The following is a 113534-nucleotide window of genomic DNA, read 5'->3' as shown; positions in this document are numbered from 1 at the left end:
GCCCATGCCGGTATCGACCAAAAGGTCGGCGTCGCGGCCGGTGAGATGCCAGATGTTGGCGCGCACATAGTCATGCACGAACGGCTCGGTCAGCATCGTCGTCTTCTCGTCGACGATGCTCCTGCTGAACCAGTTCTCCATCAGAAGCGGCCCGGCATCAGGTGTGAGCCTCGCATCAGGTGTGATCCTGGAATCAAGTATGGTCCCGACATCAGACGAAGGGCTTTCCGACCTTGTATTTTTCCGGCACCAGCCGCTTCAGGTAAGCCATGCCGGCGTCGGACAGATGGTTGGCGTCCGGCTTCATGAAGTTCTCGGGCATGTGACGGGTCTTGCCGGCCACGTTCTTCAGCGGCACCTTCTTCAGCACGGTTTTGGTGCCGTCATATTGCAGCGCCACGGAGCCGCCGCCCTGTTCGGCCACGGTGACCGCAAACGCTCCCGCGTCGAACGCCTCCTGCGCGTCGACGGCGCTGATGGCGCCGACATAGCCGCGCGGCATGTAGCCCAGCGCATCGACGCGGGCGCGCTTGCCCGGCAGCCCTTCGGCGAGCGCCCGCTCGAGTGCCGCCGGCAGGTCGCTGCCCGATAGCTTGACATTGCCATGCTGGTCGCGCTCCAGCTTCTCGGGCGGGACCAGGCTTTCAACCAGCGCCTTGCCGTCGGCGGTGCTCACCCCTTCCGAAACGGCGACGATGCAGCGCTTGTGGCGGTCGAGCGTGGCGCGCACGTCCTCGATGAAGGCTGTGGCCGAGAACGGCCGCTCCGGCACGTAGACGAGATGCGGACCACTGTCGGGATCGAGCTGCCAAGCCGCGGCCGCGGCCGTGAGGAAGCCGGCGTGCCGGCCCATGACGATGCCGACATAGATGCCGGGCAGAGCGCGGAAATCGAGATCGACGGACAGGAAAGCGCCGGCGACGAACTCGGCCGCCGAGATGAAACCCGGCGTGTGGTCGTTCTCCTCGAGATCATTGTCGATGGTTTTGGGCGCATGCACGAACGCGATCTTGCCCCCGGCGGCATCGGTCAGGATCTGCTGCGTGCCCGACGTGTCATTGCCGCCGATGTAGATGAAGGCATCCGCGCCGGCCTTCTTCAGGCCGTCGAGGACGACCTCGCAATAGGCTGCATCCGGTTTGTCGCGCGTCGAGCCAAGGGCCGCGCTCGGCGTTCCGGCGATCAGCCGCAGGCGGTCTTCCGGGACGGCGGAGAGGTCGATATAATTGCCGTCGCGGATACCGCGCACGCCGTGGATGGAGCCCAGGACCTTGGCGCCGGGATGCCGCTTGCGGATCTCCAGCGTCGCCCCGACCACGGTCTGGTTGATGACGGCCGTCGGGCCGCCGCCCTGCGCGATGACGAAAGTTCCGGCCATTGGTGAAATTCTCCCGGGCGATTGGATTTCAGGCACCTTCGCCTGTCTTTGGCCATCGCGCAACGGCAGAAACGACCGGCCGCGCCAGCGGCCGCGAGGTGAGGCTTGAGCTAGACGACGACGACCGGGTTCTTCTTGGAAACGCGGCTGTAGAGGTCGATGATGTCCTGGTTGATCAGGCGCACACAGCCCGACGACATGGCCTGGCCGATGCTCCACCATTCGGGCGAGCCATGGATGCGGTAGCCGGTGTCCTTGCCGTCCTGATAGATGTAGAGGGCGCGCGCCCCGAGCGGGTTGGTGAGGCCGCCGGGCTGGCCGCCCTGCCATTTTACCAATTCCGGCTTGCGGGCGATCATTTCCGGCGGCGGGGTCCAGGTCGGCCATTCCCGTCCGTACTGGATGTTGGCGCGGCCGGACCAGCGGAAGCCGTCCTTGCCGATGCCGACCCCGTAGCGGATGGCGTCGCCCCCCGGCTGGACGAGGTAGAGCATGCGCTCATTGAGATGAACGACGATGGTGCCGGGCGCTTCGCCCGTCTGGTCGACGACGATCTGGCGGCGGAATTCCGGCTTGATCTTGAGGTAGGGCACCTCGGGCACGTTGAAGCCGCCGTCGCTCAGGGACGCGTACATCAGGTCGGGGCTGGTGACGTTCTTGTCGACGCTGATGCTCGGCCGGATCGGCCGCACAGAGCCGGTGACCGTGTCGTCGAGCTCAAGCGCCGGCAGGCCGCCGCCCGAAGTCGAGCAGCCGGCGGCGCCAAGCAAGGCCAACGCCCCTGCCCCGGATAAAACGGCGCGGCGGGAGACAAGACTATCGGTTTCGATTGCGTCGCCGTTTCGCGGCGGCCTCAGACCTTGCGGCAACTCACGCATGTACCCAAACCCTACGCTGTCGGCGGGAAGCACGGTCCGGCCGGATGACGAGCATTTTCATCATTCATGGTTGATAAAGCGTGAAGGCCTTGCGCTGCCTGCATTTGCGAACAGGCTGGGCGCCATTGCGCCCTCTCCGGTATCGCCAACCAGCGTGCCCTGCACGAAATCACCTCGGGCGGGTCATAGTCCCGGCGCCAGCGTGTCAAAAGCGGGGGCCCCCATGTGCAAGACCTGAAAGATCAACCTCGAGCTTCTCGCCGAGATCGTGAACCTGTCGGGCGGCTCGACTGACGCCGAACTGCCGTTGGGGGGGGTAGAAACAAACCGCTTTACATTCTCCTGGACCGAAGGATTTATCCTCTTCTTTGAGCTCAAAGGAGACGAGCATGTCCTTCGAAAACTGGGCCGCCTTCGCTGCCGCGTCGACCATCCTCCTAGTCATTCCGGGACCGACCATCCTTCTGGTCGTGTCCTATGCCCTCGGCCAGGGATGGCGCACCGCACTGCCGATGGCCGTCGGCGTGGCGCTGGGCGACTTCACGGCGATGACCTTGTCCATGCTGGGCATCGGCGCCCTGCTGGCAGCTTCGGCCACCGTCTTCACGATCCTGAAGCTGATCGGCGCTGCCTATCTGGTCTATCTCGGCGTAAAACTGTTCCGGGCCGGCGGCGCGCTCAAGGCCGAGCCGCGCACCGATGCCGTGTCCTCCGCCAGGATGATGGGGCATGCCTGGCTGGTCACCGCGCTCAACCCGAAAAGCATCACCTTCTTCGTCGCCTTCCTGCCGCAGTTCCTCGACCGGCACGCCGATTTCTGGACGCAGATGCTGATCTTCGAGACGACCTTCCTGGCGCTCGCCTTCGCCAATGCCTTCGGCTACGCGCTGATCGCGTCGCGAGCGCGCAACCTTGTGCGCAACCCTAGGGCGATCCGCGTCTTCAACCGCACCGGCGGCACGCTGCTGGTTGGCGCCGGCATCGCCACAGTGGCGATGCGTTCAGGGAATTGAACAAGGGGGATTCGCTCAACGCACAGCGTTAGCGCTGCCCCTCACCTGCCTGCCGGCGGATGAGGGGCGGCGTCGACTTTACGCACGAAAACAGCGCCAGCTTCGCCGTCTCACCACTTGATGCTGACGCCGAGATTGCCCTCAAGGATGCGCCGCTTGTCACCGCCGAGATTGGTGGTGTAGTCGCCGGTGGCGAAGAGGCTGACCTTGTCCGTCACCTTGGCGGTCACGCCGCCGCCGAATTCGAACGAGGTCGAGCGGCTTTCGGTCGAGATGTCGGTGGTGTCGAAGTTGACGTGATCCGTGCCACCGGAACCGTGCCAGAGATTGGCCTTGAGGTAAGGTTGCAGCACGGTGCCGTTCAATGTCGTCTCGCCCTGCAGGCGCAGGCCGAGGCGTCCGGTGACGTTGTCGTCGAGATCGAAGGAAACCGACGCGAAGCGATCCTCGGCATCGTCGAGCGATAGATGCTGCCAAATCAGTTGCGCCTGCGGTTCGAGCGTCCAGCCTTGCGCCAGCGCGATCGGGTAGCCCCCTTCCAGCGAAGCGGTGACGCCGGTTCCCTTGACATCGATGCCGATGTCGCGGGTCGAGGTCGCATCGCCGCTGAAAAAAGTGGCCATGACGACCCCGTCCAGGTACCAGCCCCCGGGACCGATACGGGTCCAGTAGCCGCCGACGCTGGTGCCGCCGAGATCGATGTCGCCGACGCCCAGATCGTTCTGCCCCAGCGCCTGGCCGCGCACATCGCCGTTCATGGTGGCATAGGCGATGAACAGGCCGGCACGATCGACGCCACCTGAAGCGGTTTCCTGGCCAAACACGTCGAAGCCGCCCTGGAACCCGAACAAGGTGCCGTCGAACGACGGCGAAACCGTTCCCGACCAGCCCATCTTCGCGTCCTGGCCGAAGATACGGCCCCAGACCGGAGAGAGTTCGGTGTTTGACAACAGGCTCTGTTCGCCTCGCCGTTCATGGAAAGTACCAAGTGTCGTCATCGCCAGATGCTCGGCCACCGGCGGAACCGCCGAATAGACCGGGACCTCGACACGGTAGAGCAGGATCTCCTCCCCTGCCGCGGGCGTCGGAAGATCGGGCACCGCAGTCGGGACGGGCGGGGGCGGCGGTGGCGGATCAGCCGCCGGTGCCGCCGGCGGGGGTGGCGGGGGCTGGAGCTCCGGATCGCCGGCCTGCACCGGCGGCGTCGGATCGACCGGCGGATTTTTGACGTCGCCTTCGGACGGCACGGGCACGTGCGGCAGTTGGGAAGGCGGCGGCGGCGGCTCGGTTGCCGGAGGTTCGGGCTCGGGCGCCGCCGTCGGTCCGATCCCCGGCGGCGCTGCGGCCGGCGATGTCGGCGTTATCAACGACGAGCGCAGATACCAGTTCTCCGCGCTGCCTGCGGTGACGCCACCCTTGAACAGATAATATTCGAAGGCGCCCGCCGCGACCGGCGCGTCGAGCGCGAAGGCGCTGGCGCTGGAGGTGGCGCCATTGACCGCCTGGACGACCATGATGCCGTCCTGCGTCGTCTCGGCACCCGTGCCGCCGACATTGACCACCCCGATGCCGGTCGAGCCGGAAGCCGTGCCGCCCGACAGCACCAGCCTGTCCGAGGCCGAGGAATCATCGCCGAGTTCCGTCTGGATGAGCAGCAGGCCGCCAAGCCCGGTGTAATTGCCCGAAATCGTCAGCCGATCCGTCGCGCCTGTACTGCCATTGGTCAGGTCGATGCGGCCGGCATTGACGACGTCCGCAAGCTGGCCCGCCGTAAAGGCCTGTATCGACGCGTTGAAGCCGCCGCCATAGAGCGTGCTTGCCGCATCGACGCTGAGCGAGCCCGTGCCGGTGCCGCTGTCTCCCAGCACCAGATTGCCGTCCAGCGTGAGTTCGGTGTCGTTGGTGGCGTCGATGCTCTCCCAGTTCTGCACCCGGCTGATGCCTTTGAGCTTGACGTTGTCGAAACTCAGCGTGTCGGTGCCGAGGCCACCATTCAGCGCGTCGGCGCCGCCCATATTGGAATTGGTCAGGTTGCTCAGCTTTGCCGTGTCGTTGTCGGCGCCGAGGTCGACGGCGCCATAGATGATGCCGCCGCCGTCCCAGACGAAACTGTCGGCGCCGAAGCTCGTCAGCACGTCGCCGCCGACCGTGCCGCCGGTAATCGTCACGCTGTCATTGCCGCCGCTGACACTGATGTTGCCGCCGATCGTGCCGCCCGAAAGGATGATCGTGTCCTTGTCGAAGCCGGTGACCAGGTTGCGGTCGATGGTGCCGCCGGACATGTTGAAGTAGTTCTGGTCGAGCTTCATGTTGACGCGGCCGATGCGGCCGCCCGTCATCACCGCATGGTCGCCGTCGTCGAAGAAATCGACGATGCGTCCGTCCGTCATGGTGAAGGTGTCGAGGCCATCACCCTGGTTAAGTGAACCGATCTGGCCGCCGCTTATGTTGAAGTCGTCTATGCCCGAGCCCTGCTGCACATTGCCGATGACGGTGCCAGCGCCGATGGTGAAGAAATCGGCGCCACCGCCCTGGTCGACCGTGCCGGTGATGGTACCGGATTGCATGTTGATGCGGTCCGAACCAACGCCGAAGGTGACATTGCCGCTCACCTGGCCGGTGCCGCCGGCGGGAAAGGTGAGCGTGTTGTCGCCGTTCAGATCGTTGAGGCTGCCGCCCGAATCGCCGCTGTCGCAGATGAAGGTGTCGTTTCCGGCGGTCGGAACGAGCAGGCATGCGGCGAAGGCGGCGGAATTGGGCAGCAACGCCAGCGACGTCGCGGCAAAAACGCCAAGCATTCGAGGAAGAAACATCACCGGCATATGCCGTTTCAGAACAACTAATTTAGCGATGTCTTCCGAATCGCCATTCGGAAGCCTGTTTTCAAAGCGCCGCACCGCGTCCCTCCAAGATTCGCGATTGCAAGCCCCCACCCTACGCCGCAATGAAGACACAATTCGTTCCGTTTTACAAAGCCTAATCTGCCCGTCATGGTTGATGAACTGGAAAACGGGCCGGACAGAGCTGTGCTTTGATTGAGCCAGAATTGGTGCTTGGCGTGCGTCTCGCCAACCCTCCAAAGCGTGTTGGTGGCGGCGCGTACGCTGGCGCGGCCACACAGCCCGCCGTCGGCGTTGTTTTCGTGATGCGCGGCCGATTGTCAGAGAATTGACCCGCGGCGGATCTTGGCTTAAAAACTGCCTCGGCCAGATTTTTTCGAGATCCGAAAAAAATAATGGCAAGGGAGGAAAACATGTATCTCGGCCTCGACCTTGGCACGTCCGGCGTCAAGGCGCTGCTGATCGATGCCGAACAGACCGTCATCGGTTCCGGCCATGGCGCGCTCGACGTTTCGCGGCCGCATCCCGGCTGGTCCGAACAGGATCCAGCCCACTGGCTACGCGCCTGCGAAGACGCGATTGCCGAACTGAAGGCCTCCCATCCCTGGCAGTTCGCGGCGGTGAAAGGCATTGGCCTATCCGGTCAGATGCATGGCGCCACCTTGCTCGATGCCTCTGACAAGGTGCTGCGCCCCTGCATTCTGTGGAACGATACGCGCAGCCATGCCGAGGCAGCCGCGCTCGACGCCGATCCGCGGTTTCGCGAGCTGACCGGCAACATCGTCTTTCCCGGTTTCACCGCGCCGAAGCTCGCCTGGGTGAAGAACAACGAACCCGCCATTTTCGCCAAAGTGGCCAAGGTGCTGCTGCCCAAGGATTTCCTGCGGCTGTGGCTGACCGGCGAACATATTTCGGAAATGTCGGACTCGGCTGGCACTTCCTGGCTCGACGTTGGGAAGCGGCGCTGGTCCGCCGACCTGCTCGCGGCCACGTCGCTCGACGAAAAGCACATGCCATCCCTGGTCGAGGGTACGCAGAAGGCCGGTGGGCTGCGCGGCGAGCTGGCGTCGAAATGGGGCGTCGAAGCCGGCATCCCGATTGCCGGCGGCGCCGGCGACAATGCGGCTTCCGCCTGCGGCATGGGCACGGTCCGTGCCGGCCATGCGTTCGTGTCTCTGGGCACGTCAGGCGTGCTGTTTGCCGCCAATGCCTCCTATCTGCCCAACCCGGCAAGCGCGGTCCACACTTTCTGCCATGCGCTGCCTGACACCTGGCATCAGATGGGCGTCATCCTGTCGGCCACCGATTCGCTCAATTGGCTGTCCGAGATTACCGGCAAGGGCGCAGGCGAGTTGACATCGGAACTGGGCGATACACTGAAGGCGCCGACCGGCGTGTCCTTCCTGCCCTATCTCTCGGGCGAGCGCACGCCGCACAATGATTCCGTCATTCGCGGCTCCTTTACCGGACTGGCGCATGAATCGAGCCGCGCCGTCCTGACCCAGGCCGTGCTGGAAGGCGTGGCCTTCGCCTTTCGCGACAGCCTCGAGGCGTTGAAGACTGCGGGCACGAGCTTGATGCGTGTGACGGCGATCGGCGGCGGCTCGCGCTCGCGCTACTGGCTGAAGGCCATCGCCACCGCGCTTCAGCTGCCTGTCGACATTCCCGCCGACGGCGATTTCGGCGCCGCCTTCGGCGCCGCCCGGCTCGGCCTGATCGCAGCGACGGACACTGATCCGCTCGATGTCTGCACGGCGCCGAGGACCGATGCAACGATCGAACCGGATGCCGGCTTGGATGGTGCATTTGCCGATGCCTACCAGCGCTACCGCGGGCTTTATCCGGCGATCAGGGCGGCAACGGCGTGAGCAGGCGCCACGCGCGCCCCTCTGCCCTGCCGGGCATCTCCCCCTCTAGGGGGAAGATCGGCAGCTTTGGCGGCTACGCTAGCCTTGCAAGGCCGGAGGTTGGCGAAGGTATAAAAATCAGCCAATCTCCCCCCTTGAGGGGGAGATGGCCGGCAGGCCAGAGGGGTGCGCCTGGCGCCTACCTTAGCCGTGAAGCCTCACTGCGCCGGCACCTTGTCGAGGAAGCCGGTGATGCTCTTCAGGCGGCCGTTCTCGATGACGCCGATATCGGTGCCTTCGATGATGGACGGTGTGCCCTCCGGGCCGAGGTTCCAGGAAAAGCGGATTTTGTCGGCAAACCCGTCCGGTGTGCCTTTCAGCGAGAAGCGGAAGCCGGCAAAGCGCTGCTGCACGCCGTCGATCAGCGCCGCGACGCCTTCATGGCCGTCGCCCTGCATGATGGGATCGCGATAGCTGACGTCTTCGGTGAAAGTCGCCTTGAGCAGCGCCTGACGGCGCGCGGCGTCGCTCTCGTTCCAGGCGGTGATGTAGCTTTCGGCGATCTTGTTGAGATCGGTCATGATCTGTCTCCTTCGTTGGCTTTGACATGACCCTTTTCACCCAACGGACGAACGGAACCAATTACGCCTGAGGTAATCAGGCGGAGCCATTTCGGAGAGGAAGGAAATCCATGAGCAGCGGCTTTTTCTGCGACATCCAGAAGATCAAATATGAGGGGCCGGACTCGGCCAATCCGCTGGCTTACCGGTTCTACAACCCGGACGAGCTGGTGGCCGGCAAGCGGCTGGAAGACCATCTGCGCTTCGCCGTCGCCTACTGGCATTCCTTCGCCTGGCCGGGCGGCGATCCGTTCGGCGGCCAGACCTTCGATCGGCCGTGGTTCCCCAAGGCCGGCGGCATCGACACGATGGAACTGGCAAAACTGAAAGCAGACGTCGCCTTCGAGATGTTCTCGCTGCTCGGCGCGCCCTATTTCTGCTTCCACGATGCCGACGTGCGGCCCGAGGGCAAGGATTTTTCGGAAAGTTCCGCGCGCCTCGACGAGATCGCGGACTATTTCGCCACCAAGATGAAGCAGACTGGCGTCAAGCTCTTGTGGGGCACGGCGAACCTGTTCTCGCACCGCCGCTTCATGTCGGGCGCCGCGACAAACCCCGATCCGGATGTGTTTGCCTATGCGGCGGCGACGGTGAAGAGCTGCATCGACGTCACCAAGCGGCTGAAGGGTGAGAACTATGTGCTTTGGGGCGGACGTGAGGGCTATGAGACGCTGCTCAACACCGACCTTGCCCGCGAGCAGGAGCAGGCCGGCCGTTTCCTCAACCTCGTCGTCGACTACAAGCACAAAATCGGCTTCAAAGGCACGATCCTGATCGAGCCGAAGCCGCAGGAACCCACAAAACACCAGTACGACTACGATGTCGCGACCGTCTATGGCTTCCTCAAGCGCTTCGGCCTGGAGAAGGAGGTCAAGCTCAACATCGAGCAGGGCCACGCCATCCTCGCCGGCCATTCCTTCGAGCACGAGCTGGCGTTGGCCAATGCGCTCGGCATCTTCGGCTCGATCGACATGAACCGCAACGACTACCAGTCGGGCTGGGACACCGACCAGTTCCCCAACAATGTGCCGGAGATGGCCCTGGCCTATTACCAGGTCCTGCAGGCGGGCGGCTTCAAGACCGGCGGCACCAATTTCGACGCCAAGCTGCGCCGCCAGTCGCTCGATCCGCAGGACCTGCTGATCGGCCATATCGGCGGCATGGATGCCTGCGCGCGCGGCCTGAAGGCAGCCGCCAAGATGGTCGAAGACAAGGCGCTGTCGGCTCCACTCGCCGAGCGCTACGCAGGCTGGAACAGCGGCGAGGCCAAGGCGATGCTTGCCGGCAAGCGCACGCTGGAGGACATCGCCGAGCGCGTGGTGAAGAAGAAGATCGAACCGCAGCCGCGCTCCGGCCGTCAGGAACTGCTGGAAAACATCGTCAACCGCTACGTGTAAGGGATGAAAGGCGGGCGGCGGCTCGTTCAGCCGCCGCTCCGCTTACCCACGCCGCTTCGCGGGGAGAAGTTCCCGGCGTCGCGCTTATTTGCCTGCCGCCCTGTTCGCCATTGAACGGAAAAGGTGCCGGCGGGCGGACGAGGGTGGCGCCGAGACCGGGTGAAGGGCTTTGCGCCAGTGCGGAATCGACGACAAGGTTTTGCCCACTGACGCCCCTCAATCGCCTCTCTCTTGCCTTCAAACTGCCGTCACGAATCTCCTATAAGAAGGTGCTCGTGGCGGGAGAGGAAGAAGGAGGCGAACCGATATGCAGAACGAACGTGAAATCGACGCCCTGCTCTCAAATGGCGAAGCCGGGTCGATCATCGACCGGCTGATGGCAATGCCGCATCCGAAGGATGGTGCGCGCCGCTCCAACGAATGGGACCGCGCCGTTGCCAGCCGTTTCGAGACCCATCTGGCAAGACAGATGCGCTCGCAGATCGACGGCGGCAGCGACCGGCAGAACGCTGCCTGATCAACCGCTTCCCACCCTCGGGTCAAGCCCGTGGGCATGCTTTGGACGACATGTACATCAACCCCGGCGTAGCCTGACCGGGGCTTCACCGAAAGCTCTTGAAAACGCCCTCGAAAATGCCGCGGCGGATGAAAATCCGGTCCGCCCGGCAATGTCGGCCATGGCCACTCTGGTGTCGATCACCAGCCGCCGCGCAGCGCCCAGGCGCAGCCTGAGATAGTAGGCGCCGGGCGTCTCGCCGATCGACTTGCGGAAGATGCTCTCCAGTGTCCGCGCCGTCACCCCGGCGCGCTTTGCCACGGCGGCGACCGTCAACGGCCGGTCGACATGCGCTTCCATCAGCCGGATGGCTTGCGCCAGGCGCGGATCATAGCCGTCGAGCCGGCCAAGCGAGACCAGGGGCTGAGCGTCGGTGGCCGCACGGGCCTGATCGTAGATGAAGACGCTGGCCACATCGAGCGCCACGGCCATGCCGAGGCGGGTGCGAACGAGGTGCAGCATCAGGTCGAAGGTGGGCGAGGCGCCACCGGAGGTGAAGACCGGCCCGTCGATGACGTAACGGTCGGGGCGGACGTCGACGCCCGGAAAGGCCGACGAGAAATCCTCCATGTCTTCCCAGTGGGTGGTGGCGCTGCGGCCTTCGAGCAAGCCGGCCCGCGCGACCAGCCATGTACCGGCCTCGACGCCGCCGCAGGCGCGCGCCGAACGGGCGGCGCGGCGCAGGCCCGAGAGCAGAGCCGACGTCGCATAATTCTGCGTGCCGAAACCGGCGACGACGACAAGAACGTCGGTCGGTTCGGCCGCGTCGAAGCGGCCGCTGACCGCCACTGGCAGGCCGCAAGTGGTGACCGGCGCCTCGCCGGTTACGGAAACCAGCTTGAAATCGAACAATGTCTCGCCGGAGATGCGGTTGGCGGCGCGCAGCGGGTCGACCGCCGAGGCCACGCACATGATGGACGAGCCGGAAAACACCAGCATCGTCACCTTGAGCGGCAGACGCTCGGCGCGAAAGATCGTCAGTTTTTCGCCTTTAGTCATGGAAGCTTCGTAAAACGCAAAGCAGTTTTCGGCAAGTCGGGCGATGCTTGGCGCCTGTTTCGACTGGGAGGAGAGTTCCATGCCGCTTGCGATGAACCGTGAGGTTTTCATTACCTGTGCCGTGACCGGGTCCGGCGGCACGCAGGACCGCAGCCCGCATGTGCCGCGCTCGCCCAAAGAGATCGCCGATTCGGCCATCGACGCGGCCAAGGCGGGGGCGGCGATCGTGCATTGCCATGTGCGCGATCCCGAGACCGGCAAGCCCAGGCGCGACGTTCATCTCTACCGCGAGGTGACCGAGCGCATCCGCGAGGCAGACGTCGACGTGGTGCTGAACCTCACCGCCGGTATGGGTGGCGACATGGTGTTCGGCTCGCCCGAAGCGCCGCTGCCGCTGAATGAAAAGGGCACCGACATGGGCGGCGCCACCAACCGCATGGAGCATGTGCGCCAGTGCCTGCCGGAGATCTGCACGCTCGACTGCGGCACCATGAACTTCGCCGAGGCCGACTATGTCATGACCAACACGCCCGGCATGCTGCGTGCCATGGGCGGCATGATGACCGCGCTCGGCGTCAAGCCGGAGATCGAGGCCTTCGACACAGGCCATCTGTGGTTCGCCAAGCAGTTGGTCGAGGAACAGGTTCTGAAGCCGGATGCGCTTGTGCAGCTTTGCATGGGCGTGCCGTGGGGGGCGCCCGACGACCTCAACACCTTCATGGCGATGGTCAACAACGTGCCGTCGACATGGAACTGGTCGGCCTTTTCGATCGGCCGCAACCAGATGGCCTATGCCGCGGCGGCGGTGCTGGCGGGCGGCAATGTCCGGGTCGGGCTCGAGGATAATCTCTGGCTCGACAAGGGCGTGCTTGCCACCAACGCGCAGCTGGTCGAACGCGCCGCCAGCATCGTCACCAATCTCGGCGCCAGGATTCTGGGGCCGGAGGAGGTGCGCAGGAAGCTCAACCTCACCAAGCGGCCGCCGATCGCGGCATAGAGAGGGGAGCTTCAGATGGCCACCGTCAAATTCACCGCAATGAAGGATGGCGACAAGGACGACTACGAATTCCTGACCGCCCATGAAATCGACTATGCCGCCAAAACCGGTGATCGGTTGCTGGAAGCCCTGGTTCAACTCGACGAGGGCCTTTCCGGCTACAAGATCACCCGGCTCGGCCATTCGCTGCAGGCGGCAACACGCGCCTGGCGCGACGGCGCCGACACCGACTGGATCGCCTGCGCGTTGCTGCACGACATCGGCGACATCTACGCACCCTACAACCACGACGAATACGCCGCGTCGATCCTGAAGCCTTTCGTGCGCGAACAATGCACCTGGGTGGTGGAGAAGCACGGCGATTTCCAGCGCCTCTACTATGCCCATCATCTTGGCGGCAACCGCCATGCGCGTGACCGCTTCGCCGGTCATGCCTATTTCGACGATTGCGACCAGTTCTGCGAGCGCTGGGACCAGTCGAGCTTCGACCCCGACTACGAGACGCTGCCGATCGAGTTCTTCAGGCCATTCGTGCTCGAAGTCTTTGTCCGCAGGGCCTACGACCCCGCCATTATCCGCGCCGGCGAGCGCGTGCCGCTCACCGATCCCGAAACAGCCAAGACAAGAACCGGAGCCTGACCATGAGCATCATCAACAAGGCGGCCGCCATCGGCGGCGGTGTCATCGGCGCAGGCTGGGTGGCGCGCCTGCTCTTGAATGGCATCGACGTGTCGATCTTCGACCCTGATCCCGAGGCCTCGCGCAAGGTCTCAGAAGTGATGAAGGGCGCGCGCCGCGCCTACAAGCAGATGGTTCCGGACGGCCTGCCGAAAGAAGGCAGGCTGACCTTCGCCAAGACCATCGCCGAGGCGGTAGCCGATGCCGATTTCATCCAGGAGAGCGTGCCGGAACGGCTCGACCTCAAGCACAAGGTCCTGTCCGAGATCGATATCCACGCGCCGGCCAACGCCATCGTCGGCTCGTCCACATCAGGCATCAAGCCGACCGACATGCAGGTGGCGATGAAAAAACACCCGGAGCGGCTGGTCGTCGGCCACCCGTTCAACCCGGTCTATCTCCTGCCGCTGGTCGAGATCGTCGGCGGCGACCAGACATTCCCCGAGGCGGTCGAAGTCGCCAAGGAGATCTATGCCTCGATCGGCATGAAGCCTGTCGTCATCCGCAAGGAGATTGAAGCCTTCGTCGGCGACCGACTGCTGGAAGCCGCCTGGCGCGAGGCGCTGTGGCTGATCAAGGACGGCATCTGCACCGTCGAGGAACTGGACGACATCATGCGCTATGGCTTTGGCCTGCGCTGGGCGCAGATGGGTATGTTCCAGGTCTATCGCGTCGCCGGCGGCGAAGCCGGCATGCGCCACTTCATGGCGCAGTTCGGCCCCTGCCTGAAATGGCCGTGGACCAAGCTGATGGACGTACCGGAGTTCAACGACGAGCTGGTCGACCTGATCGCCACGCAGTCGGACGACCAGGCGCATGGCCTGTCGATCCGCGAACTGGAAAAGATCCGCGACGACAATCTGGTCGCCATCATGGATGCGCTCTCGAAGCAGAACAAGGGCAAGGGCTGGGGAGCCGGCGCCCTGCACAGGGACTATACGAAGCAGTTGGCCAAGCTGGCGGCGACAAAGCCGGCCGCCTCCAAGGCGGCCGAGAAGGCGAGGGCATCGAAGCCGGTGAAGAAAGCCGAAAAACCGAAGAAAAAGAAGAAAGGCTGAGACCATGGATTTCGGTCTGTCGGAGGAACAAAAGCTCATTGTCGAGACGACGCGCGCCTTCGTCGAGAATGAGCTTTACCCCCATGAGCGCGAGGTCGAGCGCACCGGCGTGCTGCGCCGCGAATTGATCGAGGAGCTAAAGGCCAAGGCGATCGAAGCCGGTCTCTATGCCGCCAACATGCCGGCCGATGTCGGCGGCGCGGGGCTCGATACGGTGACCTGGCTGCTCTACGAGAAGGAACTCGGCCGCGCCAACTACGCGCTGCACTGGACCTGCGTCGCGCGCCCCTCCAACATCCTTTTGGCCGGCACGCCGGAGCAGCGCGAAAAATATCTGTTCCCGTGCATCCGTGGCGAGAAATGGGATTGCCTGGCGATGACCGAGCCGGGCGCCGGCTCCGATCTGCGCGGCATGAAGGCGACCGCCGTGCAGGACGGCGACGACTGGGTATTGAACGGCACCAAGCACTTTATCTCCCACGCCGACCTCGCCGACTTTGCCATTGTCTTCATGGCCTCGGGCGAAGAGGATTCGCCGCGCGGCAAACGCAAGAAGATCACCGCCTTCTTCGTCGACAAGGGCACCAAGGGCTTCACGGTGCGCGACGGCTACCGCAACGTCTCGCATCGCGGCTACACCAACGCCATCCTCGAATTCGACGATTGCCGCCTTCCGGCAAGCCAGGTGTTGGGTGAAGTCCACAAGGGTTTCGACGTCGCCAATTCCTGGCTCGGCGCCACCCGCCTGCAGGTCGGCGCCACCTGCCTCGGCCGTGCCGAGCGGGCGCTTGGCCATGCGGTCGAGTACGCCGCGCAGCGTCAGCAATTTGGCCAGCAGATCGGCAAGTTCCAGGGCGTGTCGTTCAAGCTCGCCGACATGGCAACCGAACTCAAGGCCGCGGACCTGATGGTGTTCGAAGCCGGCTGGAAGTACGATCAGGGCACCGTCACCGACCAGGACATGGCCATGGCCAAGCTGAAGGCCACAGAAATGCTGGCTTACGTCGCCGACGAAGCGATCCAGATCCATGGCGGCATGGGGCTGATGGACGACCTGCCGCTGGAGCGCATCTGGCGCGACGCCCGGGTCGAGCGCATCTGGGAAGGCACGTCGGAAATCCAGCGCCACATCATTTCGCGGGCGCTGCTGCGCCCGTTCGGGGCCTGATCCATGCACAAACTTGAACGCCTTCTGCGCCCTAAATCGATCGCCGTGTTCGGCGGCGCGCAGGCCGCCGCGGTCGTGGCACAGTCGATCAAGATGGGCTTTGCCGGCGAGATCTGGCCGGTGCACCCGAGCAAGGAAGAGGTCGCCGGCCGCAAGGCCTATCGTTCGATCGCCGATCTGCCCGGCGCGCCGGACGCCGCCTTTGTCGGCGTCAACCGACACCTGACCATCGACGTGATCAAGGCCCTGGCCGAACGCGGCGCCGGCGGGGCCGTCTGCTTTGCCGCCGGTTTCCTCGAAACCGAAGCCTATGACGCGGATGGCGAGCGCCTGCAGGCCGAACTCGTCGCCGCCGCCGGCGAGATGCCGATCATCGGGCCGAACTGTTACGGCCTGATCAACTATGCCGACGGCGCGCTTTTGTGGCCCGACCAGCATGGCGGCATAAGATTGGCCGACGGCGGCAAAGGGGTGGCCATCATTACCCAGTCGTCCAACATCGCCATCAACATGACGATGCAGAAGCGCGGCCTGCCGATCGCCTTCCTGATGACCGCCGGCAACCAGGCGCAGACCGGCCTCTCCGAAATGGCGCTCGGCCTGATCGAGGACGAGCGCGTCACCTCGCTCGGCCTGCACATCGAGGCTTTCGATTCGGTAGCCGGCTTCGAGCGGCTGGCGGCACGGGCGAGGGAATTGAAAAAGCCGATCATCGCCATGAAGGTCGGCCGCTCCGAACAGGCCAGGCAAGCGACCGTCTCGCACACCGCGTCGCTCGCCGGCTCGGACGCAGCGTCCGGGGCCTTCCTGAAACGGCTCGGCATCGCGCGCGTCGATTCCATCCCCGCCTTCATCGAGGCGCTGAAGCTGCTGCATGTCACCGGTCCGCTGCCCGGCTACAGCCTGTCATCGATGAGCTGTTCGGGCGGCGAGGCTTCGGTCATGGCCGACAGCGCCGAAGGCCGCTGGGTCAACTTCCCGGTGCTGACGGAAGAACACCGTGCCCACGTCAAGTCGACGCTCGGGCCGCTGGTCGCGGTCGCCAATCCATTGGACTATCACACCTTCATCTGGAACAACGAGCCGGCGATGACCGCCACCTTCACCGCCATGGTGTCGGGCGGCTTCGACCTCAACATGCTGGTACTCGACTTTCCGCGCCCGGACCGCTGCTCGGTGACCGACTGGTGGGCGACGCTGCGCGCCTTCGAATCGGCGCTCAAGACCAACAAGGCACATGGCGCGATCGTCTCGTCGCTGCCCGAGAACCTGCCCGAGGAATACACCGCCGAGCTGATGGCGCGGGGCATGGTGCCGCTGTTCGGCATTTCCGAAGCGATGGATGCCGCCCAGGCGGCCGCCTTCATCGGCTGGGCCTGGCGCGAGCCGCAGGCGCAGCCGGTCGACACCTCCGCTTCCGGCGCTGCCGGCGGCGAGCATGTCACGCCTGACGAGGCGCAAGCCAAGGCGCGGCTGATCAAGGCCGGGCTGCCGGTGCCCAAGGGCGAGCGCGCCGACAGTGCCGTCGAGGCGGTGATCTCGTCCATGGCGCTCGGCTTCCCGGTGGCGCTGAAGGCCCTGGGTGTCACCCACAAATCCGAGGTCGGCGCCGTCAGGCTCAACCTCAGGGACGCCGAATCCGTCAGCACCGCCGCGCACGACCTTTTGCCGCTCGGCACCGGCCTTTATGTCGAGCGCATGGTGCGCGACGGCGTCGCCGAGCTGATCGTCGGCTTCACCCGCGATCCGATGTTCGGCGCTGTCATGACGCTGGGCACCGGCGGCGTGCTGGTCGAATTGCTGCGCGACAGCATCACCTTGATGCTGCCGGCGACCCGCGACGACATCGAGGCAGCACTTCGCGGTCTCAAACTGTTCCCGCTGCTCGAAGGCTATCGCGGTCGGCCGAAGGCCGACGTCCAAGCTGCCATCGACGCCATCGCGGGCATTGCTGCCTTCGTGCAGACGAATGCCGGCGAGATCGAGGAACTCGACATCAATCCGCTGATCGTCTGCAGCGAGGGCAAGGGCGCCTGGATCGCCGATGCGCTTTTGGTGCTGGGAGAGAACAAGAATGCCTGACGTCATTTCGACCCGCCGTGAAGGCTCGATCCTCGAGGTCACGCTCGATCGGCCCAAGGCCAACGCCATCGACCTGAAGACCTCTCGGCTGATGGGCGAGACCTTCAAGGCGTTTCGCGACGACCCCGGCTTGCGCGTCGCCATCATCAAGACCGCCGGCGACAAGTTCTTCTGCGCCGGATGGGACCTGAAGGCCGCCGCCGGCGGCGACGCCGTCGACGGCGACTATGGCGTCGGCGGCTTTGCCGGGCTGCAGGAACTGCGCGACTTGAACAAGCCTGTCATCGCCTGCGTAAACGGCATGGCGGTGGGGGGCGGCTTCGAGCTGGCGCTGTCCTGCGATCTCATCTACGCCTCCGATCACTCCTCCTTCGCATTGCCCGAGATCCGCGCCGGCACGCTTGCCGATGCCGCGACCATCAAGCTGCCGAAGCGCATTCCCTATCATGTCGCCATGGACCTTTTGCTCACTGGCCGCTGGATGGACGTTGCCGAGGCGCATCGCTGGGGCCTGGTCAACGAGGTGCTGCCGAAGGAGAAGCTGGAGGACCGCGTCTGGGAGATCGCCCGCCTGCTCGCCAGCGGCCCGCCGCTTGTCTTCGCCGCGATCAAGGAAACCGCGCGGGTGGCCGAAGCGCTGACTTTCCAGGACGCGATGAACAGGGTGACGCGCCGGCAGTTGCCGACGGTCGACGCCCTCTACGGCTCAGAGGACAATATGGAAGGGTTCCGGGCTTTTGCGGAGAAGCGGGAACCGGTGTGGAAGGGGAAGTGACTCTGCGGAAATGACAGCGCGAGGCACCCCCCTCGGGCCTGCCGGCCATCTCCCCCGCAAGGGGGGAGATTGGATGTCATTTCCGCTTTCGCTAATCGTCAACGCTGCAAGAAGGGCGATACCGATTGAACTGCCAATCTCCCCCCTTGCGGGGGAGATGTCCGGCAGGACAGAGGGGGGTGCCTGGGCTCGCCGTTCACAGTCGGCGCGGCCATGACCGACTACAGCAAACTCATCGATGCCGAGACCCGGGCCTTCATCGAGCGGACCAATTCCTATTACCCGCCGGATACGATCGACTACACTATTGCCGAACAGCGCGAGATCTATGACCGCATGTGCCGGGAGTTCTTTGCCGGCTATCCCGAGGGGGTGACAGCGGAGACCACCGCTATTGCCGCACAGGCGTGCAATATCCCGATCCGCATCTACAGAAGCGCCCCGCAGGCAGCGGCGGCGGTGCTCTATTGCCACGGCGGCGGTTTCATCCTTGGCGGGCTGGACAGCCATGACGACGTCTGCGCCGAGCTTTGCGGCCGCACCGGCTATGACGTCGTTTCGGTCGACTACCGGCTGGCGCCGGAGCATCTGCATCCGGCCGCGTTTGACGACGCGATGAACGCCTTCGAGTGGGCGGCAGCCACCCGCGATCGTCCCATCCTGCTCTGCGGCGACAGCGCCGGCGGCAATCTCTGCGCCGCGGTCAGCCATGCGACGCGCGGCCATGCGAAGAAACCGATCGGGCAGGTGCTGATCTATCCCGGGCTCGGCGGCGACCGTTCGCGTGGCTCCTATCTGAAGCATGCCGAAGCGCCTATGCTGACCACGCGCGACCTCGAATTCTACAAGCACATCCGTACCGGCGGCGTGGACCAGACCGGCGACATCACGCTTCAGCCGCTGGCCGACGCCGATTTCGCCAACCTGCCGCCGACCGTGCTGATCACCGCCGAGTGCGATCCGCTGTCGTCGGACGGCAAGGCCTATCGCGACCGCATCGTGGCGGGCGGCGGGCGAGCCACTTGGTTCGAGGAAAAAGGGCTCGTGCACGGCTATCTCAGGGCGAGGCACACGGTCGGCCGCGCCCGCGCCAGCTTTACCCGCATCGTCGAGGCGGTGTCGGCGCTCGGCAAAAGCGAGTGGATCTGGTGAGGGCCTCCTCGCATGACAATCGACAGAAGATGATCAACCCAGCGACTGCCAAGCCGTTCGGCGCTCAGCCTACCGAACGAGCCGCCGCCCGGCCGGCGCTGCGGCCGGAGAAGATACAGCCGCCCAGGAACGTGCCTTCGAGCGCCGCATAGCCATGCACGCCGCCGCCGCCGAAACCGGCGGCTTCGCCGACCGCATAGAGGCCCTGAACCGGCTCGCCATCGCTCCCCAGCACGCGGCTTTCGAGATCGGTCTGAAGGCCACCCAGCGTCTTGCGGGTCAGGATGTTGAGGCGAACCGCGATCAGCGGGCCGTTCGCGGGATCGAGCATCTTGTGCGGCCTGGCCGTGCGGATCAGCCGGTCGCCGAGATAGGCCCGCGCTCCGCGCAGCGCGGTGACCTGCATGTCCTTGGAAAAGGGATTGTCGAGTTGCCGGTCGCGGGCGCGGATCTCGCGCTCGACATGGGCGACGTCGAGCAGCGGTTCGCCGCCGGCCAGCTTGTTCATGCGCGCCACCAGATCGGGCAGTTCGGCCTCGATGATGAAATCCTCGCCCTTCTCCATGAACGCCTTGACCGGGCCCGGAATGCCCGACGTGGCGCGGCCGAGCACCTGGCGCCAGCTCTTGCCGGTCAGGTCCGGGTTCTGCTCGGAGCCCGAGAGCGCGAACTCCTTCTGGATGATTTTTTTGGTCAGGATGAACCAGGAATAATCGAACCCGGTGCTCGTGATGTGGCTGAGCGTGCCGAGCGTGTCGAAACCGGGGTAAAGCGGCACCGGCAGGCGCTTGCCCCTGGCGTCGAGCCACAGCGACGACGGACCGGGCAGGATGCGGATGGCATGATCGGTCCAGATCGGCGCCCAGTTCCTGATGCCCTCGACATAGTGCCACATGCGGTCGCGATTGATGACGCTGCCGCCGGCCTGTTCCGTGATCGCCAGCATGCGGCCGTCGACATGGTCGGGCACGCCGGTGATCATGCACTTCGGCGCCGCGCCCAGACGCTTCGGCCAGTTTTCCCGGACCAGCTGGTGGTTGCCGCCGATGCCGCCGGAGGCGACGATCACGGCCTGTGCATGAACCTCGAAATCACCTGATATCTCACGCGAACTCTTGTGGCCGCGCTCGACGGTGCTTGGTTGCAGGATGTCGCCGCGCACCCCGTCGATCCTCGTGCCGGTGCGGATCAATTCGTTGACGCGGTGGCGGAACTTGAAGCGGATCAGTCCCTTCTTCTCGGCTTCGCGGACGCGCAGCACGAAGGGCTCGAGCACGCCGGGACCGGTGCCCCAGGTGATGTGAAAGCGGGGCACGGAATTGCCATGGCCAATGGCATTGCCGCCGCCGCGCTCGGCCCATCCGACCACGGGAAAGAATTTCATCCCGCGCTCCAGCAGCCAGGAGCGCTTCTCGCCGGCGGCGAAGCCGACGTAGGCCTCGGCCCATTTGCGCGGCCAGTGATCCTCCGGCCGGTCGAAAGCGGCGGTGCCCAGCCAGTCCTCGAGCGCCAGCTCGTGCGAATCGCGGATGCGCATGCGCCGCTGCTCGGGCGAATCGACGAGGAACAGACCGCCGAACGACCAGAAGGCCTGGCCGCCCAGCGACTGCTCCGGTTCCTGGTCGACGATGACGATCTTCTTGCCGGCCTCGGCCAGTTCGGCGGCGGCGACCAGCCCGGCAAGGCCGGCGCCGACAATGATGACATCCGCGTCGTCAGCCAATTTCCCCTCCCGTTAGCTGGCTACCGTATGAATCTCGAACCGGAATATATCAATGATGGTCAGACCGCCTCCCAGCCATCCTTGCCGCCGGCGCGGAAGATGGCGTCGATGACCTTCTGGTTGAGCACGGATTCCTCCAGCGTGAAGACGCGCTCCTTACCGCCCTGGGCCGCCCGCGCGAAGGTCTCGACCTCGAGCCGGTACTGCTGCGTACCGGGAAAGCGGAACACCTGCGCCTCCGTGTGGTTCTGATTGTGCAACTCGACGCGGTGGTGATCGTAGAGCCCGGCATTGAACGGCGAGAACACCTCGATGAACCCGTTCTCGCCATGGAACACCATCACCTGGCGCGCGGCCATCTGGGTCGAGAGATAGAAGGACAGTTCGAAGTCGCCGAAATCGGCGCGGATCGAGGAATAGATGTCGGTGCCGAATTTTTTGTCGCGCTCGATCGTCGCCTGCACGCGCAGCGGCTCCTTGCCGGTGGAAAAGCGCGTCGACACGGTCGGGTAGACGCCGATGTCGGGCAGCGCGCCGCCGCCAAGGTCGAGTTGGTTGCGCATGTTGTTGGGATCGACATTGTAATAGGAGAACGCGCCCTGCACATGGCGCAGCCGGCCGATGACGCCGCTGGCGATCAGGTCGCGCACCTTGATCCATTGCGGATGGTAGACGACCATGAAGGCTTCGCAGACCAACACCTTGCTGGCATCGCGCAGCTTGATCAGCGGCGGAATGTCCTTGGCGTCGAGCGCCAACGGCTTTTCGACCAGCACATGTTTTCCCGCCTGAATGGCCTTGGCCGTCCATTCGACATGCTGCGATGTCGGCAGCGGGATATAGACGCCGTCGACCTCGTTCGAGGCGAGCAACTCCTCATAGGAACCGAAAGCATGCGGCGCGCCGAAGCGATCGGCCAACCCACGGGCCTTCGACTGATCGCGGCTGGCGATTGCGGACAGCACGCCATTTTCCGCCTCCACGATCGCAGGTAAAAGCTGCTCGCGACCGATCTTGGCCGTCGATAACACACCCCATCGGAACATCAGGCTTCTCCTCTCGATTACAGGCGAGGAGGTTTGCCTGAAATCGGGGCAAAAGCCAATGCGGGGGCCAAGTTCCTCGCCCCACGAGCGGGGAGCGATGGCTCAACCCCTCTTCCCCGTCAGCCTCATGTCGAAACCGACGACGTTGGAATAGATCGGCGTGCCGACATCCATTCCGTAGCGCGACCGCAGCACCTTGCCGGTGACGTGGAACCCGATCGTGCCGGACTTCAGGCCATCGAGCTCGGCGGTGAACTTTTCCGCAAACGTCTTGCCGCGCGCCGTCAGCCGGCCGGTGACAAGCGCCGTCGTATCGCCGGTGCGGGTCACGCTGGTCGAGCGGAACTGGATTTCGGGGCTGTTGGCCGCATCGAACACGGCGTCTGAACGCAGGAAAGCGTCGATGCGGCCCTGGCCGGTGCCGACGCTTTCGGGAAAAATGGTAAGGTTGACCTTCGAGCGGCTGACGTCGTCATTGTCGATGCGGATCGTGCCCTTGAAGTGAGCAAACGCACCATCGAAACCGCCGCCGCCGGCCTTGCCGATGGTGAAGCGGATCGAGGAGTCAGCCTGGCTGATCGTGTAACTGCCGGCGGCATCATCGAGGACAACTGCTGCCCAGACAGGCACGGCAAGGCAAGCGGCAAGGGCCGCCGATCCGAGGAGTCGCGCATACATGAGATTATTTCCTTCTTCGGAGGCAACGCTCTTCGCGTCCTCGCTTACAAACGAGGCCGAACCCCGTTCTATTCCCCGCCTGAGGAAGGCGTGACGATGCGTGTAAGCACATTGTCCCTCAGTCGGAAATGATGGCGCAGTGCCGCCGTGACATGCAGCGCCACAAGTGCTGCGCCGGCATAGGCAAGGTACCAGTGCGCTGCCGCCCAAAAACTCTCGGCGGCATGGGATTCCGCAAGCGGCAGGTTGGGCATCACGAACAGGTTGAACGGCATGCTTGGAATTTCCAGCGTCGAGACCGAAACCAGCGCCCAGCCGGACAGAGGCAAAGCGATCTGGAAGGCATAGAGCGCCAGGTGAGCGAGCGGCGCCGCCCGGCGCTCCAGGGATCCGACCGAGGATGGCAAGGCCGGCGCGGCATTGCCGAGCCGCCAGGCGATGCGCAGGATGATCAGGCCGAGCAGCAGGAAGCCCAGCGATTTGTGCAGCTGGATGAGCTCGAAAGCCGTGCGCTGGCTGCTGATGCGGACCATCGCGAAACCGAGCGCGAACTGGCCGATGAAGGCAAGGCCGATCAGCCAATGAAGCAGGATTGCCGCCCAACCGTAGCGGGTCGGGGTATTTATGATCGAAGCTCGCATGGAAGGTGAACGAATGTCGCGTCGGCTTTCTTCCACCCTCCCACAAGGGAGAGGGCAGCCTATCCGCTCACCCTGAAGAAATCGATGAAGGCCCTGAGCGCAGGCCGCATCTGGCGGCGACTCGGATAGTAGACGAAGAAACCCTCGAAGGACGGACACCAATCCTCCAGCACGCGGATCAGCCGGCCATCGCGGAGCGGCTCGCGGACATAATCCTCGAAGACGAAGGCAAGCCCGGCCCCGTCGACCGCCGCCTGGGCGATCAGATGGTCTTCGTCGAGAATCAATGGTCCTTGCGCGGCAATCTCGATCTCCTCGCCATCCCTGGCGAATTCCCAGCGGTAGAGGATGCCGCTGGAGAAGCGGAAGCGGATGCAGCGATGGTCGGACAGGTCACGCGGGTGGCGAGGCCTCGGCATGGTGTCGAAATAGGAGGGCGAGCCGACCACGGCGCCGCGGATATCGGGCCCGATGCGCAGCGCGATCATGTCGCGCTGCAGGCTTTCGCCAAGCCGCACGCCGGCGTCGAAACCGCCTTCCACGACGTCGGTGAAGCGGTCCTCGATGACGATCTCCAGCACGATATCGGGGTAAGCCGCGGCAAAGGCGCCGAGCCGCGGGGTCAGCACCAGATGGGCTGCCGTGCGCGGCACGCTGAGCCGCAGATTGCCGGCCGGCCGGTCGCGCGCCTCGACCGCCGTCTCCAGTGCCAGGTCGATCTCCGACAGCGCCGGCCGCAATCGTTCCAGCAACCGCGCGCCCTCTTCGGTCGGGGCAACGCTGCGGGTGCTGCGTGCCAACAGCCGCACGCCAAGCCGCGCCTCAAGGCTGGACACGGCATGGCTGACCGCCGACGGCGCGATCGCCAGTTCCCTGGCCGCGCCGCGAAAGCTGCCGCATTGGGCAACAGTTGCCAGCACCGCAAGCTGTGAAAGATGTGCTCGGTTCATTGATCTATTTTCTAGAACGCCCCGTGCACAGATGAGCCGATTATCGAACATAAGGCAAGGCGCTATTTCCTGGGCATCGCAACAAGGAGACGCGTGATGAAAACCCGCAAACTCGGTACTGAACTGGAAGTTTTCCCGGTCGGCCTCGGCTGCATGGGCATGAGCTTTGGCTATGGGGGCCAGCCGGAAGCCGAGGCGATCGCCACCTTGCGCCGCGCCGTCGAGATCGGCGTCAATTTCTTCGACACGGCAGAGGTCTACGGGCCCTACGAGAACGAGATCCTGCTCGGCAAGGCGCTGAAGCCGGTGCGCGATCAGGTGACGATCGCAACCAAGTTCGGCTTCAAGATCCTGGAGGAAGGCACCGGCACCGACCGCATGGCGGGCGTCGACAGCCGCCCCGAACACGTCAAGGCCGTCGCAGAGGCGTCACTGAAGCGGCTGGGCACCGACGTGATCGATCTCTATTACCAGCACCGCGTCGACCCGAACGTGCCGATCGAGGACACGGTCGGCGCCATGGCCGAGCTGGTGCGCGAGGGCAAAGTGCGCGCGCTCGGCCTTTCGGAAGCAAGTGTCGCCACCATCCGCCGGGCACATGCCGTACATCCGATCGCGGCGGTCCAGAGCGAATATTCACTGTGGAGCCGTGACCCGGAAGACGAGGTGTTCGCCGTCTGCCGCGAACTCGGCATCGGTTTCGTTCCCTATAGCCCGCTCGGCCGTGGCCTCTTGACCGGCACGATCGCCAAGCCCGAGACGCTTGATGACGACGACTGGCGCCGCACCTTGCCGCGCTTTCAGGCTGACGCCATGGAAGCCAATGCCAAGGTCGTGGCCACGCTGGAGAAACTGGCGACCGAAAAGGGAGTGACCTCGGCACAGCTGGCGCTCGCCTGGGTACTGCACCAGGACGATTTCATTGTCCCCATCCCGGGCGCCCGAAAGATCCGCCATCTCGAGCAGAACACGGCGGCGGCTGATATCGAGCTGAGTGCCGCAGAGGTACAGACCATCGGCGATGCACTGTCGCCTGATAAGGTCATGGGCAAGCGCTACACAGAGGAGCTGCTGGCGCTGGTGAATGGGTGATTGGCAATCCCAAGAGAACCGAAAAGGGGTGCTCCTGCCCCCCTTTTCGATGCCGCGCGGCATAAAAGATTGCCAGACGCCCGCGTGAAACACCCCCCTCTGTCCTACCGGACATCTCCCCCGCAAGGGGGGAGATTGGCAGCTTCGCTGTCTCGTCTACCTTATGCCGTCTGTAATTCGCGAAAGCGGATCAGAGCCGATCTCCCCCCTTGCGGGGGAGATGGCCGGCAGGCCAGAGGGGGGTGTCTCGCACCCGCATTTCCTACCATGGCACGACCGTAACCTCCGGCCAGTTCTCCCGCGCCCGCTGGCCCTTCGCCTCATGCGTCCGCTGATTGTCCATCGCCCGGTTCGGCGTGACGCGGAATGAGAAGACGTCGTCGAGACCGAACGGCGCCAGCAGTTCCAGTTGACAATCCGCGTCGTATCGCACCCCGACCGCATGTGTCTTCGACGCAAAAAACCGGACCGACTCGCTCGAACTCGTGTAGCGCGGACAGGGCCGCCCGAACTTCTGCGGGTACCACAAATGCACCCGCGCTTGGTTGCGCACCTCGACGGGCAGCCCCTGGAAATGCTTCGCCGCCCGGCGGATGACGGCGTCCTCGGCCTCGTAGGACAGGTCGCTATCGTCGAAATAGAACAGGTCGACATCCTTGATGCCATAACCCGACGGCTTCCCCGTCAGATGGTTCCAGACCGAGTTATAGAGCACGCCGGAGACCACCAGCCAGTCCGGAAGATCGAGCGTGCGGGCACATACCAGCGCCTGGCGCACGAGCGCATCCGACAGCAGGATGTCGAGAAACGCAGCGCGTTGTGCTTCGAACGGGAGCCCGGAATAGTGCAAATGGTCCATCGCTCTTTGGAGGGCGATTCGCCGTGCTCCCGCAATCCCGGAAAGAGGCTATGCCCTGAGCACGCCTCCAGTCTGCTTGCCGACATTCTCGACGATGCGCCTGGCCAACGCCTCGAAATCCTCGTCGGTCAGCGTCTTCTCGACCGGCTGGATCGACACTTCGATGGCGATGGACTTCTTGCCCTCGCCGAGCGCCGCACCTTCGAAAACATCAAAGACCGAGACGCCGGTGACCAGCTTCTTGTCCGCGGCGAGCGCCGCGCGTACCAGCGTGCCGGCCTCGACCGCCTTGTCGACGACGAAGGCGAAGTCGCGCTTCACCGTCTGGAAGGCGGAGAGATCCAGCCTGGGCTTGGTTTTCGTCGGCTTTGCCTTGGGCTCGGGCACGGCATCGACATACACTTCGAAGCCGCAGAGCGGGCCGGAGACGTCGAGCCCTTCCAGCGTTTTTGGATGAAATTCACCGAACGTGCCGAGCACCGTCTTCGGTCCGAGCTTGATCGTTCCGGAACGACCAGGATGGTACCAGGACGGGCCGCCGGCCTCGATCTGCAGCCGCTCGACCGGCGCGCCGCAGGCTTCGAGTGCGGCGATGGCATCAGCCTTGGCGTCGAACACGCCGACCGGACCGGAATTGCCAGCCCAGTTGCGGCCGGAACCGTCGAGCTTGGCGGTGCCGCGCCGCACGCCGGCGGCAACGCGCCGTTGCTGGTCGGCGCCGTCGCCCTCATAGGTGCCGGAGACCTCGAACAACGCCACGTCGCCAATGCCCTTGTCGGCATTGCGCTGGGCGGCTGCGATCAGGCCGGGCAGCAGTGAGGGCCGCATGTCGGACATGTCGGCGGCGATCGGGTTGGCGAGCTTGAGCGAAGCCTGCCCGCCGCCGAACAGTTCGGCGTGCCTGGCGGGGATGAACGACCAGGTGACTGCCTCCATCATGCCGCGCACGGCCAGCGCCCGCTTGGCCGCGCGGGTGCGGATCTGCAGCGTCGTCAGGATCTTGCCGTTGACCGCGTCATGCGCGCCGAGCGGCTGCGAAGCGATGTTGTCGACGCCGTGGATGCGCATCACCTCCTCGACCAGGTCGGCCTTGCCGTCGACATCGGGACGCCAGGACGGCACGGCGATTTCGACGACATCGCCCGAACCCTCAGGCTTGAAGCCGAGGCGCGTGAGAATATCGAGGCTTTCCGCCTTCGGCACTTCTATGCCGGTCAGCCGCTTCACTTCCGACAGCGGGAAGGAGACGATCTTGGGCTGATGGCCGGCATAGCCGGCCACCTCGATTTCCGTCGGCGTGCCGCCGCAGAAATCAAGCACCAGCCGGGTCGCAAGCTCAACGCCCGGCACCATGAATTCGGGGTCGACCCCGCGCTCGAAACGATAGCGGGCATCGGTGATGATGCCGAGCGCGCGCCCGGTGCGGGCCGTGGTGATCGGGTCCCAGAGTGCGGATTCGATCAGCACGTCGGTCGTGTTCTCGTCGCAGCCGGAACGCTCGCCGCCCATGATGCCGGCGATCGATTCCACGCCATTGTCATCGGCGATGACGCACATCTCCGGCGTCAACGTGTATTCGCGGCCGTCGAGCGCCAGTACCTTTTCGCCATCCCTGGCGCGACGCACGACAAGATTGCCGGCGACCTTGCCGGCATCGAAGACATGCAGCGGCCTGCCACGATCGAAGGTGACGTAGTTGGTGATATCGACCAGCGCGCTGATGGGCCTCAGCCCAATGGCGATCAGCCGCTGCTGGAGCCATTTCGGGGACGGGCCGTTCCTGACGCCGCTGACCAGATTGAGCGCGAAGCCGGGGCAGAGTTCCGGCGCTTCGATCGTCACCTTGACGGGGCACATTCCATTGCCGACATGCGGCATGATCGCGCCGCCGACGAGGCGGCCGAGACCGCTCGCCGCGAGATCCCGGGCGATGCCGTAAACGCTGGTGGCATCAGGCCGGTTTGGCGTCAGATTGATCTCGATGACCGGATCGTCGAGATGCGCGTAAGCGGCGAAGCTGGTGCCGACCGGCGCATCTTCGGGCAGGTCGATGATGCCGTTGTGCTCGTCGGAAAGTTCCAGCTCGCGCTCGGAACACATCATGCCGTGGCTTTCGACGCCCCTGATCTTGCCAACCGTCAGCGTCACATCGATGCCGGGCACATAAGTGCCGGGCGCGGCGAAGGCGCCGATCATGCCCGCCCGCGCATTGGGTGCGCCACAGACGACCTGCACCGGCGGCTTGCCGTCGCCGGTGTCGACGGTCAGCACCCGCAGCCGGTCGGCGTCGGGATGCTGCACCGCCGTCAGCACCCTGGCGATGACGAAGGGCTTCAGACTCGCCTTGTCGTCGACATGCTCGACCTCGAGGCCGATCGAGGTCAGCCGCTCGACGATCTCGCCGAGCGAGGCGTCGGTCTCGAGATGGTCCTTGAGCCAGGAGAGGGTGAATTTCATGATGCTGTTCCGTAATGTATCGCAGCAGGAATCGTCTTGACCGTCACGCGCTCAGGCCCCCGAACAAAGTCGGCATGTCGAGCGGCCGGAAGCCGTAATGCGACAGCCAGCGCACATCGGCATCGAAGAAGGCGCGCAGATCCGGCATGCCGTATTTCAGCATGGCGATGCGGTCGATGCCCATGCCCCAGGCAAAGCCCTGATATTCATCGGGATCGAGCCCGCCAGCGCGCAGAACGTTGGGGTGCACCATGCCGCAGCCAAGGATCTCCATCCAGTCGGAGCCTTCGCCGAAGCGCACCTCGCCTGGCCGCGAGCGGTCGCACTGGATATCGACCTCGAGGCTTGGCTCGGTGAACGGGAAGAAGGACGGCCGGAAGCGCATCTTGACCGACGGCACCTCGAAGAAGGCCTTGCAGAACTCTTCCAGCACCCACTTCATGTTGGCGACGTTGGCCGATTTGTCGATCACCAGCCCTTCGACCTGATGGAACATCGGCGAGTGGGTGGCGTCGGAATCCTGCCGGTAGGTCTTGCCCGGAATGACGATGCGGATCGGCGGCTTCTGCTTCTCCATGGTGCGGATCTGCACCGGCGAGGTGTGGGTGCGCAGAAGCTTGCGCTCGCCCTTCTCGTCCGGCTGGAAGAAGAAGGTGTCATGCATCTCGCGCGCCGGATGGCCTTCCGGGAAATTCAGCGCGGTGAAATTGTAATAGTCGGTCTCGATGTCGGGCCCTTCGGCGATGGCGAAGCCGAGATCGCCGAAGATCGCCGCGATCTCGTCGATGACCTGGCTGATCGGATGAATGCGGCCGCGCTCGGCCGGCGACTGCCGCACCGGCAGCGTCACGTCGACCTTCTCCGCGGCGAGGCGGGCAGTGATGGCAACATCCCTGAGTTCCGCCTTGCGCGCGGTGAGCGCATCGGTGACGCGGTTCTTGAGGCCGTTGATGGCGGGGCCTTTGACCTGACGCTCCTCGGCGCTCATCGAGCCGAGCGTCTTCAGCATTTCCGAGATCGACCCCTTCTTGCCAAGGGCTGCCACGCGCACGGCTTCTATCGACGCTTCGTCGGACGCCGATGCGATGTCGGCGAGCAGCGAAGCTTCCAGGCTTTCAAGATTTCCAGCGGTGGCGTTCACGGCGAAACTCTCTCGATCGGGCAACCCACCATCACCGGGCGTGTCACCAATTTGGTTACATCAGGCATAAGAAAAACCCGCGCCAGCCGTGCCAGCGCGGGTTCCCCAAATCAGAATTTCGAATGCTTGGGAAGCGCTGGTCTTAGGCGACAGCGCTTTCAAAAGCATTCGGGGTGGTGTTCTTGAGGTACTCAAGAGCAACCTTGGCCTTGGCCACGAGCGCGGCGAAAGCCTGCGGCTCGTGGATGGCCATATCCGACAGGATCTTGCGATCGATCTCGATGCCAGCCTTGTTGAGGCCGTCGATGAAACGGCCATAGGTCAGGCCGTGCTCGTGCGTCGCGGCGTTGATGCGCTGGATCCACAGCGCGCGGAACGAGCGCTTGCGGTTCTTGCGGTCGCGATAGGCGTATTGCAGCGACTTTTCCACCGCCTGCTTGGCGATGCGGATGGTGTTCTTGCGGCGGCCGTAGAAGCCTTTCGCGGCTTTCAGGACCTTCTTGTGCTTGGCGTGCGAGGTGACGCCTCTTTTTACGCGTGCCATGTCATGATCTCCTTAAAAGCAATTCCAGGAAAAGTGCCTTGCGGTTTTCCGTTCGGAATTGCGTAAAACAAATTCGTGTTCGGCCGAATGCTCAGAGGCCGTTCGGCAGAAAATTCTTGATGACCTTCTTGCCATCCGGTTCAGCCAGAACCATCGTGCCGCGGGCATTTCGAATGAACTTGTTGGAACGCTTGATCATGCCGTGACGCTTGCCGGCCGCAGCCGACAGGACTTTACCCGTACCGGTGATCTTGAACCGCTTCTTGGCGGCCGATTTGGTCTTCATCTTGGGCATTTTGCTACTCCGTATTGTGGCGCACCATCGCGCTTCTTGTTCGCTTCGGACCGACCAAAGCCCGAAAAGCAAATGAAACCGCCACGGCATGCCCTGCCGGGCGGTTTTCTTGGAACGGCGGTCCTATACGTCAAAGCAGGCGACTGTGCAACACCCACCGCGCCGCGCGTTTCCCCGAACGCCCGGATGCGGCGCCCGGTCCTTCATCAGGGGAGCGTAAACAACACCGGCAACATACCCGACTGCTGGGCGCCGTCGATCAGTTCGAAGGCCGGCAGCGCGATGAGGAACACCAGGCCGTCGAGAAGCGTTGTCAACAGCAGGCGCGGCTTGAAGCTGCCGGTGTCGCCTTCCTGGTAAAGGGAAAGCTTCGGAAAGAAGCGCGGCACTCTTGCCAGATAGGCCTGATAGGGCTCGCCGAGCGCTTCCTTAAGGAATTTCTCCTCGCGCAGGATGACGATATGGAAGGCGCCCGCACACAGGACAGCGAACAGAATGATGCCGGAGAACGAGCCGATCTGCGCGCCGACGCCGGCCGCGGCCACAGTCGAGAACACATAGAGCGGGTTGCGGGTGATCGAATAAGGCCCGCCCGTCACAACTTCGGAAGATTTGCGCCCACCTATGTAGAGCGTCGACCAAAGGCGGCCGCAGATACCCAGGAAAATCAGCAGCACGCCGAACATCTCGATCGTTTCATGCATCGCCGTATCAGGCGGAAAGCTCGATTGCCCGAACAGCAGGGCTGCGAACAGCACCACCACGAGCACGGCAAGCACCAGCCTGCGCGTGCGCTGGTAGCCACCCAGCCCGTATTTGAGTTTTTTGTCCAAGGGAGGAATCCGATCGTCGAGAGCTTAGCCGGCGACCGCAGCTATGGCCGAGAAATGGGCGTCCCGCCGATCGCCGGGACGCCCTGTAGCACAATTCAGGCGGAATTGGAGCGCGTCGGTCGCGCTAACCTTATCGTGATCTAGCGCGGCGCCAGCACCATCATCATCTGGCGGCCTTCGAGCTTCGGCTCCGCTTCCACCTTGGCGATGGTAGCCACTTCCTCACGCACCTTGTTCAGAAGCTGCATGCCGAGCTCCATATGCGCCATCTCGCGGCCACGGAAGCGCAATGTCAGCTTGACCTTGTCGCCTTCCTCGAAGAAGCGGCGCACCGCCTTCATCTTGGTCTCGTAGTCGTGGCTGTCGATGTTCGGGCGCATCTTGATCTCCTTGATCTCGATGACCTTCTGGTTCTTGCGCGCCTCGGCCGCCTTCTTCTGGTTGGCGTATTTCAACTTGCCGAGATCGAGGATTTTTACGACGGGCGGCTGCGCGTTGGGCGATATCTCGACGAGATCGAGCCCTGCCTCTTCGGCGAGCAGCAATGCGTCGTTGATGGAAACATCGCCACGGTTCTGGCCTTCGGCGTCGATAAGCTGGACCCGGGGAACCCGGATGTCACGATTGGAGCGCGGCCCATCCTTGGTCGGCGCCGCTGCTTTGAAAGGTCTGCGAATGGTCGTGGTCTCCTTGGCCGTTTCGTTCTGGATTTGCAGGTGTTGATATGTGGACGCGCCAATGTGGTGAGCGCGCGGGCGGAGTCAATAGCACAGCATTGACAGAAAATCACCTGATCGCTGCCTGCGGCAAACAAAGAAAGATCGCGAGCACTTTTCGCCACACCACTGGCTGTGTCACAAGACCCTGCGCCGAAAGTCGGCGTGAGGAAAAAGCCATGACTGCCCCTGTCTTTCTGGATGTCGACGGATCGAGCATCGCGGTGCGCCATATTGCGGGCGCGACGCCTGGCGTCGTCTGGCTCGGCGGCTACAAGTCGGACATGCTGGGCACGAAGGCTGAAGCGCTTTCGGACTGGGCGGCAAAAGAAGGCCGCGCCTTCCTGCGCCATGACTATTCCGGACACGGCGAATCCGGCGGCGCCTTTGCCGACGGCACGATCTCGAAATGGCTTTCGCAAAGCCTGGCCGTGTTCCGGCATTTCACCAGCGGCAGCCAGATCCTGGTCGGCTCGTCGATGGGCGCCTGGATCGCCCTGCGCATGGTGCAGGAATTGCGCAAGGCAGGCGACGCAAGCGTCGTCGGTCTGGTGCTTCTAGCACCGGCGCCGGATTTTACCGCAGAACTGGTCGAACCGGTGCTGACCAAAGCGCAGAAGCGCGACCTTGCCAAAAAAGGCTTCTTCGAGGAGCCGTCGGACTATTCCACCGAGCCCTACATCTACACGCGCGCGCTGATCGAGGATGGGCGCGACAACCTGGTCATGACAGGCCCGCTCGACACGCACTGCCCCGTACACGTCTTGCAGGGCCTGGCCGATCGGGACGTGCCGTCGAGCCATGCGCTGAGGCTGGTCAGCCTGCTGCCGGCCGACGATGTCACGCTGTCGCTGATCCCGGACGGCGACCACCGGCTGTCGCGGCCGCAGGATCTCGACATGCTGGTGCGGGCGGTCGGCGACATGGCCGCGCGGGGCAAGTGACGATGCGCCTTTCCATCCCGATCTCAGCCTTCGTCGCGGCCATCGTCGGCTTCGGCGGCACGCTGGCCATCGTCATTGCCGCCGCCCACGCGGTCGAGGCCACGCAAATTCAGACCGCGAGTTGGGTGACCACGATCTGCCTGGCCATGGCGGTCGAAAGCCTGTGGCTGTCCTGGCGAACGAAAATGCCCATCATCACCGCATGGTCGACGCCGGGCCTGGCGCTGATGGCGGCGTCGAGCGGTTTTTCGATCGGCGAGGCCGTCGCCGCCTTCATCGTCACCGGCATTCTTTTGGTCGCCACCGGGCTGTTCCGGCCGCTGACGAAACTGATCTCGGGGATACCGCCCTCGGTCGCTTCAGGAATGCTGGCCGGCATTGTCGTCACCTTCGCGCTTAATGCGGTCAAAACTGTTCCCGCCGATCCCTGGCTGATCCTGCCGTTGATCGCCGCCTTCTTCGTCATCCGCCTGTTCAATCCGGCGCTGTCGGTGCTGGCAGTGCTGGTCGGCGGCGGTCTCGCCGCGTTTCTCACCGGCCGCGTCGGCGGTTTGCCCACTCCTGAACTGTCGACGCTCACTCTGATCGCGCCTGTGTTCACCGCCAAGGCGATAATCGGCCTGGCAGTACCGCTCTACCTGGTCACCATGGCTTCGCAGAACCTGTCGGGCCTCGCCGTGCTGCGCGCCGCCGGCTACCATCCGGAACCCGGTCCGCTGATCGGCATCACCGGCCTGTTTTCGCTGCTTTCGGCGCCGTTCGGCGGCTCGACCACCAATCTGGCGGCAATTTCGGCGGCTATCTGCACCGGGCCCGACGTTCATCCAGACCCAACGGAGCGCTGGAAGACAGGGCCGTTCTATGCCCTTGCCTATCTGATCTTCGCGATTTTCGGCGCCTCCCTGGTGGCGATCTTCGCCGTCCTGCCGCAGAGCCTGATCGTGCTGGTTGCGGGTCTTGCGCTGATGGCCTCGCTGGCCAACGCGCTGGCGATCGCGCTCAAGGACGAAAGCGAGCGCATGGCCGCCACCGTCACTTTTGTCGTCACCGCCTCCGGGCTGACCTTGTTCGGCGTCGGCGCCGCATTCTGGGGACTGATTGCCGGGCTGGTCGTGCTTTTTCTCGATATGCTCAAAAAGCGATAATCATTTCAGCAGCTTGTCCGGTTTTAGCCGACATTGTCTTGAATCGCCGTTTTTGCCTTCCCATTTCGATTCCACGCAGCCGGTCCTGGCTGTCTCCAACCGAAGGAATGGGAGAAAATGAACACATCCGCATTGATCCGCCCGGCCTGGACGCCGGCAACCATCGCGTTGATGGTGATCGGCTTCATGGTGTTCTGGCCGCTCGGCTTCGCCATGCTCGCCTACATCATCTGGGGCGACCGGCTCGAGGGCTTCAAGCGTGACGTCAACCGCGCGACCGACGGCATCTTCGCCGGCTGCCGCCGCGGTTCCGACAAAGCCGCGCGCTGGGGCCACGGCTCCGCCCGGACCGGCAACGTCGCGTTTGACGACTGGCGCGAAAAGGAGCTTGAACGCCTGGCCGAGGAACGCCGCAAGCTCGACGATATGTTGACCGAGTTCGACGACTACGCCCGCGAATTGCGTCGCGCCAAGGACCAGGACGAGTTCGATCGCTTCATGGCGAACCGCAACAAGTCGACCGCTCCGGCAAAGAGCGACCCGAGCACAGGCACGACCTCCACCAAGCGTGGCAAAGGCTCGAACCTGCTTGACGACTGAGGCCGAGCGACAGGCCCGATCGTGAAAAAACGGCGTCGCGCGAGCGGCGCCGTTTCTTTTTTGTTCTATTCGTTTTTCTCGAATCGCGTATCGTCCGGCCATGACCCTCGGATTCTTCCGCAATCTGACGAAGCCCAAGCCCACGCCTGTCGTGGAGCGAGAATACTGCGTTGCCGGCCGCACGCTGCCGCTCAAGATCGTCGAGAGCGCCAGGGCGCGGCGTCTGACGCTGCGCATCGATTCCGGCGGCCAGGGCCTGCGTATCACCGTGCCGCCGGGCCTGCGCCGCGGCGAGGTGGAGCGGTTCCTCGATCGTCATCAGGACTGGCTGGAGCAGCGGCTGGCCAAGGTGCCAACGCGGCCGCAGGTACGGCCCGGCATCAAGATCCCCATACGCGGCGTGCCGCACCGCATCGTGCATGAGCCGTCAAGGCGCGGCACCGTCACCGTGTCGCGCGACGAACGCGGCCCGCTGCTGATCGTGCATGGCGAGCGCATCCACCTGCCGCGCCGCATCGCCGATTTTTTGAAGCGCGAGGCCAAGAAGGAGATCGAGAAGCTGGTGGCCAGGCACACCGAGGCGCTTGGCAAGCGCGCCAAGGCGATCCGCTACAAGGACACGTCCAGCCGCTGGGGCTCGTGCACTTCCGAAGGCAATTTGTCCTTTTCCTGGCGCATCATGATGGCGCCGCCACCCGTCATCAACTACCTCGTCGCGCATGAAGTAGCGCATCTGAAAGAGATGAACCACGGCCCGAAATTCTGGAAATTGTGCGAAAAGCTCTGTCCCGACACCGACCGCTGCAAGGACTGGCTGAAGCGCAATGGCGGCGCCCTGCAGGCGATCGTTTTCGAGTAGCGCAATGAAGCGTCGTACGGCGCCAGAAAATAAGCTTTTCCGCGGTGATGCTTCACACCTCCGGTCCCGCCAGCGTCTACGTTCTTACTGGGCGCACGAACTCAATCGTCATTCGCGGCGTTGAGTTCTTCAGGCCGCAGCCCTTCTTCGCCATGATGCGGCCACGGTAAAAAATTCCGGTCGAAGGCGTCGGTGTCGAAGTAGTCGAGCGCCCGATGCGCCTCGGCGCCGTTGAAGGCGGCCTTGTCCATCAAATGCGCGATCACCTCGCGCGCCTGCGCGATCTTCTGCCTGAGTTCGGCAACGGTTCTGTCAGTCATGATGTTCTCCCGCCTTGCATGCTTTCCCATGATAGGTAGCGCCTTTGGCCCTGCCGGCAAACAACATGCTTTTTCTCGACTCTGCCTCGATTTCATGTCAATTCCCGCGCCATGGCACTCGACGTCAAAATCTGCGGCTTGAAGACCGACCAGGCAATGGCCGCGGCGCTGGCCGGCGGCGCCAGCCATGTCGGCTTCATTTTCTTTGCCAAGAGCCCGCGTTACATCGAACCGGCTGCAGCCGGGCGGTTGCGCGAAGCGGCGCGCGGCAAGGCTTTGGCGGTTGCCGTTACCGTCGACGCCAACGACACCTTCCTGGACGACATCATCGACAGCATGCGCCCGGACATGCTGCAGCTGCACGGCTCGGAAACGCCCGAACGGGTGGCCGAACTGAAAGCCCGCTATGACCTGCCGGTCATGAAGGCGCTGCCGCTCAGCGAAGCCGCCGATCTCGAGCGCATCAAACCGTTCGTCGGGGTCGCGGACCGGTTCCTGTTCGACGCCAAGCCGCCGAAGGGCTCCGAGTTGCCGGGCGGCAATGGCGTTGCGTTCGACTGGCGCATCCTGACCGGCCTTGACGCCGGGCTCGATTACATGCTTTCCGGTGGGCTCAACGCCGCCAATATCGGCGATGCCCTTCGGCTTGCCAGCCCGCCCGGAATTGATATTTCCTCCGGCGTGGAAAGCGCGCCGGGCATCAAGGATCCGGCGCTGATCGAGCAGTTTTTCCGGGCCGTCAAGGCAGCGCGAGACGACCGCGCCGCCTGACCGGCTCAAACCCGAGCATGTCCCGAAAGTGGAAAACGGCTTTCGACAGGACATGCTTAAGAAAATCGAGATGCCAGGAGATCGGCGATGAACAAGCCGGCGACACTCAATTCCTTCCGCACCGGACCCGACGAACAGGGCATGTTTGGCATTTTCGGCGGTCGTTTCGTGGCCGAAACGCTGATGCCGCTGATCCTCGACCTCGAACGGCACTGGAACGAGGTCAAGGACGATCCGGATTTCAGGGCCGAGCTCACCGATCTTTCGACCCATTATGCGGGGCGGCCGTCGAAGCTTTATTTCGCCGAAGGACTGACCAGGCATCTTCGTGAAGTTTCCTCGGCGAAGGGCCTCGGGGGCGGCGCAAAAGTCTATTTCAAGCGCGAGGACCTGAACCATACCGGTTCGCACAAGATCAACAATTGCCTCGGCCAGATCCTGCTGGCCAAGCGCATGGGCAAGACGCGTATCATCGCCGAGACCGGCGCCGGCCAGCATGGCGTGGCCTCAGCCACGGTCGCTGCCCGTTTCGGCTTTCCCTGCGTCGTCTACATGGGTGCCACCGACGTTGCCCGCCAAAGCCCCAACGTGTTCCGCATGAAACTGCTCGGCGCCGAAGTGCGGCCGGTGACCGCTGGCCACGGCACGCTGAAGGACGCCATGAACGAAGCCCTTCGTGATTGGGTGACCAATGTCGAGGACACTTATTACCTGATCGGCACCGCGGCCGGCCCGCACCCTTATCCGGAGCTGGTGCGCGACTTCCAGTCAGTGATCGGTTCGGAGGCGCGCGCGCAGATTCTCGAACAGGAGGGCCAGCTGCCCGACACCATCATCGCCGCCGTCGGCGGCGGTTCCAATGCCATCGGCCTGTTCCATCCGTTCCTCGACGACAAGGATGTCCGTATCATCGGCGTCGAGGCTGGGGGGCGTGGCCTCGACGGCATCGAGCACTGCGCCTCGATGAACGCCGGCGCGCCGGGCGTGCTGCATGGCAACCGCACTTATCTCCTGCAAAATGCCGACGGCCAGATCATGGACGGCCATTCGATCTCGGCCGGCCTCGATTATCCCGGCGTCGGCCCGGAGCATTCCTGGCTGCGCGATTCTGGCCGCGTCGAATATGTGCCGATCCTCGACGACGAGGCGCTGGAGGCCTTCAAGCTGACCACACGCGTCGAAGGCATCATCCCGGCGCTCGAATCGGCGCACGCTATCGCCCATGCGGTGAAGATCGTGCCCGCCATGGACAAGGACCAGATCGTCATCGTCAACCTGTCCGGCCGCGGCGACAAGGACGTGCATACGGTGGCTTCGATGCTGGGCATGGAGATCTGATCATGGTGACCCGCATCGATCGCCGCATGGCAAAGCTCAAGAACGAAGGCCGCCCGGCGCTCGTCACCTATTTCATGGGCGGCGACCCGGACTATCAGACCTCACTGTCGATCATGAAGGCGCTGCCAATGGCCGGCGCGGACATCATCGAACTCGGCATGCCGTTCTCCGATCCGATGGCCGATGGCCCGGCGATCCAGGCCGCGGGCTTGAGAGCACTGAGAGGCGGCCAGACGCTGGTCAAGACGCTCAAGATGGCGGCTGACTTCCGCACCGGCGACAATGAGACGCCGATCGTTCTGATGGGCTACTACAACCCGATCTACATCTACGGCGTCGACCGCTTTCTCAAGGACGCATTGGCCAGCGGCATCGACGGGCTGATCGTCGTCGACCTGCCGCCTGAGATGGACGAGGAGCTGTGCATCCCGGCGCTGAAAGCCGGCATCAACTTCATCCGGCTGGCGACGCCGACCACCGACGACAAGCGCCTGCCCAAGGTGCTGCAGAACACGTCCGGCTTCGTCTATTACGTGTCGATGACCGGCATCACCGGTTCCGCGCTGGCCGACACCGGCAAGGTGGCTGCGGCGGTCAAGCGCATCAAGGGCCATACCGATCTGCCGGTCTGCGTCGGCTTCGGCGTCAAGACCGCCGAACAGGCGCGCGTCATCGGCGCCAATGCCGACGGCGTCGTCGTCGGCACCGCGATCGTCAATGCGGTCGCCAATGTGCTGGGGCCGAAGGGCGAAAAGACCGCCGACCCGGCCGAGGCCGTCGCCACGCTGGTCAGCGGCCTCGCGCAGGGCGTGCGGTCGGCCCGCCTTGCTGCCGCCGAATAGTTTTCCTACCTCAGGTCTTGTGCACGTCGCCATCCCGGGCGGCATGCGCTGGATCGGTTTGCCGTTTCACGGAAACGCCGAACCGCTCTATCTTTTTGCTTTATCGCAATTCCGGTCGGAAAACCGGTTCACACTTTTCCTGGAATTGCTCTAACTCTTCGTCAGGACAGGAGCCGAAGCGATGAACTGGATCACCAACTACGTTCGCCCGAAGATCAATTCGATGCTCGGCCGGCGCACCGACATGCCCGAGAACCTGTGGATCAAGGATCCCGAGACCGGGGAGATGGTGTTCCACAAGGATCTGGAATCCAACCAGTTCGTCATCCCGTCTTCGGGCCATCACATGAAGATCTCGGCCAAGGAGCGGCTGAAATACTTCCTCGACGACGGCAAATACGAACAGCTCGAAAATCCCAAGGTCATGCTGGACCCGCTGAAATTCCGCGACGAGAAGCGCTACACCGACCGGTTGAAGGACGCCAAGGCCAAGACCGGCCTGGAAGATGCCATCGTCAACGCGCTGGGCACCGTAGAAGGCCTGCCGGTGGTGGTGACGGTGCAGGATTTTGCCTTCATGGGCGGTTCGCTCGGCATGGCCGCGGGCGACGCCATCGTTCATGCCTTCGAGGTGGCCGTGCAGCGCAAGCGGCCGCTGATCCTGTTTGCCGCTTCCGGCGGCGCGCGCATGCAGGAAGGCATCCTGTCGCTGATGCAATTGCCGCGCACCACGGTTGGCGTCGACCGGCTGAAGGAAGCCGGCCTTCCCTACATCGTCGTGCTGACCAATCCGACGACCGGCGGCGTCACTGCCTCCTACGCCATGCTGGGCGACGTGCATATAGCCGAGCCCGGCGCACTGATCGGCTTCGCCGGACCGCGCGTCATCGAGCAGACCATCCGGGAAAAACTGCCGGACGGCTTCCAGCGCTCCGAATATCTGATGGAGCACGGCATGGTCGACATGGTGGTGTCGCGACTGGAGATGCGCCGGACCATCGCGCGGCTCTTGAAGATGCTGCTCAAGATGCCGGAAGAGCACAAGCCCCTGGAGCCGGAAATCCTGCCGCCGGCGGTGGTCGCGACGGAAGCACGGCCGCAGGCCTGACGCGACACTCTTTGCCGCGAACCGCGATTGCGCGCGATCCATCGCGCGCTTAGGACTCTTACATGACCACGCTTGCCGCCGACCGTGAAATCGAAGCGCTGATGGCGCTTCACCCGAAAGGCTTCGATCTTTCGCTCGACCGCATTTCACGGCTGCTGGAGCGGCTGGGCAATCCTCAGGACTTGCTGCCGCCGGTGATCCATATCGCCGGCACCAACGGCAAGGGCTCTTGCGCCGCCTTCTCGCGGGCGCTTCTGGAAGCGTCCGGCCGGCTCGTGCACGTGCACACCTCGCCGCATCTGGTCAGCTGGCACGAGCGCTACCGGCTGGCGGCCGATGGCGGCGGCAGGCTGGTCGAGGACGATATCTTCGCCGAGGCCATCGCCCGCGTCGCCAAGGCCAATGGCGGCGAGAAGATCACCGTTTTCGAGATCCTCACCGCCGTCACCTTCATCCTGTTTTCGGAGCATCCGGCCGATGCCGCCATCGTCGAGGTCGGTCTCGGCGGCCGCTTCGACGCCACCAATGTCATCGCCAGGCCGGCTGTCTCGGTGATCATGCCGGTGTCGATGGACCACGAAGCCTATCTCGGCGACCGCGTCGAACTGATCGCCGCCGAGAAGGCCGGCATCATCAAGCGCGGCTGCCCGGTGGTCATCGGGGCGCAGGAAACCGAGGCGGCGCAGCAGGTGCTGATCGAAACCGCCGAGCGGCTCGGCTGCCCGACCCTGGTCTATGGACAGGATTTCCTCGCCTTCGAGGAGAACGGCCGCATGGTCTATCAGGACGATGATGGCTTGATGGATCTGCCGCCGCCGCGGCTGCCCGGGCGCCACCAGTTCGCCAACGCGGCCGCCGCGATCGCCGCCGTCAAGGCAGCCGGCTTCGAGATCAGCCACCGTGCCGCCGAGAAGGCGATGACCACTGTCGCCTGGCCGGGGCGGATGCAGAAGCTGTCGCAAGGCAGGCTGACGGAACTGGCGCCGAAGGGCGCCGACATCTGGCTCGACGGCGGCCACAATCCGGGCGCCGGCGTGGTCGTCGCCGAGGCGCTGGCCGAGCAGGAAGAGAAGAACCCCAGGCCGCTTTTTCTCATCTCCGGCATGATCAACACCAAGGACCAGAGCGGCTATTTCCGCGCCTTCAATGGCCTCGCCCGGCACGTCTATACGGTGCCGGTGAGCCTGAGCGACGCCAGCGTGCCGAACGACGAACTGGCGGCCCGCGCCACGGAGGCCGGGCTTACGGCCGAGCCGGTGAGTTCCGTCGCCAGCGCGCTGATGTTGCTGCGCGACACCTGGGACGGCCCGCCGCCGCGAATCCTGATCGGCGGCTCGCTCTATCTGGCTGGCGCGGTGTTGGCGGAGAACGGCACGCCGCCGACGTGACGCTTCCAGTATCTGCGCCTAACTAACCGGTCCAAGCCGCCGCTCAGAAATCCCAACGCGAGATCATATCAGGCCGGTGGTGCCAGGTCGTTGGTACGGCGAAAATCAAACTTCAGGTCCTGTATGAGCCTGACGGCCTTCTCGGACGATTTCTCCAGATCGATGTCGGTGCCACTGCTTGCGCCAGGTGGGCATAGAATGTGGGCGCGGGTTCGCGACCTGCTTCACGAATCTCGTAGGATTCAAGCGCTCGCTCGACGACATCTGCTATCGAGCGATTTTCGCGACGAGCAAGTCTATGAGCCAGGTCGCGTGCTTTTGCGCTACGGACCGAGAGCTGAGGTTCGGCCATCTCAAACTCCGTTGTTGGAAGACATATATACCGGTTTCCGCTGCGGTATTCGAGGCGAACGCCGCTATTTCAGCTCGATCTCAATGAAGGCATATTCGCCGTCATTGACGCTGATGACGTCGTGCTCGACGCCTTCCCTGCGGAAATAGGGCGCGCCTTTCTTCATTTCGGCGAAGGATTCGCCGTCCTTGGTCAGAAGCTTTACCTTGCCGTCCATCAGCGGCACGACAACATAGTCGTGGCCATGGCGGTGCCAGCCGGTGTTGTCGCCCGGCTGAAAGCGGTATTCCGTGACGATGACGCGCTCATTGTCGATGAAGACGGTGGCCTTGGCGGATCCGGTCATTTTTCCTCTCCCTGCATCTGCTTCCAGCAGAAGACATGGAGGCCCCGGACGTCAGGGCCAGAGCGGGCGACCAATGACGCCAACAAAAAGCCCGGCGCGATCGGCCGGGCTTGATGTCAGGAATTTCGGATTGATCAGGCGAGATTACCGTTGATCCAGTGCGACAGCGCGGTCTTGGGCGCGGCGCCAACCTTCACATCGGCTCTTTCGCCGCCCTTGAAGATCATCAGCGTCGGGATCGAGCGCACGCCGAATTCCGCTGCCAGTTCGGGATTCTCGTCGATGTTGAGCTTGGCGATCTTCACCTTGCTGCCGAGCTCATTGGCGATGTCTTCCAGCGCCGGCGCGATCATCTTGCAGGGACCGCACCATTCCGCCCAGAAATCCACCACGACCGGCTCCTTGGCGTCGAGCACAGCGGTCTGGAAATTGTTCTTGTCGACCTTGACGGTAGCCATGCGGAAATCCTTTCGAAATTTTTCGTCGCACCAAATGTGGTGGTTGCCGCGCCCTTCTTCAAGCAGTTCTTGTGTCACGCTCGCGTGAGTCGGGCAAGAGCGTCATCCATGGCCCGAGCCGGCAGTTCGATCAGCCGCGGCGCCTCCGTGAACAGCAAGGCCGCCGTGACTTCGCGGCCGGGATAGAGCGGCCGCAGCAAGGCGCGATAGAGCGCGAGCTGCAGCAGATAGGCGGGCGGAACCTCGCCCAGCGAGGCGGGCGCCGGCCGATTGGTCTTGTAATCGATGATGGATACGCGGTCCGGCGTCACCGCCAACCTGTCGATCTTGCCGGAAATCGAGCGTTTCGTGCCCTTGACGTCGAGGCTGCCCATGACCGCCACTTCGGCGCGCGAAGAGGGTCCGAAAAGCGGCGCGAAACGCGGATCGGCAAGGATCGCCATCACCGAGGCGACCGCCTTTTCGCACTCGCCGGCCGGCCATTGCGCGCCGGCGCGGGCGAGATAGCGTTCGGCTGCGCCCTGGCGTTCGTTTTGCGCCACGCCGGGCAGCATCTGCAGCAGTTTGTGCAGCGCCAGGCCTCGCATGACGGCGAAGCCGGGTTCGGCGTCGCCATCCAGCACTGGCGAGCCGGTGTCGATGACGCTTTCCTTGCCCTCGTCGATCAGGGCGGAGGCTCCGGATGGCGACAGCGGGCGTGGCAGGTCCTCGTATGGCGGCAGCGGCTTGAACAAGATTTCGGGCGGCGGCCCGAAGTCCCGCGTCTGCCTGGCTTCGCTCTCGGCGACCGGTGCAAACGGCGGCAATCCGGTCACCTGGAAGCGATGCACTGAGACGCCGCCGCCGGCCGGATGCGGATACTCGGCACTCTCCGGCGCCCCGACCAGGGCACGGCTGACGAGCGAATGCCAGGTGCCGGTGTTCGGCGCGCGCTTGCCGTGATAACCGCAGACGATCAGCCTGTCCTCGGCCCGGGTCATGCCGACATAGAGCAGCCGCCGATACTCGTCATCGGCGAGATCGCGCGCCCTTGCCGCGGCAGCCTTCGAAATGGCGTTGGCGACGTCGCTGGCCGAACGCCAGAGAAAGCCCTTGCCGCTCCAGTTCAGCCCGGAACCCTCGAACGGCATCAGGCGCGGCAGGTGCTGATCGCTGAACGGAGCCGAACCGCCATCGACCAGGAAGACGACAGGCGCCTCGAGCCCCTTGGCTGCATGCACGGTCATGACGCGGACCTCGTCGCGGGTCTGGTCCATCTCGCGCTTGATTTCTGGGCCGGCGCTCTCCAGCGTCGACAGGAAGGCTTCCAGCCCGGGCAAGCCGGTCCGCTCCTCGGCAAGGCAGAAACTCAGGAATTCGTCGAGAATGTCCCCGGCTTCCGGCCCGAGCCGCGCAACCATCTTGCGGCGCACGCCACCGCGTGCCAGCAGGCCGGCATAGAATTCGAACACCGGCTTGAAGACGGCCTCGTTGGCCCAGATGTCGAGTTGAGCGGCGACCGCCGCGAGCGCTTCGCTTTGGCTGGCATGCTGGCGCAGGGACTCGGCCAGCGACAGGCCGGATGGTCTTTGCGCGGCCAGTGTGAAAAGCATCTCTTCCGACAGATCGAAGATCGGGCTCCGCAGCACGGCGGCGAGCGACAGATCGTCCTGCGGCTGGATCAGGAAATGGCCGAGCGCGATCAGGTCCTTGACCGCGATGTGGCCGGGCAGGCTCAACCGGTCCGCGCCGGCGACCGGGATGTCACGACGTTTCAGGGCACGCGTCAGTGCATGAACGAAGCGATCGCGCTTGCGCACCAGCACCAGCACGTCGCCAGGGCGCAGCCTCTTGCCGCGGCCTTCGATGACCTCGCCATTGCCGATCCAGCCGGCAATGGTGGCGGCGACGTTTTCGGCAACCCGAACCGCCGGCGCGCGGGCATGGTCGACTGCCTGGGTCCAGTCGTCCGGCTCGTCGACGACATCGGCGCCGATGGATGGCCAGACCTCGACATAGCCCGGTGCATCGGTGCGTATCGCCTTGTGGCTCAGCGGGTCGGGGTCATGGCTGATGCCGCGCCGCACGACCGGATCGGCGAAGACACGGTCGACAGCGGCCAGAACATCGTCGGTCGAGCGGAACGACCAGGTGAGCTTCAGATCGGCGAAGGGCGCATCGGCGTCGCGCACCTTGCTTGCGAACAGGAGCCTGCTGTCGGCGAAGGAATCCGGCGCCGCTCCCTGGAAGGAATAGATCGACTGTTTTTCGTCACCGACAGCGAAGATCGTCCGATGCGCGGTGTCGCGGGCGCCGATGCCGGCGAAGAATTCCTCGGCCAGCCGCTTCACCACCTCCCACTGGTCGGGGCTGGTGTCCTGCGCCTCGTCGAGCAGGATGTGGTCGATGCCCTGGTCGAGCTTGTATTGCACCCACGGGCCGGCATCGGGCCTGGCCAGGAGACTGACGGTGCGGGTGATCAGGTCGTTGAAGTCGAGGAACCCGCGGCCACGCTTCAACTGCTCGTAGCGGGCGATCAGCCAGTCGGCCAGCGTCAGCGCGGCGCACGTGCCCTCCAGCATCCGGAACAGGGCGAGCCGGTCGACCGTCTCGACGATTGCGGTGGTCGCCGAGAGATAGCGCTCCGCCAGGTCCGGCAGCCGGTCGAGCAGCGCCTTCTTGAAGGCCTTGGCTGGATCGTAGACGTCGCCGTCGGCCTTCAGGAAAGCCCGCGAAAGCAGCTGCAGGCGGCGCACGGGGTCGGTTTCCGCGAAAGCCAGGCGCGCATGAGGCAAGATGTTGTTGAGCACCGTCCTGGCGTCGGCGGCCTCCGCCGCCTGGGCGAAGCCGGCAAAATAATCCGGCAGGAAGCCGGGCAGCGGCCAGATGGCGGCCGCTATGCCTTCGGCGGTCTGGCCGGGGCGGAATTGGAATTCGTCGAACAGCGTCTGGAAGTTCGGGCCGCCTCGATCGATTTCACCGATGAAGGCGCCCAGTTCGTCGCGCTTGCGGACGATCTCACCCAGCAAAGCGTCGAGCCCGGCCTCGCCACCGCGCTCGAGCACGGCGGCGAAAGCTTCGGCGAGGTCCGGCCGATCCGCCGCGCTGCCCGAAATCATTTCACGGCGCGCGGCGGCGAACAACGATGCCTCCATCTGCGGGTCGAGCATCTCGAAATGCGCGGGGATGTTGGCTTCCAGCGGGAACTGGTGCAGCACCGATTCGCAGAAGGCATGAATGGTCTGGATCTTCAGGCCGCCGGGCGTTTCCAGCGCCTCGGCAAACAGGCGGCGGGCGCGGCGCATGGTTTCGCGGTCGGGCCGGCGGCCATCGAGCGCCTCGACCCTCACCGCCAATTCGGCATCGCCGAGCGCGGTCCATTCCGACAATGTCGAGAAAACCCGGTTCGACATGTTGGCGGCGGCGGCACGCGTGTAGGTCAGGCACAGTATCTTCGACGGATCGGTGCCGCGAAGCAGGAGCCGGATGACGCGCTGGGCCAGCACATGGGTCTTGCCGGACCCGGCATTGGCCGACACCCAGGCGGAATTCCTCGGATCCGAGGCGCTGGCCTGCCTAGCGGCGGTTTCGCCGGGGATGGGATAGGCTTTCTTCATGCCTCCCCTGCCTCGTCATCCGCATCGCCGCCCGCCGACCATTCGAGCACGCGGGCGAGATGGTCGTAGTCGCCGTCGGTCTCGCCTTCGCGGAACGGCAGTGCCCGCGACAGATAGCCGGCCGCCGGATCGGCATAGTGGATGAGCAATTTCTCCAGCCGCGCCCAGGCCTCCTCGGCGAGGTCCGTGGCGGTGCGTGGCTGCCGGTTGTATTCGAGGATCGATTCCTCGAAAACCTCGCCATTCGGCTTCAGCCTGACGAAAGCCAATTGCGAGGGCTCGCGCGCGCCGAGTTCCTGGAAAGCGCCGCGCCTGAGCAACGCGCCCTCCAGGGCCAGTTGCGGCGACAGCAGCGTGTGCGCCTGGGCCTTGGAAGGCGAGGAGCCGGTCTTGTAGTCCAATATGTCGGCCATGCCGCCATGGAGAAGATCGACCCGGTCGGCATAGCCCGACAGGGTGATCCCGGATTGGCCGACCATGGTCTTGCCCGCTCGCGCCTCGGCGTGGCGCCGGGCCACGGCCCCAGCGCGGCCGCGTTCCCATTCGATGATGCTGGCGGCGAGTTTTTCGAAACGCGGCCACCAGACCGCCTCGACATCGGTGGGAAGTGCTGCCTCGGCGAAGCAGGTCCGGCCGGCGGCGAGCAGGCCGGCCAGCGCATCGGGAGCACGCGGATCGGCCACGCTGCCCGAGAACAGATGCAGGATGGCGTGGAACAGCGTGCCGCGCTCGGCCGCACCCGGGTCGCGGATGACCGGGTCGAGCGGCAGCAGGCCGAGGATGCGCCTGGCATAGACGGCGTAGGGATCGCGACGCAGCGTCTCGATCTCGGTGATCGAGAAATGGGTTGGACGCAGCGCGACCGGCGGCTTCGGCTGCGGGCGCGGCGCGAAGTCCCGCCGCGGGCCGGAATCGAGCGCGCGCGCCCAGGCGATGAGTTCGTCGCCACGTTCGGCAAGCCTGGCTGCCTGGTCCTTCCCGATATAAGTGAGAATGCGCTGCAGCCAGCGCGAGGGCACGGCGGGCGCGTCGCCGGCGCGTGCGGAGCGCGACAGCACCACCTTCGCCGCCCCCATGGCCATCTGGAAATCATGTGCGGCAAGCCCAATGCGCCGTTCGGGCGGCTCCAGGTCGATGCCGGTCTTCATCAGCCGCGACATGAAGCGATCGCTTTCGGGTTTGCGCGGCCACACGCCTTCGTTCATGCCGCCTATGACCAGCGTGTCGACATTCTGCAAGCGGGCTTCCAGCGCCCCCCAGATGGCAACGTTCCTGTCTGTGCCTTGCGCCGGCTTGACCGTCTCGGGCGCGATCAGCGCCGCCATGACGTCTGGCCATTCGTCGGCGGCAAACGAGAGCGGCACGGGCGCCGCGACCAGTCCGCGCAACAGCTCGGCCAGTTTCTCGCCGGCATCGCCGGCATAGAGCGCGCCAAGCCCGCCATCGGCCGCACGGCCGAGATTTTCCAACACCACGACGCTGGCCCCGACCAGCGCGACAAGACCGGCGTCGGCCTGGCCGCGAAAGGCGGCAAGCGGCGCCAGCGCTTCGTTGAGACGTCCGAGCAAATTCCGCGCGCCTTCGATGGCGCGCACGGTCAGCCGGGCAAACCAGAAAGGCCGCCTGCTGTCGGCGCCGAGGTCAATCAGGCGGGCTTCGAACAGGTCCGGCAGCGACGCGATGTCGGGGCGGCCGGTGCCGCCGCGCAGCGCCACCAGCTCGATCAGTTCCGCCGCATGGCGAACGCTCGTCCGGTCCAGGCCAAGGGCAAGCAGGGGATGCTTGAGCAACGACAGCAGGCCGACGGGGTCACCGGGGCGGAACACCGCCTGCAACGCCAGCCCAAGCAGGCCGGCGGCGGGCGTGTTGGAAAGCGGCACACCGCCGGAATCGTCGGCGACGACGCCGAAGCGGGCGAGTTCGACCGAGACGCGGCGCGCCAGCGCACGGTCACCGGTAACGAGGGCCGCTCTTTGGCCGGGCTGCTCGACTGCGCGCTTGAGCGCGACGGCGATCCCCACGGCTTCATCGCGTTCGCTGGCTGCCTCCAGCAGGCTCACGCCGGAGAACGCCTGCTCGATGTCGGAGGGGGAAAAGCCGCTGCGCGTCTCGGCCCACAATTCGGTGGTCTCGGCCGGCCGCAGCGCTTCGCCGACGAGGGCGGCGCGAAGCGCGAGTTCATGTCCGGCCGCGCCGATCTCCTCGACATCGCCGCGCAGCACACCGATGGTGCCGATCAGCTTGGCGAGGCCGTATTGCGGATGGCCGAGCACGGCCGGACGTGCGCCCGGCGCCGTGATGGCCTGGAAAGACGGCTCATCCATCGTCCGGTCGAGGCCTGGCAGCACGATGGCTCCTCCCGCCAAGCGGGCGATTGCGGCCAGCAGCTCTGCCGTGGCGGGGATGGAGCCAGTGGAACCGGCGGCGATAACCGGCCCGGCGGGCGGATTGCGCCGCAGCCGCGCCGCTTCCAGCCGGATCAGGGCGCTGCGATGCGCGGCCGGGTTGGAGAGGTTCCGTTCCCCAAGGAATTTCGGCCAGGCTTCGGTGACGATGCCGAGGAAATCGAGCGTGACCTGCCACCATCCCGCGAGATTGCCGCTCACCAGATCGGCGAGCCGCGTCCAGTCCGTGCCTTCCGTCTCGATCTCATCCATAAGCCGGGCGAGATCGCGCGCCAGCCAGATCGCATCGGCGGCGGAGGCCGGAATGACGATCTCCTCGTCGAAAAGCGCCGCCACATGCGCCGGCAGCCGGCGTTTCCAGGCACGCACCAGCGGCGCCAGCAGCAACAGGCGTTCGGTTGCCGCGATCGGCGGCGCGAGGTCGATGGCGGCCGACGCTTCCGTCTCGAACGCGGCCTCGTCCTCATCGAACTCGCCGAGCGGCCGGATGACCGGCAGAATCGCCGAACCGCCGCCGCCCCTCGCCGACAGGCTGTCGACGAAGACGCCACGCAAGGCGCGCGCGGCGCGGCGCGTCGGCACATAGATGATGACATCGGCCAAAGCGAGCGGGTCGCCATCGAAGCGAAAGCCCGGAACAAGACGCCCGGCCAGCAGCGCCTCGGCAAGCGTCGGCAGAAACGGCGCACCGGGCGGAATGGAGAAAACGCGGCCCGGGCCGCTCATTGCAACTCGGCTAGCGCGTCGGCGACCGCCGCTTCCGCGCTCGCAATAGCGTCAGGCGTGCCGACGGTGATCCAATGGCCATGCATCGGCATGCCGGACAGCCGGCCGGCGGCGATCGCCTTGTCGAAGTAGGCGTTAAGCGAATGAGGTTCCGGCAGGGCACCCTTGAAGATGCGCGGATGGACGATCGCCGCCCCGGCATAGATCAGGCCCGCCGGATCGCCCTTGGAACGCCGCAGGGTGCCGTCCGGCGCCACCAGGAAATCGGTGCTGCCGCAGTGTCCGGTCGCCTGATGGAGATCCGCCAGCATCAGCAGAATATCCATTTTCGCGGCGTCCCATGCAAGGGCGAGACGGTTGAGATTGAGCGTTCCTTGGTCGATCCAGAAGGTGTCGGCGTTGAGGATGTAGAAGGGCTGTTGGCCGAGCTCCGGCAGCGCCTTGACGATGCCGCCGGCGGAATCGAGCAACCGCTCGCTCTCGTCCGAAATGACGATCCGCGGCGCATGGCGCGCGCCGAGATGGGCGACGATCTGTTCGGGAAGATAGTGCACGTTGACGACGGCCTTGCCGATGCCGGCCGCGGCGAGACTGTCGAGGCCCCAGTCGAGCAGCGTCTTGCCGGCGATCCTGACCAGCGGCTTGGGGATCGTGTCGGTGATCGGCCGCATGCGCTTGCCGAGCCCTGCGGCAAGCACTATCGCAGTTTTGGGCACGATCGCAGTTTTGGGCACGCTCGCTGCGTCCGGTATCGATGTCACGGCGTTTGCTCCTCCAGCAGACCGTGAGCGGTATAGAACTCGCGAAGGCCGGCCAAGGCAGGATGAGACAGCGCCCGGCGCAGATAGTCGCGGATACGCGGCAAGTGCTTCAGATAATAGGGCTTGCCGTCGCGTTTTTCGAGCCGGACGAAGATGCCGAGGATCTTGGAATTGCGCTGCGCCGCCATGATCGCATAGGCCTCGAGGAATGCCGCCTCGTCAAATGGGCCGGCCGCGTGGCGGGCGGCGACATAGGCATCGAGCGTGCGTTTCTCGATGCCTGGCGGGATGGTGACGCGCGCGTCCATGGCCAGCGAGGCGACGTCGTAAGCGGCGGGGCCATCCAACGCGTCCTGGATATCGACGATACCGAGCCGGTCATGGCCGGAGCGCTCAGCGCGCCAGATGATGTTCGGCGAATGAAAGTCACGCAGCATCAGCGTGTATTGGCTGTCAGCGAGCCGGTCGAGAACCGCGTTCCACTCCTTGTGGTAGCCGACGCGCAAGGCATCGCCCGCCGGAGCGCCCGTCAGCATCGGCACGTACCAATCGACCAGCAGGTCCGCCTCGATCAGCATGGCGTCGCGGTCGAAGGGCGGCACATCGTGAAACACGCCGGGCGCGGCCTCCATCCGGTGGGGCCAGGTCTTGCCATGCATCATGGCGAGCAGTTCGGCCGCCGCCTCATAGCGCCCGGCGACCGGCCTGCCATGCCCGTCCAGGAAACCTTCGGAGCCCAGATGTTCGAGCAGCAGGAATCCCTGGTCGAGATCCTGCGCATGGATTTCGGGAACGCTGACCCCGGCGGCGAGCAGCGCGCGGTCGATGGCGGCGAAGGCTGACACCGACTGGGCGGTGTGGGCGATGACGCCATAGGGCTTGCCGTCGCGCACCGGCGGGCCCAGCACCAGCCGCGGCGAGTTCATCAGCACCCTCGCGGCATGGCCTGGAAGCGAGACAATTTCGTAGGAGCGGGCAGAGGCATCGCCGATGAAATGGCGGCGGCTGGCCTCGCCCCATCCAGCGCCTTCGAGGAAATCACGCATGGCGAGCGACCGCGCCACCCGATCGTAGGCAGCGCCTTGCCCGGACAGTCTCGCCAATCGGCCATCGCCATGCTGGACGAGTTCGATCAGCACGGCGGTCCCAGGCAAATAACCCTCGGCCCGTTCCGGCCATTCGACAAGGGCCGCGCCTTGCGCCAACGCCTCGTCGAAGCCCAGTTCATCGAGCTCGGCTGCCGAGGACAGGCGGTAGAGGTCGAAATGATGGACCGGGATGCGCGTATCGTAGCTTTGCACAAGGGTGAAGGTAGGACTCGGCACGTCGAGACCGGCATCGTCGGCCAAGGCCCTGATCAGCGCCCGCGCCAGCGTCGATTTGCCCGCGCCGAGATCGCCCTTCAGCGCCAGGACGTCGCCGGCGCGCACCGCCAGCGCCAGATCCTCACCCAGCCGCGCTGTCTGTGTTTCGTCGGCGAGTAAACGCTCGAGCATCAATGCGGCCATCGAGTGCGCTACTCGGCCGCGGCGCGGATGCCCGGCATGTCGGGAAAGGTGCAGATGACGGTCGTGCCCTTGTCCTTGCCGGTTTCGATGCGGACGCTGCCGCCATGCAGCTCGACGAAGCTCTTGACGATCGACAGTCCGAGCCCGGCGCCGCGCCGGCGGCCGCCATTGGCGCGCGGCTCGAAGCGGCGGAACACCGAGTCAAGCACGTCGGGCGGCATGCCGGGTCCATCGTCATGGACCGAGAATTCCACCCCGTCCGCCAACTGACGGCAGGCGAGCCGGATGGCGCTGGCCTCCGGCGCGTAGTTGGCGGCGTTGCTGAGCAGGTTGTAGAGGATCTGGCGGATGCGGATTTCGTCGCCGTGGAAGGTCTTCGGCGCCGCCGCGGCATCGACCTCGAGCCTGATTGAATGCTCTTCCAGCCGGTCGGCAACCAGCTCGGCGGCGGCGGCGATCGTGCGGTCGACATGGACCTCGGAAATGTCGAGCTGCATGATGCCGGCATCGACCGTGGCCAGGTCGAGTATGTCGTTGACGATGGTCAAAAGCACCGAGGACGACGAGCCGACATGCTCGACATATTCGCGCTGCTTCTGCGTCAGCGGACCGGTGGCCGGCAGCGACAGCAGTTCGGTGAAGCCGATGATGTTGGTCAGCGGCGAGCGCAGTTCGTAGGACACGTGCTGGACGAATTCGTTCTTGAGCTGGTCGGATTTCTCCAGCGCCTCGTTCTTGTCCTTGAGCGCGCGTTCGACACGGACGCTGTCGGTAACGTCGACGAAGGTCATCATCACCTGCCCGTTGGGCAGGGGGATCACGGCGTAGCGCAGCACGGTGCCGTTGTTGAGCTCGGTCTGGCCGTGGCGGTCGCGGCGCTCGTCGTCGAAGCCGGTGATGGCGGCGACGAAGCTGCCCCACGGGCTGTCGATCGCTTGCAGGTCGCAAAGCTCACGGATTGCGGAAACATGGACATTGGGCCGGGCGGTTTCGGCGTCCAGGCCCCACAAAGTAGCAAATGCCGGGTTCGACAGGCGCAGCCTGCCGTCGGGACCGAACACCGCCACGCCTTCGGCGAGGTTGTCGAGTGTTTCGCCCTGGACCCGCACCGCGGTGCGGTAGCGGCTTTCGAGGTCCATCTTCTCGGTCAGGTTCTCGAACACCCAGGTGACGCCGCCCTTGGGCTGCGGGTTGGCGACGACGCGGATGGTCTTGCCGTCGGGCAGGTGCCACCAATGCTCCTGCGATTCCACCGCGCGGTAGGCGCCGAGCAGGCCTTCCTTCCAGCGACGCCACTCCGGCTGCTCGGCGATCTTGCCCTCGCTGCGCAGCCGATCCAGCAGCAAAGCGTTATCGGGCGCGCTGTGCAGGAAGCCTGCATCGAGGCCCCAGAGCTTCTGGAAAGCCTGGTTGAAGAAGCGCAGCTTCTCGTCGGTGTCGAAGATCGCGACCGCCGTGTTGAGCTGGTCGAGCGTGTCGGCGTGGCTGCGCACGGTGCGCTCATATTCGCTGCGGATGGTTTCGATGGCGCTGGTGTCGCAGGCAAGTCCCGCCGAACCGTCGGCGCCGGCGAAATCGGTCACCGCGAAAACGCGGCGGTCGCCTTCGATCACCGTGGAAAGCGTCTGTTCGAAGACAGGATGGGACTTGTGCTGGGCAGCGATCGCTTCGCGCGCTTGGCCGCCGAGGAATTCCTTGGCGTCGCGGACAGCCATCTCCGCGCTTTCGGCCTCGACCGCTTCGGCATAGGCCCGGTTCACCCATCTCAGGCGGCCGTCCTCGCCGCGCAGCCATGCCGGCATCTTCAGCGCCTCGAGCAGGCCGATCATCGTATCATGGTCGGCGGCCAGCCGCTGGTTTTCGATCTTCAGCCGGGCCTGGCTGCGTTGCGTCTCGGAAAGGGAAACGAACCGCACCAGCACATGCGCCGCGCTCTTGCGGCCATGCACTTCCAGCGGAGCGCCGGTCTGCGTTTCGATGACGAGGTCGAAGGACACGGCTCTTTCGCGCAGCCCCGCGACGGCATGCTCGAGTGCCGCAGCCGAGCGCGGCATCAGCCAGCGGCCGAAGGCAAGGAAGGCGGCCCGCTCCTCGGGCGCGCCGCTTTCGACCGGCAGCGTGCCGATGAGCTCGGGTTTCTTGTTCTCCGAGGCCCAGACGACGACACGCTGGTCGCGCAAGTTGAGCAGCGCCTCCGAACGGCGCAGCGCCGCGTTGATGTCCGCGATGCGGCTCCTGAGCTCGACATTTTCGGCCGAGGTGCGCGCTCTCTCCCGGATCAGAACGATGGCCGACAGGAATGCCGCTCCCATCACTCCGACAAAGACGGCAAGCTGCACGACCTCGACCGTGCTCACCGATAGGCTTGCGGCCTCCGCACCAGCAGCCTGGGCGTGGGCCACCGTGCCGGCCAAAGGCCAGCCAAGTGCGGAGCCGGCAAGGAAAAGTCCGGCGCGCGCGCGCCATGAAGGGCGCCCGCCTCGCGTGGCGGTGCCGGTAATCCTCGAATCGTCATGGCCGCCGGAAACGGCCCGTCCCGCGCAAAGCGGGTTATCCCCCGGCATGTCTTGGTCCTCTTCGCCGCCTGAATGCAAGACCGCCCTGATGCGTACGCCGGTCCTCGTCCCCGGACCGCGAATCACAACAATAGCGCCTGCTGGAATCGGCGTGAAGAATCATTCGGCGCAAAAATAAAGCCGGGCGAAAAGTCAATCGCCCGGCGTCAATATCTGGTAGTAAATTCAGCTTTGGTTAATAGCGGTAGTGTTCCGGCTTGAACGGACCCTGCGGGGTCACGCCGATATAGGCTGCCTGTTCGCCCGACAGTTCGGTCAGGCGAGCGCCGAGCTTGTCGAGATGCAGGCGCGCGACCTTCTCGTCGAGATGCTTGGGCAGCACGTAGACCTGGTTCTGGTACTGCTCGCCCTTGGTGAACAGCTCGATCTGCGCCAGCACCTGGTTGGTGAAGGACGCCGACATGACGAAGCTTGGATGGCCGGTGGCGTTGCCGAGGTTGAGCAGGCGGCCTTCCGACAGCAAGATCATGCGCTTGCCATCGGGGAAGGTGATCATGTCGACCTGAGGCTTGACGTTGGTCCATTTCAGGTTGCGCAGCGATGCCACCTGGATCTCGTTGTCGAAGTGACCGATGTTGCCGACGATCACCATGTCCTTCATCGAACGCATGTGGTCGAGGGTGACGACATCCTTGTTGCCGGTGGTGGTGATGACGATGTCGGCGGTGGGTGCGGCATCTTCGAGCGTGACGACCTCGAAGCCGTCCATCGCCGCCTGCAGGGCGCAGATCGGATCGACCTCGGTGACCTTGACGCGGGCGCCAGCGCCCTTCAGCGAGGCGGACGAGCCCTTGCCGACGTCGCCATAGCCGCAGACGACGGCGACCTTGCCGGCCATCATGGTGTCGGTGCCGCGGCGGATGCCGTCGACCAGCGATTCCTTACAGCCATATTTATTGTCGAATTTCGACTTGGTGACGGAGTCGTTGACATTGATGGCCGGGAAAGGCAGCAAGCCCTTCTTCTGCAGCTGGTAGAGCCTGTTGACGCCGGTGGTCGTCTCTTCGGTGACGCCCCGGATCGCTTCCTTCTGCTTGGTGAAGAAGCCGGGCGAAGCCTTCATGCGCTTCTTGACCTGGGCATAGAAATATTCCTCCTCCTCGCTGTGCGGATTGGACAGCACGTCCTCGCCGGCCTCGGCGCGCGCGCCGATCAGGATGTACATGGTGGCGTCGCCGCCATCATCGAGGATCATGTTGGAGGTGCCGCCGTCGGCCCACTGGAAAATCCTGTCGGTATAGTCCCAGTACTGCTCAAGCGTCTCGCCCTTGACGGCGAAGACCGGGATGCCGGCCTCGGCGATGGCAGCAGCCGCATGGTCCTGGGTCGAGAAGATGTTGCAGGAAGCCCAGCGTATATCGGCACCGAGCGCCTTCAGCGTCTCGATCAACACCGCGGTCTGGATGGTCATGTGCAGCGAGCCGGTGATGCGCGCGCCCTTGAGCGGCTTCTTGGAGCCGAATTCCTCGCGGCAGGCCATCAGGCCCGGCATTTCGGTTTCGGCGATCTCGATTTCCTTGCGGCCCCAGCCGGCAAGCGAGATGTCGGCGACCACATAGTCCTTGCTACCCGTCATGGCAGTGCTCCGATGCGAATTGTTACGCTATTGAATTGGTTGCGGATGCGCCCGCGCCGGCAGGCGCGTCGAAGGGCGCGAATTGCCCGCCTGACTAGCAGATCGGCGTCAAGACGACAATGGGATATAAAGAAATCTTTATCCCTGCATGTCTTTCATGCGAAGGTAAGGAATCAGCATTCCTCGCCGAAGCGGGACGCCACCAGCTGCTCCAGCGCATTCATGACCTCAAGCGCTTCGGGACCGCTGGCGGTGACGCGAATCGAATAACCCGGACTTGCAGCCAGCATCATCAGACCCATGATCGAGGTGCCGCCGACCTTGACGCCGTCCTTCTCGACATGGACCGACGCGTTGTAGCCGCTGGCGAGCTGTACGAACTTGGCCGAGGCGCGCGCGTGCAGGCCGCGCTGGTTGACGATCGGAAATTCGCGGACGATCTGGTCCTTTTCCGACGACATCGTGCTCATTTGCTGCTCAGGAGCTGGCTGGCGACATTGATGTATTTGCGCCCCGCCGCCTGCGCCTCGTCGAGGGCCGCCGCCATGTTGTCGCTCTTGCGGATCGAGGAGAGCTTGATCAGCATCGGCAAATTCATGCCGGCGATCACCTCGGTGCGGCCGGACTCCATCACGGAAATGGCAAGGTTCGAAGGCGTGCCGCCGAACATGTCGGTCAACACGATCACGCCCGCCCCGGTGTCGACACGGGCAACGGCGTCGACGATGTCGCGCCGGCGCTGCTCCATATCGTCGTCAGCCCCGATCGCCACGGTTTCGAAATTGTCTTGTGGCCCGACGACATGTTCCACGGCATGTCGGAACTCGGTGGCCAGTTGACCGTGCGTTACAAGCACGAGTCCGATCATTCTTTGGTGGCTCCCGTCATCGCCGCTTCACAGGCGCATTTTATGCTCGCCAGCCATTCCAGGCGGCGGGAGCGCTATCTTGTCGACGTGCGGCTCGTTGACAAGCCCAAAATTGCGCCGGCCCATGCCATTTTGACGCATTGCAGCAAAAAACCCGGTCGCATCATAGAAAAGGCGCGATCGACAGATGCGCCATCACGGCGGGCAAGGCAGCGGCAATATTGCGTTCCGCAACGTCAATCCGCGGCACCAAGCAGCCGGCGGTGGTGTCGTCGGCATCCTCCTGAAAGCGTGCCACTTCGCCGGCCGGCAAAAGCCTGACATGCAGATCGATGACGGCACCCGCTTCAAACGGCACGGATCGCGGACCGAGCCCGGGCACCTCGACCAGGCCCTCGATCGCGGCGGGCGCGCGGCACACCAGCCGTCCCGCATGTGCCATGACGAAAAGCTGGTCGTCGCCGACGAGCCGTGAGAACAAGCCTCGCGGGTGGCAATGGTCAATGAGCGCCAGCGCCAGCGTCGTCTTGCCCGAACCGGATGCGCCGCTGACGAGAACGCCGCGCTCGCCGATCAGGATGGCCGTTGCGTGGATGTTTTCAGGCTGCATGAGCGTGCCCGCTTGTGTATTTCGGAAATCCTGATCCAACGCCGTCATCCCGAGGATCTGCAGGTCTTCCAATAGTGTTCGCACCATAGCCACGCTGTGCGGCGGATCCACGGGACAAGCCCGAGGATGACGGCCGTAAGGCCGCGATATCCGGGATCATTTTTGCATGAGGCATGATCTGATCCGAAAACCGGTTCCCACTTTTCGGGATCATGCTTCGGCCGGCAGCGTAACCACGAAGCGGGCGCCCTTGATCTCGCCTGGCTTGGTGCCGGGGATGTTCTCGGCGGTCAGCGTGCCGCCATGGGCCTCGACGATCTGCCTGGATATCGACAGGCCAAGGCCTGAATTCTGGCCGAACGCCTCGCCGGCGGGCCGGTCGGTGTAGAAACGTTCGAAGATGCGGTCGATGTTGTCGGCGCGGATGCCGGGACCATTGTCATCGACGGTGAGGATGTTGAACTTGCCGGTGCGCGCCAGCGACAGGATGATGTGGCCGCGCTCCTCTGGCACGAAGGAGCGGGCGTTCTCGATCAGGTTGGTGATGACCTGGCCGATGCGCAGGTCGTGGCCTACGACGAAATAGCCCTTGACGCCCTGCGGCAGCTTGGCGACCCTGAGCTCGATCTCGACCGCCTTCTTGTTGCGCGTCGTTTCACGCGAGACGGCGACGAGGTCGGTGATGAACTTCTTCAGGTCCACGGTCCCCGCGTCATCCCGCGCCAGCTCGGCGTCGAGACGGGAGGCATCCGAAATGTCGGTGATGAGGCGGTCCAGCCGCCTGACGTCGTGCTGGATGATCTCCATCAGCCGGCTGCGCGAATTGTCGTTCTTGGCCAGCGGCAAGGTCTCCACCGCGCTGCGCAGCGAGGTCAGCGGGTTCTTCAATTCATGGGAAACATCGGCGGCGAAGCTCTCGATCGCCTCGATGCGGGCATAGAGCGCGTTCGTCATGTCGCGCACGGCAATCGACAAATTGCCGATCTCGTCCTGACGGTCGGAGAAATCAGGAATTTCCTCGCGGCTCTTGACGCCGCGCCGTACCCGCACGGCCGCCGCAGACAGCCGGCGCAGCGGATTGGCGATGGTGGAGGCCAGAAGCATCGACAGGATGGCGGTGACGAGCGCCGCGATGCCAAAGACGCGCAGGATCGCCTTGCGTTCGGCGGCGACGATCTTGTCGATGTCGCCGCCTTCGGTCGACAGCATCAACACGCCGAGAACGGCGCGGAAGCGCTGGATCGGCACCGCGACGGAAACGATCTGCTCGCCCTGTTCGCTGATCCGGACGATGGTCGACGGGCTGCCGGTCAGCGCCTTGACCACTTCCGGGAAGGCGGCGCCATTGCCGCCCGGCTGCTCGTGATAGACCGGCAGATCGGTGTTGCGGAAGAAGTCGAAGATGAACTTCTGGATGCGTTCGACAAGGTCGGGCTCTTCCTCGTCGACCGGGGGCAGATCGTACCGAAGGATCTGGCCGCGCGAATAGAGATGGCGCGAATCGAGCAGCAAATTGGCGTCGCGGTCGTAGATGCGGGCGCGGGTGCGGGTCGGCGAGATCAGCCGGCGCAGCACCGGGGCGACGCGTTCAGGATTGATCGGGAAATCCAGATTGTCGAGCTGGTCGGAGCCCGGTCCCAGGCTTTCGCCGGCCTGCAGCTCAAGCAGCTTTTCCGGATCGATGCTGATCGAATCGGTCTCGACCGTCGCCGAGGCAGCGATCGCGCCGGCGATGATCTCGCCCTGGGTCATGAGGCTTTCGACGCGGGCGTCGATCAGCCCGTCGCGGAAGGTGTTGAGATAGAGAATGCCGGTGACCAGGACTGCGAGGCCGGCGAGATTGAGGAAGAGGATACGCCGCGTCAGGCTGGAAAAGATGTGATGGCCGAGGAAGCGGCGCATGGGCACGGTGAGCTTCGACAGGAACGCGGGCATGATGCGCGCCGGCCGCCTTGCAACGCCCGCCGATCTGCTCCGCTGTGCTTCCACTGCCATCGAACAGCAGTTCCCTGCTTAGTATTAGTGAGTAGCGGGTAGCGAATAGAGAAATGGTTGGCTGAGATCGCGGCGATGCACGGGTGGCCGCTCGCACCATTCAAAACTGACTACCGACTATTCTCTATTGCCTACCCGCCTATTCACGCCTCGCGGAACCGGTATCCGACTCCGTAAAGGGTTTCGATCATCTCGAAGTCGTCGTCGACGGCCTTGAACTTCTTGCGCAGCCGCTTGATGTGGCTGTCGATGGTACGGTCGTCAACATAGACCTGCTCATCATAAGCCGAATCCATCAGCGCATCACGACTTTTTACGACGCCGGGGCGCTGTGCCAGCGAATGCAGGATCAGGAATTCGGTGACGGTGAGCGTCACCGGTTCCCCCTTCCAGGTGCAGGTGTGGCGTTCCTGGTCCATGACGAGCTGGCCGCGCTCGAGCGAGCGCGCCTGCTGGCTGGGCGCTTTTGCCGCGGCCTCACGGGCGCTGGCACGACGCAACACCGCGCGCACCCGCTCGACCAGCAAACGCTGCGAGAAGGGTTTGCGGATGAAGTCGTCGGCGCCCATCTTGAGGCCGAACAGCTCGTCGATCTCGTCGTCCTTGGAGGTCAGGAAGATGACCGGCAGGTCGGATTTCTGGCGCATCCGGCGCAAGAGTTCCATGCCGTCCATGCGCGGCATCTTGATGTCGAGGATGGCGAGATTCGGCGGGCGCGCCGCCAGGCCTTCCAGCGCGGACGCACCATCCGTGTAGGTTTCGACGCGATAGCCTTCCGATTCGAGGGCGATCGACACCGAGGTCAGAATGTTGCGGTCGTCATCGACAAGCGCGATTGTTGCCATTTCAAGCGGCTCCCTCATGAGCTGTCCCTTCTTTGGTAGAGAAGGGGCTTTTGCAGGACAAATTAGGTACAAAATGTGGCATAGGCCTTCGCCGCTGTCACGGGCGGCATGCCGGCGGCCACGATCGCACCTCGATATGGATTGGACGAACCAGCGCCGCCAATCCTTTGGGCAACCACGAAACTTTTTGCACATATAAACGATTTAAACAACTTTCAAAATATTTAAATCGATTAATGATTTGATATCATTCGGCTTTTCTGGTTCTGACCATCTAAGCTCGCGTAGTGGGCGTGCCGGAAAGGCGCCGGCAAAGATGCGCAAATCGGAGAAGGGTCATCCATGTCGGAAGTCGGCAAACGCAATCCTGCCTGCGCGATCGATCGTATCGGTCTCAGAACCTCTGGCCTGGTGCGCTACAATTTCGGGGCGCCCGCCCTCTACGAGGAATCAATCAGGCGCGGCGAAGCGCGGCTGACCGCACATGGCGCGCTGGTCGCCGAAACAGGCCAGCACACCGGCCGTTCGCCCAAGGACAAGTTCGTCGTCCGCGACGGCGCCACCGAGAATGACATCTGGTGGGACAACAACAAGGCGATCTCGCCGGACCAGTTCGAGACGCTGCTCGAAGAGTTCCGGGCGCACGCCGCGGACAAGGATCTCTACGTGCAGGACCTTGTCGGCGGCGCAGACCATGAGCTGAAGCTGCCCACCAGGGTCATCACCGAGTTTGCCTGGCATTCGCTGTTCATCCGCAACCTGCTGATCCGTCCGGAAGCTGCGGAGCTCGACCATTTCGTGCCCGAGATGACGATCATCGACCTGCCCTCCTTCCGCGCCGACCCCGCCCGCCACGGCACCCGCACCGAAACCGTGATCGCCGTCGACCTCACCCGCAAGATCGTCCTGATCGGCGGCACTTCCTATGCCGGCGAGATGAAGAAATCGGTGTTCACAATGCTGAACTACCTGCTGCCGGCCAAGGGCGTGATGCCGATGCACTGCTCGGCCAATGAGGGCCCTGGCGGCGACGCCGCGATTTTCTTCGGCCTGTCGGGCACCGGCAAGACGACGCTGTCGGCCGATCCGTCGCGCACGCTGATCGGCGACGACGAGCACGGCTGGGGGCCGCACGGCATCTTCAATTTCGAAGGCGGCTGCTATGCCAAGACCATCAAGCTGTCGGCGGAAGCGGAGCCTGAGATTTTCGCCACCACGCAGCGCTTCGGCACGGTGCTGGAGAACGTCGTTCTCGACGCCCATGGCGTGCCGGATTTCGACGACGGCCGGCTCACCGAGAACACGCGCTGCGCCTATCCGCTCGACTTCATACCCAATGCCAGCAAGACGGGGCGCGCCGGCCATCCCCGGAACATCATCATGCTGACCGCCGACGCTTTCGGCGTGATGCCGCCGATCGCACGGCTGACCCCGGCGCAGGCGATGTATCATTTCCTGTCCGGCTACACGGCCAAGGTGGCCGGAACGGAGAAGGGCGTGACCGAGCCCGAAGCGACGTTCTCGACCTGTTTCGGCGCGCCGTTCATGCCGCGCCATCCCTCGGAATATGGCAATCTGCTGCGCGAGCTGATCGCGCAGCACGGTGCCGATTGCTGGCTGGTCAACACCGGCTGGACTGGCGGCGCCTACGGCACAGGCAGGCGGATGCCGATCAAAGCGACGCGCGCGCTGCTTGCCGCGGCACTCGACGGCTCTCTGAAGACGACCGGTTTCCGTACCGACGCCAATTTCGGTTTCGAGGTGCCGGTGGCGGTGCCGGGCGTCGACGCCGCCATCCTCGACCCGCGATCGACCTGGGCCGACAAATCCGCTTATGACCGACAAGCGGCAAGGCTGGTCGGCATGTTCGCCATCAATTTCGAGAAGTTCGAAAGCCATGTCGACGCCTCCGTCCTCGGCGCGGCGCCGCACATGCAGGAAGCGGCGGAATAATCGCCCGCCAGGCTCAGCCATCCTCGCAAGGCCCGGTCCCGATCGGGCCTTTTCTTTTTTCGTGCGCCGCGCCATGACTGCGGCATGACGAGCGACGACACAATCATCATTGCCGACGATGCCGTGATCCATCCGGGTGATCTGCACGAGGATTTCATCCGCTCCTCCGGCCCCGGCGGGCAGAACGTCAACAAGGTGGCGACGGCGGTGCAGCTGCGCTTCGATGCACGCAACGCACCCGGCCTGTCGGAGCGCGTGCGCGAACGCACGATCAGGCTTGCCGGCCAGCGCGCCACCAAGGACGGCGTCATCGTCATCGAGGCCGGACGCTTCCGCACGCAGGAGCAGAACCGGGCGGATGCACGGGCGCGGCTGACGGCGCTGGTCGCCAAGGCGGCCGAGCCGCCACCGCCGCCGCGCAAGAAGACGAGACCGTCGAAAGGCGCGGTCGAACGGCGGCTGAAGAGCAAGGCCGGACGCGGCACCATCAAGAAACTGCGCGGCCGGGTAGAGAACGATTAAGCAACACACCAATCGCGCGCGTGAACCCGCTTTCAATTTCGCTTTGCAGATGCAAGGTTTACTCATTGCCACAGCAAGGAGACCTGGAAATGGGTATGTTCGATTTCGTCAAGAGCGTCGGCAAAAAGCTCGGCATAGGCGGTGACGAGGAAGCGGCACCCAGCGCCGATACGCTCAAGAAAGAACTCGATTCGCACAAGCTCGGTACCGACGGCGTGCAGGTCGTCGTCCAGGGCGACACGGCGGTGCTGAAGGGCGTGGTCAAGGACCAGTCGGTTTTCGAAAAGGCGGTCATCGCCGTCGGCAACACGCTAGGCGTCTCCAAGGTGCAGGCGGACGAGTTGCAGGTCGCGCCGGCCTCCGGTTCGACGGCGGCCGCGGCCAAGGAACCGACCTTCTACACCGTCCAGAAGGGCGACAATCTCTGGAAGATCGCCGAGAAAAGCTATGGCAAGGGCAAGGGCGCCAAGAACACGGTCATCTTCGAGGCCAACAAGCCGATGCTGACCCATCCCGACAAGATCTATCCAGGGCAGGTCCTGCGCATTCCAGACCTCACCTGATCAAGGGAGACGCGAATTTTTCGGGAACGGCGGCTTTCGGGTCGCCGTTTTCATTTTCAGATGGCATGCTCGAGCCGACGAAACGGAGCTAGCGACCGACCTCATGCTCGTTCTGCCCAAGGGCGTCCGCCACATGCCGGCCTATCTGTCCCGCGACGTGCAGGAGGCGCTGGTGGAGGATGTGAGAGTCATCGTCCAGCAGGCGCCGCTATTCGTGCCGGCCATGCCGCGCACCGGCAAGGAAATGAGCGTGCGCATGACCAATTGCGGCCCGCTCGGCTGGGTCACCGACAAGGAACGCGGCTATCGCTACCAGCCGACGCACCCGGTGACAGGGACGCCGTGGCCGCCGATCCCGGATGTGCTGATGCGGTTGTGGCGAGAGGTCTCGGCCTACCCGCATCCGCCGCAGGCATGCCTGGTCAATTTCTACGCGCCGGATGCGAAGATGGGTCTGCATCAGGACCGCGACGAGGAGGATTTCTCAGCACCCGTCGTCTCGGTCTCGCTGGGCGACGACTGCCTGTTCAGGGTCGGCCAGACGACGCGCGAGGGGGCGACCCGGTCGTTCCGGCTGAAGAGCGGCGACGTCGTCGTGCTCGGCGGCGAAGGACGCCTCTGCTTTCACGGCGTCGACCGCATCTACCCCTCGACCTCGGCGCTGCTGAAAAATGGCGGCAGGATCAATCTGACGCTGCGGCGGGTGACGAGGGGTCAGTGAGCACTGCTGCGCCGCGCATAGACCTCGATGTAGTCTCCTAGCGCGATCTCTTCGTAATTGCTCATCAAGGCCTGGAAGTCAGCGTTCTGACGCATCCAGGTAGTCCATATTGGAGGATAATTCGCCGCCAACGACAACACGGATTTCTTCTTGTCCAAGCGATCGACAAGGATGATGTCCGGCTTGTTGTCGCGGATCAAGGAGTTGACATAAAGCGTATAGTTGTCGAGGTCGTGCCGCGCTATTCGTTCGTCTTCGCCGTGATAGTTGCCTTTCATCAAACCCCAAAGCGCATGGGCGCCAACCCAATCATGAGCGTAGGCTGAAAGCCAACGGCCATTGACCATCCTCGCCAGCGGATTCCCGACGGAAAGATCCGAACTGACCTGAACAATGGACGGCGAGGAGTATCGGGCCTTGATTGCATCGACCAGGCTCTTTTCCGGCATCTGGTAAAACTGGTGGTGCGTTACCGTGAGAGCGACAACCACAGCAAAGGCGGCGCTAGAATGAAGTCTCGCATTGGCGCGCTCCGAGGCCGCTTCTTCTCCTGAAAGCGCGAGCACTTTTTGCCGTCGCGATGCAACAGCCAACAGCATCGCGACCAGCAACGCAAGCTGATACGGATACTGGTGATTGGGCCAATATTTGCCAAGATATGCCATTGAGACAAAGAAGCCTGCGCCACTTGTTACCGCAATTGCCACATCACTTCGCCAAGCAGATTTCCGCATCTGGAAGGCTATAAAAACGACGAACACCGCAAAGGTCGGCAGCGCCAACAGAATATTTATGTTGGCCCGCAGACTGACATAGTAGCGCATCAGCAAAGGCAAGAATGTATCAAGAAATTCTGGGAACCATATTCGTACGCTGGCGAGATACCCCGTGCAGATCGCGCCTATGACGATATTCTCAACAGTCAGGCAGGCCAGAAGCGACCGCCTTCGCCAGGCGATGACAAGATAAGGCAGTGCGATGCCAAGTGCCCAGTGGGGCTTAACGAGCAGCAACACGCTTGCCGCCAGCCCAACGGTGAATGCAAGTGCAAATGGTATATGCTGGCCTGGACTATCGTTGGAACGCCACATCATCAGGAACAGCATCGGCATGAACAGCATCATACCGATATGCTCGCGTTGTCCGAAAATATTCCCTGGCATGATCAGAAGCAGAACCGCGAGCATGGGATAGACCCACTGGGTTCTGAGATCGACAAAGATCCTGCCTTTCTCGATCACAAGGGCCGACAACAAAATCGAAACGACGAAGATAAGATAGATGAAATATTCGATCACCAATTCCGGCGAAATTCCCAACCTATGGGACAACCACACTGGTCCGATATACAGAGCGACCGAAAAAGGCGGGTTGGTTTCTAAAATGTCGACATAGAGTTTCTGACCAGAAAAAATCTTCTCGCAGATAATGATTATCCAACTCACATCGGTGTTGTCACCCGCTGTCCAAGGCATGAAAAAGGAGATCACGACGACCAGTCCAACGAGCGAGAATTGCCGCAGACTGCCGATACGGTACTGGGATGCGACCATCGCATCGAACGTTCTTGCGCCCGACAAGCTCATATGATTGCCTCTAAAAGGACGAGCCTCCGCAAAAGATTAAAGGTCATGATCGAAACTGGGACAGAGGCATAGCTGCTTGCGATCCCATTAAGATTGCATCGGAAACTAGCTCGGATAGCCTAAAGTGCCGTTAATCGCGCCAGCTAAAGCTTGCGCAGCGCCACTTCCTCGACCAGGTGGTCGGCGCCTTTGCGTAGGATCAAGTCGGCGCGGGCGCGTGTCGGCAGGATGTTTTCGCGCAGGTTCTTCAGGTTGATGTTGGTCCACAGGCCTTCGGCAATCGCCCGTGCCGAATCCTCCGACAGTTGCGAATAGCGATGGAAGAACGATTCCGGATTGCGGAAAGCGGTCTCGCGCAGCCGCATGAAGCGGGAAATGTACCATTCGTGGATCAGCTTCTCGTCGGCATCGATGTAGATGGCGAAGTCGAAGAAGTCGGACAGGAAAGGCACGATCTTGCCGTCCTGCGGCAGCTTGCCCGGCTGCAGCACATTGATGCCCTCGAAGATCAGGATGTCGGGCCGGTCGATGGTGACGAACTCGCCGGGGATGACGTCATAGGTGAGGTGCGAATAGACCGGCGCGCGGATATCTGGCAGCGCCGACTTGATGCCCGAGAGGAAGCGCAGCAGCGCGCCGACGTCGTAGCTGTCGGGAAAGCCCTTGCGCTCCATCAGGTTTTCGCGGCGCAGTACCTCGTTGGGCAGCAGGAAACCGTCGGTGGTGATGAGATCGACCTTGGGGCTGGACGGCCAGCGCGCGAGCAGCTCCTTCAGTACGCGCGCCGTGGTCGATTTGCCGACCGCGACCGAACCGGCGATGCCGATGATGAAGGGCGTCTTGACCACGTCCGAGGCGTTGAAGAAAGCCTGGCGCTGCCGGAACAGCAGCTGGCTGGCCTCGACATGCGCCGACAGAAGCCGCGACAGCGACAGATAGATGCGCTTGACCTCTTCGAGATCGATTGGATCGTTCAGCGACCGCAGGCGGCGGAATTCATCCTCGCTCAGCGTCAGCGGCGTGTCGGCGCGGAATTGCGACCATTGCTCGGCCGAGAAGAAACGAAAGGGGGAATATTTCTCGGTCGGTGCGAGCTGATCCATCGAGATTCCTGCCCTCCTCGCGGTCAGCGCTTGGACCGTGACGCCTTCTCGGCGATACCCGAACGCCCGGTGCGGCTTTCGAGCTCCTTAAGCACGTCGTCCAGCGGCACACCCGAAATGCCGAGAACGACGAGCCAATGATATATAAGATCGGCACTTTCCGAAACGAGCGCGTGTTTGTCGCCCTTGATGGCGGCAATCACCGTCTCGACCGCCTCTTCGCCGAGCTTCTGCGCCGCCTTCTCGATGCCGCGCGCGTAAAGCTTGGCGGTCCACGAGTCCGGATCGCCGGAATGGGCGCGTTCGCTGATGATTGTCTCCAGATCGGAGAGTGAAAACCCGGTCATGGCGCCTTGGCCCTATTTCTTAGCCGCAAGCCTCTAGGGCCGATCGCCCGAGGAGTCCAGCCGCATCGGCAGGCCGGCTTGCGCCATATGGGCCTTGGCCTCGGCGATCGTATAGGTACCGAAATGGAAGATGGAGGCCGCCAGCACGGCACCTGCATGGCCGTCGCGAATGCCTTCGACCATATGGTCGAGCGTGCCGACGCCGCCCGAAGCGATCACCGGGGCGCGCACCGCGTCCGATACCGCGCGGGTCAGCGCGATGTCATAACCGGCCTTGGTGCCGTCGCGGTCCATAGAGGTCAACAGGATCTCGCCGGCACCGCGATCGACCATTTTGCGGGCGAATTCGACCGCATCCATGCCGGTTTTTTCCCGTCCGCCGTGGGTGAAGATCTCCCAGCGGTCGGCCTCGCCGGCGCCCGACACTTTCTTGGCATCGATGGCGACCACGATGCACTGGTTGCCGAATTTGTCGGCGGCTTCCGCAACGAAATCCGGGTTCTTGACCGCCGCCGTGTTGATCGACACCTTGTCGGCGCCGGCCAGGAGCAATTTCCGGATATCGGCGACCTGGCGCACCCCGCCGCCGACGGTGAGCGGCATGAAGCATTGCTCGGCCGTGCGGGCGACGACATCGAAGATAGTCTCGCGATTGTCCGATGACGCGGTGATGTCGAGGAAGCAAAGCTCGTCGGCGCCGGCCGCGTCATAGGCCTTGGCGGCCTCGACAGGATCGCCGGCATCGACGAGATCGACGAAGTTGACCCCCTTGACGACGCGGCCGCCCTTGACGTCGAGACAGGGGATGACGCGGGCTTTCAGCATCAGCGGCCTTCTATCGTGGCTATGAGATCGTTGAGCAGCTGCCCGACCAGCGGCGGCACATCGGCCTGCGCATCGAAAGCCGGATCGTAGGCGGAAACGGTGATGCCGACGATCGGCACCGCAAGCGCCATAGCGCAGGTCGCGTCGCGCAATTGTTCCGGGTTCGGCCCGCCCGGCGCTACATAGCGGTTGGCCTGCAGCGCCTCAGGGTCGTGCACGTCGAGATCGAGATGCAAGTGCACGCGTTTAGCGCCGGCGACCTTGAGTTTTTCGGTTGCCGCTGCCGCTCCCGGACATTCCGTGCGGATCACCGGCAATGCCTCCAGAAGCTGTTTCTCGTCCGGGTCGAGATCGCGAGCGTTGACGAGCACGCAGCGCGACGGATCGATCGGCTGGAAGCCGGGAATGGCCGCCGCCATCGGGCGCCAGCACAGGCCAAGCATGGTGGCCAGCGCCATGCCGTCGAGAAACCCGTATATGGATGTGTCGGGCGTGTTGAGGTCGCCGTGCTGGTCGGCCCAGATGATCGCGTCGGCGCCTTCGCCGGCGACCGCGCCGGCTGATGTCAGGCAGTTTCCGGCCAGCACGATGGGAAAGCGTCCCCTGTCGCGGGCAATGCGGACCTCGCCCGAAACGGCATTGCAGACAGCGAAACCGGTGGCGATCTCACGCTCCTGGGCATCGCCGACCTTGCCGATGTCCTCGACCGCGACATCGTGGCCGGCCATGGTCAAGGCTTCGACCAGTCCGCCCGCAATCAGCGCGTCGGGCCCCTGCCCCATGCCGCCATGATAATGGCCGCTGTCATAGGAGGCCAGGATGATCGAGACTTTCAAGATCGCATCTCCACCGGGGGCGCGCCTTTCAGGATCGCCAATGCTTCGGCCGGATCGATGCGGCCGTCGTAAAGGGCGCGGCCGGAGATCGCGCCTTCGAGCTTTTGCGCGTCGGGCATGGTCATGCGCACGATGTCGGCGATCGAGGCGAGGCCGCCAGAGGCGATGACCGGGATCGACACGGCGTCGGCGAGGCTGATCGTGGCATCCCAGTTGATGCCGGTCAGCACGCCATCGCGGTCGATATCGGTGTAGATGACGGCGGCGACACCGGCGCCTTCGAATTTCCTGGCTAGCTCGACGACGCCGAGGCTCGACGCCTCGGCCCAGCCCTCGACCGCCACCTTGCCGCCCTTGGCGTCGATGCCGACGGCGACCTTGCCCGGAAAGGCCTTGCAGGCCTGCCTGACCAGGTCGGGATCGCGCACCGCAACCGTGCCGAGGATGACGCGGGCCAGCCCTCGGTCGAGCCAATCCTCGATCTGCTCGAGCGTGCGGATGCCGCCGCCGAGCTGCACCGGGTTCTTGGTCGCCTTGAGGATGGCGCCGACCGCGGCGCTGTTGACGCTCTGACCCTGGAAGGCGCCATTGAGGTCGACGACATGCAGCCATTCGAAGCCCTGCTCTTCAAAGGCCTTTGCCTGGGCGGCCGGGTCGTCGTTGTAGATGGTCGCGGTCGCCATGTCGCCGTGCCTGAGGCGCACGCACTGGCCGTCCTTGAGGTCGATTGCCGGAAACAGGATCATTTTCTCAGGCGCCTTCGACAATGACAAAATGGCCGGTCGAGGCGGCAAGCCGGAATTTAGAGGCCTGCTGATATTCCGGCGAATGATAGCATTCGACCGCCCTGGCGTAGGATTCGAACTCGACCAGGACGTGGCGGTTGCCGGTTGGCCCTTCCGGGCTCTCGTGGCGTCCCGCCCGCACGACGAATTTCGCGCCGTACTTGGCGAAGGCAACGGCATTCGCCTCGATATACCGCTTGTACAGATCGGGATCGCGAACATCGATCATCGCCATCCAATAGCCCTTCTTGCTCATGGCTCCTCAAGGCCTCCAGCGCAGGAAATTGGTGATCAGGGCGAGGCCCAGTGCCTGGCTCTTCTCTGGGTGGAACTGCGTGCCGACGAGATTGTCGCGGGCGACGGTCGCCGTTACCGGGCCGCCATAGTCGGCGATCGCCAGCACCTCGTCGGGCTTGCGCGCATCGAGATGATAGGAATGGACGAAATAGGCGTGCAGGCCGGTTGGCCCGGTTGGAACGCCGGAGAACAGCGGATGCTTGCGCATCAGCTCGATCGTGTTCCAGCCGATCTGCGGGATCTTCAGTGCCGGATCGGCCGGCGTGATCTCCTTCACGTCACCTGATATCCAGCCAAAGCCATCGGTGATCGTCTTTTCGAGGCCGCGCTGCGACATCAGCTGCATGCCGACGCAGATGCCGAGGAAAGGACGCCCCTTGGCGATGGCGACTTCCTCGACAGCTTCCCACATGCCGGGGACGGCACGCAGGCCGGCCGCGCAATCGGCATAGGCGCCGACGCCGGGCAGCACGATGCGGTCGGCCGTGCGCACCCGCTCGGCGTCGGCGGTCAGGTCGATGCCGGCGGCGATGCCCGCCTCGCGCGCCGCGCGCTCGAAGGCTTTGGTGGCCGAGCGCAAATTGCCCGAGCCGTAATCGATGATCGCAACGCGCATGTCAGCGCCTTCCCGGAATGTGGGTCAGCCCCAGCGCCATGCCCGGCTGCGCCGGGCGCGCCAGGGCGGCGTCCGGCACCATGCGCGGCGCAGGCTCGGCTTCATCCGCATGCCGCTCGGCCTCCAGGGCAAAGCGCGCATCGGCATCGTCGAGCCAACCGGCTTCGACCACCCCGCATTCGCGCCAGCCGCGGCGGCGGAGCGCCGCGATGCGCAGCGCCTGCCCTTCCAAGCCGACATAGAGCGAGACAAGCAGGGACAGCAGCGAACCGGCCAACCCGAGACCGAGCCTTTCGCCAAGCATCGAAAGCACCGCCATGACAATGAAGGTGAGTGCCGCTTCGATCCACAGCCGATGCCAGGCGAACCACAGCGGCGGCACCAGCAGGCCGAGCCAGGTGAAGCCGTCGCGGACAAGCGCCGTCGCATCGGCCTTTTCGCCAGGGGCCGGCGGTTCCATCACGACATAGCTGGCCATGACCTATCCCTTCAACGATCCCTTGGTGGAGGGAACCGCGTCCGGCTGGCGCGGATCGCGCTCCAGTGCTGTCCGCAGCGCACGCGCCACCGCCTTGAAGCAGGTTTCGGCGATGTGGTGGTTGTTGGCGCCATAGTGATTGGTGACATGCAGCGTGATGCCGGCGTTCTGTGCCAGCGCCTGGAAGAATTCGCGCACCAGCTCGGTGTCGAAGGTGCCGATCTTGGGCGAGGAAAACGAAACGTTCCACACCAGGAAGGGACGGCCGGAGACATCGATCGCCGCGCGCGTCAGCGTCTCGTCCATGGCAAGATCGATCGAGGCATAGCGCATGATGCCGCGCCGCTCGCCCAGCGCCTTGGCCAGCGCCTGGCCGAGCGCGATGCCGGTGTCCTCGACCGTGTGGTGGTCGTCTATGTGCAGGTCGCCCTTGGCCCGAACGGTCATGTCGATCAGCGAATGGCGCGAAAGCTGGTCGAGCATATGATCGAAGAAGCCGACGCCGGTCACGATGTCCGATTTGCCGGAGCCGTCGACATGGACCGACACGGCAATGTCGGTTTCCCTGGTCTTGCGGCTGATTTCGGCGGAACGGGGCGACATGGCCTTGTCCTTGTCCGTGAGTTTAAGCGCTTCAGGCGTTCGCCTGCTTGAAAACGAAAGCCTTCTAGCAGCATGATCCGGCGATTGCCAGTTGCGATCCAGGCCGGTATCGAGCGTTTGCAATCACCGCCCCCATGCATACATATGGGCTGATCAAAGTCACTCGTACGCGCCGATCGCCTTTTGAGGGATGGCGCGAATCGGAGCAGCAAATGTCCAATGAACTGACCATGCACGCCACGACCATCGTGACGGTGCGCAAGGGCAACAAGGTGGTGATCGCCGGCGATGGCCAGGTCAGCCTTGGCCAGACCATCATGAAGGGCAACGCGAGAAAGGTGCGCCGCATCGGCAAGGATGGCAACGTGATCGCCGGTTTCGCCGGTGCCACGGCGGACGCCTTCACGCTTCTGGAGCGGCTCGAAGCCAAGCTCGAACAATATCCCGACCAGTTGACGCGCGCCTGTGTCGAACTCGCCAAGGACTGGCGCACCGACCGCTATCTGCGCCGGCTGGAAGCGATGATGCTGGTGGCCGACAAGTCGGTCTCGCTGGCGCTGACCGGCACCGGCGACGTGCTCGAGCCCGAGCATGGCGTCATGGCCATCGGTTCAGGCGGCAACTATGCGCTGGCTGCGGCCCGCGCCTTGATGGACAGCGACAAGGATGCCGAGGAGATCGCGCGCAAGGCGATGCAGATCGCCTCCGACATCTGCGTCTACACCAACAACAATTTCGTCGTCGAAACACTCAATGCCGCCTGAAACAGGCCGGCGTCCATGATCCCGATCCGAAAGACCGCGCAAGCGAAAAATGGAGGCGGCTTCGGAGAAGATCATGGAAAGACACGAACATAGCTACGATTTTCGACCGGTGACCCAGAAGGACCTGCCGATGATCGCCGGCTGGCTCGCCGAACCGCATGTCGCTCAGTGGTGGGACGATCCAGAGACGGAAATCGCCGAGATTCGCGATCATATCGATTCGATTTCCGTCGAGCCGCTGATCGTGGAACTCGACGGCACGCCGATCGCTTACCTGCAAAGCTACGATCCACACCTGGAAGAAGACCACCCTTATGCCGACCAGCCGTTCGGGACGCTCGGCATCGACCTGTCGATCGGCCGGCCGGAACTGGTCGGCATCGGCCATGGCTCGGCGATGGTGCGCCAGTTCGTCGAGCAGTTGTTCGAGGAAGGCGTGCCGCGCGTCATCATCGATCCCGACCCATCCAATGGCCGCGCCATCCGCGCCTATGAAAAGGCGGGATTCCGCGCAATTGATCGCCGGCAATCCAGATATGGTGATGTCGTGCTGATGGCAATCGATGCGCACGAGACGCAAGCGGGCGACACGGAAGCGGGGAACTGACGGATGAACGCAGTTGGCGAGGACAGAACGCTCTCGGCGTATGAAGACAGCTGGCGGATGGGGCTTCTGCTCGTGCTCGCCCTGGTCATCTTCCAGGCTGGAGCCCTCTATGGCATGGGGCATCCGCCGATCTGCACCTGCGGCTATGTCAAGCTCTGGCACGGCGTGGTGAACAGTTCCGAGAATTCCCAGCATATATCGGACTGGTACACGTTCTCGCACATCATCCACGGCTTCCTGTTCTATGCGCTGGCCAGGTTCCTGTTTCCGCGTTCGCCGGTCGGCTTGCGGCTGGCTTTCGCCGTCTTCATAGAAGGCGGCTGGGAGCTGATCGAGAACAGCCCGTTCATCATAGAGCGCTACCGCGCCGGCACCATCTCGCTCGACTATTACGGCGACAGCATCATCAATTCGGTGTCGGACACGCTGGCCATGGTGCTGGGATTTGTGATGGCGCGAAGGCTACCTATATGGGTGATCGTCAGCCTCGCCATCCTTTTCGAACTGGGTACGGGCTACCTTATTCGGGACAATCTGACACTCAACGTGATCATGCTGCTGCATCCGTTCGAGGCCATCAAGCAGTGGCAAAGTGGAATTTAGTGATATGAGCACATTTTCTCCCCGCGAAATCGTTTCGGAACTCGACCGCTTCATCATCGGCCAGAAGGACGCCAAGCGTGCCGTGGCCATCGCCTTGCGCAACCGCTGGCGGCGCCAGCAGCTGGAGGGGCAGATGCGCGAAGAGGTGATGCCGAAGAACATCCTCATGATCGGGCCGACCGGCGTCGGCAAGACCGAGATCTCGCGCCGCCTGGCGCGGCTGGCCGGTGCGCCCTTCGTCAAGGTCGAGGCGACCAAATTCACCGAGGTCGGCTATGTCGGCCGCGATGTCGAGCAGATCGTGCGCGACCTCGTCGAGGTCGCCATCGGCCTGGTGCGCGAGAAGATGCGTGAGGACGTCAAGGCGCGCGCCCATGTCAACGCCGAGGAACGCGTGCTGGAAGCGCTGGTCGGCAAGACCGCCAGCCCTGCCACACGCGATTCTTTCCGCAAGAAGCTGCGCGAGGGCGAACTCGACGACAAGGAGATCGAGATCGAAGTGGCCGACACCGGCAATGGCGGCATGCCCGGCTTCGAGATTCCCGGCATGCCGGGCGCCAATATCGGCGTGCTCAATATCAACGACATGCTGTCCAAGGCAATGGGCGGCAAGAAGACCAAATTGCGCAAGACGACGGTGAAGGAATCCTACGACCTGCTGGTCAACGATGAGTCCGACAAGCTGCTCGACCAGGACGAGGTGGTGCGCCGGGCGCTGGACGCCGCGGAAAATGACGGCATCGTCTTCCTCGACGAGATCGACAAGATTGCGGCCCGGTCGGACATCTCCGGCGGCCCTTCGCGCGAAGGCGTGCAGCGCGACTTGCTGCCGCTGGTCGAAGGCACCACGGTGGCGACCAAATATGGGCCGTTGAAGACGGATCACATCCTGTTCATCGCATCGGGTGCGTTCCACGTCTCGAAGCCGTCCGACCTCTTGCCGGAGCTGCAGGGCCGCCTGCCGATCCGCGTCGAATTGCGCGCGCTGGAGAAAGAGGACTTCGTCCGCATCCTGACCGAGACGGAAGCGAGCCTCATCAAGCAGTATATCGCGCTGATGAAGACCGAAGGCGTCGACCTGAACTTCACCGACGACGCCATCGATTCGCTGGCCGGCATCGCCGTCGACCTCAACGCCAGCGTCGAGAACATCGGCGCGAGGCGTTTGCAGACGGTGATGGAGCGCGTGCTGGACGAGATCTCCTACGACGCGCCGGACCGCAACGGCACTGCGGTGACCATCGACGCCGCCTATGTGGAGAAACATGTCGGCGACTTGTCGAGGAACACCGATCTGTCGCGCTTCATTCTTTGAGCAGGCGCGCGCCGGATCGTTCCGGCGCCTGTCGGGCGAATGGATCATGTGTGGCCGGATGGTATCATTCGGCCACCTTTCGTTCTGCCGAGCGCAGGGCCGCTCTCGACTCGACCAGGAGCTTTACCTAGTTTGCGCGGCAATTCTCTAGGCGGCGGGGCGCATGAAAAAACTCATCCCAGTCATTCTCGGCTTGACGCTGGCGGCAACGCTGTTCGGCGCCGACGCGGCAACCCTGGTGCCGCCGGGAAACCGCAATGCCGAGCAGCCCAGCATTCCGGGAGCCTCGAGCCGGCGCACGCAGGCCACCAACACCACGTTCCAGGCAAAATACCGCAAGGTCTATGCGCTGCTGCAGAACGACGCCGACCTGCGCGGCAAGATCAAGAAGGCGGCAAGCGTCTACGGCATCGATCCAATGCACATTGTCGGCGCCATCGTCGGCGAGCACACCTACAATGTCGACGCCTACGACCGGCTGCAGACCTACTACGTCAAGGCGATCTCCTATCTCTCCAGCAAGCTGTCCTTCGCCTATGACGGCGAGGACATTACGGATTTCGTGCAGCGGCCGGAATTCAGGAAATGCGCCGGAATGTCCGACAGTTACGATTTGTGGGAATGCCGCGAGCAGGTGTGGAACCGTTCGTTCCGCGGAAAGACGGTGGGCGGCGAGGATTTCCCCAACGACCGTTTCGGCGCCACTTTCTTCCAGCCCTACTATGCCGGCCAGACCTTTGGTCTCGGCCAGCTCAATCCGCTGACCGCGCTCCAGATGAGCGATCTCGTGCACAAGGTTTCCGGCCTGCCCAAGCTCGACGTCGGCGATCCCAATGCGGTCTACAAGACCATCATGGATCCCGACCTGACGCTGCCCTACGTCGCCGCGACGATCCGGAAATCGATCGACGCCTATAAGAGCATCGCCGGCTTCGACATTTCGGGCAATCCGGGCCTGACCGCCACGCTCTACAATGTCGGCAATCCCGAGCAGCGCGCCTATGCGCTGAAGGCGGAGAACGACAAGCGCAGCGCCGCCGGCGAGCCGCTGAAGCTACCGGAAGAGAATTATTACGGCTGGCTGGTCAATGACAAACTACCGGAGCTGAAGGCGCTGTTTTAGGGAGCTCAGGCGCGCTGACGTTAATTTGCCAACGCCTGCGCCGCAGACCCTGACAATTGGCGTTGCATCCTACGCCGCCAGCAGCGATTTCAATTTCACCGCCTGCGAACCGAGCGCTTCCGGCGCGGGCCTCGCCCGTTTGCCGATCAGCATTTCCGCCAGCCTGATGTCACGGGCGACCGCATTGCCCGGCCCGATGCCGCTGGCGGCCACCAGCCTGCCGTCCTCGGCAAGGTGAAAGAGAATGAAGGCGCCCTCGCCGAGATCGCGGCGCACCGTGCTGCGGCCTTCGTCGGAAAGCCCCGCGATCTGCAGGGACAGGCCATATTGATCCGACCAGAACCACGGCACCGCCGCATGTGCCTCGGCGGCGCCGAGCATGTTTTTTGCCGCCAGCGCGCCTTGCTCCTGCGCATTGCGCCAGGCCTCCAGCCGTACGCGGCGGCCAGCATAGATGGCAAGCGGGAACGAACAGCAGTCGCCGGCAGCGAAGATGTCGGCGTCGGTGCTGCACAGTTCGGCATCGACTGATATGCCGTTGTCGATGGCCAGTCCTGCTTCGGCGGCAAGAGCCGTCACCGGCACGGCGCCGATGCCGATGATGGCGAGATCGGCGAGGATTTCGCGGCCGCCGGCAAGCACGATGCGCGCCTGCCTGCCGTCGTCGGCGATCGAGGCAATGCCTTCGCCGCACGTTATGTCGACGCCTTCGGCGACGTGGGTGTCATGGACGACCTTGGCGATCTCGGCCGGTACGCCGCGCATCAGGATGCGCGGCTGCGCCTCGATGACGGTGACCGCGGCACCGAGCTTGCGGGCCACCGCGGCGAGCTCGAGCCCGATGAAGCCGCCGCCGATGACGGCAATGCGGTTGCCCGCCTTGAGATGGGCGCGGATAGCCAGCGCATCGACAAAGGTGCGGAGGTAGACGCAGCGCCCGTCAAGGCCAGGCATCGACAGTTTACGGGGCGTCGAGCCGGTCGCTAGCAGCAGCTTGTCGTAGGGCAGCATCGAGCCGTCCGACAGGCGCACAGTATGCGCGGCGCGATCGATCGCTGCAGCCTGAATGGAATGGATATGCCGGATCGACTTTTCGGCGAGGATCTCGTCGCTGGCGATCGCCTTGATCTCGGGCGCGCCGCCGGCCATGGCGTCCTTGGACAGAGGCGGCCGTTCATAGGGCAGATGCGGCTCGTCGCCGACCAGCGTCACCGGTCCCTCATAGCCGAGGTCACGCAATGCAAGCGCTGCCCGGCCGCCGCATTCCCCGGCGCCGATGATGACCATTCCGCGCGTCATACCGGTCATCCGATCTGGACGAGGACGCTGCCGGCGTCGACCTTGACCGGATAGGTCCTGAGATTGACGCAGGCCGGCGCGCCCTTGGCCTGGCCTGTCTTGTAGTTGAAGCGGCCATTGTGCTTGGGACATTCGATGATGTCGTCCATGACAAGCCCGTCGGCGAGATGCACCTTTTCGTGCGTACACAGGCCGTCGGTGGCGAAATACTCGTCATCGGGGCTGCGATAGATGGCGTAGCTGCGGCCGCCGTGATCGAACCGCATCACATCTTCTTCGTCGATGTCTCCCACGGCACAGGCCTCGACCCAGTCGCTCATACATTTCTCCCGCGAAATTTCCCGATCGCGCCTCACGGGCGGATATCACTCCGCCGCGGCGTTGAAGGCAGCATTGTCGTTGTGCAGATCCTCGCGATACGGCCTGGCCGTTGGCGGCAGCTCGCGCTTGAGGAAATAATCCTCGTTGCGCAACTGGCGCCAGAAGACAGGCAGCATCTCGCGATAGCCGGCCAGGATCGAGGGCGTCGGCGCCGGCAAATCATGCTTGATCAGTTCATGCAGCTTCGGCAGCGCATGGTAGGGCACCATCGGGAACATATGATGCTCGACGTGGTAGTTCATGTTCCAGTAGATGAAACGGCTGATCGGGTTCATGTAGACGGTGCGGCTGTTCAGCCGATGGTCGGTGACGTTGTCGGCAAGACCGCCATGCTGCAGCAGGCCGACCATGACGTGGTGCCAGGCGCCATAGAGCCTGGGCAGGCCGACCAGCATCAAGGGCAGGAACGAGCCGGTATAGAGCGCCAGCGCGATGGTTGCGGCATAGATCGCGGTCCAGATGCGGGCGATGCGGATCGCTTTCGGCTGTTCCTGCTCGGGAATAAAGGTCTTTTCGGCCGCGCTGATGTTGCCGGCGGCGTTGCGCAGCATGTCTGACATCGCATGCCAGGCGTCGAGCACGCCGACAAAGCCGAGGATGGCGCGCACCAGGTCCGGCGGCCGCATGACCGAGATTTCCGGATCGCGGCCGACGATGATGGTGTCGGTGTGATGGCGCGTGTGGCTCCAGCGCCAGGTCACCGGGTTGCGCATGATCATGAAGCAGGCGACCTGATAGACCCAATCATTCATCCACTGCGTGCGGAAGGCCGTGCCATGGCCGCATTCGTGCCAGCGGGAATCGGTGGACGAGCCGTAGAGCACGCCATAGGCGAAGAAGAACGGCACGCACCACCAGGTGCCCCAGAACCAGGCACCGCCGGCGCCGCTGACGATGAGCGCGGCGATCCAGATCGCCGTGTCGCGGAGCGCGGGCGCGTCGGAGCGCTGCATCAGCTCCTTCATCTGCTTGCGGGGAATGTCGGTGTGATACCATTCGGCCGCCGACAGGCCGGTCTCGACGGCCAGCCTGGCGTCGCGGCCGATCAGGCTGTAGTCACGCCGGGACGGCGCAGCATGCATGGTTGCCTCCCTCGGCAAGGGCATCCGCCACGCGAATGCCCGACATTTCCTGACTTCGAGGCTGAAAATAACGCCAGCTCATGATAGACTCAACATCATAAAGATAGTTTCTATCATTTCCTATCATCAAGATGTAGGAAAGATGCACGGTCAAATGAGGACAGACATGGCGAAACGGCCGACCATATCAGATCTGGCGCGCATCTCCGGCGTCAGCGTCGCCACGGTGGACCGGGTGCTCAACAGCCGCCTGCCTGTGCGCGAGGAAACGGCGCGCCGCGTCTATGACGCCGCGACCGAGATCGGCTATCACGCCGCAGGCCTGATCAAGCAGCGTATGCGCCAGGAATTGCCCGAGTATCGGCTGGGTTTCCTGCTGCTTCGGGGCAATGACGTTTTCTATGGCGATTTCGCGCGGGAACTCGAACTCGCGGTCGCACAATCGCAGCGCTTCCGTGGCGTCGCAACCATCGATTTCGCCAGTTCCCTGGCCCCGGATGAGATCGCCGCCCAGATGCGCAGGCTGGCGGCGAAATCGCGGGCGATCGCCGTGGTCGGCCCTGATCATCCGACGCTGACGGCGGTCGTGGAGGCGCTAAAGGCCAGGGGGCAGCCGGTCTTCTCCCTGCTGTCCGACTTCGCCGCCGGCATCCGCGAAGGCTATGTCGGGCTCGACAACCGCAAGGTCGGCCGCACCGCCGCCTGGATGATCTCGAAGGCTGCGAGGAAGCCCGGCCAGGTCGCCCTTTTTGTCGGCAGCCATCGCTTCCACGGCCATGAGCTGCGTGAGATCGGCTTCCGCTCCTTCTTTCGCGAGCATGCGCCGGACTTCAACGTGCTGGAGACGCTGGTCAATCTGGAGGCCAACCAGGTGACCCATGATGCGACGATCGATCTTCTGGGGCGATATCCGGATCTTGTCGGCTGCTACGTCGCCGGCGGCGGCATGGAGGGCGCCGTCTCGGCGCTGCGGACAGCGAAGCCCGCAAGCATGCCGGTGGTCGTCTGCAACGAGATCAACGCCGAATCGCGCGCCGCGCTTGCCGACAACATCCTGACGATGGTGATCTCGACGCCGCTTGCCGCGCTCTGTCGCGAGCTCGTCGATCGGATGGCGCATGCCATCGAAACCGGCGCGGCCAATGCGCCGGGCCAGACATTCCTCCCCTTCGATATTTATTTGCCGGAAAATATCTGAAGCCATTTCAGGAAAGCGCGGGAGCGGTTTTCCGTCCAGGTCGCGTCGGGACGGGAGGTAGAGCGTTTCCATGAAACGATAAAGCGCCCGGGCAGCCCGGTCGGCCGCAAACCGGCCGCCTGAAATGATAGAATCCATCAGAGGCAGCCGAAAATCGCACGCCCGGATTCGGAATCTCCCTTGACGCCCCGATCCGAAATGGAATAAATATTTCACTGACTGTACATTTTGGTTCTTTCGTTCCGACAACATCTGGTTCGAGCAGGCAGTTCGGTGTTCCAGCCAGTGGTGAACCGCGTTGGAACGAAATGATATCAGGGAGAGATTCCCCGAGGAGATCGGGGATTCCGGATAGATCGGTGCGACCGGACACCCAAAGTGGAGGAGAGATACAATGAAGAAAATGATTTTGGGCGTCGCTTTCGCGGCGCTGATGAGTTCGTCCGCCATGGCCGCCAAGATCGGCGTGTCGATGGCCAAGTTCGACGACAATTTCCTGACCGTGCTGCGCAACGGCATGATCGAGCAGGCCAAGGGAATGAGCGGGGTGGAGTTGCAGGTCGAGGACGCGCAGAACGACGTCGCCAAACAGCTCGACCAGATCAAGAACTTCGCCGCATCGGGGGTCGACGCCATCATCGTCAACCCGGTCGACACCTCGGCCACGCAGGCGATGTCGGATGCCGCGGCCGCCGCCAAGATCCCGCTGGTCTATGTCAACCGCGAACCGGTCAATGTCGACACGCTGCCTGACAACCAGGCCTTCGTCGCTTCGAACGAAGCCGATTCCGGCACGCTCGAAACCAAGGAAGTCTGCCGCCTGTTCAAGGAAGCCGGCAAGAAGGAAGCCAATGTCTATGTGATCATGGGCGAGCTTTCCAACCAGGCAGCCGTGCAGCGCACCAAGGACATCGAGGAGGTGATCGCGACGCCGGATTGCAGCTTCATCAAGATCATCGACAAGCAGACGTCGAACTGGAACCGCGACGAGGCCCAGAACCTGATGACCAACTGGCTGTCGACCGGCAAGCCGTTCGACGGCGTCATCGCCAACAATGACGAAAGCGCCATCGGCGCCATCCAGGCAATGAAGGCCGCCAATGTCGACATGAAGACGGTTGTCGTCGGCGGTGTCGACGCCACCCAGGACGCGCTCGCCGCCATGCAGGCAGGCGACCTCGACGCCACCGTGTTCCAGGACGCGGCTGGCCAGGGCGCCGGCGCGCTCGACGCGGCACTGAAACTGTCCAAGGGCGAGAAGGTCGAACACAAGGTCTACGTGCCCTTCCAACTGGTGACGCCGGCCAACATCGACAAGTTCCTGAAGAAGAACTGAGCGGCGGAACGGTTCACCTCGGGGCGGCGCTCAAAGGACCGGGCGCCGCTCCTCCTCTCGGCGCTTTCATGGCGCCAGGAGCGACCGCGGCTGACGGAGGATAGACGAGTGGCACAGACATCTCATGGCGTCGGCGGGGTCAGCTATGATGCGAAGAAGCGCATATGGCCGGCGGAATTCAACGTCTTCCTGGCGCTCGTCATTCTTGTCGTCATCTTCGAATTGATCGGCCGCGTCTTTCTCGGCGACAGCTTCCTGTTCAACACCCGCAGCAATGTCGGCGGCCTCTTCAACGAGGCGCGGCTACAGATCATCATCCTGCAAGTGTCGATCGTCGGCATCATCGCCATCGGCGTGACGCAGGTTATCATATCGGGCGGCATCGACCTGTCGTCGGGCTCGATCGTCGGCGCCACGGCGATGATCGCCATGAGCTTCGCCCAGGTGGCGACGGTCAACGGCAACCCCAATCCCAAGGCGATGTTCCTGGCTCAGGGCTGGACCGACCTGCCGGTGATCGTGCCGGTGCTGGTCGCCATCGGCTGCGGGCTGCTGGCAGGCCTGGTCAACGGCGCCCTGATCGCCTACACGCGCATTCCGCCCTTCATCGCCACGCTAGGCATGATGGTGACCGCGCGCGGCATCGCCAAATGGTGGTCCAAGGGGCAGCCCATCTCGTTCCCGACCGAGAGCTTCGCCGCCATCGGCAAGGGCCTGATGCCCGTCATCATCTTCCTGTCGCTGGCCGTGCTGTTCCAGCTGATCATGACCTACACACGATACGGCAAGCATTGCTACGCGATCGGCTCCAACGAGGATGCCGCACGCATGTCCGGCATCAAGATCGCCAACCACAAGATCCTGGTCTACGTCATCGCCGGCATACTCGCGTCGCTGGCCGCAGTGGTGCTGTCTTCCAAGAACCTCACCGCCCAGGCCGGCATGGGCGTGATGTACGAACTCGACGCCATCGCCATGGCGGTCATCGGCGGCGTATCGCTGTCGGGCGGCCGCGGCTCGATCATCGGCACGGTGATCGGCGCGCTGATCTTCGGCGTCATCATCTCCGGCTTCACCTTCCTGCGCCTCGACGCCTACTACCAGGAGATGGTCAAGGGCGTGATCATCGTCGGCGCCGTCGTTCTCGACCAGTGGCGCCAACGCCTGCGGGCATTGAGGGCTTGACCATGTCAGACATCGTCCTGAAGACCGAAAACCTGACCAAGCGCTATGGCGGCGTGCAGGCGCTGGAAGGCGCGAATTTCGAGCTGCGCAAGGGCGAACACGTCGCCATCATGGGCGACAATGGCGCCGGCAAGTCGACCTTCGTGCGCCAGATCACCGCCGTCGAGCAACCGACCAGCGGCCAGATCTGGTTCGACGGCAAGCAAGTCAATTTTTCGGGCCCTATCGAGGCGCGCGAGGCCGGCATCGAGACCGTGTTCCAGAACCTGGCGCTGGCCGACGACCTCGACGTGCCGTCGAACCTGTTCCTTGGCCGAGAAAAAGTGCTGTTCAATCTGGGACCGTTTTCGATCCTGGACCGCCGGGGAATGCGCAAGGCGACCGAAGCGGCGCTGGTGCGCACGGCGGTGAAAATCCCAAACCTGTCGAACACCATCCGCCATATGTCGGGCGGCCAGCGGCAATGCGTGGCGATCGCCAGAACCGCGACCTTCGCCTCCAAGCTGATCATCATGGACGAGCCGACGGCAGCACTCGGCGTGCAGGAGACCGCGCAGGTCGAGAACATCATCCGCACGCTGAAGGACAATGGCGAGCCGCTGATCCTGATCAGCCACAATATGCGCCAGGTGTTCGACCTTTGCGACCGCATCGTCGTCTTCCGGCGCGGCCGCATCGTCGCCAATTTGCGCAAGGAGAACACCGACGGAAACGATATCGTTTCCTACATCACCGGCGCCAAGACCGGAGAGGCCGAACTCGCGGCCTAGGCCGGGCGCGGAGGCGGCGGTCATCGCCTCCCTGTCGATCTTGTCTTGACCGGAAAAACACCTGCGCGCATGACCGGCGCCCCGCCAGCTTCGAACCATCCCCAGAGGAAATTTCCATGACTCTCCGCTTCGCCCTCCTCGGTGCCGGCCGCATCGGCAAGGTCCACGCCCGCGCCGTCGGCTCCAATCCGCAGGCCAAACTGGTCGCCGTTGCCGACGCTTTCGAGAAGGCGGCGAGCGAACTCGCCACGGCCTACGGCGCCGAGGTGCGCACCATCGATGCCATCGAGAAATCCGGGGACATCGACGCGGTCGTCATCTGCACGCCGACCGACACCCATGCCGACCTGATCGAGCGCTTCGCCAAGGCCGGCAAGGCGATCTTCTGCGAGAAACCGATCGACCTCGACGTCAAGCGGGTCGAGCAGTGCCTGGCCGTGGTCGAGAAGGCCAAGGCGACGCTGATGGTCGGCTTCAACAGGCGCTTCGACCCGCACTTCGCTGCGGTGCGCAAGGCAATCGATGACGGCGCCATCGGCGTGGTCGAGATGGTGACCATCACGTCGCGCGATCCGGGCGCACCGCCGATCGACTACATCGCGCGCTCCGGCGGGATCTTTCGCGACATGACCATCCACGACTTCGACATGGCGCGCTTCCTGCTCGGCGAAGAGCCGGTGGCGGTCAGCGCGCATGCCTCGGTGCTGGTCGACAAGAAGATCGGCGAGGCCGGCGATTTCGACTCGGTCAGCGTCATCCTCGAAACCGCGTCGGGTAAGCAGGCCGTCATCTCCAATTCCCGCCGCGCCACCTATGGCTACGACCAGCGCATCGAGGTGCATGGCTCGAAAGGCATGGTCGCGGCCGAGAACCAGCGGCCGGTGTCGATCGAACTGGCCAATGAGAAGGGCTATACGCGCCCGCCGCTGCACGACTTTTTCATGACCCGCTATCTCGATGCCTATGCCATCGAGATTGCGTCCTTCATCGCCGCCGCGACGTCGGGCAAGAAGGCAGCACCGAGCGGGACGGACGGGCTCATCGCACTTCGGCTGGCGGATGCGGCGCTGAAATCGGCGACATCAGGCCAGACCGTCCGCCTCGACAAGTAACGACTTAAAGCACAGGAGCAGAGCGATGAGCGCATCAGCCGATCGCAATTCACAAACGCGCGCCATCGTCACCGGCGGCGCACAAGGCATAGGCTTCGCGGTCGCCGAGGCATTGGCGGACGAAGGCTGCCGGGCGCTGGCCCTGATCGGCCGCTCGCAGGAAAAGGGCGACAAGGCGGTCGCCACCCTTAAGAAGTCCGGTGTCGACGCGATCTTCATCAGCGCCGATGTCTCCAAGGTGGCCGACTGCAAGCGCGCCGTCGCCACCGCGCTTTCGCATTTCGGCACCATCAACGCCCTGGTCAACGCCGCCGCCACATCCGCGCGCGGCTCGTTGGTGGAGACTAGCGAGGAGCTGTTCGACACCATCTTCGACACCAATGTGCGAGGACCCTTCTTCCTGATGCAGGGCGTTGTGGCGCATCTGCTTGAGAAAAAGGCCCCCGGATCGATCGTCAACGTGCTGTCGATGTCGGCGCATACCGGCCAGTCGTTCCTGACGCCCTATTCGACCAGCAAGGGCGCGCTGATGACGCTGACCAAGAATGTCGCCAATGCCTACCGCTTCAACCGCATCCGTTGCAACGCCGTGCTGCCCGGCTGGATGGACACCGAGGGCGAGGACATCGTGCAGAAGAAATGGCACGATGCACCCGACGACTGGCTCGAGAAGGCCGAGGCCGCGCAGCCGATGGGCCAGCTGGTGAAGCCGGACCAGCTTGCCCGGCTGATCAGCTACATGGTCAGCCCGCAGTCCGGCGTGATGACCGGCTCGCTGGTCGACTACGACCAGAGCATCGCTGGGGCGTCGCCGGAGTAGCGGCCGCGTAAGCGAAACCGTTAACCAGGTGGTCATCCACGGGCGGAGCAAGGAGCGCAGCGACGCGGCGCAGACCCGAGGATCCATGCCGCGACTTCCGGGCCGTCGCTACGGCGCAAGATTCTGCACCGCAGCACTCTCCCATCTAGGTTGCGGCATGGATCCCAGGGTCTCCGCGACGGAGCTTCGCTCCTGCTTCGCCCTAGAATGACGAAATCGCAAAGGCTCGGCCCTCACCTGAAATTGCTTGCTACCAGGGTACGTGACAAACGCCGCCGCTTCGACTATATGAGCCGCATGATCCACCTGACCGCCACCTATTGGTACTTTAGCAGCTCGCTGGCGGCGGGAGGATTGCGCTCGATCTGAAGATTGCAGCAAACAGTCCGACAAGCCGCCAGACCTGGCGGCTTTTTTGTTTCAGCCGGCAGGTCTCCCAACCAGGAGCAGAAGCCGTGTTGACCACCACAGACGACCTTCGGGTCAAGGAACTGAGACTGCTGAGCACGCCGGAAGAGGTGATGCGCGAGATACCGCGCTCACTCACGGCGACGCGCACCGTTGCCGCCTCGCGCAACGCCATCCACTCCATCCTGACCGGGGCCGACGACCGACTTGTTGTCATCGTCGGCCCCTGTTCGATCCACGACCCGGTCGCGGCCGTTGACTATGCCAGCCGTCTGGCGGCGCTGCGCGAAGCTCTGTCCGACCGGCTCGAGATCGTGATGCGGGTCTATTTCGAAAAGCCGCGCACGACGGTCGGCTGGAAGGGCCTGATCAACGACCCCGACCTCGACGGCAGTTTCAACATCGACAAGGGGCTGCGGATGGCCCGCAATGTGCTGTCGGCCGTCAACAATCTGGGCCTGCCGGCGGCGACCGAATTCCTCGACATGACGACGCCGCAATACATCGCCGACCTCGTCGCCTGGGGCGCGATCGGCGCGCGCACGACCGAGAGCCAGATCCATCGCGAGCTGGCCTCGGGCCTGTCCTGTCCGGTCGGCTTCAAGAACGGCACCGACGGCAATCTCAGGATCGCCGCCGAGGCGGTGAAGTCGGCCGCGCAGCCGCATCATTTCATGGCGGTGACCAAGGGCGGACGCAGCGCCATCGCGGCAACGACTGGAAACGAGGATTGCCATGTCATCCTGCGTGGCGGCATTCAGCCCAACTACGATGCGGCAAGCGTCGAGGCCGCATCGGTCGAACTCGCCCGCATCGGTACCGCGCCCCGCCTGATGATCGATGTCAGCCATGCCAACTCAGCCAAGAAGCCGGAGATCCAGCCCAAGGTCGCGGCTGACGTGGCGGGACAGGTCGCGGCGGGGGACGAGCGCATTATCGGCGTCATGATCGAGAGCAATCTCGTCGCCGGCCGGCAGGATGTCGTGCCGGGCAAGCAGCTCGTCTACGGCCAGAGCATCACCGATGGCTGCATCGACTGGGCGGCCACGGAGACGGTGCTGCACGGCCTTGCCGGCGCCGTGGAATGGCGCCGGTCGGCGCGCCGCGCCTTGGTGGAGAGCCGGCAGGGCGCCGCCTGATCCGGTTGGAGCATAAGGGCGGCGTTTCCGGTTTCAGCCCAGGACCACGCCGCCCTTAGAGCAGTTCACCGTTTCATGGAAACGGCGAACCGCTCTAACTCTTTGTTTTGACGCAATTCCGGACAGAAAACCGCACGCACTTTTCTTGGAATTGCTCTAGGGCCCGCAGCGCTCCACCTCCCTTGCACGCCTCCGACCCGCGTGTTACATACTGAACCAAATGGTTCAGTATTCCGCGACCCGCCTGGATGCCTCGTTCGCCGCGCTTTCGGATGCCACCCGGCGCGGCGTTCTGGAGCAGCTCGGCCGTGCGGACGCTTCGATCACGGACTTGGCCCAGAAATTCCACATGACCCTCACGGGCATGAAGAAGCATGTCGGCGTCCTGGAGCAGGCGGGACTCGTCACGACTCGGAAGGTCGGGCGCGTGCGGACCTGCAAGCTGGGCTTACGCCGCCTGGAGGAGGAGACCGCATGGATCGAGAGATACCGCCAGCTCTGGGCCGCACGCTTCGACGAGCTGGACAAGGTTATCGAGGAATTGAAACGCAAGGAGGAAGTCGATGGACGCAGGAAGAGCGAGTGAGGCCAAACGCACGACGGTGGAACGGAGGTCCGACCGGGAGTTGGTCGTTACGCGAAGCTTCGACGCGCCTGCGCGCATCGTGTTCGAGGCGTGGACCAAGCCTGAGCTGTTCAAGCAGTGGTGGGTGCCGAAGTCGATGGGCATGTTCCTGCGTTCCTGCGAGATGGATGTTCGTGTGGGAGGCGGGTACCGTTTGGTGTTCGGGCATCACGGCTCGAACCCTGCCGAGTTCTTCGGCAGGTATCTCGAAGTGACACCGCACTCGCGCCTCGTCTGGACCAATGACGAAGGGGGTGAGGGTGGACCCGTCACCACGGTGACCTTCGAGGAAAAAGGCGGCAAGACGCTGCTAGTCATGCGCGAGCTCTATCCCTCGAAGGAAGCCCTCGACGCCGGCGCCGGGGCGGCGGATGCGATGTCCGAGCAATTCGAGCAGTTGGACGAGCTTCTCGCCACGCTGCAGGGCGCCGCCTGATCCGGCCGGCGCCAGAAGGGCGGCGGTCCGGTCTAGCCCGGCATTACGCCGCCCTCAGCCCTTCCCATGCGGTGAACACGGACACCGCGAAGAGCAGCAGCCCGGCCGCCCGGCCGGCAAGGATGGTCGCTCGCGGATTAACGATCAGCAGCTTGCGGCTGCGGCCAGCCGATATTGCGAGCCCGCCATAGATCGCGGCCTGCGTCAGCACGGTCAGCAGGCCCATCACCGTCGCCTGCATCCAGATCGGGCCGTAGTCCGTTTTCAGGAACTGCGGATAGACGGCAAGGACGAACAGGTAGGCCTTTGGGTTGATCAGGCAGGTCACAAGGCCTTGGCGAAACGCCTTCCATGCCGAGCGGCTGCCGGCGGGCCCGTCGCGACCGACAGTGATGGAGCTGCGCATCAGCGTGATGCCGATGAAGGCCATGTAGGCGGCGCCTGCAATCAACAGCGGCTTGAACAGGATCGGCAAAAAATGCATCAGCAGGCCGACGCCGATCGCGCCGTTCAGCGTGTGCACCATGCCGCCGACCATGATGCCGCCGGTCGCGGCAAGGCCCCTGTCGCGCCCGCCCGTCAGCGCATTGGCCAGCACGAACAGCATGTCCATGCCCGGAACGGCGATGATGCCGAACAGCAGGATAAAGAACAGCCAGAGATTTTCAACATAGCTCATGTCAGTAGCCTGTCGCCTCGCTCGGCCCAGCCGCAGCGGAACCTGTTGATTTTCAATCCGATAGACGATCCTATAGGCCGAACCAACTGACGATGATGTGTCAGTTGTGATCGGCAACGGGTGAGAAAAATGCGCAAGGCGTCGCGCCTGTTCGAGATCATCCAGATCCTGCGGCTGGCGCGGCAGCCGGTGACGGCGGCAATGATAGCCGCGCAGCTGGAGGTGACGATACGCTCGATCTATCGCGACATCGCAGCGCTTCAGGCCATGCGCGTGCCGATCGAGGGCGGGAGGGGCATCGGCTATATCCTGCGCCCCGGCTTCGACTTGCCGCCTCTGATGTTTTCGATCGAGGAGATGGAGGCGATCGTGCTGTCACTGGCGCTGCTGGAGCGCACGGGCGACGACGAGCTCAAGCAGGCAGCCAAGCGCGTCGGCGCCAAGATCGCCGGCGCGGTACCGCCGCCTTTGCGCCAGACGCTCGACGCCAATGCGCTGCATGCGTGGGGATTCGCCGCGCCCTCTGCAGGTGCGATCGACCTGGCGCTGGTGCGCCGCGCCATACGCGACGAGGAGAAGCTCGACCTCTCCTATCGCGACGAGCTTGGCCGCGCTTCCGAGCGCCTCATCCGCCCGATCGCGCTGATCTATTACGCCGAGACCGCCAACATCGTCGCCTGGTGCGAGCTGCGCCAGGCGATCCGCAATTTCCGCAGCGACCGCATCGAGGATTGCCAGCCGACGGGACTGCGCTTCAAGGGCGAAGGCGATCGGTTGCGGCAGATCTGGGTCAATGGGTGGGAAGTCAACGCAGCGGCCGTCGGCTAAACCGACCAGCGGAGCGAACCTTACCTTACATCCACCCAGCGCTTCTCCTCGAACGATCGCGCCATCGCATGCACGGTGCGCTCGATCTCCAGACCTTCGTCGAATTCGATGAGCCGCGCCGGTCTGCCGGCGAGCCGGGTCAGCAGTTCATGGCATTCGATGATCTTGAGATCATTGAAGCCAAGACTATGCCCGGGCGCGGGCACGAACAGATCGTAGGGCTTGTGCTGTGGCGACACGAGGATGGTGCGATAGCCCTGTTCGGTCGGGCGATCCGATGTGAGGTAGAGCTGGAACTCGTTCATCCGCTCCTGGTCGAACAGGATCGAGCCCTTGGAGCCGAATATCTGGACGGCGATGCGGCCCTTGCGGCCCCAGGCCGAGCGGTTGACCAGAAGCGTACCGGCGATGCCGTTCTCCAGATGCATCAACACGCTGGCGATTTCGTAGGTCTCGACCGCGCGGCGGCCGCCGGCGGCTAGCTTGCGGTCGGCATAGGGCTTGGCCATGTCGCAGATGACGCTGGCGACGCGGCCGAACAGGGCCGACACCAGCGACAGCGGATGCACGGCGAAATCATCAAGCGCGCCATAGCCGGAAGATGCTTCGTGCTTCCAGAAGAACAGCGCCTCGGGATCGGCCATGAAATCCTCGTCCATTTCGATGCGCAGATGGTTGACCTCGCCGATGATCTTTTCGTCCAGCAGCGCGCCGATGTGGCGGATGGCCGGGCTCTGGATGTAATTGTAACCGAGCGCCGCGACCTTGCCGGATTTCTTCGCCGCGGCCGCCATCGCCTCGGCTTCGGCGAAGCTCGGCGCCATCGGCTTTTCGCACCACAAATGCTTGCCGGCCTCGAGAACTGCGATGGCCATTTCCGGATGGAACTGGTTGGGCGTGGTGAGCGAGACGACGTCCACTTCGGGATCGTTGACGACGGCGCGCCAGTCACCGGACGCCCTGGCGAAACCGAACTCGCCGGCCTTGCGCCTGGCGAGATCCTCATTGACCTCGCCGAGATGGACAAGCCGCGGTTTGGTCATGTCGGGAAAGACGGCGCCGACGGCACTCCACGCGATGGCGTGGCACTTGCCCATAAATCCCGTGCCGATAAGACCGACGCCGACCATTTTCCGTTCCTCCACCGCCATAGATGCTACGTGGATGAACTAGTCCATTTTTGTTCGGAATGGAATGTCTGCCTCATTTTTTATGGTGTTCTTGCGCAGCCTCGCTATGATGGGGCAGAGATGACGCTTCACCGATGAGCTTGGACGGGCCGACGATGGACGAACGGGTACCTCGCGACTTCGAGACGCTGCGCGCCACAATCCTCGATCGGCGCGAAAGCCTGCCCAAGCGCATCGCCCAGATCGCCGCTTATGCGCTCGACAATCCCGACGATATCGCCTTCGGCACCGCCGCCAGCATCGCCGCCTCGGCCGGCGTGCAGCCCTCGACGCTGATCCGCTTTGCCCAGCAGCTCGGCTTTGACGGCTTCACCAGCCTGCAGCAGGTGTTTCGCGAACGGCTACGCGAGCGCAACTCCTCCTATGACGAACGGCTGCAGGCACTGCGCGCCAAGGCCGAGGGCGGCGCCGGCCACCGGGCGATCTTCGACGGCTTCGTCGCCGCCGCCAGCACCTCGCTCAACGACATTTCGCGCACGCTGGACGACGCGCATCTGGAAGAAGCGATTTCCCTGCTGGCCAAGGCACAGACCATCTATGTGCTGGCCAAGCGGCGCTCCTATCCGGTGGCGTCCTACATCGCCTATGCGCTTGGCAAGCTGAAGATCCGCAACCAGCTGATCGAATCAGCCGCCGGCCTCAACGCAGAGATGGTCAGCTTTGCGACGCCCGCGGATGCCGTCGTCGCCATTTCCTTCTCGCCCTATGCGCCGGCCACGATCGAGGAGGCGCGCACGATTTCGGAACAGGGCGTGCCGATCATTGCCATCACCGACAGCTCGTTTTCACCGCTTGCTCAGTTCGCCAGCGTCTGGTTCGAGGTTGCCGAGGCGGATTTTGCCGGCTTCCGCTCGCTATCGGCGACGATGGCGCTGGCCATGGCGCTGACCGTTGGCGTCGGCGAGAAGCGGCGCAACCCCGGCAAAGGGCGCAAGGCCTGAGTGGAAGGCAAAAGGCGATTTTAGATCGGGGAATGCTCATTCCATATTGACTATGGATTGGAATTATTATTTCATATTTTTCGGCGCCACGCTGCCGCTCGCGCGTGTACCCCAACATAACAGGCCCGACGGGAGGTTCCAATGAGCGAAGCCGTGGACGCGAAATACGCTGCGCTCGACGTCATCACCATCGGCCGGGCTTCCGTCGACCTCTATGGCCAGCAGATCGGCTCGCGGCTGGAGGACATCACCTCCTTCGCCAAGTCGGTCGGCGGCTGCCCCGCCAATATCTCGGTCGGCACGGCGCGGCTCGGCCTGCGTTCGGCGCTGCTGACGCGGGTCGGCGACGAGCAGATGGGGCGCTTCATCCGTGAACAATTGAAGCGCGAAGGCGTCAACACCGACGGGCTGAAGACCGACAAGGAGCGATTGACCGCACTGGTGCTGCTTTCGGTCGAGAGCGAAGGCGTTTCGCCGATGATCTTCTACCGCTCCGACTGCGCCGACATGGCGCTGGCCGAGGAGGATATCGACGAGGCGTTTATTTCCTCGGCTCGCGCGGTCGTCGTCACCGGCACGCATTTTTCACGGCCCCACAGCGATGCAGCCCAGCGTAAGGCGATCCGCATCATGAAGGCCAAGGGCGGCAAGGTCGTGTTCGACATAGACTACCGGCCGAACCTCTGGGGCCTGGCCGGCCACGCCGAAGGTTTTGAGCGCTACGTCAAGTCCGACCGCGTCTCGGCGCAGTTGAAGACGGTGCTGCCCGATTGCGACCTCGTCGTGGGTACCGAGGAAGAGATCATGATCGCCTCGGGCGCGGACGACTGCCTGAGCGCGCTAAAGACGATCCGTTCGCTGTCCTCGGCCACCATCGTCTTGAAGCGCGGCGCCATGGGCTGCATCGTCTATGACGGGCCGATCAGCGACGATCTCGAGGACGGCGTGGTCGGCAAGGGTTTTCCGATCGAGATCTACAACGTGCTTGGCGCCGGCGATGCCTTCATGTCGGGCTTCCTGCGCGGCTGGCTCGGCGGCGAAAGCCTTGCCACGGCGGCGACCTGGGCCAATGCCTGCGGCGCCTTCGCCGTGTCGCGGCTGTTGTGTGCGCCGGAATATCCGACCTTCGAGGAATTGCAGTTCTTCCTCAAACTCGGCAGCAGGCATCTGGCGTTGCGCAAGGACGAGGCGATCAACCACATCCATTGGGCAACGACGCGCCGGCACGACATTCCCTCGCTGATGGCATTCGCCTGCGACCACCGGGTGCAGCTCGAGCACGTGGCGGCCAAGACTGGCGCTGACGCGTCGCGCATCGAGGATTTCAAGGTGCTGACGGTGAAAGCGGCGGCCAAGGTCGCCGCCGGGCGCGACGGATACGGCATGTTGCTCGACGAGAGGCATGGCCGCGAGGCGATGTTCGAATTCGCCAGGCATTCCTTTGCCTGGCTCGGGCGGCCGGTGGAGCTGCCGGGCTCGCGGCCGCTGCGCTTCGAATTCTCGCAGGACATCGGTTCGCAGCTCACCGAATGGCCGGTCGACCACTGCATCAAATGCCTTTGCTTCTATCATCCCGACGATCCGCCGGGCTTGAAGGAGGAACAGCAGCAGAAATTGCGCGCACTGTTCGAGGCCGCGCGGAAAGTGGGCAGGGAGCTTCTCATCGAGATCATCGCCGGCAAGCACGGCAAGCTCGACGACACGACCATCCCGCGTGCGCTTGAGGAACTCTATGCGCTCGGCATCAAGCCGGATTGGTGGAAGCTCGAACCGCAGGCATCCGCAGGCGCGTGGACGAAGATCGAGGCCGTGATCCTGAAGAACGACCCCTGGTGCCGCGGAGTCGTGCTGCTCGGCCTGGAGGCGCCGCAGGACGAGTTGGAGGCCGCCTTCGCAGCGACGGCCAAGGCGCCTATCGTGAAGGGTTTCGCGGTCGGCCGCACCATCTTCATCAACGCCGCCGAACAATGGCTTTCCGGCAGGATGTCGGACGACGAAGCGGTTGCCGACATGGCATCGCGCTTCGAGCAGCTGACCGAGGCATGGCTTGCCGCGCGCGGCCGTAAAGCAGCATAAGAAGGCACGGGCACAGGGACTGCGGAGGAAACCAATGAGCAAGACAATCCGCCTGACGATGGCGCAGGCGCTGACCCGTTTCCTGAGCAAACAGAAGGCCGAGATCGACGGCGCAAAGGTACCGATCTTCGGCGGCGTCTGGGCCATCTTCGGCCACGGCAATGTTGCCGGCATCGGCGAGGCGCTCTACCAGGTGCGCGACGAACTGCCGACCTTCCGCGCCCACAACGAACAGGCGATGGCGCATGCGGCGATCGCCTATGGCAAGGCCAATTTCCGCCGCCGCTTCATGGCCGCCACCTCCTCGATCGGACCCGGCGCGCTCAACATGGTGACGGCGGCGGCACTTGCGCATGTAAACAGGTTGCCTGTCCTGTTTCTGCCGGGCGACGTCTTCGCCAACCGCATTCCCGACCCGGTGCTGCAGCAGGCCGAGGATTTTTCCGACGGCACGGCGACGGTCAATGACTGTTTTCGTCCGGTGTCGCGCTATTTCGACCGCATCACGCGGCCGGAGCAGATCATCCCGGCGCTCAACCGCGCCATGGCCGTGCTGACCGACCCGGCCGAATGCGGGCCGGTGACCTTGTCGCTCTGCCAGGACGTGCAGGCCGAGGCCTATGACTATCCCGAGAGCTTCTTTGCCGAACGGGTCTGGCGCCAGCGCCGGCCGCGCCCGGATCGGGCTGAATTGGCGGCTGCGGTTGCAGCGCTGAAGAGCGCAAGCAAGCCGCTGGTGATCGCCGGCGGCGGCGTGCTCTATTCTCGGGCCTCGGACGAACTGGCGAAATTCGTTGAAGGCGCCGGCATTCCGGTCTGCGAAACGCAGGGCGGCAAATCCTCGCTGCCGGACGATCATCCGCTCAACATGGCGGCGATCGGCGTCACCGGCACGTCGGCCGCCAACCGGCTGGCGGAAGAGGCCGATGTCGTGCTCGCCATCGGCACGCGCCTGCAGGATTTCACCACCGGCTCCTGGGCGCTGTTCAAGAATTCGGGCAAGACCATCATCGGCTTGAATGTGCAGCCTTTCGATGCCGGCAAGCATCGGGCATCGCCGCTGGTCGCCGACGCGGCCGAAGGCTTGGCCGAACTCGGTGCCGCGCTGAAGGGTTGGAAGGCGCCATCCGCCTGGACCGACAATGCGGCAGCCGGCAAGAAGGAATGGCAGGCCGAAGCCGCCAAGGTGACCGCGTCGACCAATGCCGCCTACCCTTCCGACGCGCAGGTGATCGGCGCCGTGCAACGCGCCATGGGCTCCGGCGTGACGCTGCTCAACGCCGCCGGCGGGCTGCCGGGCGAATTGCACAAGCTTTGGCAGGCCGGCGCGCCCGGCTCGTATCATGCCGAATACGGCTTCTCGACCATGGGTTACGAGATTGCCGGCGGGCTCGGCACCAAGATGGCCAAGCCCGGGGAAGAGGTCGTCGTCATGATCGGCGACGGCTCCTACCTGATGCTCAATTCCGAGATCGCCACCTCGGTGATGCTTGGCCTGAAGCTGACCATCGTGCTGCTCGACAACAGGGGTTTTGGCTGCATCAACCGGCTGCAGATGGCGACCGGCGGCGCCAACTTCAACAATCTCCTGAAGGATGCGCGCCACGAGGTGCTGCCCGACGTCGACTTTGCCGCGCACGCCGCGAGCATGGGGGCGATCGCCGAGAAGGTCTCGTCGATCGCAGGGCTGGAGACGGCGCTGGCTCAGGCGAAAGGCAACGACCGCACCACGGTACTGGTCATCGACACCGATCCGCTGGTCTCCACCGATGCCGGCGGCCACTGGTGGGACGTGGCGGTGCCGGAAGTCTCCGAGCGCAGCCAAGTGAACGCGGCGCGCAAGGTCTATGACGAGAAGCGGCGGATGCAGAGCGTCGGCGATTGATCTCGGCGCTGCCCACCCCCTACCTCCCCCTTGTGGGGAGGTCGGACCGAAGGTCCGGGTGGGGTCTGGCGCCGCACCCCCACCCCGCTGCTTCGCAGCGACCCTCCCCACAAGGGGGAGGGTGAACAAGAACCGGAGTGACGACTTGAAAGCCAAACTGGGCATGTCCCCCATCGCGTGGTGGAACGACGATCTTGCGGAACTCAGCGACGACGTGTCGTTGGAGGAGTGCCTACGCCAGTCGCGTTCGGCCGGCTTCACCGGCATGGAGATGGGACGGCGCTTTCCCAAGGACCCCAAGGTGATGCTGCCGATCCTGAAGGCGGCTGACGTCACACTGTGCGGCGGCTGGTTCTCGGGCACGCTGGTCGACGAGGAGATGAGCAAGAACAAGGATCGCATCCAGCCGATGATCGACCTGTTCAAGGCGGTCAACGCGCCTTGCATCGTCTATGGCGAGGTTGGCCGTTCGATCCAGGGCGACCGCTCGAAGCCGCTCGCCACCAAGCCGAAACTCTCGGGCGACGAGATGAAGGCCTATGCCAGGCGCCTGACCGAATTCGGCGAATGGTGCGCCGAGCAAGGCATGCCGCTTTCCTATCATCACCATATGGCGGCGGTGGTCGAGACCGAGGCGGAGCTCGACGCCTTCATGCGCCATTCCGGAGCGGGCATTCCGCTGCTGCTTGACGCTGGACATCTGGCCTTTGCCGGCGGCGATGTGCTGCGCGCCATCGACAATCACCACAAGCGCATCAGCCATGTGCATGTGAAGGATGTACGCATGGGCGTGATCGAGAAGCTCGACCGCACGAAGCAGTCCTTCCTCGACGCGGTGGCGCTTGGCGCCTTCACCGTGCCGGGCGACGGCTCGCTGGATTTCGGCGCCATCGTGCAGCGTTTCGCCGACCACGGCTATGAAGGCTGGTTCGTGGTCGAGGCCGAACAGGACCCGAAGAAGAACCCGCCGCTCAAGATGGCGCAGGTGGGCCACAAGGAGTTGATGCGGGTGATGACGGCGGCCGGCTATACGGTCGAGACGCAGGGCTTCCCCGATGTCTGATCGGGTTCTCGCCAGGCCGGGCTTGCTGTAGGTTGCCGCGATGAAAGATTCCGAGCACCCCTTCTTCCGGCCATTGTGGCGGCGTGTCGCCGTCGTCGCGGTGTGCGTCATCTGGTCGATCATCGAATTCGCGAGCGGCACGCCGTTCTGGGGCGTGATCGCGCTGGGCTTCGCCGGCTATGGCGTCTGGCAGTTTTTTTATCTCTACAAGCCGGCCGACGAGAACAAGGCGCCCGCCGAAGTCGAACCGAAGGAGTAACCGGATGTCGAAGCTGCTGGTCAAAGCCGACAAGGGCCATGGCCGTGTCGCGCACGTCACGCCGCAAAGCGCCGGCTGGACCTATGTCGGGTTCGACCTGCATCGGCTGAAACCGGGCGAAACGGCTTCGGGAACAACGGACGATCGCGAAGTCTGCCTGGTGTTCGTCACCGGCAAGGGCACGGTCGCGGCCGGCGGCAAGGATCTCGGCCTGCTCGGCCAGCGCATGTCGCCCTTCGAAGGCAAACCATGGTCGGTCTATGTGCCGCAGGGATCGGACTGGTCGGTGACGGCTGATAGCGGACTGGAACTGGCGGTCTGCTCGGCGCCGGGATTGAGCGGCGGCCTGCCGGTTCGCGTCATCGGGCCTGACGACCTCGGCCAGGAGGTGCGCGGCAAGGGCACCAATACGCGCTACGTCACCAACATCCTGCCCGAGGGCAAGCCGGCCGATTCGCTGCTGGTGGTCGAGGTCATCACGCCCGGCGGCCATACGTCGAGCTATCCGCCGCACAAGCACGACCAGGACAATCTCCCTAACGAATCCTATCTCGAGGAAACCTATTATCACCGCCTCAACCCGCCGCAGGGCTTTGCTTTCCAGCGGGTCTATACCGACGCCGACAAGGACGGCTCCCGCGCGCTGGACGAGGCGATGGCGATCGAGGACGGCGACGTCGTGCTGGTGCCCAAGGGCTATCACCCCTGCGCGGCTTGCCATGGCTACGACCTCTACTATCTCAACGTCATGGCCGGCCCGAAGCGGACGTGGAAATTCCACAATGCGCCCGAGCACGAATGGCTGATGAAGGCCTGACCGTTGCGCGTTCACGGCTGAACCTGTTGGTCCAGATCAGAAAAATCGTCGGCTAAGGACCGGCGGGGTCGATTTGCCTTCGAAAACCCTTCAAAGCTTCGTCAATCCGTCATGGAAATCACCTATGGCAACGGGCTGACGAGGATTTTCGATGCGCTACGCCATCTACTTCACCCCCCAACAGGACGAAAAATTGGCGCGGATCGCCGCCAACTGGCTGGGCCGTGACCCGTTCGGCGCCGCGACGCGACCGGTGGAGGCGGTGGGCGATTTGTCGGCGGCGGAAGTCGCCTTCCACACCGCATCGGCACGGCGCTATGGTTTTCACGCAACGCTGAAAGCCCCTTTCCGGTTAGCGGCCAACGAAACCGAAGCCTCGTTGCGCGCAGCGCTCGACGCCTTTGCCCAGGCGACGCCCGTTGTGATGATCCCGCGTCTCGTCGTCAGCCAGATCGACGGTTTCTTCGCACTGGTGCCGGAGGCGCCATTGCCTCCGCTCAATCGCTTCGCCGATGATGTGGTGCGCGATTTCGACCGCTTTCGCGCGCCGTTGACGGAGGCCGAGATCGAGCGGCGCAGCCCGGACTCGCTGAAGCCGGGCGAATTCCGCAATCTCTGCCAATGGGGCTATCCTTACGTCTTCGAGAGCTTCCGCTTTCACATGACGCTGTCCGGCAGGGCCGGGCCACAGGAAAGCCCTCGTCTTCGCCTGGCAATCGAGGGCCTGTTCACCGAGGTGCTGCGCCAGCCGGTTCCGGTGGACGCGCTGACGTTGTTCATCGAGCCCGAACCCGGCGCCCCGTTCATGGTGCTTTCCCAGCACGCGCTCGGGCGCCGTCCGGCCAGAAAAACCGCCTGAAGCAACAAGCCGCAAAGGCGAGAAAAAACCAAGGACTGCCTAAGATGACCGCCGACACCATTCTGAGCAACGCCCGCATCGTTCTTGCCGACGAGATCATCGACGGTTCGCTCGTGATGCGTGACGGTCTGATCGCCGACATATCCGCCGGCGTCGTGCGAGCCGGCGAGGACATGGCTGGCGACTTCATCATTCCGGGACTGGTCGAGCTGCACACCGATCACCTGGAAGGCCACTATGCGCCGCGGCCCAAGGTGCGTTGGAACCCGATCGCCGCCGTGCTCGCCCATGACGCGCAGGTGGCGACGGCAGGCATCACCACCGTGCTCGACGCCTTGCGTGTCGGCATGGACGAGGATGCCGATCTCAACGCCGCCGACATCCGCAAGCTCGCCGATGCGATCGAGGACAGCGTGCGGATGGATCGATTGCGGGCCGATCATTTCATCCATCTACGCTGCGAGGTCTCGGCGCCGGATTGCCTCAGGGCCTTCGCCAATTTCGAGACGGACGAACGGGTGAAGCTCGCCTCGCTGATGGACCATGCGCCAGGCCAGCGCCAGTTCGTCAACCTCGAAACCTACGCCTACTACTATCAGCGCAAGCTGAAGCTGACCGATCACGATTTCCAGAAATTCTGCGAGAAGCGGATGGGCGAATCGGCCCGGAATTCGGCCCCGAACCGCGTCTTCATCGCCGCCGCCTGCCACGAGCGCGGCATCGTGCTTGCGAGCCATGACGATGCGACGACGGGCCATGTCGACGAAGCCATCGAGCAAGGCGTGCGCGTTGCCGAATTCCCGACCACCGAGGAGGCCGCCAGAGCTTCGAAGGATGCCGGGCTCGGCGTGCTGATGGGCGCGCCCAATGTCATGCGCGGCGCCTCGCATTCGGGCAATGTCTCGGCGCGCACGCTGGCCAGCGACGGCCTGCTCGACATATTGTCGTCCGACTACATCCCCTTCAGCCTGATCCAGTCCGCCTTCTTTCTCGGCGACGTCGTCGATAGCATTTCCCTGCCGCAGGCGGTGGCAATGGTGTCCAAGAACCCGGCCGAGGCCGTCGGTCTTTCCGATCGCGGCGTCATCGAAGAGGGCCGCCGGGCCGACCTGGTGCGCGTGCGCCTCGACGACCACGTTCCGGTGGTGCGCACGGTCTGGCGGCAGGGGCGGCGGGTCGCGTGATGGCTTCGGCATTGATCGAGCGTGAACTGTCGGCCGAGGCGTTTCCCATACGCGACGGCGTCTTCGTTGCCGTGGTGGGCCCGAGCGGCGCCGGCAAGGATACGATCATCGGCCATGCCAAGGCGCTTTTCGCCGACGAGCCGCGGCTGGAGTTCGTGCGCCGCGTCATCACCAGACCGAGCGACACGGCAAGCGAGGATCACGACACGCTGGCGGATGCCGCCTTCATCGAAGCCGAAGCCGACGGCGCCTTCGCCGTCTCCTGGGAGGCGCACGGCCTGCGCTACGGCCTGCCGGCCGAGGTCGATTGGGCAGTGGCCAACGGCCATGTCGCTGTCGCCAACGTATCGCGCGCGATCATCCCTGCCTTGCGGGAGCGCTATGCCAATCTGGCCGTCGTCGAGATCACCGCTTCGCCCGATGTGCTGGCCGGGCGGCTGGCGATGCGTGGCCGCGAGTCGCGCGGGGAGGTTCTGGCACGCCTGGCGCGCAGCGCCCCTGTGACGCTGTCCGGACCCGGCGTCACCTCGATCGACAATAGCGGTTCGCGCGAAGCGGCAGGCGAGCGCTTTGCCGAGGTGCTGCGCAAGGCGATGGCGTTCTCCGACATGTCGGGGCTGATCGACTAAAGGTGTCGATGGTCAGGTGGCGCTCGCCTGATCTGAACATCGAAACACCCTCCTTTTATGCCGCGTGCCGGTCGTGATCGGCACGCGGCGTGCCGGCCGACGGCGTTGCCGAAGGTTGTGTCGGCGCGTCCAGAACCGCGACGTGATGGCGGTACACCATTTCCCAGCCTTTCCAGCCGGTAAACAGCAGGATGCAGACAACGATCAATGAAAGCAGCACTCCCCATGGGCGAACTGCCGCTTCGGCACCTTGGCTGTAGCGAAGATAGAAATTGATCAGCGCCAGAACGACGGCGGTCAAATTGCCGACCATGTGGTACCAGGCGTCCGTCAGGGCGCGGATGCGCGGCTCGCTCAGGAAATCGATAAAGCCGGCAATCGCCGCCAGGAGAGCCATGACGATGGCTGCTCCAATCAGCCACATCGACGCGCGTGCCCAAAAGGCGTCGGCAGTCCCCCAGAACATCAAATCGGTGAGAAACGCGCCGACAAGGAACGCGACAGGAAAGGGAATGAGCATCGGATGGATGGGATGACCTCCCACCTTGGCGGTGCTTAGCGGATTCGCGGCCATGACAATGCCTCCGAATAGAAAAGCTTTGAACAACGCCCAGATAAGGGTTTCGTTCCAATCCGGATGGAAGCTCGCAAGACCGTTTTCGCGATGCCGCCCCCCTTTTGCACTCAAGTCACTTGGGGCCGCACAGATACGGCCGACAACAGATCGAGCGGAATTGCGGGGCCGGCGAGATAGAGCGGCGTTATCTTTCGACGGCCACGGCGGATGGTGGCTTTTTGCCCCTGACTATTCCGCCGCTGCGCCGGCGATGCTCTTGCGGCTGGCGTCGACCATGCGCCGCCGCGCGCGGAACACGCCCCATTGCTGGTCGATCAGCACGCCGATGAGGATGACGCCGCCCATCACCGCGAAGTTGAGCGAGGACGGGATGCCGAGCAGATTGACGAGGTTCTGCAGCTCCTGCAGCAGCACGGTGCCGAGGATGACGCCGATCAGCGAGCCCTCGCCGCCGCGCAGCGAGAAGCCGCCGAGCACGGCCGCGGCAATGGCGTAAAGCTCGTAGAACTGGCCGTGGCTGGCCGGCGAGATGGATCGCGTGTACATGGCGAAATAGATCGCCGACAGCGCCGTCAGTACCCCGCAGATGACGTAGGCGGCCATGACGACACGCCCGGTGCGGATGCCGGAATATTTCGCCGCCTCCTCGTTCTTGCCGATGGCGTAGAGATAGCGGCCGAACACCGAGCGGTGCAGCACCACCCACATGACGATGGCGATGACGATCAGGGCGAAGAAGGAGTTCGGCACGCCCCAGGAGCGGCCGGCGGTCAAGAATTCGAGCTCCGGGAAATTCTGGCCGAAGGCGAAGCCGGCGGTGCCGTCGGCGGTGTAGAAGCGGGCGACGCCGCGATAGATCAAAAGGCCGCACAAGGTCACCACGAAGGGCTGCAATTTGAGCCGCGTGATCAGCCAGCCATGCGCCAGGCCGATGATGGCACCGAGCACCAGGATGAGCACGAAGGCCAGCGGCCATTCCATGCCGCGCACGGCGATGAAGTCGATGAAAAGCGTTCCCAGCAGCGCCACCAGCGAGCCGACCGACAATTCGATGCCGCCGGTGATGATGACGAAGGCCTGGCCGATCGACAGGATGCCGAACAGTCCGATCAGGTTCGAGGTGTTGGCGAGATTGATCGGCAGCAGGAAGCGCGGATTGATGATGGCGACGATGGCGCCGACCACCAGGATCAGGATCAGCAGGCCGAGATCTTTCTTGCTCATCATCTTCTCCCCAATGCCGGCCCGAGCGCTTCCGCGGCGCGGCGGCAGAATTATTTCGGCTGCTTGCCTACCGCCAGCAGCAGCACGTTTTCCTGGCTGAACTGGTCCTTGTCCAGAATGCCCGAGATCTGGCCCTCATGCATGACGGCGATGCGGTCGGACACGCCGATCACCTCCTCCATGTCGCTGGAGATCATCAGCACGGCGACGCCGGCGTCGGCCAGCGCACGCATCAGCCCGTAGATCTCCGCCTTGGCGCCGATGTCGATGCCGCGCGTCGGCTCATCGAGGATCATCACCTTGGGGTTCATCGCCAGCCATTTGGCCAGCACGACCTTCTGCTGGTTGCCGCCCGACAGCGTGCCGGTGCGCGTCTGAACCGAGGGCGCCTTGATGCCGAGATCTTTTTTCTGCTTCTCGGCGGTTGCCGTTTCGGCGCTGGTCGACACCAAGGAGCGCTTGGCATGCGCCGGCAGGTTGGGCAGCGAAATGTTCTGGGCGATCGAAAGGTCGAGCAGGATACCGGTCAGCTTGCGGTCCTCCGGCACCAGGAAGATGCCGTGCGCGACGGCATCGGCCGCCGAGCCCAGGGAGAGCGGCTTGCCGGCGAGCTCGAGCGTGCCGCCGAGGCTGCTTTCGATGCCGAAGAACACCCGCGCCAGCTCAGTGCGGCCGGAACCGACAAGGCCGGCAAGGCCGAGGATTTCACCGCGCCTGACGTCGAGATCTACCGGCCGGCCGGGATAGGTCGGGGTGCGGATGGCCTTGGCCGACAGGGCGACGGCGCCGGGGGCGCGGGCCGCCTCGGAAGCCTTCTCGCGCTCCTTCAGCATGCGGCCGATCATCAGCTTGACCATCTGGTCGTGGTTGATGTCGCGCTTGGGCAAGGTGCCGGCCAGCATGCCGTCGCGCAGCACGATGACGCGGTCGGCGACGCGCTCGACCTCGTGCAGGCGATGCGAAATGAAGATGACGCTGATGCCGTCCGCCTTCAGCGCCCTGATGACGTCGAGCAATTTGTCGGTCTCGGCGATCGGCAGGCTCGACGTCGGTTCGTCGAGGATGACCAGCCTAGCCTTGATCGACAGCGCCTTGGCGATCTCGACCATCTGCTGCTGCGCGAGCGACAGTTCGGCGACAGGCGTGTCGGCGGAGAAATTGGCGCCGACGCGCTTCAGGAGCGGCGCCACCATGGCGCGCAGCCTGGCGCGGTCGACGAGCCTGAGCGGCCCGGCGCGCAGCGGTTCGCGGCCGAAGAAGATGTTGGCTGCGACATCGAGGTTCTCGAACAGGTTGAGTTCCTGGTGGACGAAGGCGATGCCGGAGCCCAGGCTGCCCTCGACGCTCAGGCCGTCATGGGCGGTGCCGTCGACGGTGACGGTGCCGCTGTCCGGCCGCGTCACGCCGCCGAGGATCTTCATCAAGGTGGATTTGCCGGCGCCGTTCTCGCCGACGAGACCGATGACCTCGCCCGGCCTGACCTCCATCGAGAAGCCGTCGAGCGCGACGACGCCCGGATAGGTCTTGCGCACGTTCTCGAGACTGAGGAACGGGGTGGTCGCGGCGATGGATGTGTCGGAATAATTCATCATGCCTGACAGCGTTGGCGGGCCGACCTCTTGGCAGACTGACTGGCCTCGAAGGGTTCGTCAATGCGAGAGCAGCCGGCTCAAGCGACGTTGAGCCGGCTGAACTGCCTTCGGTCTTAGTTTCCAGCCATCGCCTTCAGATTGGCGGCGTAGGCGTCGACGTCATCCTTGCCGATGATCTTGGTCGGGATGATGATGAGGCCGTCGGCCGGGATGCCCGACTTGTCGCCCTTGAGATAGGATGCCATCAGCTTCATGCCCTGATAGGCCCACTCGAAGGGCTGCTGCACGACGGTGGCGGCAATGGTGCCTTCCTTGACGCCGCCCAGCGTGATCGGATCGTCATCGAAGCCGACGACGGTGATCGAGCCGAGCTTGCCGGCATCGCGCAGCGCTTCATAGATGCGCGGCGTGTTGTAGGAGTAGAAGCCGACCATGCAGGTGACGTCGGGACTGGCGACCAGCGCGTCCTCGACATTCTTCTTGGCGCGGGCCTGATCGATGTCGTCGCCGCGCACGTCGACGAGCTCGATCTTGGTGCCGGCCAGGCCATCCTTCATGCCCTGGATGCGCTCCTTGGCATTGTCGGCGCCGAGCAGGCCGACGAAGCCGAGGCACTTGCCGCCGTCCGGCATCGCCTTCTTGGCGATCTCGGCCGCCTGCTTGCCGGCATCGACATTGGACGAGCCGATATAGGCGACGCGCTTGGTCTGCGGAGCGTCACTGTCGGTGGTGAACAGCGCCGTTTCCGAGGCGATCTTGTTCAGCCCGTCGGTCGAGGTCTTGGGATCGACGGCCGAAACCATGATGCCCTTGACGCCGGCGGTGACCAGATCGTCCATCAGCCGCTGCTGGATGGCGACCGAGGACTGCTCGGGATATTTCAGCTCGAGATTGTAGTCGGGCAGTTCGCCCTGCGCCTTCTTGACGCCGGCTTCGGCCGCCTTCCAGAAGTCGGAAGCGCCGTTGACGACGAAGGCCAGCGTCGGCTTGTCGTCGGCGCGCGCGATCGTGCTCGCCGTCAGGCCAAGCAGCAGCGCCGCGGTGGCCACGGATGCATTGCGTATCAAGGATTTCATGTTCAACCTCCCGTTTTGGCCGGTCGTCGGACCGGCCGATCCTGCACTTGTCTGATTTGCCGTTCGCGGCTTGGACGCCCTCCTCCTCAAGGGTTCCCGGCACTGAAGATGGCGTCGTTCCAGCCACGGCGACGGACTTTAGAGACTCATCCCCCGTTCGTAAATAGTCCGATTTGTCTGACATATCACATGTCCGCGACAAGGCTTCGCGGGGGTACTATCCGCTTGCCATCGGGCCATTCGCATGCACCGCGCCCCAGGGAAAACGGACGCGACGGACCGACGTTACAGCGCATTTTCGTATTAGTAAACGGTATTAGTTGCGTTCGATGGCGACCACGCCGGCGGCGACGCCGTTGGGTTTGCCTGAAACGCAATGGCTTGGGGCAAACGGGGTAATCGGCTCATATGCTGTGATTTGAGCTGCCCGGAGCCGGCTAGCCAGTAGACCCGTCGTCCGCTAATAGGTATAAGTTAGCCGATATTTCTATAAACCGGCGCGGCCTTGATGGTCGCCGGGCAGGCCGGACAGGCTGGGGAACACGAACAGCATGAGCGAGACCACCGATATCGCGACGGCAAGGCGCCGCAAGGCGCCGGTGAAGCCCAAGGGCCGGGTCACCATGACCGACATTGCGCGCGCCGCCGGCTGCTCGCAGGCGACTGTTTCCTTCGTGCTCAACAATTCGCCTGGCATAAAACTGTCGCGGCAGACGCGCGAGCGGGTGATCGAGGCGGCGCGCGCGCTGGGCTATAGTGCGCCGGCCTTTTCGGCGCTGAAGGCGCCGGCCAGCGCCTTCGACGGGCTGGACGGGGTGATCGGCTTCGCCGTCGACCAGCTCGCCACCAGCCCGGAAGCCGTCGTCGCCATCGAGGGCGCGCGCCAGGCCTCGTGGAACGCCGGCAACGTGCTTCTGGTGGCGCAGACCATGGGCGACGCCGTGATGGAGCCGCGCGCCATAGAGGCGCTGACCAGGCGGGGCATTTCGGCGCTGATCTACATGACCATCTTCACCCGCGAGATCACGGCGCCCGACTTCCTCTACAGCCTCGACATCCCGGTGATCCTGCTCAACTGCTACACGTCGGATTACGCCTTCCCCGCCGTGGTGCCCTCCGAGATCGCCGGCGGCCAGAGCTCCACCCGGCACTTGATCAGCCACGGCCACCGCCGCATCGCCACCATCACCGGCGAGCCCTGGATGCAGGCGGCACAGGACCGCCTGAAAGGCTACCGCCGCGCTCTTGCCACTGCCGACATCCCCTTCGATCCCGAACTGGTGGTCGAGGGCGACTGGTCGGCAAGTGCCGGCTATGCCGCGACCGTCAAGCTCCTGGCGCTGAAGGACCGCCCGACCGCCATCTTCTGCCAGAACGACCGCACCGCGATCGGCTGCTACGAAGCGCTGAAGGAAGCCGGCCTGCACATCCCGCAGGACATCTCCGTGGTCGGCTACGACGACGAGGAAATCGCCAGGCATCTGTTCCCGCCGCTGACCACCTCGATCCTGCCGCATATGGCGATGGGCCAATGGGCGATCGAACAGCTCGAAGCGCCAGCGACGGTGGGACGGGGGCGCTATCCCATCACCAAGCTGGAATGTCCGCTGGTGGAGAGGGAGAGCGTGCGGGCCGTGGCAGGCTGACCGACCCGGCCGACAAGGCAAGCATTTGGGCGATGAAAACCGGCGCCGCGAGCGCCGGCAGGCCACGGACTTTCCCGTCGGACTTTCCCGCTGCCGGGGCCAGCCAGGCATGCCCTTTCAATTGGCACAGCAAGCGGTCGGGCCGCCGGCCCCGAGGCCGCGAAGGCGTGAAAAATGCCGGCCAGCGACGCCGCGAGAGCCCGATTGCGCCAAGATTCGAGGACATTTGTTCCAAGCGCGGCGTGTTGGTTGAACAGATTGGGTTGCAGGCATAGCCTTGCGTCGTCCACCGGGGCTCGCCTCGAGCTTGCGGGGGCAACAGGCGGCGGATCGCGGCGTGCCGCTGATCGAGGAGACGAACATGCAGCTCGAACAATCCCTTGCCGGCATGCGCCGGCGCGACCTTCTCAAAATGATCGGCATTACGGCGGGCAGCGCCGCAATGTACCAGGCCATGACCAGCATGGGGCTGGCGGCAGAGTCCGATTACAAGGGACCGATCAAGCTCGAAGGCGACCCGAAGGGCGCTTCGGTGCTCGTCCTGGGCGCCGGCCTTGCCGGCATGCTGGCGGCCCTGGAACTGCGCCAGGCCGGCTACAAGGTGAAGATCCTCGAATACAATGCCCGCGCCGGCGGCCGCAACTGGACGATACGCGGCGGCGACACCGTCACCGAACTCGGCGGCTACACGCAGAAATGCGAGTTCGACGAGGGGCTCTACCTCAATCCCGGCCCCTGGCGCATCCCTTACCATCACAACGGGCTGTTGGCCTACTGCCGGAGGCTCGGGGTGACGCTGGAGCCGTTCCAGCAGACAAATCACAACGCCCTGCTGCACTCGACCGAGGCCTTCGGCGGCAAGCCCAAGCGCGTGCGCGAGATCGAGACCGACTTCAAGGGCCACACGTCGGAGTTGCTGGCCAAGGTGGCCAAGAAGGGCCAGTTGGAAGGGCTCGTCTCCAAGGAGGACCAGGAGGTGCTGCTCGAGGCGCTGCAGTCCTGGGGGGCGCTGGACAAGGACTACAGCTACAAATCCAGCCTCGCGACCGCCGAGTTCCGCGGCTACGAGAAGGAGCCGGGCGGCGGCATCGGCGCCGAGCCGGTGGCGGGTCAGATCATCGGCGCGTCCGACGTGCTGAATTCGCGCCTGTGGGGCAGCCTCGCCAACTTCTCGCTCTACGAATTCCAGACCACCATGTTCCAGCCGGTCGGCGGCATGGGCAGGATCGGCGAAGCCTTCGCCAAGCAGGTCGGCGACCTCATCACCTACAATGCCAAGGTCACCAAGATCGCCCAGAACGACAAGGGCGTGACGGTGACCTATGAGGACGCGAAAAACCCCGGAACCGCCCAGGAAGCCAGCGCCGACTGGTGCGTGTGCACCATTCCGCTCACCATCCTCAGCCAGATCGAAATCCAGGTCGGCGGCGCCATGCAGGCGGCGATCGGGGCGGTGCCCTATGCGTCCTCGGTCAAGGTCGGCCTGCAGATGAAGCGCCGTTTCTGGGAGGAGGACGAATCGATCTTCGGCGGCGTCAGCTACACCAACTTGCCCATTTCGCAGATCTCCTACCCCAGCACCGGCTTCAACGCCGGCGGCAAGGGCGTGCTGCTCGGCTGCTACACATGGAACGGACCGAACTCCTACGAATTCACCGCCATGACCCCGCAGGAGCGCGTGCAGAAGGCGGTGGAATACGGCGCGCAGCTTCACCCGCAATACAAACAGGAGTTCGAGACCGGCGTTTCCTGGGCATGGCACCGCTCGCCCTTCACGCTTGGCTGCGCGGGCGACTGGACCGAGGAGGCGCGCAAGGAGCACTACGACAATCTGTGCCAGATCGACGGCCGCATCGTGCTGGCCGGCGAGCATGCCTCCTACATTCCCGCCTGGCAGGAGGGCGCGATCCTGTCCTCGCTCAACGCCATCACCCGCCTGCACCAGCGCGTCATGCAGGGATGAGGCCATGCCGATCCCTTCGTTCACCCCGTATCCCGCGAGGCATCCCATCATGAGCAGCTCCTTCAAAAGACCCTGCGGTCTCATCGCCGCCATGGCCGCCGCCATGGCGTTCACGGCTCCCGGCGCGTTCGCCGATTCGGCCGGCGTCACGTTCAGCCAGGGCGATACTTTCACCGAAAAGGACGGCGCGGCGCTCTATGCCAATGTCTGCGCCGCCTGCCACCTGGACAAGGGGCAAGGCGCGGTCGGCGCCGGCCACTATCCGGCGCTGGCCAAGAACAAGAACCTGGAGACCGGCGGCTATCCGGTAAGCCTCGTCCTGCACGGGCAAAACGGCATGCCGCCGGTGGGGCAGATGATGAGCGACGACCAGGTCGCTGCCGTGGTCAACTATGTCAGGACGCATTTCGGCAACGACTACAAGGATGCCGTGACGGCGCAGGACGTGAAGGATGTCCGCTGAGTGGCGGATGTCGCCCGCTCATGCGGCAACGCAAACGGCGGCGGGCATTCCGGCGCTCGCCGCCCTCTCGAATGGAAGGAAACGGGTCATGAAACCATCGATCGGGAAATCATGGATTGGGGCCGCCGTGCTGGCGGCGGGAATGCTGGCGGCCGGCGCGGCCGTGGCCGACGACGTCGTTCGCCACAAGATTCCGAATTCGGATTTTCCGATCCTGCGCGCCGTCGAGGTGCCGGCCGGCAAGACCACGGTCTATCTCAGCGGCGCCGTGCCGTCGGTCATCGACGAGAAGGCCGACAAGGCGACGGTCGCCGCCTATGGCGACACCGAGGCCCAGACCGGCTCGGTGCTGAAGTCGATCGACAAGACGCTGGCCGATCTCGGCCTGAAGATGGGCGACGTCTTCAAGATGCAGGTCTTCCTGGTCGGCGATCCCGCCAAGGGCGGCAAGATGGATTTTGCCGGCTTCATGAAAGGATACACGAAGTTTTTCGGCACCAAGGACCAGCCGAACCTGCCGACGCGTTCGGTGGTGCAGGTCGCGGGCCTCGCCGGTCCCGGCTTCCTGGTCGAAATCGAAGTGACCGCCGTGCGGCCCTGAAGCCGGGCGTTCGGCCAGCCCGTTGCGCCAGGATGCCGAACGGGCTGGCGAGGCGCGGATCCGGCGGGCCGGGAATCGTACGGTTGAAGTGACCTTCAGGCACCCACCGAAAGGCGGAGCTGGGCGATGTTGACCCGCCAGTGAGGGCTAAACCGCGCGGAGCCCACGCCCAGGCACTAGCCATTCGTCGAAGGCAGGTCGCGCGACCGCGGACGGAAAACCGCCTCACACCTTTCCCGGAATTGCCCTAGCCTCGCCTCTTCAGCGCAGGGAGAGCGAGATGACATCAAGTTTCACCGTTCATGACGCCAGCGGATATGAGCAGCTCATGGGCCGCTGGAGCCGCAAGCTCGCGCCCAAATTCATCGACTTCGCCGGGCTTGCCCGCGGCGAAAAGATCCTCGACGTCGGCTGCGGCACCGGCAGCCTGACGTTCGAGCTGGCCAAATCCGCCGACCTCGCGGCGATCGCGGCAATTGACTTTTCGCCCGTCTTCGTCGAGGCGGCGAAGCGGCGCAACACCGACCCGCGCATCGAGATCCAGCAAGCCGACGCCACCGCCTTGCCGTTCGCCGACGATGGTTTCGACCGCGCGCTGGCGCTGCTCGTGCTCCACTTCGTGCCGGAGGCCGGCAAGGCGGTGGGCGAGATGCGCCGCGTGGTGCGGCCGGGCGGCGTGGTGGCGGCCGTCGTGTGGGATCATCTCGGTGGCATGCCCGGCATGCGCATGATGATCGACACGGTGGCCGCGCTCAGCGAAGGCGGACGCCAGATGCGCAGCCGCTATTGCTTCCAGCCGATGATGCAGCCGGGCGAAATGAAGCGGACTTTTGTCGAGCAGGACCTGGCCGACGTGACCGAAACCGAGCTGATGATCCGCATGGACTACCGGGACTTCGACGACTATTGGGCGCCGATAGCGGCCGGCGAAGGCCCGCTCGGCAAATACATGATGACGCTCGATCCAGCCGAGCGGACGCGCAGCGAGGCCGCCGTCCGCGATGCCTATGAGGCCGGCCGGCCGGATGGCGCGCGGTCGTTTGCGAACGTTGCCTGGGCTTGCAGGGGCGTGGTGCGGTAAGGGCGCCGAAGAACCGCCCGTCCGCCATCTGCCGCCCAGGCCGGTCTCCATGAAGACGCACCGGCGCTATTGCGGCAGACCGGCGGCCTGCAGCGCCTCGCCGAGGCATTGCGCGACCGCCGGGGCGCAATGTACGGCGGCGAACTGCCGACCGTAGCGAAACGTCGGATGCAGCTCACGCACCCGCGCCGCTGCCGCCATCGCCTCGTCCAGCCGGCCGAGCTTGGCCAAGGCGGCGGCCAGTTGCACATAGGTGATGCTGTGGGCGGGATTGGCCTGCACCGACCTGTATGCGGCACGGCAGGCCTCGTCATAGCGGCCGCGCAGCAGATGGCTCATCGCCTGCGCGTCGAAGGCGGCGAAGGCCCAGGGGTCGAAGGGGCTGAGCCGCATCCCGCGCTCGCTCCACGCGATGGCCTGCTCCGCTTCGCCGCTCCAGCCGAGGATGACGCTGCCCAGAATGTAGGTCAGGGCGGATGACGGGCTGACGGCAAGCGCGGCTTCCAGGGCGGTGAAGGCGGCCTTGCGGTCATGTCCATCCATGCCGATCGAAAACCCCGCAAGGGTAAGCGCGGCCGCGTCGTCCTGTCCGTGCAGGATGGCCAGCCGGGCATGGCGTACCGAAGCCTCGCGATCGGCTTCCTGCAAGCCGGCGCGAAGGAACAGGCAATGATGGCACATGGCGGCATTGCCGTGGGCAAGCGCATAGGTCGGCTCGAGTTCGATGGCGCGTTCGAGCAGCACGAGCGCCTGCGCCACCCGTTCGGGCATGCCGGAATCCACGTCCGGCTGGGCGCGCAGCACGAGGTCGTAGGCATCGAGACTGTCGGGGCGCTTGCGCCTCACCCTCTCGATTTCGACGCGCCGCAGGCTGGGCGCGATCGCGCCGACGGCCGCCAGCGCGATCTCATCCTGGAGCGCGAAAATATCGGCGGAGGCGCGGTCGAAGCGCTCGGCCCATATGTGGGCGCCGGTCGAGGTGTCGATCATCTGGCCGGTGACGCGCACGCTGCCGCCGGCCCTGCGCACGCTGCCTTCGAGCACATAGTGGACGCCGAGCTCGCGGCCGACCTGCTTCACGTCCACCGCGCGCCCCTTATAGGTGAAGGAGGAGTTGCGCGCGATGACGAACAGCCAGTTGATGCGCGCCAGGCCGGTGGTGATGTCGTCGACGATGCCGTCGGCGAAATAGTCCTGCTCCGGATCACCGCTCAGGTTCGAGAACGGCAGAACCGCGATCGAAGGCTTGCCGGGCCATGTCAGCGTTGCCGCCTCGGGGCCAAGACCACCGATCGCGACCTCGGGCCCGACATAGCGATAGCCGTGCCGCGGCAGCGTCTCGATCCAGCTTCCGCCGCCGGCCGCGCTCTCCAGCATGCGCCTGGCCGCCGCGATCTGCACCGTCAGATTGCTGTCCTCGATCGCTTGCCCGGGCCATGCGGCGTCGATCAGCGCCTGTTTGGGAACCGGCTTGCCCGTGCGTTCGACAAGCAGCGCCAGCAGCGCGACGGCCCGTTGGCCGAGCGGCGTCGGCTGGTCGCCGTGGAACAGGATCCCGGCTTCGCCGTCGATGCGAAAGGGGCCAAAGGCGAGGCTCGTTGCCATTCCCGAAGGAGATACCGTTTGCGATCTTTTCGCAATGATTTCGCAACGGCTTCACGACTGGCCGGCCGGGTAGAGGCATTCTGTGCCGGTGGCTGCGGGAAAAAGCAGCGAACCGATGGAGGATCAAATGAGCGCCGCGCCTGTCATCCGGATGCCCGACGAGAACGAGGGGGTCATGCTGCGTGGCCAGCCGATGGTGTTCCTCGTCACCGGCGCGGATACCAGACACACGAGCGTGTTCGACTGGACCATACCGGCCGGCTTCGCCACCGGCCTGCACGTCCATCGCGTGCAGGAAGAAACCTTCTATGTGCTTGACGGCGAATGTGTCTGGCACGTCGGAGCGGAGGTGATCCGGGCGACCCCCGGCATCTTCCTGTTCATTCCGCCCGGCGTGCAGCACAACATCACCAATGTCGGCGAAAAACCGGCCCGCGTGCTGATGACCGTCTCACCGCCCGGGCATGAGCACTATTTCGAGGAACTTGCCAGGCTTGCCGCAAAAGGCTCCCCGGACCCGAAGGCGCTTGCCGAACTGCGGAACCGCTACGACACCGACCAGATTTCTACCCTGACGGCAAGTGCATAGGCGAATTGGTGCATAGGCGTAATTGGCCCGCTTACGGGGGCGAACGCCGGCCGCCGGCGCCTGCGTTGTCTGGACACAGCAAAGATTATCGCTGCGGCCGAGAGGTGGCCTCCAACGCGGGGAACCCTGCATCTGGATAAAAGCGCGCAGTGGTCTAATCTCCCTCGGGATTCCGACATCTTTCGCAGGGGATTCCCGAATGGCACTTGGCGGACCGCGCCCGACCTGGCTTACTTTCGACTGCTACGGCACGCTGATCCAATGGGATGAAGGGCTGATGACCGCGATGGAGACGATCCTGTCGCGCAAGGGCCGCAGGATCGAGGCGCAGACATTCATCCCGGTCTACGACCGGCACGAACACCAGCTCGAGCATACCAAGCCGCACCTCTCCTTCGCCGAGGTGACCGCCAAAGCGCTGCATCTGGCGATGCAGGACTTTTCGCTGGAAGCGGAAGCCGGCGACGCCGAACTGCTGACATCCTCGATCGGCCGCATGCCGCCCTTCCCGGAGGTCGTCGCGACGCTGCAAAGGCTGAAGCAAGCCGGCTTCAGGCTGGCGATCATCTCCAACACCGACGACGCCATCATCGCCGGCAATGTCGCGCAGCTGGGCGGCGCCATCGACCGGGTCATCACGGCGCAACAGGCGCAGGCCTACAAGCCGTCGCGGCAAATCTTCGAACACGCCTGGCGCACCCTTGGCGTGACCAGGAACGAGCTGGTCCACATCTGCGCCAGCCCGCATCTCGACCTGACCGCCGCACGCGACCTCCACTTCCGCGCGGTCTGGGTCGATCGCGGGACGGGACGAAAGCCGCCGGCGGATTATGAGCCGGACGCGGTGGCGCGGGGGCTGGATGATGTGCCTGGGTTCTTTGAGGCGGCTGGGTGGGTTTGATGTCGGAGGGATGGGTGG

At 64.1% G+C, this 113534-nt stretch carries 108 protein-coding genes and 1 pseudogene (1 of these 109 running past the window's edge); 56 read left to right on the top strand and 53 right to left on the bottom strand.

Features of this window, described 5'->3' with window-relative positions; genetic code table 11:
• The 3 genes from FJ867_RS26025 to FJ867_RS26015 form a co-directional block, all read right to left on the bottom strand.
• Positions 1-141, bottom strand: partial view of an MBL fold metallo-hydrolase gene (locus tag FJ867_RS26025; RefSeq protein ID WP_140501235.1) — the 5' end (the start) only. The gene continues 579 nt to the left of window position 1, outside the view; only the first 141 of its 720 coding nucleotides appear in the window; its start codon is at positions 139-141; its stop codon lies beyond the left edge, outside the window.
• Between the two features lie 70 nt (positions 142-211).
• Positions 212-1378, bottom strand: coding sequence for a diphosphate--fructose-6-phosphate 1-phosphotransferase (locus tag FJ867_RS26020; protein WP_140558908.1), 1167 nt, complete (start codon positions 1376-1378; stop codon positions 212-214).
• Between the two features lie 110 nt (positions 1379-1488).
• On the bottom strand, positions 1489-2256 hold the full coding sequence (locus FJ867_RS26015) for a L,D-transpeptidase (protein WP_140517780.1): 768 nt from the start codon (positions 2254-2256) through the stop codon (positions 1489-1491).
• A gap of 389 nt (positions 2257-2645) precedes the next feature.
• On the opposite strand from FJ867_RS26015, the gene FJ867_RS26010 reads away from it, so the two are divergent.
• Positions 2646-3269 carry a LysE family translocator gene (locus tag FJ867_RS26010; RefSeq protein ID WP_140517779.1) on the top strand — a complete coding sequence of 208 codons (624 nt, stop codon included), beginning with the start codon at positions 2646-2648 and terminating at the stop codon, positions 3267-3269.
• Between the two features lie 110 nt (positions 3270-3379).
• Here the strand turns inward: FJ867_RS26010 and FJ867_RS26005 are convergent, their stop codons facing one another.
• Entirely contained in the window at positions 3380-6067 is a 2688-nt protein-coding gene (locus tag FJ867_RS26005; protein WP_246675107.1) for an autotransporter outer membrane beta-barrel domain-containing protein, read from the bottom strand.
• 455 nt (positions 6068-6522) lie between these two features.
• Between FJ867_RS26005 and xylB the strand changes: the two genes are divergently transcribed.
• Positions 6523-7977 carry a xylulokinase gene (xylB, locus tag FJ867_RS26000; RefSeq protein ID WP_140517792.1) on the top strand — a complete coding sequence of 485 codons (1455 nt, stop codon included), beginning with the start codon at positions 6523-6525 and terminating at the stop codon, positions 7975-7977.
• 197 nt (positions 7978-8174) lie between these two features.
• On the opposite strand, the gene FJ867_RS25990 is transcribed toward xylB, so the two are convergent.
• Entirely contained in the window at positions 8175-8537 is a 363-nt protein-coding gene (locus FJ867_RS25990) for a nuclear transport factor 2 family protein (RefSeq protein ID WP_140525794.1), read from the bottom strand.
• Positions 8538-8647: 110 nt separating this feature from the next.
• On the opposite strand from FJ867_RS25990, the gene xylA reads away from it, so the two are divergent.
• Both xylA and FJ867_RS25980 read left to right on the top strand, forming a co-directional pair.
• The gene (xylA, locus tag FJ867_RS25985; RefSeq protein ID WP_140818938.1) at positions 8648-9973 is read left to right on the top strand and encodes a xylose isomerase; all 1326 of its coding nucleotides are present in this window, start codon (positions 8648-8650) and stop codon (positions 9971-9973) included.
• A 307-nt stretch (positions 9974-10280) separates the two neighbouring features.
• The gene (locus FJ867_RS25980; protein WP_140563487.1) at positions 10281-10490 is read left to right on the top strand and encodes a hypothetical protein; all 210 of its coding nucleotides are present in this window, start codon (positions 10281-10283) and stop codon (positions 10488-10490) included.
• A gap of 57 nt (positions 10491-10547) precedes the next feature.
• Here the strand turns inward: FJ867_RS25980 and FJ867_RS25975 are convergent, their stop codons facing one another.
• A complete protein-coding gene (locus FJ867_RS25975; protein ID WP_140671665.1) occupies positions 10548-11528 on the bottom strand; it encodes a GlxA family transcriptional regulator in 981 nt (326 codons plus the stop codon).
• A 79-nt stretch (positions 11529-11607) separates the two neighbouring features.
• Between FJ867_RS25975 and FJ867_RS25970 the strand changes: the two genes are divergently transcribed.
• The 7 genes from FJ867_RS25970 (at position 11608) to FJ867_RS25940 (ending at position 19438) form a co-directional block, all read left to right on the top strand.
• On the top strand, positions 11608-12525 hold the full coding sequence (locus FJ867_RS25970) for a 3-keto-5-aminohexanoate cleavage protein (protein ID WP_140671663.1): 918 nt from the start codon (positions 11608-11610) through the stop codon (positions 12523-12525).
• 15 nt (positions 12526-12540) lie between these two features.
• A complete protein-coding gene (locus FJ867_RS25965) occupies positions 12541-13164 on the top strand; it encodes an HD domain-containing protein (RefSeq protein WP_140491104.1) in 624 nt (207 codons plus the stop codon).
• Positions 13165-13166: 2 nt separating this feature from the next.
• Positions 13167-14261 carry a carnitine 3-dehydrogenase gene (locus FJ867_RS25960; RefSeq protein ID WP_140818936.1) on the top strand — a complete coding sequence of 365 codons (1095 nt, stop codon included), beginning with the start codon at positions 13167-13169 and terminating at the stop codon, positions 14259-14261.
• A gap of 4 nt (positions 14262-14265) precedes the next feature.
• The gene (locus tag FJ867_RS25955; RefSeq protein WP_140491110.1) at positions 14266-15429 is read left to right on the top strand and encodes an acyl-CoA dehydrogenase; all 1164 of its coding nucleotides are present in this window, start codon (positions 14266-14268) and stop codon (positions 15427-15429) included.
• A 3-nt stretch (positions 15430-15432) separates the two neighbouring features.
• Complete coding sequence (locus FJ867_RS25950) at positions 15433-17511, top strand: acetate--CoA ligase family protein (RefSeq protein WP_140818934.1); 2079 nt, start codon at positions 15433-15435, stop codon at positions 17509-17511.
• Positions 17504-18286 (top strand): carnitinyl-CoA dehydratase, encoded by a 783-nt coding sequence (locus FJ867_RS25945; RefSeq protein ID WP_140491114.1) that lies wholly within the window; start codon positions 17504-17506, stop codon positions 18284-18286. Before FJ867_RS25950 ends, FJ867_RS25945 begins: the two co-directional genes overlap by 8 nt.
• Positions 18287-18499: 213 nt before the next feature.
• Positions 18500-19438, top strand: a complete 939-nt coding sequence (locus tag FJ867_RS25940; RefSeq protein ID WP_140818932.1) for an alpha/beta hydrolase — start codon at positions 18500-18502, stop codon at positions 19436-19438.
• A 64-nt stretch (positions 19439-19502) separates the two neighbouring features.
• Here the strand turns inward: FJ867_RS25940 and FJ867_RS25935 are convergent, their stop codons facing one another.
• From FJ867_RS25935 to FJ867_RS25915, 5 genes are all read right to left on the bottom strand, one after another.
• On the bottom strand, positions 19503-21161 hold the full coding sequence (locus tag FJ867_RS25935) for an FAD-binding dehydrogenase (RefSeq protein ID WP_140491118.1): 1659 nt from the start codon (positions 21159-21161) through the stop codon (positions 19503-19505).
• 59 nt (positions 21162-21220) lie between these two features.
• Positions 21221-22207, bottom strand: coding sequence for a Gfo/Idh/MocA family oxidoreductase (locus tag FJ867_RS25930; RefSeq protein WP_140491121.1), 987 nt, complete (start codon positions 22205-22207; stop codon positions 21221-21223).
• A 102-nt stretch (positions 22208-22309) separates the two neighbouring features.
• Entirely contained in the window at positions 22310-22885 is a 576-nt protein-coding gene (locus FJ867_RS25925; RefSeq protein WP_140491123.1) for a YceI family protein, read from the bottom strand.
• Between the two features lie 68 nt (positions 22886-22953).
• Positions 22954-23526, bottom strand: a complete 573-nt coding sequence (locus FJ867_RS25920) for a cytochrome b (RefSeq protein WP_140625493.1) — start codon at positions 23524-23526, stop codon at positions 22954-22956.
• A 59-nt stretch (positions 23527-23585) separates the two neighbouring features.
• Positions 23586-24476, bottom strand: a complete 891-nt coding sequence (locus FJ867_RS25915; RefSeq protein ID WP_140517767.1) for a LysR family transcriptional regulator — start codon at positions 24474-24476, stop codon at positions 23586-23588.
• A gap of 96 nt (positions 24477-24572) precedes the next feature.
• Here FJ867_RS25915 and FJ867_RS25910 point away from each other — a divergent pair, with 96 nt between their 5' ends.
• Complete coding sequence (locus FJ867_RS25910; protein WP_140625494.1) at positions 24573-25568, top strand: aldo/keto reductase; 996 nt, start codon at positions 24573-24575, stop codon at positions 25566-25568.
• A gap of 262 nt (positions 25569-25830) precedes the next feature.
• Here FJ867_RS25910 and FJ867_RS25900 read toward each other — a convergent pair whose 3' ends face one another.
• The 7 genes from FJ867_RS25900 to infC form a co-directional block, all read right to left on the bottom strand.
• Positions 25831-26427, bottom strand: coding sequence for a nucleotidyltransferase family protein (locus FJ867_RS25900; protein ID WP_140554549.1), 597 nt, complete (start codon positions 26425-26427; stop codon positions 25831-25833).
• Between the two features lie 48 nt (positions 26428-26475).
• Positions 26476-28884, bottom strand: coding sequence for a phenylalanine--tRNA ligase subunit beta (pheT, locus tag FJ867_RS25895; protein ID WP_140625495.1), 2409 nt, complete (start codon positions 28882-28884; stop codon positions 26476-26478).
• A gap of 43 nt (positions 28885-28927) precedes the next feature.
• The gene (pheS, locus tag FJ867_RS25890) at positions 28928-30025 is read right to left on the bottom strand and encodes a phenylalanine--tRNA ligase subunit alpha (protein WP_140554550.1); all 1098 of its coding nucleotides are present in this window, start codon (positions 30023-30025) and stop codon (positions 28928-28930) included.
• A gap of 142 nt (positions 30026-30167) precedes the next feature.
• Positions 30168-30569, bottom strand: a complete 402-nt coding sequence (gene rplT / locus FJ867_RS25885) for a 50S ribosomal protein L20 (protein ID WP_006201247.1) — start codon at positions 30567-30569, stop codon at positions 30168-30170.
• Positions 30570-30660: 91 nt separating this feature from the next.
• Positions 30661-30864, bottom strand: coding sequence for a 50S ribosomal protein L35 (gene rpmI / locus FJ867_RS25880; protein WP_006201248.1), 204 nt, complete (start codon positions 30862-30864; stop codon positions 30661-30663).
• A 206-nt stretch (positions 30865-31070) separates the two neighbouring features.
• Positions 31071-31697: an isoprenylcysteine carboxylmethyltransferase family protein gene (locus FJ867_RS25875; protein ID WP_140563505.1), complete on the bottom strand. Its 627-nt coding sequence runs from the start codon at positions 31695-31697 to the stop codon at positions 31071-31073.
• Positions 31698-31837: 140 nt separating this feature from the next.
• Positions 31838-32374 carry a translation initiation factor IF-3 gene (gene infC, locus FJ867_RS25870; protein WP_140491142.1) on the bottom strand — a complete coding sequence of 179 codons (537 nt, stop codon included), beginning with the start codon at positions 32372-32374 and terminating at the stop codon, positions 31838-31840.
• Between the two features lie 218 nt (positions 32375-32592).
• Between infC and FJ867_RS25865 the strand changes: the two genes are divergently transcribed.
• The 4 genes from FJ867_RS25865 to FJ867_RS25850 all read left to right on the top strand — a co-directional run bounded on the left by FJ867_RS25865 (position 32593) and on the right by FJ867_RS25850 (position 35961).
• The gene (locus FJ867_RS25865; RefSeq protein WP_140625496.1) at positions 32593-33357 is read left to right on the top strand and encodes an alpha/beta hydrolase; all 765 of its coding nucleotides are present in this window, start codon (positions 32593-32595) and stop codon (positions 33355-33357) included.
• 2 nt (positions 33358-33359) lie between these two features.
• Positions 33360-34502, top strand: a complete 1143-nt coding sequence (locus tag FJ867_RS25860) for a benzoate/H(+) symporter BenE family transporter (protein ID WP_140554552.1) — start codon at positions 33360-33362, stop codon at positions 34500-34502.
• A gap of 117 nt (positions 34503-34619) precedes the next feature.
• Positions 34620-35102: a DUF2852 domain-containing protein gene (locus tag FJ867_RS25855; protein WP_140625497.1), complete on the top strand. Its 483-nt coding sequence runs from the start codon at positions 34620-34622 to the stop codon at positions 35100-35102.
• A gap of 100 nt (positions 35103-35202) precedes the next feature.
• Positions 35203-35961, top strand: a complete 759-nt coding sequence (locus FJ867_RS25850) for a M48 family metallopeptidase (RefSeq protein WP_140561794.1) — start codon at positions 35203-35205, stop codon at positions 35959-35961.
• A 101-nt stretch (positions 35962-36062) separates the two neighbouring features.
• On the opposite strand, the gene FJ867_RS25845 is transcribed toward FJ867_RS25850, so the two are convergent.
• The gene (locus FJ867_RS25845) at positions 36063-36281 is read right to left on the bottom strand and encodes a hypothetical protein (protein ID WP_140662315.1); all 219 of its coding nucleotides are present in this window, start codon (positions 36279-36281) and stop codon (positions 36063-36065) included.
• Positions 36282-36392: 111 nt separating this feature from the next.
• On the opposite strand from FJ867_RS25845, the gene FJ867_RS25840 reads away from it, so the two are divergent.
• The 5 genes from FJ867_RS25840 to FJ867_RS25820 all read left to right on the top strand — a co-directional run bounded on the left by FJ867_RS25840 (position 36393) and on the right by FJ867_RS25820 (position 41728).
• Complete coding sequence (locus FJ867_RS25840) at positions 36393-37052, top strand: phosphoribosylanthranilate isomerase (protein ID WP_140491154.1); 660 nt, start codon at positions 36393-36395, stop codon at positions 37050-37052.
• Between the two features lie 87 nt (positions 37053-37139).
• Positions 37140-38390: a tryptophan synthase subunit beta gene (gene trpB / locus FJ867_RS25835; RefSeq protein ID WP_140662317.1), complete on the top strand. Its 1251-nt coding sequence runs from the start codon at positions 37140-37142 to the stop codon at positions 38388-38390.
• A 2-nt stretch (positions 38391-38392) separates the two neighbouring features.
• Entirely contained in the window at positions 38393-39232 is an 840-nt protein-coding gene (gene trpA / locus FJ867_RS25830; RefSeq protein WP_140554555.1) for a tryptophan synthase subunit alpha, read from the top strand.
• Positions 39233-39413: 181 nt separating this feature from the next.
• Positions 39414-40340, top strand: a complete 927-nt coding sequence (gene accD, locus FJ867_RS25825) for an acetyl-CoA carboxylase, carboxyltransferase subunit beta (protein ID WP_140491161.1) — start codon at positions 39414-39416, stop codon at positions 40338-40340.
• 62 nt (positions 40341-40402) lie between these two features.
• The gene (locus FJ867_RS25820) at positions 40403-41728 is read left to right on the top strand and encodes a folylpolyglutamate synthase/dihydrofolate synthase family protein (RefSeq protein ID WP_140554556.1); all 1326 of its coding nucleotides are present in this window, start codon (positions 40403-40405) and stop codon (positions 41726-41728) included.
• A gap of 105 nt (positions 41729-41833) precedes the next feature.
• On the opposite strand, the pseudogene FJ867_RS25815 reads toward FJ867_RS25820, so the two are convergent.
• From FJ867_RS25815 to FJ867_RS25745, 14 genes and pseudogenes are all read right to left on the bottom strand, one after another.
• Positions 41834-42080: pseudogene (locus tag FJ867_RS25815) on the bottom strand (type II toxin-antitoxin system VapB family antitoxin).
• Between the two features lie 64 nt (positions 42081-42144).
• Positions 42145-42426 (bottom strand): cupin domain-containing protein, encoded by a 282-nt coding sequence (locus tag FJ867_RS25810; RefSeq protein WP_140818930.1) that lies wholly within the window; start codon positions 42424-42426, stop codon positions 42145-42147.
• Positions 42427-42560: 134 nt separating this feature from the next.
• Positions 42561-42884 carry a thioredoxin gene (gene trxA, locus FJ867_RS25805; RefSeq protein ID WP_140491167.1) on the bottom strand — a complete coding sequence of 108 codons (324 nt, stop codon included), beginning with the start codon at positions 42882-42884 and terminating at the stop codon, positions 42561-42563.
• 74 nt (positions 42885-42958) lie between these two features.
• Positions 42959-46480: a double-strand break repair helicase AddA gene (gene addA, locus FJ867_RS25800; protein ID WP_140685553.1), complete on the bottom strand. Its 3522-nt coding sequence runs from the start codon at positions 46478-46480 to the stop codon at positions 42959-42961.
• Positions 46477-49611, bottom strand: a complete 3135-nt coding sequence (gene addB, locus FJ867_RS25795) for a double-strand break repair protein AddB (protein WP_140818928.1) — start codon at positions 49609-49611, stop codon at positions 46477-46479. Before addB ends, addA begins: the two co-directional genes overlap by 4 nt.
• Positions 49608-50372 carry a nucleotidyltransferase family protein gene (locus FJ867_RS25790; RefSeq protein WP_281405852.1) on the bottom strand — a complete coding sequence of 255 codons (765 nt, stop codon included), beginning with the start codon at positions 50370-50372 and terminating at the stop codon, positions 49608-49610. The genes addB and FJ867_RS25790 overlap by 4 nt, the downstream gene beginning before the upstream one ends.
• Entirely contained in the window at positions 50369-51880 is a 1512-nt protein-coding gene (gene tsaE, locus FJ867_RS25785) for a tRNA (adenosine(37)-N6)-threonylcarbamoyltransferase complex ATPase subunit type 1 TsaE (RefSeq protein WP_140818926.1), read from the bottom strand. Before tsaE ends, FJ867_RS25790 begins: the two co-directional genes overlap by 4 nt.
• Before the next feature lie 8 nt (positions 51881-51888).
• A complete protein-coding gene (locus tag FJ867_RS25780; protein ID WP_140685555.1) occupies positions 51889-54444 on the bottom strand; it encodes a PAS domain-containing sensor histidine kinase in 2556 nt (851 codons plus the stop codon).
• 187 nt (positions 54445-54631) lie between these two features.
• Entirely contained in the window at positions 54632-56032 is a 1401-nt protein-coding gene (gene ahcY / locus FJ867_RS25775; RefSeq protein WP_140517752.1) for an adenosylhomocysteinase, read from the bottom strand.
• A gap of 173 nt (positions 56033-56205) precedes the next feature.
• Complete coding sequence (locus FJ867_RS25770) at positions 56206-56502, bottom strand: HPr family phosphocarrier protein (protein ID WP_140491179.1); 297 nt, start codon at positions 56500-56502, stop codon at positions 56206-56208.
• Complete coding sequence (locus tag FJ867_RS25765; protein WP_140628767.1) at positions 56499-56900, bottom strand: PTS sugar transporter subunit IIA; 402 nt, start codon at positions 56898-56900, stop codon at positions 56499-56501. The genes FJ867_RS25770 and FJ867_RS25765 overlap by 4 nt, the downstream gene beginning before the upstream one ends.
• A 163-nt stretch (positions 56901-57063) precedes the next feature.
• Complete coding sequence (locus tag FJ867_RS25755) at positions 57064-57510, bottom strand: HPr kinase/phosphorylase (protein ID WP_140818944.1); 447 nt, start codon at positions 57508-57510, stop codon at positions 57064-57066.
• Between the two features lie 210 nt (positions 57511-57720).
• Positions 57721-59505, bottom strand: a complete 1785-nt coding sequence (locus FJ867_RS25750; protein ID WP_140491185.1) for a sensor histidine kinase — start codon at positions 59503-59505, stop codon at positions 57721-57723.
• Positions 59506-59648: 143 nt separating this feature from the next.
• Complete coding sequence (locus FJ867_RS25745) at positions 59649-60350, bottom strand: response regulator transcription factor (RefSeq protein WP_010912942.1); 702 nt, start codon at positions 60348-60350, stop codon at positions 59649-59651.
• A gap of 342 nt (positions 60351-60692) precedes the next feature.
• Between FJ867_RS25745 and FJ867_RS25740 the strand changes: the two genes are divergently transcribed.
• The 4 genes from FJ867_RS25740 to FJ867_RS25725 all read left to right on the top strand — a co-directional run bounded on the left by FJ867_RS25740 (position 60693) and on the right by FJ867_RS25725 (position 64109).
• Entirely contained in the window at positions 60693-62303 is a 1611-nt protein-coding gene (locus FJ867_RS25740) for a phosphoenolpyruvate carboxykinase (protein ID WP_140818924.1), read from the top strand.
• Between the two features lie 84 nt (positions 62304-62387).
• Positions 62388-62825 carry an alternative ribosome rescue aminoacyl-tRNA hydrolase ArfB gene (gene arfB, locus FJ867_RS25735; protein ID WP_140491189.1) on the top strand — a complete coding sequence of 146 codons (438 nt, stop codon included), beginning with the start codon at positions 62388-62390 and terminating at the stop codon, positions 62823-62825.
• Positions 62826-62914: 89 nt separating this feature from the next.
• The gene (gene lysM / locus FJ867_RS25730; RefSeq protein ID WP_140818922.1) at positions 62915-63388 is read left to right on the top strand and encodes a peptidoglycan-binding protein LysM; all 474 of its coding nucleotides are present in this window, start codon (positions 62915-62917) and stop codon (positions 63386-63388) included.
• A gap of 103 nt (positions 63389-63491) precedes the next feature.
• Entirely contained in the window at positions 63492-64109 is a 618-nt protein-coding gene (locus FJ867_RS25725) for an alpha-ketoglutarate-dependent dioxygenase AlkB (RefSeq protein ID WP_140818920.1), read from the top strand.
• Here the strand turns inward: FJ867_RS25725 and FJ867_RS25720 are convergent.
• From FJ867_RS25720 to hisB, 10 genes are all read right to left on the bottom strand, one after another.
• The gene (locus FJ867_RS25720; protein ID WP_140671636.1) at positions 64103-65695 is read right to left on the bottom strand and encodes a hypothetical protein; all 1593 of its coding nucleotides are present in this window, start codon (positions 65693-65695) and stop codon (positions 64103-64105) included. The genes FJ867_RS25725 and FJ867_RS25720 overlap by 7 nt on opposite strands.
• 143 nt (positions 65696-65838) lie before the next feature.
• The gene (gene coaA / locus FJ867_RS25715) at positions 65839-66798 is read right to left on the bottom strand and encodes a type I pantothenate kinase (protein WP_140491197.1); all 960 of its coding nucleotides are present in this window, start codon (positions 66796-66798) and stop codon (positions 65839-65841) included.
• 23 nt (positions 66799-66821) lie between these two features.
• Positions 66822-67145, bottom strand: a complete 324-nt coding sequence (locus FJ867_RS25710) for a phosphoribosyl-ATP diphosphatase (protein ID WP_140491199.1) — start codon at positions 67143-67145, stop codon at positions 66822-66824.
• Between the two features lie 33 nt (positions 67146-67178).
• Positions 67179-67973 carry an imidazole glycerol phosphate synthase subunit HisF gene (gene hisF / locus FJ867_RS25705; RefSeq protein ID WP_181168448.1) on the bottom strand — a complete coding sequence of 265 codons (795 nt, stop codon included), beginning with the start codon at positions 67971-67973 and terminating at the stop codon, positions 67179-67181.
• Positions 67970-68806: an arginase family protein gene (locus tag FJ867_RS25700; protein ID WP_140658370.1), complete on the bottom strand. Its 837-nt coding sequence runs from the start codon at positions 68804-68806 to the stop codon at positions 67970-67972. Before FJ867_RS25700 ends, hisF begins: the two co-directional genes overlap by 4 nt.
• On the bottom strand, positions 68803-69552 hold the full coding sequence (gene hisA, locus FJ867_RS25695; RefSeq protein ID WP_140818916.1) for a 1-(5-phosphoribosyl)-5-[(5-phosphoribosylamino)methylideneamino]imidazole-4-carboxamide isomerase: 750 nt from the start codon (positions 69550-69552) through the stop codon (positions 68803-68805). Before hisA ends, FJ867_RS25700 begins: the two co-directional genes overlap by 4 nt.
• Positions 69553-69556: 4 nt before the next feature.
• Positions 69557-69847: a DUF1330 domain-containing protein gene (locus FJ867_RS25690; protein ID WP_140524112.1), complete on the bottom strand. Its 291-nt coding sequence runs from the start codon at positions 69845-69847 to the stop codon at positions 69557-69559.
• Between the two features lie 6 nt (positions 69848-69853).
• Positions 69854-70504: an imidazole glycerol phosphate synthase subunit HisH gene (gene hisH, locus FJ867_RS25685; protein ID WP_140491209.1), complete on the bottom strand. Its 651-nt coding sequence runs from the start codon at positions 70502-70504 to the stop codon at positions 69854-69856.
• Position 70505: 1 nt separating this feature from the next.
• Complete coding sequence (locus tag FJ867_RS25680) at positions 70506-70982, bottom strand: DUF2628 domain-containing protein (protein WP_140491211.1); 477 nt, start codon at positions 70980-70982, stop codon at positions 70506-70508.
• Between the two features lie 3 nt (positions 70983-70985).
• Complete coding sequence (gene hisB / locus FJ867_RS25675; protein ID WP_140491213.1) at positions 70986-71585, bottom strand: imidazoleglycerol-phosphate dehydratase HisB; 600 nt, start codon at positions 71583-71585, stop codon at positions 70986-70988.
• A gap of 212 nt (positions 71586-71797) precedes the next feature.
• Between hisB and hslV the strand changes: the two genes are divergently transcribed.
• From hslV to FJ867_RS25650, 5 genes are all read left to right on the top strand, one after another.
• Positions 71798-72349 carry an ATP-dependent protease subunit HslV gene (gene hslV / locus FJ867_RS25670; protein WP_140491215.1) on the top strand — a complete coding sequence of 184 codons (552 nt, stop codon included), beginning with the start codon at positions 71798-71800 and terminating at the stop codon, positions 72347-72349.
• Positions 72350-72422: 73 nt separating this feature from the next.
• Positions 72423-72956, top strand: a complete 534-nt coding sequence (locus FJ867_RS25665; RefSeq protein ID WP_140491217.1) for a GNAT family N-acetyltransferase — start codon at positions 72423-72425, stop codon at positions 72954-72956.
• A gap of 3 nt (positions 72957-72959) precedes the next feature.
• Positions 72960-73559, top strand: coding sequence for a DUF2585 domain-containing protein (locus FJ867_RS25660; RefSeq protein WP_140491219.1), 600 nt, complete (start codon positions 72960-72962; stop codon positions 73557-73559).
• 4 nt (positions 73560-73563) lie between these two features.
• Positions 73564-74874, top strand: a complete 1311-nt coding sequence (gene hslU / locus FJ867_RS25655; RefSeq protein WP_140491221.1) for an ATP-dependent protease ATPase subunit HslU — start codon at positions 73564-73566, stop codon at positions 74872-74874.
• 163 nt (positions 74875-75037) lie between these two features.
• The gene (locus FJ867_RS25650) at positions 75038-75997 is read left to right on the top strand and encodes a DUF1402 family protein (RefSeq protein ID WP_140658378.1); all 960 of its coding nucleotides are present in this window, start codon (positions 75038-75040) and stop codon (positions 75995-75997) included.
• A gap of 69 nt (positions 75998-76066) precedes the next feature.
• Here the strand turns inward: FJ867_RS25650 and FJ867_RS25645 are convergent, their stop codons facing one another.
• From FJ867_RS25645 to FJ867_RS25635, 3 genes are read right to left on the bottom strand one after another with little or no spacing between them, the layout of a single operon-like run.
• A complete protein-coding gene (locus FJ867_RS25645; protein WP_181168446.1) occupies positions 76067-77305 on the bottom strand; it encodes an FAD-dependent oxidoreductase in 1239 nt (412 codons plus the stop codon).
• The gene (locus FJ867_RS25640; protein WP_140524123.1) at positions 77302-77616 is read right to left on the bottom strand and encodes a MocE family 2Fe-2S type ferredoxin; all 315 of its coding nucleotides are present in this window, start codon (positions 77614-77616) and stop codon (positions 77302-77304) included. The genes FJ867_RS25645 and FJ867_RS25640 overlap by 4 nt, the downstream gene beginning before the upstream one ends.
• Before the next feature lie 45 nt (positions 77617-77661).
• Positions 77662-78759 carry a fatty acid desaturase family protein gene (locus FJ867_RS25635; RefSeq protein ID WP_140491229.1) on the bottom strand — a complete coding sequence of 366 codons (1098 nt, stop codon included), beginning with the start codon at positions 78757-78759 and terminating at the stop codon, positions 77662-77664.
• A 166-nt stretch (positions 78760-78925) separates the two neighbouring features.
• Here FJ867_RS25635 and FJ867_RS25630 point away from each other — a divergent pair, with 166 nt between their 5' ends.
• From FJ867_RS25630 to FJ867_RS25585, 9 genes are all read left to right on the top strand, one after another.
• Positions 78926-79957: a LacI family DNA-binding transcriptional regulator gene (locus FJ867_RS25630; protein ID WP_140818914.1), complete on the top strand. Its 1032-nt coding sequence runs from the start codon at positions 78926-78928 to the stop codon at positions 79955-79957.
• Between the two features lie 394 nt (positions 79958-80351).
• Positions 80352-81293 (top strand): sugar ABC transporter substrate-binding protein, encoded by a 942-nt coding sequence (locus FJ867_RS25625; protein ID WP_140491233.1) that lies wholly within the window; start codon positions 80352-80354, stop codon positions 81291-81293.
• Between the two features lie 108 nt (positions 81294-81401).
• Positions 81402-82478 (top strand): ABC transporter permease, encoded by a 1077-nt coding sequence (locus FJ867_RS25620; protein ID WP_140491235.1) that lies wholly within the window; start codon positions 81402-81404, stop codon positions 82476-82478.
• Between the two features lie 2 nt (positions 82479-82480).
• The gene (locus FJ867_RS25615) at positions 82481-83248 is read left to right on the top strand and encodes an ATP-binding cassette domain-containing protein (RefSeq protein ID WP_140491237.1); all 768 of its coding nucleotides are present in this window, start codon (positions 82481-82483) and stop codon (positions 83246-83248) included.
• Positions 83249-83364: 116 nt separating this feature from the next.
• Positions 83365-84360: an inositol 2-dehydrogenase gene (gene iolG / locus FJ867_RS25610; protein WP_140524129.1), complete on the top strand. Its 996-nt coding sequence runs from the start codon at positions 83365-83367 to the stop codon at positions 84358-84360.
• Between the two features lie 25 nt (positions 84361-84385).
• Positions 84386-85180: an SDR family oxidoreductase gene (locus tag FJ867_RS25605; protein ID WP_140658388.1), complete on the top strand. Its 795-nt coding sequence runs from the start codon at positions 84386-84388 to the stop codon at positions 85178-85180.
• A 455-nt stretch (positions 85181-85635) separates the two neighbouring features.
• Positions 85636-86727, top strand: coding sequence for a 3-deoxy-7-phosphoheptulonate synthase (locus FJ867_RS25595; protein WP_140818910.1), 1092 nt, complete (start codon positions 85636-85638; stop codon positions 86725-86727).
• 220 nt (positions 86728-86947) lie between these two features.
• A complete protein-coding gene (locus FJ867_RS25590) occupies positions 86948-87313 on the top strand; it encodes a metalloregulator ArsR/SmtB family transcription factor (RefSeq protein WP_140563547.1) in 366 nt (121 codons plus the stop codon).
• Positions 87291-87788 (top strand): SRPBCC family protein, encoded by a 498-nt coding sequence (locus tag FJ867_RS25585; protein WP_140818908.1) that lies wholly within the window; start codon positions 87291-87293, stop codon positions 87786-87788. Before FJ867_RS25590 ends, FJ867_RS25585 begins: the two co-directional genes overlap by 23 nt.
• Before the next feature lie 43 nt (positions 87789-87831).
• Here FJ867_RS25585 and FJ867_RS25580 read toward each other — a convergent pair whose 3' ends face one another.
• On the bottom strand, positions 87832-88467 hold the full coding sequence (locus FJ867_RS25580; RefSeq protein ID WP_140818907.1) for a LysE family translocator: 636 nt from the start codon (positions 88465-88467) through the stop codon (positions 87832-87834).
• Positions 88468-88596: 129 nt separating this feature from the next.
• Between FJ867_RS25580 and FJ867_RS25575 the strand changes: the two genes are divergently transcribed.
• Complete coding sequence (locus tag FJ867_RS25575) at positions 88597-89295, top strand: YafY family protein (protein WP_140563551.1); 699 nt, start codon at positions 88597-88599, stop codon at positions 89293-89295.
• Between the two features lie 20 nt (positions 89296-89315).
• On the opposite strand, the gene FJ867_RS25570 is transcribed toward FJ867_RS25575, so the two are convergent.
• Positions 89316-90425, bottom strand: a complete 1110-nt coding sequence (locus FJ867_RS25570; protein ID WP_140818905.1) for a Gfo/Idh/MocA family oxidoreductase — start codon at positions 90423-90425, stop codon at positions 89316-89318.
• 155 nt (positions 90426-90580) lie between these two features.
• Between FJ867_RS25570 and FJ867_RS25565 the strand changes: the two genes are divergently transcribed.
• The 9 genes from FJ867_RS25565 to phnN all read left to right on the top strand — a co-directional run bounded on the left by FJ867_RS25565 (position 90581) and on the right by phnN (position 100198).
• A complete protein-coding gene (locus tag FJ867_RS25565) occupies positions 90581-91426 on the top strand; it encodes a MurR/RpiR family transcriptional regulator (protein WP_181165350.1) in 846 nt (281 codons plus the stop codon).
• Positions 91427-91567: 141 nt separating this feature from the next.
• On the top strand, positions 91568-93502 hold the full coding sequence (iolC, locus tag FJ867_RS25560; protein WP_140818903.1) for a 5-dehydro-2-deoxygluconokinase: 1935 nt from the start codon (positions 91568-91570) through the stop codon (positions 93500-93502).
• Positions 93503-93536: 34 nt separating this feature from the next.
• Entirely contained in the window at positions 93537-95387 is a 1851-nt protein-coding gene (gene iolD / locus FJ867_RS25555) for a 3D-(3,5/4)-trihydroxycyclohexane-1,2-dione acylhydrolase (decyclizing) (RefSeq protein ID WP_140818901.1), read from the top strand.
• 145 nt (positions 95388-95532) lie between these two features.
• Complete coding sequence (gene iolE / locus FJ867_RS25550) at positions 95533-96450, top strand: myo-inosose-2 dehydratase (RefSeq protein WP_140818899.1); 918 nt, start codon at positions 95533-95535, stop codon at positions 96448-96450.
• A gap of 40 nt (positions 96451-96490) precedes the next feature.
• Positions 96491-96709, top strand: coding sequence for a DUF3329 domain-containing protein (locus tag FJ867_RS25545; protein ID WP_140491266.1), 219 nt, complete (start codon positions 96491-96493; stop codon positions 96707-96709).
• Between the two features lie 4 nt (positions 96710-96713).
• Complete coding sequence (iolB, locus tag FJ867_RS25540; RefSeq protein WP_140671616.1) at positions 96714-97526, top strand: 5-deoxy-glucuronate isomerase; 813 nt, start codon at positions 96714-96716, stop codon at positions 97524-97526.
• A gap of 151 nt (positions 97527-97677) precedes the next feature.
• Positions 97678-98385 (top strand): DUF1045 domain-containing protein, encoded by a 708-nt coding sequence (locus FJ867_RS25535; protein WP_140563563.1) that lies wholly within the window; start codon positions 97678-97680, stop codon positions 98383-98385.
• A 44-nt stretch (positions 98386-98429) separates the two neighbouring features.
• A complete protein-coding gene (locus tag FJ867_RS25530; RefSeq protein ID WP_140676501.1) occupies positions 98430-99569 on the top strand; it encodes an alpha-D-ribose 1-methylphosphonate 5-triphosphate diphosphatase in 1140 nt (379 codons plus the stop codon).
• Positions 99566-100198 (top strand): phosphonate metabolism protein/1,5-bisphosphokinase (PRPP-forming) PhnN, encoded by a 633-nt coding sequence (gene phnN, locus FJ867_RS25525; protein ID WP_181168445.1) that lies wholly within the window; start codon positions 99566-99568, stop codon positions 100196-100198. The genes FJ867_RS25530 and phnN overlap by 4 nt, the downstream gene beginning before the upstream one ends.
• Before the next feature lie 55 nt (positions 100199-100253).
• Here the strand turns inward: phnN and FJ867_RS25520 are convergent, their stop codons facing one another.
• The 4 genes from FJ867_RS25520 to FJ867_RS25505 all read right to left on the bottom strand — a co-directional run bounded on the left by FJ867_RS25520 (position 100254) and on the right by FJ867_RS25505 (position 104667).
• Entirely contained in the window at positions 100254-100772 is a 519-nt protein-coding gene (locus tag FJ867_RS25520; RefSeq protein ID WP_140818897.1) for a DUF2231 domain-containing protein, read from the bottom strand.
• 231 nt (positions 100773-101003) lie between these two features.
• A complete protein-coding gene (locus tag FJ867_RS25515) occupies positions 101004-101999 on the bottom strand; it encodes an ABC transporter permease (RefSeq protein ID WP_140517717.1) in 996 nt (331 codons plus the stop codon).
• Between the two features lie 50 nt (positions 102000-102049).
• Complete coding sequence (locus FJ867_RS25510) at positions 102050-103588, bottom strand: sugar ABC transporter ATP-binding protein (protein WP_140676583.1); 1539 nt, start codon at positions 103586-103588, stop codon at positions 102050-102052.
• 116 nt (positions 103589-103704) lie between these two features.
• Entirely contained in the window at positions 103705-104667 is a 963-nt protein-coding gene (locus FJ867_RS25505) for a sugar-binding protein (RefSeq protein ID WP_140491278.1), read from the bottom strand.
• A gap of 551 nt (positions 104668-105218) precedes the next feature.
• Here FJ867_RS25505 and FJ867_RS25500 point away from each other — a divergent pair.
• From FJ867_RS25500 to FJ867_RS25480, 5 genes are all read left to right on the top strand, one after another.
• The gene (locus tag FJ867_RS25500) at positions 105219-106313 is read left to right on the top strand and encodes a LacI family DNA-binding transcriptional regulator (protein WP_181167260.1); all 1095 of its coding nucleotides are present in this window, start codon (positions 105219-105221) and stop codon (positions 106311-106313) included.
• Positions 106314-106674: 361 nt separating this feature from the next.
• On the top strand, positions 106675-108276 hold the full coding sequence (locus tag FJ867_RS25495) for a flavin monoamine oxidase family protein (protein WP_224681940.1): 1602 nt from the start codon (positions 106675-106677) through the stop codon (positions 108274-108276).
• Positions 108277-108325: 49 nt separating this feature from the next.
• Entirely contained in the window at positions 108326-108739 is a 414-nt protein-coding gene (locus FJ867_RS25490) for a cytochrome c (protein WP_140517716.1), read from the top strand.
• A gap of 88 nt (positions 108740-108827) precedes the next feature.
• On the top strand, positions 108828-109340 hold the full coding sequence (locus FJ867_RS25485; protein ID WP_140491282.1) for a RidA family protein: 513 nt from the start codon (positions 108828-108830) through the stop codon (positions 109338-109340).
• Between the two features lie 280 nt (positions 109341-109620).
• Positions 109621-110421: a class I SAM-dependent methyltransferase gene (locus FJ867_RS25480; protein ID WP_140524156.1), complete on the top strand. Its 801-nt coding sequence runs from the start codon at positions 109621-109623 to the stop codon at positions 110419-110421.
• A 66-nt stretch (positions 110422-110487) separates the two neighbouring features.
• Here FJ867_RS25480 and FJ867_RS25475 read toward each other — a convergent pair whose 3' ends face one another.
• Positions 110488-112026 carry a winged helix-turn-helix domain-containing tetratricopeptide repeat protein gene (locus FJ867_RS25475; RefSeq protein ID WP_140685573.1) on the bottom strand — a complete coding sequence of 513 codons (1539 nt, stop codon included), beginning with the start codon at positions 112024-112026 and terminating at the stop codon, positions 110488-110490.
• A 127-nt stretch (positions 112027-112153) separates the two neighbouring features.
• Between FJ867_RS25475 and FJ867_RS25470 the strand changes: the two genes are divergently transcribed.
• Positions 112154-112615 carry a cupin domain-containing protein gene (locus FJ867_RS25470; protein WP_140818895.1) on the top strand — a complete coding sequence of 154 codons (462 nt, stop codon included), beginning with the start codon at positions 112154-112156 and terminating at the stop codon, positions 112613-112615.
• Positions 112616-112814: 199 nt separating this feature from the next.
• Positions 112815-113516: a haloacid dehalogenase type II gene (locus FJ867_RS25465; protein WP_140818893.1), complete on the top strand. Its 702-nt coding sequence runs from the start codon at positions 112815-112817 to the stop codon at positions 113514-113516.
• Positions 113517-113534: the final 18 nt, after the last annotated feature.

The organism is Mesorhizobium sp. B2-5-3, from assembly GCF_006441005.1.
Lineage (GTDB): Bacteria > Pseudomonadota > Alphaproteobacteria > Rhizobiales > Rhizobiaceae > Mesorhizobium.
This window is presented reverse-complemented; position numbering and strand designations above follow the sequence as displayed.

Excerpts from the sequence above, each read along its gene's own strand:
- FJ867_RS26020 (WP_140558908.1), bottom strand. The coding sequence starts at position 1,378 with ATGGCCGGAACTTTCGTCATCGCGCAGGGCGGCGGCCCGACGGCCGTC.
- FJ867_RS26015 (WP_140517780.1), bottom strand. The coding sequence starts at position 2,256 with ATGCGTGAGTTGCCGCAAGGTCTGAGGCCGCCGCGAAACGGCGACGCA.
- FJ867_RS26010 (WP_140517779.1), top strand. The coding sequence starts at position 2,646 with ATGTCCTTCGAAAACTGGGCCGCCTTCGCTGCCGCGTCGACCATCCTC.
- FJ867_RS26005 (WP_246675107.1), bottom strand. The coding sequence starts at position 6,067 with ATGCTTGGCGTTTTTGCCGCGACGTCGCTGGCGTTGCTGCCCAATTCC.
- xylB (WP_140517792.1), top strand. The coding sequence starts at position 6,523 with ATGTATCTCGGCCTCGACCTTGGCACGTCCGGCGTCAAGGCGCTGCTG.
- FJ867_RS25990 (WP_140525794.1), bottom strand. The coding sequence starts at position 8,537 with ATGACCGATCTCAACAAGATCGCCGAAAGCTACATCACCGCCTGGAAC.
- xylA (WP_140818938.1), top strand. The coding sequence starts at position 8,648 with ATGAGCAGCGGCTTTTTCTGCGACATCCAGAAGATCAAATATGAGGGG.
- FJ867_RS25980 (WP_140563487.1), top strand. The coding sequence starts at position 10,281 with ATGCAGAACGAACGTGAAATCGACGCCCTGCTCTCAAATGGCGAAGCC.
- FJ867_RS25975 (WP_140671665.1), bottom strand. The coding sequence starts at position 11,528 with ATGACTAAAGGCGAAAAACTGACGATCTTTCGCGCCGAGCGTCTGCCG.
- FJ867_RS25970 (WP_140671663.1), top strand. The coding sequence starts at position 11,608 with ATGCCGCTTGCGATGAACCGTGAGGTTTTCATTACCTGTGCCGTGACC.
- FJ867_RS25965 (WP_140491104.1), top strand. The coding sequence starts at position 12,541 with ATGGCCACCGTCAAATTCACCGCAATGAAGGATGGCGACAAGGACGAC.
- FJ867_RS25960 (WP_140818936.1), top strand. The coding sequence starts at position 13,167 with ATGAGCATCATCAACAAGGCGGCCGCCATCGGCGGCGGTGTCATCGGC.
- FJ867_RS25955 (WP_140491110.1), top strand. The coding sequence starts at position 14,266 with ATGGATTTCGGTCTGTCGGAGGAACAAAAGCTCATTGTCGAGACGACG.
- FJ867_RS25950 (WP_140818934.1), top strand. The coding sequence starts at position 15,433 with ATGCACAAACTTGAACGCCTTCTGCGCCCTAAATCGATCGCCGTGTTC.
- FJ867_RS25945 (WP_140491114.1), top strand. The coding sequence starts at position 17,504 with ATGCCTGACGTCATTTCGACCCGCCGTGAAGGCTCGATCCTCGAGGTC.
- FJ867_RS25940 (WP_140818932.1), top strand. The coding sequence starts at position 18,500 with ATGACCGACTACAGCAAACTCATCGATGCCGAGACCCGGGCCTTCATC.
- FJ867_RS25930 (WP_140491121.1), bottom strand. The coding sequence starts at position 22,207 with ATGTTCCGATGGGGTGTGTTATCGACGGCCAAGATCGGTCGCGAGCAG.
- FJ867_RS25925 (WP_140491123.1), bottom strand. The coding sequence starts at position 22,885 with ATGTATGCGCGACTCCTCGGATCGGCGGCCCTTGCCGCTTGCCTTGCC.
- FJ867_RS25920 (WP_140625493.1), bottom strand. The coding sequence starts at position 23,526 with ATGCGAGCTTCGATCATAAATACCCCGACCCGCTACGGTTGGGCGGCA.
- FJ867_RS25915 (WP_140517767.1), bottom strand. The coding sequence starts at position 24,476 with ATGAACCGAGCACATCTTTCACAGCTTGCGGTGCTGGCAACTGTTGCC.
- FJ867_RS25910 (WP_140625494.1), top strand. The coding sequence starts at position 24,573 with ATGAAAACCCGCAAACTCGGTACTGAACTGGAAGTTTTCCCGGTCGGC.
- FJ867_RS25900 (WP_140554549.1), bottom strand. The coding sequence starts at position 26,427 with ATGGACCATTTGCACTATTCCGGGCTCCCGTTCGAAGCACAACGCGCT.
- pheT (WP_140625495.1), bottom strand. The coding sequence starts at position 28,884 with ATGAAATTCACCCTCTCCTGGCTCAAGGACCATCTCGAGACCGACGCC.
- rplT (WP_006201247.1), bottom strand. The coding sequence starts at position 30,569 with ATGGCACGCGTAAAAAGAGGCGTCACCTCGCACGCCAAGCACAAGAAG.
- rpmI (WP_006201248.1), bottom strand. The coding sequence starts at position 30,864 with ATGCCCAAGATGAAGACCAAATCGGCCGCCAAGAAGCGGTTCAAGATC.
- FJ867_RS25865 (WP_140625496.1), top strand. The coding sequence starts at position 32,593 with ATGACTGCCCCTGTCTTTCTGGATGTCGACGGATCGAGCATCGCGGTG.
- FJ867_RS25860 (WP_140554552.1), top strand. The coding sequence starts at position 33,360 with ATGCGCCTTTCCATCCCGATCTCAGCCTTCGTCGCGGCCATCGTCGGC.
- FJ867_RS25855 (WP_140625497.1), top strand. The coding sequence starts at position 34,620 with ATGAACACATCCGCATTGATCCGCCCGGCCTGGACGCCGGCAACCATC.
- FJ867_RS25850 (WP_140561794.1), top strand. The coding sequence starts at position 35,203 with ATGACCCTCGGATTCTTCCGCAATCTGACGAAGCCCAAGCCCACGCCT.
- FJ867_RS25845 (WP_140662315.1), bottom strand. The coding sequence starts at position 36,281 with ATGACTGACAGAACCGTTGCCGAACTCAGGCAGAAGATCGCGCAGGCG.
- FJ867_RS25840 (WP_140491154.1), top strand. The coding sequence starts at position 36,393 with ATGGCACTCGACGTCAAAATCTGCGGCTTGAAGACCGACCAGGCAATG.
- trpB (WP_140662317.1), top strand. The coding sequence starts at position 37,140 with ATGAACAAGCCGGCGACACTCAATTCCTTCCGCACCGGACCCGACGAA.
- trpA (WP_140554555.1), top strand. The coding sequence starts at position 38,393 with ATGGTGACCCGCATCGATCGCCGCATGGCAAAGCTCAAGAACGAAGGC.
- accD (WP_140491161.1), top strand. The coding sequence starts at position 39,414 with ATGAACTGGATCACCAACTACGTTCGCCCGAAGATCAATTCGATGCTC.
- FJ867_RS25820 (WP_140554556.1), top strand. The coding sequence starts at position 40,403 with ATGACCACGCTTGCCGCCGACCGTGAAATCGAAGCGCTGATGGCGCTT.
- FJ867_RS25810 (WP_140818930.1), bottom strand. The coding sequence starts at position 42,426 with ATGACCGGATCCGCCAAGGCCACCGTCTTCATCGACAATGAGCGCGTC.
- trxA (WP_140491167.1), bottom strand. The coding sequence starts at position 42,884 with ATGGCTACCGTCAAGGTCGACAAGAACAATTTCCAGACCGCTGTGCTC.
- addA (WP_140685553.1), bottom strand. The coding sequence starts at position 46,480 with ATGAAGAAAGCCTATCCCATCCCCGGCGAAACCGCCGCTAGGCAGGCC.
- addB (WP_140818928.1), bottom strand. The coding sequence starts at position 49,611 with ATGAGCGGCCCGGGCCGCGTTTTCTCCATTCCGCCCGGTGCGCCGTTT.
- tsaE (WP_140818926.1), bottom strand. The coding sequence starts at position 51,880 with ATGGCCGCATTGATGCTCGAGCGTTTACTCGCCGACGAAACACAGACA.
- FJ867_RS25780 (WP_140685555.1), bottom strand. The coding sequence starts at position 54,444 with ATGCCGGGGGATAACCCGCTTTGCGCGGGACGGGCCGTTTCCGGCGGC.
- ahcY (WP_140517752.1), bottom strand. The coding sequence starts at position 56,032 with ATGACGGGTAGCAAGGACTATGTGGTCGCCGACATCTCGCTTGCCGGC.
- FJ867_RS25770 (WP_140491179.1), bottom strand. The coding sequence starts at position 56,502 with ATGAGCACGATGTCGTCGGAAAAGGACCAGATCGTCCGCGAATTTCCG.
- FJ867_RS25765 (WP_140628767.1), bottom strand. The coding sequence starts at position 56,900 with ATGATCGGACTCGTGCTTGTAACGCACGGTCAACTGGCCACCGAGTTC.
- FJ867_RS25755 (WP_140818944.1), bottom strand. The coding sequence starts at position 57,510 with ATGCAGCCTGAAAACATCCACGCAACGGCCATCCTGATCGGCGAGCGC.
- FJ867_RS25750 (WP_140491185.1), bottom strand. The coding sequence starts at position 59,505 with ATGGCAGTGGAAGCACAGCGGAGCAGATCGGCGGGCGTTGCAAGGCGG.
- FJ867_RS25745 (WP_010912942.1), bottom strand. The coding sequence starts at position 60,350 with ATGGCAACAATCGCGCTTGTCGATGACGACCGCAACATTCTGACCTCG.
- FJ867_RS25740 (WP_140818924.1), top strand. The coding sequence starts at position 60,693 with ATGTCGGAAGTCGGCAAACGCAATCCTGCCTGCGCGATCGATCGTATC.
- arfB (WP_140491189.1), top strand. The coding sequence starts at position 62,388 with ATGACGAGCGACGACACAATCATCATTGCCGACGATGCCGTGATCCAT.
- lysM (WP_140818922.1), top strand. The coding sequence starts at position 62,915 with ATGGGTATGTTCGATTTCGTCAAGAGCGTCGGCAAAAAGCTCGGCATA.
- FJ867_RS25725 (WP_140818920.1), top strand. The coding sequence starts at position 63,492 with ATGCTCGTTCTGCCCAAGGGCGTCCGCCACATGCCGGCCTATCTGTCC.
- FJ867_RS25720 (WP_140671636.1), bottom strand. The coding sequence starts at position 65,695 with ATGAGCTTGTCGGGCGCAAGAACGTTCGATGCGATGGTCGCATCCCAG.
- coaA (WP_140491197.1), bottom strand. The coding sequence starts at position 66,798 with ATGGATCAGCTCGCACCGACCGAGAAATATTCCCCCTTTCGTTTCTTC.
- FJ867_RS25710 (WP_140491199.1), bottom strand. The coding sequence starts at position 67,145 with ATGACCGGGTTTTCACTCTCCGATCTGGAGACAATCATCAGCGAACGC.
- hisA (WP_140818916.1), bottom strand. The coding sequence starts at position 69,552 with ATGATCCTGTTTCCGGCAATCGACCTCAAGGACGGCCAGTGCGTGCGC.
- FJ867_RS25690 (WP_140524112.1), bottom strand. The coding sequence starts at position 69,847 with ATGAGCAAGAAGGGCTATTGGATGGCGATGATCGATGTTCGCGATCCC.
- hisH (WP_140491209.1), bottom strand. The coding sequence starts at position 70,504 with ATGCGCGTTGCGATCATCGATTACGGCTCGGGCAATTTGCGCTCGGCC.
- FJ867_RS25680 (WP_140491211.1), bottom strand. The coding sequence starts at position 70,982 with ATGGCCAGCTATGTCGTGATGGAACCGCCGGCCCCTGGCGAAAAGGCC.
- hisB (WP_140491213.1), bottom strand. The coding sequence starts at position 71,585 with ATGTCGCCCCGTTCCGCCGAAATCAGCCGCAAGACCAGGGAAACCGAC.
- hslV (WP_140491215.1), top strand. The coding sequence starts at position 71,798 with ATGTCCAATGAACTGACCATGCACGCCACGACCATCGTGACGGTGCGC.
- FJ867_RS25665 (WP_140491217.1), top strand. The coding sequence starts at position 72,423 with ATGGAAAGACACGAACATAGCTACGATTTTCGACCGGTGACCCAGAAG.
- FJ867_RS25660 (WP_140491219.1), top strand. The coding sequence starts at position 72,960 with ATGAACGCAGTTGGCGAGGACAGAACGCTCTCGGCGTATGAAGACAGC.
- hslU (WP_140491221.1), top strand. The coding sequence starts at position 73,564 with ATGAGCACATTTTCTCCCCGCGAAATCGTTTCGGAACTCGACCGCTTC.
- FJ867_RS25650 (WP_140658378.1), top strand. The coding sequence starts at position 75,038 with ATGAAAAAACTCATCCCAGTCATTCTCGGCTTGACGCTGGCGGCAACG.
- FJ867_RS25645 (WP_181168446.1), bottom strand. The coding sequence starts at position 77,305 with ATGACCGGTATGACGCGCGGAATGGTCATCATCGGCGCCGGGGAATGC.
- FJ867_RS25640 (WP_140524123.1), bottom strand. The coding sequence starts at position 77,616 with ATGAGCGACTGGGTCGAGGCCTGTGCCGTGGGAGACATCGACGAAGAA.
- FJ867_RS25635 (WP_140491229.1), bottom strand. The coding sequence starts at position 78,759 with ATGCATGCTGCGCCGTCCCGGCGTGACTACAGCCTGATCGGCCGCGAC.
- FJ867_RS25630 (WP_140818914.1), top strand. The coding sequence starts at position 78,926 with ATGGCGAAACGGCCGACCATATCAGATCTGGCGCGCATCTCCGGCGTC.
- FJ867_RS25625 (WP_140491233.1), top strand. The coding sequence starts at position 80,352 with ATGAAGAAAATGATTTTGGGCGTCGCTTTCGCGGCGCTGATGAGTTCG.
- FJ867_RS25615 (WP_140491237.1), top strand. The coding sequence starts at position 82,481 with ATGTCAGACATCGTCCTGAAGACCGAAAACCTGACCAAGCGCTATGGC.
- iolG (WP_140524129.1), top strand. The coding sequence starts at position 83,365 with ATGACTCTCCGCTTCGCCCTCCTCGGTGCCGGCCGCATCGGCAAGGTC.
- FJ867_RS25605 (WP_140658388.1), top strand. The coding sequence starts at position 84,386 with ATGAGCGCATCAGCCGATCGCAATTCACAAACGCGCGCCATCGTCACC.
- FJ867_RS25590 (WP_140563547.1), top strand. The coding sequence starts at position 86,948 with ATGGTTCAGTATTCCGCGACCCGCCTGGATGCCTCGTTCGCCGCGCTT.
- FJ867_RS25585 (WP_140818908.1), top strand. The coding sequence starts at position 87,291 with ATGGACGCAGGAAGAGCGAGTGAGGCCAAACGCACGACGGTGGAACGG.
- FJ867_RS25580 (WP_140818907.1), bottom strand. The coding sequence starts at position 88,467 with ATGAGCTATGTTGAAAATCTCTGGCTGTTCTTTATCCTGCTGTTCGGC.
- FJ867_RS25575 (WP_140563551.1), top strand. The coding sequence starts at position 88,597 with ATGCGCAAGGCGTCGCGCCTGTTCGAGATCATCCAGATCCTGCGGCTG.
- FJ867_RS25570 (WP_140818905.1), bottom strand. The coding sequence starts at position 90,425 with ATGGTCGGCGTCGGTCTTATCGGCACGGGATTTATGGGCAAGTGCCAC.
- FJ867_RS25565 (WP_181165350.1), top strand. The coding sequence starts at position 90,581 with ATGGACGAACGGGTACCTCGCGACTTCGAGACGCTGCGCGCCACAATC.
- iolC (WP_140818903.1), top strand. The coding sequence starts at position 91,568 with ATGAGCGAAGCCGTGGACGCGAAATACGCTGCGCTCGACGTCATCACC.
- iolD (WP_140818901.1), top strand. The coding sequence starts at position 93,537 with ATGAGCAAGACAATCCGCCTGACGATGGCGCAGGCGCTGACCCGTTTC.
- FJ867_RS25545 (WP_140491266.1), top strand. The coding sequence starts at position 96,491 with ATGAAAGATTCCGAGCACCCCTTCTTCCGGCCATTGTGGCGGCGTGTC.
- iolB (WP_140671616.1), top strand. The coding sequence starts at position 96,714 with ATGTCGAAGCTGCTGGTCAAAGCCGACAAGGGCCATGGCCGTGTCGCG.
- FJ867_RS25535 (WP_140563563.1), top strand. The coding sequence starts at position 97,678 with ATGCGCTACGCCATCTACTTCACCCCCCAACAGGACGAAAAATTGGCG.
- FJ867_RS25530 (WP_140676501.1), top strand. The coding sequence starts at position 98,430 with ATGACCGCCGACACCATTCTGAGCAACGCCCGCATCGTTCTTGCCGAC.
- FJ867_RS25520 (WP_140818897.1), bottom strand. The coding sequence starts at position 100,772 with ATGGCCGCGAATCCGCTAAGCACCGCCAAGGTGGGAGGTCATCCCATC.
- FJ867_RS25515 (WP_140517717.1), bottom strand. The coding sequence starts at position 101,999 with ATGAGCAAGAAAGATCTCGGCCTGCTGATCCTGATCCTGGTGGTCGGC.
- FJ867_RS25510 (WP_140676583.1), bottom strand. The coding sequence starts at position 103,588 with ATGAATTATTCCGACACATCCATCGCCGCGACCACCCCGTTCCTCAGT.
- FJ867_RS25505 (WP_140491278.1), bottom strand. The coding sequence starts at position 104,667 with ATGAAATCCTTGATACGCAATGCATCCGTGGCCACCGCGGCGCTGCTG.
- FJ867_RS25500 (WP_181167260.1), top strand. The coding sequence starts at position 105,219 with ATGAGCGAGACCACCGATATCGCGACGGCAAGGCGCCGCAAGGCGCCG.
- FJ867_RS25495 (WP_224681940.1), top strand. The coding sequence starts at position 106,675 with ATGCAGCTCGAACAATCCCTTGCCGGCATGCGCCGGCGCGACCTTCTC.
- FJ867_RS25490 (WP_140517716.1), top strand. The coding sequence starts at position 108,326 with ATGAGCAGCTCCTTCAAAAGACCCTGCGGTCTCATCGCCGCCATGGCC.
- FJ867_RS25485 (WP_140491282.1), top strand. The coding sequence starts at position 108,828 with ATGAAACCATCGATCGGGAAATCATGGATTGGGGCCGCCGTGCTGGCG.
- FJ867_RS25480 (WP_140524156.1), top strand. The coding sequence starts at position 109,621 with ATGACATCAAGTTTCACCGTTCATGACGCCAGCGGATATGAGCAGCTC.
- FJ867_RS25475 (WP_140685573.1), bottom strand. The coding sequence starts at position 112,026 with ATGGCAACGAGCCTCGCCTTTGGCCCCTTTCGCATCGACGGCGAAGCC.
- FJ867_RS25470 (WP_140818895.1), top strand. The coding sequence starts at position 112,154 with ATGAGCGCCGCGCCTGTCATCCGGATGCCCGACGAGAACGAGGGGGTC.
- FJ867_RS25465 (WP_140818893.1), top strand. The coding sequence starts at position 112,815 with ATGGCACTTGGCGGACCGCGCCCGACCTGGCTTACTTTCGACTGCTAC.